Source organism: Micromonospora sp. A200 (assembly GCF_029893845.1).
Lineage (GTDB): Bacteria > Actinomycetota > Actinomycetes > Mycobacteriales > Micromonosporaceae > Micromonospora > Micromonospora purpureochromogenes.
In genome coordinates this window covers 112,622-210,186 of the sequence record NZ_JARXXY010000010.1, presented here as the reverse complement: position 1 = coordinate 210,186, position 97,565 = coordinate 112,622, and the positions used below count along the sequence as shown (strand labels likewise).

Below are 97,565 nucleotides of genomic sequence, written 5' to 3'. Positions count from 1 at the left end.
GGCCGCTTCTTACCCATGCTCTCCATGATGCTGGACATCCTCCCGGAGCCCACCGGCTCCTGATCTCGGATGTCCGTCAAAGCGGGTCAGGCCCAATGACCGTGAGCACCGGCGGGGGTGGGGGTAGAACCCCTTGAGTCCCGGCGCCCCCGTCAGTCAGCCTTGCTGCGCCTGGTTCCGTCCTCCGCTCGTCGGCCATCCATGCCGCCTCGGCCGCCTCACACCAGCAGGCCTTGACGTGCGCTCGGGCAATCCACCCGTCATCCCGTTCGCCGCGTCCGGCCGAAGGTGTTGACGAACGCCGCCGAGGTGGAGGTCGCCGCCGAGATGGGGCCTGACGCCAAGCCCGCTCAGGTGGCCGCCAGGCTGGCGTCAGCGAGTCGACTGCCCGCCGGTGCTCGCCAAAGAAGGACCCGGTGACGTCACCATCCGGGGCTCTGCCTGCTCAAATGTCGCGTGAGAGGATCTTGCCGTGGGTGAAGATCCGCGCCGACTCAACCTCACGGTTGAGGACTGGCTGGCAATCACGTACCTGCTCAACCGCGAGGAGCCCGCCGACATGGACCCCGTCACTAAGGAAGCCTGGCAGATCATCCAGGAGGCAGCTCCGTTCGCCCGTGGCCTCGTGCGGAAGGTGCGCCAGATGTTCGGTCACGACCTTGACGTCATGAAGGAGGGGCAGACGTGGATCGTGATGGTGAAGTACGACGCCGCCCCGGTCAGCCCGTACAACGAGCCTGACGGACCCATGCCTGACGAGACCAAGGGTCGATTGATCTCCGCTGGCGTGCACGGAAATCTGACGAACATGACCGTCGAGGCAGTGGCTGACAACAAGCCGGTGGCCGAGCGGATCGCCCTCGGTGTCGTCCGGTGGTGGGCGCAAATCTACGGGCTGCCCGAGCCGCGACGGGTGCACGTCATGGACAACGAGGCCCCGGCGTAGGCGCGATACGGAAGTAGCACCAAGGGCCCGACTCTCTCCATCGCGAGGGGGTAGGGCCCCTTGCTGTTTCCGGCTCAGACTCCTTGTCCGTGATCATCGAGATCGTCTGCCGTGACACCTCGGCGCCATACACCTCGGCCAGGTGCGCCTGGATCCCACCAGTCGTCAGGCCCTTCGAAGGCCCGCTGATGCGCGATTCCACATAACACGGCGGCGCATGATCAGGGCGTTGTCCACAGGGCCCCGCCCCGTCCACAGGCGGTGACCGACCGCCGGTGGCGCCCGCCCTTTCCTCTCTAGCCTCGCCGCGTGTCACAAGACGAGGAGACGATGGTGCGGCAGCGGCTGCTCCGGCTGGCCGGGGCGCCGCCGTCGGGGGACGGCGCGTCCCGTCCCCGGCCCACCACGACAGCCCGCACCAACCCGGCTCCGTCGTCGAGGTCCGGGCCGTTCGCTGGGTCGGCCCCAGCGTCCCCGTCCGCTGCGTCGGCTCCGGCGTCCCGGTTCGGCACCGTCGCGGATTCGGCACCCACTTCTCGGTCCGGTCCGGTCGCCGGTTGGGCTTCCGCATCCCCGCTCGGCCCGTCCACCGACCTCGCCGCGCCACCGTCCCGGTCCGGCCGGCCGCGACGTTCCGCCCCGACGACACCGCCCCCCTGGGCACCCGCCGATGAGGCCGACTACGGGATACCGCCTCCCGACGAGGACGTTGCCACCGTCGCCCCGGCGTCGCGGCTGCCCGGGCCGGGTGCCTTCGATCCCGGTCGCCGCGGTGTGCGGGCGCTGGCCGCCGTCGCGGTGGTCGTGGTGCTCGGGGCCGGCTTCTGGGCCTGGCGGTCCCGGCCGCAGGCCGAGCCGGTCCGCCCGGTGGCGTCGGTGTCCGCGCCCGAGGTGTCCACCGCTCCCGAGGCGACCGCGACGCCCTCCGGCGAACTGGTCGTCGCGGTCGCCGGCAAGGTACGCCGCCCTGGCCTGGTGCGGGTGCCGGCCGGCGCGCGGGTCGCCGACGCGGTGCAGGCGGCCGGTGGCGCGCTTCCCGGCGTGGACGTGGCCCTGCTCAACCCGGCCCGCAAGGTGGCCGACGGCGAGCTGATCCTGGTCGGGGTCTCCGCGCCACCCGGCCAGCCCGGCGCCGCCGCGCCCCCGGCCGGCGGTGATCCGGCCGTTCCGGGCGGTCGGGTCAACCTCAACACCGCGACGCTGGCGCAGCTCGACGGGCTGCCCGGGGTCGGTCCGGTGCTCGCCCAGCGCATCCTGACCCACCGCGACCAGCACGGCGGGTTCCGCTCGGTCGGTGACCTGCGCCAGGTCGAGGGCATCGGCGACGCCCGCTACGAGCAGCTCAAGGACCTGGTGACGGTGTGAGGCCGACAGTGGAGGATGCCGGCGGCGCAAAGAACCGTGGAAACACACCGGTAGCGGAGCCGTCCGGCGAGCCGCCGGACCTGCGGCTCGCCGGCCTGGCGGTGGCGGCATGGCTGGCCGCGCTGGCCTGTCTGCACCTCACCGCGCCGTCGGCGGCGCTACTCGCCGCCACCGCCGCCGGTCTCGCCGCCCTCGGCGCCGCACACCTGCTCGGCGTGCTCGGCCGTCCGGCCGGGCCCGTCCGCCGGTACGGCTGGATCGCCGTCGCAGTGCTGATCGGGGTGGTGTGCGGCGCCAGCGCCACCGCCGCCCGCCTGCACGTGCGCGACGCCGCCCCGCTGCGCGCCCTGGTTGACGACCGGGTCCGGGTCACCGCTGAGCTGGTGCTCCGCGACGATCCCCGCCCGATCCGTGGCGCTCCCGGTCGACCGGCGACCCTGCTGGTGACCGCCGAGCTGACCCGCCTCAGCGACTCCGACGGCCGGCGGGTGAGCGCCCCGGTACGGGTACTGGTGCTGGCCACCGACCCGGCATGGCGCGGGCGGCTGCCGGGGCAGCGGCTCACCGCCGAGGGGCGGCTGACCGCGCCGCGCGGGGGAGACCTGACCGCCGCCGTGCTGATCGTGCCGGGTCCGCCGGTGGCGCACGGTCCACCGCCGTGGCTCCAGCGGGCCGCCGGTACGCTCCGCGCCGGCCTGCAACGGGCCTGCGCCCCGCTCCCGGACGACCAGGGCGGGCTGCTTCCTGGGCTGGTGGTGGGGGACACCAGCCAGTTGCCGGCCACCGTGGAGGAGGACTTCCGGGCCACCGGGATGACGCACCTCAACGCCGTCTCTGGCTCCAACGTGGCGATCGTGGTGGGTGCGGTACTGCTGCTGGTCCGCTGGGCGCGGGCCGGCCCGGGCGTGGCGGCGGTGCTCTGTGGGCTGGCCCTGGTCGGCTTCGTGATCCTGGTGCGACCCTCGCCGAGCGTGGTACGGGCCGCGACCATGGGGGCGATCGGGCTGGCCGCGCTGGCCGCCGGGCGTCCCCGGGCGGCGCTGCCCGCGCTGAGCGCCGCAGTGGCTGTCCTGGTCCTGGTGGACCCCGAACTGGCCGGGGACGCCGGCTTCGCGCTCTCCGTACTGGCCACCGGAGGACTGCTGCTGCTCGCGCCGAGGTGGCGGGACGCGCTGCGCCGCCGGGGCGTACCTGCGGGGTTGGCTGAGGCGCTGGCCGTTCCGGCGGCGGCGCAGCTCGCCTGCGGGCCGGTGGTGGCCGGCATCTCCGGCACGGTCAGCCTGGTCGCGGTGCCGGCGAACCTGCTGGCGGTGCCCGCCATCGCGCCCGCCACGGTGCTCGGGGTGCTGGCCGCCGCCGTCTCGCCGGTGTGGCCGGCCGGCGCCGAGTTCGCCGCCTGGCTGGCGAGCTGGCCGGCCTGGTGGCTGGTGACCGTCGCCCGGGTCGGCGCTCGGTTGCCGGCGGGCACGCTGCCCTGGCCCGGCGGGGTGCCGGGTGCGCTGCTGCTGGCCGGCCTGACCGTGGCGCTGCTGCTCGCCACCCGGCGGCCGGTGGTGCGCCGGCTGGTGGCGGTCGGCACCGCCGCGGTAATCCTCGGGACCCTGCCCGTCCGGATCCTCGCCAGCGGGTGGCCGCCGGCCGGCTGGCTGATCGTCGGCTGCGCGGTGGGCCAGGGTGACGCGCTGGTGCTGCCGGTGGCGGCCGGTCGGGCCGTGGTGGTCGACGCCGGCCCGGAACCGTCCGCCGTGGACGGCTGCCTGCGCCGACTCGGCGTACGGGAGGTGTCGCTGCTGGTGGTGAGCCACTTCCACGCCGACCACGTGGGCGGTGTCGCCGGGGTCTTCCGGGGGCGGCGCGTGGTCGAGGTACGCACCCCGGGGCTCGCCGAGCCGGCGGCCGGGCGGGACCTCGTCGCGGCGGCCGGCGCTGTTGTTCTCCGGGCCACCGAGGCGGGTTGGTCGTACCGGGCGGGCGGTGTGGAGCTGGTGGCGCTCGGTCCGCCGTACCCGCTGCACGGCACCCGGTCCGACCCGAACAACAACTCCCTGGTGCTGCGCGCCACCGTGGCCGGGGTGCGCATCCTGCTCGCCGGGGACGCCGAGACCGAGGAGCAGCGCGCCCTGCTCGACCGGGTGCCGCCCGACGGCCTGCGGGCCGAGGTGCTCAAGGTCGCCCACCACGGCAGCGCGTACCAGGATCCGGCGTTCCTCGACGCGGTCCGGCCCGCCGTCGCGCTGGTCGAGGTCGGCGTCGACAACGACTATGGGCACCCCAGCCCGTCGGTGCTGGCCCGGCTGGCCCGCAACGGAGTGCGGGTGCTGCGTACCGACACGGACGGGGACGTGGCGGTGGTGACCGGCCGGCACGGCCTGGCGGTGGTGACGCGGGGAGTTGCGCCGGGACGGCGGTGACCGGGTCGAGGGGGTCGCCGGATCGAGGCGCATTATGGGGGTGGGCCCGCATTAACGTAAATGTCTGGATTTGCGCTGAGTGCGGGGTCCGCCGTCACAGCCGCCGGTGACCAGGCACGATCGCCCGGTGGAGCGTGCCAAGATGGGCGGCGTGACCGCCGCCAGCCTCCCTCCCATTCTGCTCGTCCTCGGCGATGAGGAGCTGCTCGCCACGCGCGCGGTGACGGAAGCGGTGGCGAAGGTCCGCAGCGTCGACCCCGACGTGGACGTCCGCGAGTACCAGGCCGGGTCGCTGACGGTCGGCGAGATCGCCGAGATGCTCAGCCCCTCGCTCTTCGGCGGGCGGCGGGTGCTGGTGCTCCGGGCCGGCCAGGACGCCCGGAAGGATCTCGCGACCGCGCTGCTCGCGTACGCGAAGAACCCCGACCCGGACGTCCAGCTGGTGGTGCTGCACCTGGGCGGGGCGAAGGGCAAGGCGTTCGCCGACGGGCTGAAGGCCGCCGGTGCCACCGTGGTGCCCGCAATGAAGCTCAAGGGGCACCGGGACCGGGTGGCGTTCGTCCGGGACGAGATCCGCCGAAGCGGCGGGAAGTGCACCGAGGACGCCGCCGAGGCGCTGATCGCCGCCGTCGGTGGGGACCTGCGGGACCTGGCCGCCGCCTGCTCCCAGCTGATCGCCGACACCGACGGGCGGATCGGCGCCGACACGGTGGCCCGGTACTACCGGGGCCGGGTCGAGGTGACCGGCTTCACGGTCGCCGACGCGACCATGATCGGTGACGTCCCGGGGGCGCTGGAGGCACTGCGCTGGGCCCTGCACGTCGGCGTCGACCCGGTGCCGATCGCCGACGCCCTCGCCGACGGGGTGCGCACCGTGGCCCGGGTCGCCGCCGCCGGCCGGGGCGACCCGTACCAGCTCGCCAGCATCCTCGGCATGCCCGCCTGGAAGATCAAGAACGCGCAGCAACGGGCCCGGGGCTGGACCCCGGAGGGCCTGGTCGAGGCGATGCGGGCCGCCGCCGAGTGCAACGCGGCGGTCAAGGGCGGCGCGGACGACCGGGCGTACGCGCTGGAGAAGGCGGTCTTCTCCGTCGCGGCCGCCCGGCGGGGCGGCGCCCGGTGACCGGCCCCACCCGGACGGCGTGGAGCACCGTGCCCGGCGAGGACGAGCGGTACCGCCCGCTCTACGCCCGGGCGCTCGGGCTGCGCGTCGTCAACCCGGGTGGGGTGCTCTGCTTCCTCTTCTTCGAAGGCGCGGTGGCGCTCGCCGTGCTGCTCGCCCTGGCCGAGCTGGTGAGTTGGTGGGCGGTGGTGGTGCTGCCCGCCGCCGTGGCCCTGATGGTCAAGCTCAACGACATGGTGGCCGAGCGGGTCGTCCGCTCGGCGGCGCTCGTGCCGGAGCAGGAACGGGACCGGTTCCGGCGGCAGATGGAGCCGGTTGTCGGGCGGGCGCGGGTACCTCGGACCCTGCCCGGCATGGTGGTCGCCACCGAGCCCCCGCGCGCTCCGGTGTGGCAGCGGCAGCAGGCGCACTGGTCGCCGGAGCTGCGCCGGCCCGCCGGCCCGGACGGCCACCCCGCCGACCGACCCTGACCTGATCGACCCCGTCTGCGCGGAGGCATCTCTGCCGGCCGCCCGCCCACTCGCGGCGCAGTCGGCTCGTGAACGTCGCGTCCCCGGTGCGGGCGAGAGGGCACCGAGGCGCACGGAGAGTGGTGGGCGCCTGTGATCGTCTCCGTTTGCGGCGTGTCGCGCTGTCCGAGCACGGCGACACCGCGACACGCCGCAAACGGAGTGGACCAACGCCGCGTCACCCGCTGCGGGCAGGGGACGCCGGCGCGCACGGAGTGGTGGGCACCTGTGATCGTCTCCGGTTGCGGCGTGTCGCGGTGTCTGATTGCGGGGATGCCGCGACACGCCGCAACCGGAGTGGATCAGGCGAGGTCAATCGAGGCGTGACGGCGGGTGGGAAGACCCCACGCGGCACCGACGCCCGAGCGGCGGCGCCAACACCCGGCGGGCGGACGCCGGGCGGGGCCGTCCGGTGCCGGAGGGCGGACAGCCTGAAGCCCCGGGCGACGCCCGGGGCTTCAGGTCAGGTCTGAGGTCGCTCGGTCAGGCCGAGAGCGAGCCGACGCGCTTCGCGATCGCCGACTTCCGGTTCGCCGCCTGGTTGGCGTGGATGACGCCCTTGCTGGCGGCCTGGTCCAGCTTGCGGGCCGCGTCACGCATGAGAACGGTGGCCTTCTCGGCGTCACCGGCCTCCGCAGCCTCGTTGAACTTCCGGATGGCGGTCTTCAGCGACGACTTGACCGACTTGTTACGCAGCCGGCGCTTCTCGTTCTGCCGGTTGCGCTTGATCTGGGACTTGATGTTCGCCACGCGACAGCCTCGTCTTGATAGCTCGGTTTGGTCTGCTTCTGCGCGCGACAAGCAGGCGTCATCGCTGCGCGAAGAGCCAGGTTACCAGGTCGGTCGGGACGAGCCAAAACGACTCAGCTCCAGCCCCGCCGGACGGCCAGCCAGCGCAGCGCCTGCTCCCCGCTGAACCGCTGGTGCGCGCCCAGGTGCGGGGAGACCGCCGGTGCGGGGTGCGGGACGGGTGGGGCCGGTGGCGGGCCGGCGGCGGCGGAGGTGAGGTAGTAGCCGGCCAGTGCGGCCAGCGTCACGTCGAGGGCGTCCGGCGGGGCGCCGACCGTGGCCGGATGGCCGGCGAAGATCGCGTCCACGGGCAGCCCGTCGGCGTACCCGGTGATCAGCAGGCCGGCCAGGTCGAACCAGGCGGGGCCGTGGCAGACCCAGTTCCAGTCGCAGAACCAGGCCCGCCCGCCGGCGTCGAGCAGCACGTTGTCCATCCGCAGGTCGCCGTGGACCAGGCCGCGGCCGGCGGCGGCGTACCCGGGCAGCCGGGACTCCAGTGCGACCAGCTCGGGCAGGCGGCCGTGCGCGGCAGCCGGCATCGGTGGCGGCGGTTCGCGCCCGGCAGCCACCTCGCCCCACCACAGGATGTCGTCGCGGGCCAGGTCGGCCAGGCGGGGCAGGCCGAGGGCGACCAGTTCGGTGGGCGGGTCGGCCAGCGCGGCGGCCAGCTCGGCGTACCCGGCGAGGACGGCGTCCAGCTCGGTCCGGTCCCAGGGCAGCCGGGGCGTGCGGCCGTCGACGGCGTCCAGGGCGAGCGCGTACCAGCCGGACGCGGTCAGCGCCCAGCGTGGGCGGGGGACCGGCAGGCCGGCCGGGAGCCGGGCGAGGACCGCCGCCTCCCGGGCGTACCAGTCGGCCAGGTGCCGCTGGTGGGTCAGGTCGGCGGCCTTGACGAAGATCCGGCGGCCGTCCGCGCCCGTCAGCAGGGCGGCGAACCCGCCGGTGAAACCCGCTGTCGCGGTCCGCGCCGACACCACCGGCGCGCCGAGCCGGTCCACCACCGCGGCGCGCAGCCCGGCGGGCAGCGCCGACCAGTCCGGCCGGACGGCGGTGGCGTGGTACGGCACCGGGAGCGCGGGCACGCCCACCATGCTGCCCCGCCGGTGCGCCCCCGCCCAGCCGCGCCGCCCGTCCCGGCTTCCTGTCGTACCGCGCTGGCAGCATCCGCCCAATGCGCATGGACGAGTTCTGGGCGTTGATCGAGCGGTCCGCCGCCGTCACCGCCAGCGGAGACGAGCGGCTGGCCTGGCTCACCGACCGCCTGGCCGAGCGGCCCGCCGGCGAGGCGGTGGACTTCGCCGTCCGGCTCGACGAGCTGCGGGGCCGGGTCGACACCTGGCGGCACTGGGGCGCGGCGCTGCTGATCTGCGGCGGCCTCTGCTCCGACGACGGCTTCCACTACTTCCAGGCCTGGCTGGTCGGGCTCGGCCGGGCGGCCTTCGAGCGGGTCGCCGACGACCCGGACGCGCTCGCCGACCTCCCGCAGGTGCGTCGCCTCGCCGGCCGGCACCCGCGTGAGTGGGCGGAGGACGAGTGGCCGGAGTGGGAGTGCCTGGACTACGTCGCGGACGAGGCGTACGAGCGGGTCACCGGCGAGGAGGAGGGCCTGGACGAGGCCGTCGAGGCCCGGGGGCGGGAGCTGGGTTCTTCGCCCGACCCCGTCGACGAGCGGTGGGATCTCGGCGACCGGGCCGAACTGGCCCGCCGGTACCCGCGACTCGCCGCCATGTTCCCGCTGCCGGATCGTGCCCGGGAGCGGGTCTGGGAGACTGCCAGGCCATGAGGACCGACGACTTCTGGCAGCTGATCGACGAGGCGCGGGCCGGCGCCGGGGGAGAGGGCGACGCGGTCGCCGCCCGCGCGGTCGCCCTGCTGGCCGAGCGGGACCCGGAGGACATCGTCGGGTACGCGCGCCACCAGCAGCGGGTGCTGTCCGCCTCCTACCGGGTCGACCTCTGGGGCGCGGCCTACCTGATCAACGGGGGCGCCTCGGACGACGGTTTCGAGTACTTCCGGGGCTGGCTGATGACTCAGGGCCGGACGGTGTTCGCCCGGGCGGTGAGCGACCCGGACTCCCTGGCGGAGCTGCCCCGGGTGCGGTCCGCCGCGCTCAGCGGCGAGGAGTTCGAGTGCGAGGACATGCTCACGGTGCCGTGGGAGGCGTACCGGAAGGCGACCGCGACCGAGCTGCCGGCGGAGCGGGACCCGGTCGCGGTGCCCGACCTCAACGACTTCTGGGACTTCGACGACGAGGACGAGGCCCGGCGCCGGCTGCCCCGGCTGGCCGCGCTCTTCGTCGAGCCGCCGGAGGAGTGACCCGCCCGGCCCCCCGCCCCGCCCACCCCGCCCCTCCCGCGATCTTGCACTTTCTGCCCTGACTTTTCGGTCATAAGGCGCACATCGAGGGCCATAAGTGCAAGATCGCGGGACGGGGTGGGGGCGGGGCGAGGGCGGAGAGGAGGGGAGGGGGTTTTCCACAGGGGGGTTCGGAGGCGGCCGGGCCGAGGGCCGGCACGGGCCGGGCGGGCATTGGGAGGAGTGACCCGGCCCGGCTGGGGAAGGCCGGGGGTGGGCCGCCCGGCGGTGAGCCGCGGCACCCAGGTGTGATCGGACCGCGTCCCGAGCGACGTGGGAGCATAGAGGGGGCCGGCGGCGCGCCGGCCCGCTCACGTCAGCCGACCAGAACGGACCGCTGTGCCACCGAAGCTCGATCCCGGCGCGAACGCTCCTGGTTCCACCGACCCGGCGCGCATCCGGAACTTCTGCATCATCGCCCACATCGACCACGGGAAGTCGACCCTGGCCGACCGGATGCTGCAGCTCACCGGCGTGGTCGACCCCCGGCAGATGCGCGCGCAGTACCTCGACCGGATGGACATCGAGCGCGAGCGCGGCATCACCATCAAGAGCCAGGCCGTCCGCATGCCGTGGACCATCCGGGAGGGCGACCGGGCCGGCGAGCAGGCCGTGCTCAACATGATCGACACCCCGGGCCACGTCGACTTCACCTACGAGGTGTCCCGCTCGCTGGCCGCCTGCGAGGGCGCCGTCCTGCTGGTCGACGCCGCGCAGGGCATCGAGGCGCAGACGCTGGCCAACCTCTACCTGGCGCTCGAGAACGACCTGCACGTCATCCCGGTGCTCAACAAGATCGACCTGCCGGCCGCCCAGCCGGAGAAGTACGCCGAGGAGCTGGCCCACCTGATCGGTGGCGACCCGGCGGACTGCATCAAGGTCTCCGGCAAGACCGGCGAGGGCGTGCCGTACCTGCTCGACGAGATCGTCCGGCAGTTCAAGCCGCCGGTCGGCAACGCCGACGCGCCCGCCCGGGCGATGATCTTCGACTCGGTGTACGACGTCTACCGGGGCGTGGTCACCTACGTCCGGGTGATCGACGGGCGGATCAGCGCGCGCGACCGGATCAAGATGATGTCCACCGCGGCGGTGCACGAGCTGCTGGAGATCGGCGTCATCTCGCCGGAGATGGTGAAGGCCGACGCCCTGGGCGTCGGCGAGGTGGGTTACCTGATCACCGGTGTGAAGGACGTCCGGCAGTCCCGGGTCGGTGACACGGTCACCATCAACTCGCGGCCGGCGACCGAGGCCCTGGGTGGCTACAAGGACCCGAAGCCGATGGTCTACTCGGGCCTCTACCCGATCGACGGCTCGGACTACCCCAACCTGCGTGAGGCGCTCGACAAGCTCAAGCTCAACGACGCCGCGCTCGACTACGAGCCGGAGACCTCGGGGGCACTCGGCTTCGGCTTCCGCTGCGGCTTCCTCGGCCTGCTGCACATGGAGATCATCCAGGAGCGGCTGGAGCGGGAGTACAACCTCGACCTGATCTCCACCGCGCCGAACGTGGTCTACCGGGCCATCACCGAGGACGGCCAGGAGATCGTGGTGACCAACCCGAGCGAGTACCCCACCGGCAAGATCGCCGAGGTGTACGAGCCGGTCGTGCGCGCCACCGTGCTGACCCCGAACGACTACGTCGGCGCGGTGATGGAGCTCTGCCAGGGCCGCCGGGGCAGCCTGCTCGGCATGGACTACCTCTCCGCCGACCGGGTGGAGCTGCGCTACACCCTGCCCCTCGCGGAGATCATCTTCGACTTCTTCGACCAGTTGAAGAGCCGCACCAAGGGCTACGCCTCGTTGGACTACGAGCCCTCCGGTGAGCAGGCGTCCGACCTGGTCAAGGTCGACATCCTGCTGCACGGCGAGCCGGTGGACGCGTTCAGCGCGATCGTGCACAAGGACAAGGCGTACAACTACGGGGTCACCATCGCGGCCAAGCTGCGCAACCTGATCCCGCGCCAGCAGTTCGAGGTGCCGATCCAGGCCGCCATCGGCAGCCGGGTGATCGCGCGGGAGACAATCCGGGCGATCCGCAAGGACGTGCTCGCCAAGTGCTACGGCGGTGACATCAGCCGGAAGCGCAAGCTGCTGGAGAAGCAGAAGGAAGGCAAGAAGCGGATGAAGATGGTCGGCCGGGTGGAGGTCCCCCAGGAGGCCTTCATCGCCGCCCTCTCCTCCGACTCCGGCGACGCCAAGGCGCCCGGCAAGAAGTAGCGGGACCGCTGACGGCCGGCATCCTCCTGCGGGGGTGCCGGCCGTTTCGCGTGCGTGCCGCCGGTCGTACCCGCGAAATTTCCGGTGGCCGCCACGGCCCCGCCCGGTGTCGGCCGATGCGGCCTGAGCTGCGGGTTTGTCGTGCTGCGCGGCAATCGACGCGGGGGTTGCGTATCGACCGGGGGCGACAGCCGTTTCGCTGAGTCGGTTTGGATTTTCGGACGGTCGGGAATTTAGCGGTCACGACAGGAACCACACACACCGTGTGACTCAATCTTCAGAAGGAGGGCGACCGTGGAGCTCACCGTTTGGGGCATCATCACCGCGATCGTTGTTGGTCTCATCGTCGGCGCTCTTGGCCGCCTGGTCGTGCCGGGCCGTCAGAACATGCCGATCTGGCTGCACATGCTGATCGGTATCGGCGCGGCCCTGCTGGGCACCGTGCTGGCGCGGGCCATGGGCATCGCGACCGAGACCGCCGGCATCGACTGGATGGAACTGCTGGTGCAGGTCGTGCTGGCCGCCATCGCCGTGGCCCTGGTGGCCGGCGTGGGTCGTCGCCGCAGCGTCACCCACCGGTAATCCAGCACAACGCACGCTCAGCGGGCGCCCGTACCCCTCGGGGGCGGGCGCCCGCTCGCGTCCGCGCCCCGGAATCCCGGCCGACGCCTGCCGGCTGGCGAAGCCGACGGCTGCGAGGAAAGCGCAGTTCACGGCGGGTCTCGACCAGATCGCACCCGGAGTCGGTTTGGGGAATCGCGGGATCGGGAACCTATCGATCACGCCAAGAATCACACATCGTGTGTCATACCTACCGAAGGAGGACGGTCGTGGAGCTCACCGTTTGGGGCATCGTCACCGCCATCGTCGTCGGTCTCATCGTCGGCGCGCTGGGCCGCCTGGTCGTGCCGGGCCGGCAGAACATGCCGATCTGGCTGCACATGCTGATCGGTATCGGCGCGGCCCTGCTGGGCACCGTGCTGGCGCGGGCCATGGGCATCGCCACCGAGACCGCCGGCATCGACTGGATGGAACTGCTGGTGCAGGTCGTGCTGGCCGCCATCGCCGTGGCCCTGGTGGCCGGCGTGGGTCGCCGCCGCAGCGTCACCCACCGGTAAGAGCAGCGACAACGCTCTTCGACGGGCGCCCGACCCTGAGGTCGGGCGCCCGTCCGCGTACCCGGAGCGGGTCTGCTCCCCGACCCGCCGGCTGCGGTACCGTCGCCTCGCCCGGAACCCGCCCCTGTCGTAAAGGAATTTTTCCTACTAGGGTGCGGCAGAGAAGGTTACTGCCAGACGGCGCGAGGGAGAAGTGGCGTGAACAGGTGGAAGCGGCTGGCCCCGGTCACCGCCGTCGTGGCCTCGGCCGCGATGGTGCTCGCCGGTTGCGGGGGCTCCGGCGACGACGAAGCGGCCGACAAGAGCAAGCTCACGGTCTGGATGATGGGCGAGGGCAGCGACGCCCAGACGAAGTTCCTCGACGGCGTCGAGACCGAGTTCCGGCAGAAGCACCCCGACACCGACGTGGTCGTCCAGTACATCCCCTGGCTGGAGGCGCCGAAGAAGTTCCAGGCGGCGCTCGCCGGTGGTGAGGGGCCGGACGTCACCGAGCTGGGCAACACCGAGACCCAGGGCTGGGCGGCCCAGGAGGCGCTGGCCGACGTCACCGGGAAGATGTCCGGCTGGGCGGAGAGCAAGGACATCCTGCCCGACCTGGTGAAGAACGCCCAGCTCGACGGCAAGCAGTACGGCATCCCGTGGTACGCCGGCGTCCGCGGCATCTACTACCGCACCGACTGGTTCGCCGAGGCCGGCGTGAAGACGCCGACGAACTGGGAAGAGCTGGTCGCCACCGCCAAGGCCGTGCAGGCCAAGAAGCCGGGCACCTACGGCATCGCGCTGCCGGGCAACTCCGAGCTGCCCTTCTACTCGTTCCTCTGGGGCGCCGGCGGCGAGATCGCCACCAACCAGGGCGGCACCTGGAAGTCCGGTTACACCACCCCCGAGGCGCAGAAGGCGGTCAAGTTCTGGACCGACCTGGTCACCGTGCACAAGGTCGCTCCGCCGGCCGCCGCCGGCTGGAACGAGATCGACGCCCGCACCCAGTTCGCCACCGGCAAGGCGGCGATGGCCTTCGGCGGTAGCTGGCAGGGCGGCGCCATCAAGAAGGACAACCCCGACATCGAGAAGGTCTGGGGCACCTTCCCGATCCCCGGCCCGGACGGCAAGCCGGCCCCGGCGTTCGCCGGCGGCTCGGACGTCGCCCTCTGGAAGGACAGCAAGAAGCAGGACCTGGCGTGGGACTACCTCACCGTCCTGCTGAACAAGAAGAACGCGAAGACCTTCGCCAGCAGCCTGAACTTCTTCCCGGTCTACTCCGACCTGGTCAGCGGCGGCGAGTACGCCAACGACAAGATCATGGCCGCGTTCGCCACCACCATGCAGAACACCAAGGTCACCCCGCTGACCCCGAAGTGGGTGGAGGTCAGCCGCACCAAGACGGTGACCCAGGCGATGAACAGCTCGGTGATGAAGGGCCAGAAGACGGTCGAGCAGGCCACCGCCGACGCCGCCGCCGAAATGGAAAGCATTCTCAACGCCAAGTGAGCACCCTGACCAAGCCCACCGGGACTGCCGCCGTGCGGAAGACCTCCGCACGGCGGCGGCCCCACGTGGACCGCCTGCCGTACCTGCTCCTGCTGCCCTGCCTGGTGGTCATCGGGGTGCTGCTGCTCTGGCCGCTCGGCCAGGTGGTGGCGATGTCGTTCTACAAGCTGGACAGCGTCCGGCAGCTGCGCGGCGACCGGGAGTGGCCGTGGGTGGGGCTGGGCAACTACACCCAGATCCTGGGCGACCCGTTCTTCCGTACGGTGCTGCGCAACACGGTGCTCTTCGCCGCCGCGAACGTGGTGCTGACGATGATCCTCGGCACCCTGGTCGGGCTGCTGCTCAACCGGCTCGGCCGGCGGATGGCCACCTTCGTGGCGAGCTGCGTCATGCTCGCCTGGGCCACCCCGGCGCTGACCGGCACGATCGTCTGGAAGTGGATCTTCGACGACACCAGCGGGCTGGTCACCTGGCTGTTCAACAAGCTGCCCGACGGGCTGTCGACCACGCTCTTCGGCCGCAGCGACTGGACCGGGTACGGCTGGTTCAACTCGCCGCTGCTCTTCTTCACCATCCTCACCCTGGTGGTGGTCTGGCACTCGTTCCCGTTCATCGCGGTGAGCGTGCTCGCCGGGCTCAAGAGCGTGCCGAGCGAGCTGCACGAGGCGGCCCGGGTCGACGGGGCCGGGCCGTGGAAGGTGTTCTGGAAGATCACTTTCCCGTTGCTGCGGCCGGTCTTCGGGATCCTGATCGTGCTCAGCACCATCTGGGACTTCAAGGTCTTCACCCAGCAGTTCGTGCTGGCCGGCGGCACCCAGGACCGGCCGACGTTCATGCTCTCCATCTACTCGTACGCCGAGGCCTTCTCGCCGCCGCCCAAGTACGGCGTGGGCTCCGCGATCGCGGTCATCCTCACCCTGATCCTGCTGGTGGTGACCGGTCTCTACGTCCGCATGGTGCTCAAGCAGGAGGAGGACGCGTGAGGCGCGGCGCGATGGTGAAGCGGGTCGCCCTCAACGGCGCGGGCCTGCTGGTGGCGCTCTTCGCCGCCTTCCCCGTCTACTGGATGGTCGCCACGTCGCTGAAGCCCAACCGGGAGATCTTCTCGTCGACGCCCCGGCCGGTGCCGGCCGAACCGACCCTGGAGCACTACCGGGAGATCCTCACCGGCAACCTGATCCCGGGCGTGACGTTCGCCGACTTCTTCCTCAACAGCGCTCTGGTGGCGGTGAGCACGGTGCTGCTCAGCGGCCTGGTCGCGCTGCTCGCGGCCACCGCGGTGGCCCGGTTCCGCTTCACGCTCCGGACCAGCTTCCTGATCATGCTGCTGGTGGTGCAGATGATCCCGCTGGAGGCGCTGGTCATCCCGCTGTTCCTGATGATCCAGCGGCTCGGTCTCTACAACACCCTGCCCAGCCTGATCCTGACCTACCTCGGCTTCTCGCTGCCGTTCGCGGTCTGGATGCTGCGCGGCTTCGTGGCCGCGGTGCCCAAGGAGCTGGAGGAGGCCGCGGCGATCGACGGGGCCAGCCGAGCCCAGATCTTCCGCCGGATCCTCTTCCCGCTGGTGGCGCCGGGCCTGGTCGCGACCAGCATCTTCTCCTTCATCACCGCCTGGAACGAGCTGATCTTCGCGTTGACCTTCGTCAACGACCAGGACAAGTACACCCTGCCGGTGGCGATGACCTTCTTCTTCGGCCGGGACGACACCGCGTGGGGGTCCGTGATGGCCGCCTCGACGCTGTTCACCCTGCCGGTGATCGTCTTCTTCCTGCTGGTGCAGCGCCGGATGGTCTCCGGGCTGGTCGCCGGCGCCGTCAAGGGCTGAGCTGCGCGCCCGTCGAGGGCCGGCCGGCGCCGCCAAGGGCTGAGCCGACGGTGGATCGGCGGGTGCCCCGGACCCGGCGTCCACGGCTAGGCTCTGCGCCATGACGGGCAGGCTGGCGGCGGTGAACCTCGGCGTGGTGACCGAGGCGGAGTGGGCGGGCGACGCGAGCGGCCGCACCGGCATCGACAAGCGACCGGTCGACGGTCCGGTGCTGCTGCGCGCCGACGGGGTCGCCGGCGACTTCATCGGCGAGCGGGCCCACCACGGCGGCCCCGACCAGGCGGTCTACGCGTACGCGGGGGAGGACGCCGAGTGGTGGTCGGCGGAGCTGGGGCGCACCGTCCCGCCCGGCGGGTTCGGCGAGAACCTGACCACCTCGGCGGTGGACGTGACCGGGGCGGTCATCGGCGAGCTGTGGGCGATCGGCTCGGCGGTGCTCCAGGTGACCAAGCCGCGTACCCCCTGCACCACCTTCGCCGGGTTCTGGGGCGTACCCGACCTGATCAAGCGGTTCACGGTGCGGGCGGCGCCCGGGGCGTACCTGCGGGTGCTGCGCGAGGGCGAGGTCGGCGCGGGCGACCCGGTCGAGGTGGTGGACCGGCCCGCGCACGGGGTCACCGTCGGCGAGGTGTTCCGGGCGATGAACCTCGAACCGGAGCTGTTGCCCCGGCTGCTGGACGCCGCCGAGCTGCCGGAGCCGGTCCTGGAGAAGGTCCGTCGCCGGGTGGCCGGCACCCGCCCCTGAGCTGGGGCCTCGGGCCTCGGGCCGGGCGACACCGGTAGACCGGCGTCCGCGTCGGGGCCGCGAGGTGCCGGCGACCGGGGTCAGCCCTCGGCGAAGACCTCCGCCAGCACCTGGCCGTCGGCCGGGCGGCCGTCGGAGACCTTGGCCCAGGTGCCGTTCTCGGCGGTCCACTCCAGGCCGGCGAAGCGGACCCGCTTCACCCCGTGGTCGGGCGCGTGCGACACCAGCCAGTGGGCGTACCGCCAGCCGTCGCGACGGTCGGTGGCGGGCACGGTGAGCCCGGTCAGCGCGGCCACCGTGCCGGTGCCCGGCAGCCCCCAGTCCAGGGTGAGGCCGCGGGTCAGCGCCGCCGCGGCCGCCTCGCCCCGCATGACCGGCGTCCGGCTCACCGTGCAGGCCACCGCGCCGGTCGCCTCGCCGAGCAGGGCGCGGGTCAGCACCTCGGACTCGTCCGCCCACTTCTGGTACGCCGTCGGGAAGGCCGATCGCTGGACCGCCTGGGCCGCGTCGGTGACCCGCATCTCCTCCCAGCCGCGCACCTTCTTCAGCGCGGCGTAGAAGCGGTTGGCCGCGTACCGCTGGTCGCGGATCTGCTGCGGGGTGCCCCAGCCCTGGCTCGGCCGCTGCTGGAACAGGCCGATCGAGTCCCGGTCGCCGCCGGAGAGGTTGCGCAGGCCCGACTCCTGGTACGCGGTGGCCAGCGCGACCACCACCGCCCGCTCGGGCATCTGCCGTTGGATACCGATCGCCGCGATCGTCGCCGCGTTCGCCATCTGGTCGGCGTCGAGCAGCACCGTGCCGTCGGCCTGGACGGTGCAGCTGCGGCTGGCAACGGGGAGCCGGAGCTGGCCGCCGAGCTGACGGACGACGACCCAGACCCCGAGGAGAGCGACGACCGCGAAGACGACACCGACTGCGACAATTGCCCGACTTCGCACCCGCACCTCCTGTTTCACGGTCATCCCCAGCGTACGTGCCCGAAAAGGCGAGCCGGGTCGGCCGACCGGTTCACGTTTTCGGGAGCAAAGGAGAGAAAGGCCCCGAACCGGTGCTACCGCGCCCCGTCTGCCGGACCACCGTCCAGAGCGGCCACCCATCGAGCCAATCTTTTCTCGCGGAAGGCGAGCACGCCCTCGCGGCCCTCCTCGGAGAGGAAGTAGCCGGTGGAGAGGGCGGACAGCTCGGCGATCTCGCCGGGCAGGTCGGTGGGGGCCGGGCGGCGAAGCAGGCCCTTCGCCCCGGCCAGCGCCTTCGGCGCGCCGCGCACCAGCGAGGCGCAGTAGCGCTCCACCGCCGCGTCCAGCCCGTCCGCCGGCACCGCCGCGGTCACCAGGCCGATCTCGGCGGCCCGCCGGCCGTCGAAGGTGTCCCCGGTCAGGTAGAGCTCGGCCGCCGCGCGTGGGTGCAGCCGGGGCAGCACCGTGGCGGAGATGACCGCCGGGATCACCCCGATCCGCACCTCGGTGAAGGCGAACGTCGCCTCCTCGGCGCAGACCGCCAGGTCGGCCGCCGCGATCAGGCCCAGCCCGCCGGCCCGCGCCGGCCCGGCCACCTTCGCCAGCACCGGCTTCGGGCACTCCCAGACCGCCGCCAGCACGTCGCCGAGCATCCCGGCCGGCACGCTCCCGCTGGCGTACGCGGCGGCCGTCTCCTTCAGGTCCGCGCCGGAGCAGAAGACCGGCCCGGTGTGGTCCAGCACGATCACCCGTACCGCGTCGTCGGCGACCGCCGCGGCGATCCCGGCCAGCAGCTCGGTCATCAGGGGCGTGGAGAGCGCGTTGCGGTTGTGCGGGCTGTCCAGGGTGAGGGTGGTCACCCCACGGGCCGTGGCGACCCGCACGAGGCGGTCGGGAGAGGTCATGCCGGGCACACTAGTGGCCATGCCCGGCGTCCTTCCAGAAGGCGAGACCGTCCCCGTCGACGGGTCGCTGCCCGCCACCGCCCTGAGCGCGGTCGGCGCGCGCGGCTTCGGCGTGTACGTCCACGTGCCGTTCTGTGCCAGCCGCTGCGGCTACTGCGACTTCAACACCTACACGGCGGCCGAGCTCGGCGGCGGCGCCGACCGGGAGTCGTACGCCGACACCGTGCTGGCCGAGCTGGCGCTGGCCGCCCGGGTCCTCGGCGACACCCCGCCGCCCCGGGTGGACACCGTCTTCGTCGGCGGTGGCACGCCGACCCTGCTCCCCGCCGACGACCTGGCCCGGATTCTGGACGGCATCGACCGCACCTGGGGGCTGGCCGCCGACGCCGAGGTGACCACCGAGGCCAACCCCGAGTCGGTCACGCCGGAGTCGCTGCGCACCCTGCGCGCGGCCGGCTACACCCGGATCTCCCTGGGCATGCAGTCCGCCGCGCCCGGGGTGCTGGCGATCCTCGACCGCCGGCACAGCGCCGGCCGGGCGGTCGCCGCCGCGCTGGAGGCCCGCGACGCCGGGTTCGACCACGTCAACCTGGACCTGATCTACGGCACGCCGGGGGAGAGCGCGGCGGATTTCGCCGCCTCCCTCGACCAGGTCGTCGCCGCCGGGGTGGACCACGTCAGCGCGTACGCCCTGATCGTGGAGGACGGCACCCGGCTCGCCGCCCGGATGCGGCGCGGCGAGCTGCCGTACCCGTCGGACGACGTGGCGGCGGACCGGTACCTGGCCGCGGAGGCCGCCCTCGGCGCGGCCGGCTTCTCCTGGTACGAGGTCTCCAACTGGGCCCGCTCCGAGGCGGCCCGGTGCCGGCACAACCTGCTCTACTGGACCGGCGCGGACTGGTGGGGCCTCGGCCCGGGGGCGCACAGCCACGTCGGTGGGGTGCGCTGGTGGAACGTCAAGCACCCCACCGCGTACGCGAAGCGCCTGGCCGCCGGGGAGTCGCCCGGCCTGGCCCGGGAGGTGCTGACCGCCGGCGAGGCGCACATGGAGGACGTCATGCTCCGGCTGCGGCTCGCCTCCGGCCTGCCGCTGGACGCCCTCGACCCGGCGGGTCGGGTGGGTGCCGAGCGGGCGCTGGCCGACGGCCTGCTGGACCCGGCGGGGCACGCGGCGGGGCGGGCGGTGCTCACCCTGCGCGGGCGGCTGCTGGCCGACGCCGTGGTCCGCGACCTGCTGCCCTGATCCCGCGCGGCCCGGCCGGCCCGGGTGGGGCCGGCCGGGACCGAGTCACTTCTTGAAGGCGTAGCTCGCCGGGTAGCGGTAGACCACACCCTCGGTGGCCTTCACCCCGCCGATGATGCCGAAGATGATCGGCACCAGGGCGGTCAGGATCGGGATGAAGAAGAGCACCCCGCAGGTGACGATGGCCAGGACGAAGCCGATGACGTTGGCGATCGCCCAGGTGATCTGGAAGTTCAGCGAGGCCGTGGCGTGCGCCCGCACCGTCGGGGACTGCTGGCCCTTGGCGGAGAGCGCGATCAGCGGCGCCACCCAGCCGAGCAGGCTGCCGCCCACGATCACGCCGACCGGGCCGCCGAAGTGCGCGACCAGCGACCAGGTCTTGTCGTCGTCGGTGGCGTAGCCGCCGCCCGGGGCGCCGTAGCCGCCGCCGGGAGCGCCGTACCCGCCCGCGGTCGGATAGCCGACGCCCGGCGCGGAGTAACCACCCGGCGGTGGGTAGCCACCCGGCGGTGGGTAGCCGCCCGACGGCGGTTGGTCACCGGTGGGTGGCGGATAGCCACCGGGCGGGGGATAGCCGCCCGCCCCGGGTGCCCCGGACAGTGGTGCGGTGGGCGGCTCGTACGACGAGCCGGACGGGGCGGTCGGGTCCGGGCGGTCGCCGGGGTCCCCCGCTCCGGGAGGGCGAGGTGGTTCAGTCATGGACGTCACGGTAGGGGTTGCCGGCAAGCCCTCACCAGAGCGACACCGCCCCGGATGTCCGGATGATCGGCCCTGGCGCGCTGTCCGGGTGGCGGGGCGCACCCGTGGTCCGTCGCTGATCATCGCGTCAGCGGGGACGCCGACGTAGACTGGCACTCGCTACAGTCGAGTGCCAGTGCGCTCGCCCGGGGCGCCTCAGCCGCTCCGGGCCGACGTGCGTCAGGAGGTGGGGAGATTGGGTCTCGACGACCGCAAGCTCGCCGTGCTGCGCGCGATCGTCGAGGACTACGTCGCCACGCAGGAGCCGGTCGGCAGCAAGGCCCTGGTCGAGCGGCACCAGCTCGGCGTCTCGCCGGCCACGGTGCGCAACGACATGGCCGTGCTGGAGGAGGAGGGCTACATCCGGCAGCCGCACACCAGTGCCGGCCGGGTGCCCACCGACCGTGGCTACCGCCTCTTCGTCGACCGGCTGTCCCGGGTCAAGCCGCTGAGCCCGGCCGAGCGCCGGGCGATCGAGCGCTTCCTGGTCGGCGCCGTCGACCTGGACGACGTGGTGCACCGCACCGTGCGGCTGCTGGCCCAGCTGACCCGGCAGGTCGCCGTGGTGCAGTACCCGTCGCTGGCCCGCTCCTCGGTGCGCCACCTGGAGCTGGTGCCGATCTCCACCACCCGGCTGATGCTGGTCATGATCGCCGACACCGGCCGGGTCGAGCAGCGGCTGGTGGAGCTGCCCGCGCCGATCCCCGCCGACCACGTCACCGACCTGCGTCGGCTGGTCAACGAGAAGCTGGTCGGCAGCCGGCTGTCGGAGACCCCGCCGCTGGTCCAGGCGCTGGTCGACGAGTCCGCGCCGCACCTGCGCGGGGCGATGACCACGCTCTCCACCGTGCTGCTGGAGACCCTGGTCGAACGGCACGAGGAGCGCATCGCGCTCGCCGGCACCGCGAACCTCACCCGGGGCGGCCTGCTCGACTTCCAGGGCTCGCTGCGGCCCATCCTGGAGGCGCTGGAGGAGGAGGTGGTGATGCTCAAGCTGATCGGCGAGGCCGAGTCGACCACCACCCGGGTGCTGATCGGCGACGAGAACGAGATCGACAACCTGCGGGCCGCCTCCGTGGTCAGCACCGGCTACGGGCCGGGGGCGACCGCGCTCGGCGGGCTGGGCGTGTTGGGCCCCACCCGGATGGACTACCCCGGCACCATCGCCACGGTGAGGGCCGTGGCACGCTACGTGGGCGAACTGCTGGCCCAGAACTGATCCAGGGCAGGGGCCGGCACCGGCTCCGGCCGACGACCGGCGCAACGCGAGACGAACATGAGGACACCGAACGCAGTGGCCAGGGACTACTACGGCATTCTCGGCGTGAGCCGGGAAGCCTCCGACGACGAGATCAAGCGCGCCTACCGCAAGCTGGCGCGGCAGTTCCACCCGGACGTCAATCCGGACCCGGAGGCCCAGGAGAAGTTCAAGGACATCAACGCCGCGTACGAGGTCCTCTCGGACGACCGGAAACGGCAGATCGTCGACCTGGGTGGCGACCCGCTCGCCCCGGGTGGCGGCGGCGCGGGGCCGGGCGGCCCCGGCGGCGCGGGCCCGTTCGTCGGCTTCCAGGACATCATGGACGCGTTCTTCGGCGGCGCCGCGGGCGGCGCCCGGGGGCCGCGACCGCGTACCCGGCCGGGCGCCGACGCGATCCTGCGGCTGGAGCTGGACCTGCACGAGACCGCGTTCGGCGTCGAGGCGCCGATCACGGTCGACACCGCGGTGCTCTGCACCACCTGCGCCGGCGCCGGCACCGCCGCCGGCACCCACCTGGCCACCTGCGAGGCGTGCGGCGGCCGGGGCGAGGTGCAGTCGGTGCAGCGCACCTTCCTCGGCCAGGTGGTCTCCGCCCGCCCCTGCACCGTCTGTCAGGGGTACGGCACCACCATCCCGCACCCCTGCCCGACCTGCGCCGGCGACGGCCGGGTGCGCACCCGCCGCTCGCTGACCGTCAAGATCCCCGCCGGGGTCGAGGACGGCATGCGGATCCGGCTCGCCCAGCAGGGCGAGGTGGGCCCGGGTGGCGGCACCGCCGGCGACCTCTACGTGGAGATCCACGAGCGGCCGCACGACGTGTACTCCCGCAAGGGCGACGACCTGCACTGCCGGGTCACCGTGCCGATGACCGCCGCCGCGCTCGGCACCCGGCTGACCATCAAGACGCTGGACAGCGAGGAGACGGTCGACGTCAAGGCCGGCACCCAGCCGGGCAGCACGCTGCGGCTGCGGGCCCGGGGCGTGCCGCACCTGCGCGGCACCGGCCGGGGCGACCTCTACGTCCACCTCGACGTGCGGACCCCCACGAAGCTCGACGCCGACCAGGAGAAGATGCTGCGCGACTTCGCCAAGACCCGGGGCGAGGAGGTCGCCGAGCTGACCAAGCAGGGCGGCTTCTTCTCCCGGATGCGCGACGCCTTCAACGGGCACGCCTGAGGTGTCCGCGCCGCTGTTCCTGGTCGAGGCGCTGCCCACCGGCGACACGCTGACCCTGGACGGTCCGGAGGGCCACCACGCGGCCACCGTGCAGCGGCTGCGCGTCGGCGAGGAGCTGCTGCTGGCCGACGGCCGGGGCGGCACGGCCGCCGCCCTGGTCACCGCCGTCGGCCGGGGCACCCTCGACGTGCGGGTCACCTCCCGGGGGTACGCCGACGCGCCGGTCCCCCGGATCGTCGTGGTGCAGGGCATCGCCAAGGGGGACCGGGGCGAGCTGGCCGTGCAGGCGATGACCGAGGTCGGGGTGGACGAGATCGTGCCCTGGGCGGCGTCCCGCTCGGTGACCCAGTGGCGCGGCGACCGGGGCGTACGGGCCCGGGACAAGTGGGTGGCGACCGCCCGGGAAGCGGCCAAGCAGGCCCGCCGGCCCTGGCTGCCGGTGGTGGCCGGCGCCCCGGACGAGTCCACCGGGACCGTGGTGCGGCGGATCGCCGGCGCCGGTGCCGCGTTCGTGCTGCACGAGGAGGCCGAGGATCGGCTGACCACCGCCGAGCTGCCCGGCACCGGCGAGATCGTGCTGGTGGTCGGCCCGGAGGGCGGCATCGCCCCGGTCGAGCTGACCGCCTTCGCCGACGCCGGCGCCCGCCCGGTGCGGCTCGGTCCGTCGGTGCTGCGCACCTCCACGGCCGGGGTGGCCGCACTGAGCGTGCTGGCCACCCGCCTCGGCCGCTGGTAGGTCGTCCTTCAGCAGGGCTGCTCACGCCCCGCCGGCCGCCGGGACGCCGCGAGTGCGTTGACTACGAAGGGTAGTGGCCGCCTCCTCGATGACCACAGCCGAGCGATATGCCTGTGCGGCATATTTATGCCGCACAGGCATATCGCTCACACGAACATCCCCTGGCGGCGACCCTGCCGGGATGCCCCGATGCCCCGATGCCCCGATGCCGGGACGCCGGGAGACACCGTTCGTCGACGGCGCCGTCCCCGGTCCGGGCGGTCCTCGGGAGGGTCTGGGCGGGCGACCTGTCGGCGGCCGGCGTCAGGTACGCAGGTAGGAGGCGCCGTTGAGGTCGACGATGGTGCCGGAGGCCCACTGCGCCTCGGGGCTGGCCAGCCAGTGCACGGCGGCGGCGATCTCCTCGGGGCGGGCCACCCGGCCGAACGGGCTCTGCGCCCGGATCGCGTCGCCCTGCTCGCCGGTCAGGTGCTCCGTGGTCATGTCGGTCGCCACGAAGCCCGGGGCGACCGTGGCGACCGCGATGCCGTACGGGGCGAGCGCGACGGCGAGGGACTGCCCGAGCGCGTTCAGGCCGGCCTTGCTGGCGCCGTACGCGGGCTGGTCCGGCTCGCCCCGGAACGCGCCCCGCGACGACACGTTCACCACCCGGCCACCGCGCTCCCGCATGTGCTGGGCGGCGCACCAGGTGACGTTGCCCGCCCCGGTCAGGTTGGTCTCCAGCACCCGCCGCCACTGCCGCTGCCACTGCTCGTACGAGGCGCCGAAGACCGGGTGCGGGGCGTCCCGCTCGCCGTACACGCCGGCGTTGTTGACCAGCACGTCGAGCCCCCCGAGCCGGGCGGCGGCGTCGTCCACCATGGCCCGTACCGCCGCCGGGTCGGTGAGGTCCGCGCGGACCACCACGTGACCGTCGCCGGGCAGTTCGGCGCGGAGCGCCTCGGCCAGCTCGGCCGAGTCCCGATGGTGGATCGCCACCCGGTCCCCGGCCGCCGCGAACGCCCTCGCCACCGCGCGGCCGATGCCGCGCGACGCCCCCGTCACCAGTACCGCTCGTGAAGTCACGCGGCACATCATGCCCGAGGCGCGCGGCACGCCTTACCATGCCCCGATGGGATCCGACTGCCTGTTCTGCCGCATCGCCGCCGGGGAGATCCCGGCCACCATCGTCCGGGAAACCGACACCACCCTCGCCTTCCGCGACCTCGATCCGAAGGCGCCGGTGCACGTGCTGGTCATTCCGAAGGAGCACTACGCCGACGTCGCCACGCTGGGGCAGGGCGACCCGAAGCTCGCCGGCGACCTGCTCGCCACGGCGGCCGCGGTGGCGGAGGACGAGGGGCTGCTCGGTGACGGCTTCCGGCTGATGTTCAACACCGGCGCGTACGGCGGCCAGGAGCTCTTCCACGTCCACGCGCACCTGCTCGGCGGCGCGCCGCTCGGCCCGATGCTGGCCCGGAACGTCGCGTGACGGCTGGGCCCGACCGGCTGGCCCGGATGGTGCGCCGGGTGCAGGCGCAGGCCCGGGTGCCCGCTCTGGCGGCGGCCCTGCACCGCGCCGACCGGCCGCTGTGGACCTGCGAGGTCGGCGGCACCGGCACCGACGCCGACCTCGGCCCGGGCACCCGGTTCCGGATCGGCTCGGTGACCAAGACCTTCACCTCGGTGCTGGTGATGCAGTGCCGCGACGACGGCCTGCTCGACCTGGACGACCCGATCGGCCGTCACCTGCCGCTGCCGGCGCACGGCGAGCTGACCGTACGCCGACTGCTGTCGCACACCGCCGGCCTGCAACGCGAGCCGTACGGCGACGTCTGGGACACGCTGCGCGCCCCCGGCGCGGACGAGCTGGTCGCCGAGCTGGCCCGGGCCGAGCGGGTGCTGCCGACCGGTCGCCGCTACCACTACTCCAACCTGGGCATGGCGCTGCTCGGCCGGCTGGTCGGCGAGCTGCGCGGCGACTGCTGGGCCGAGGTGCTCACCGAGCGGGTGCTGACCCCGCTGGGCCTGGCCGCCACCTCGGTCACGCCGGGGCCGGCGGCGGCCACCGGGTTCCTGGTCGACGCCTACTCCGACGAGGCGCACCCGGAGCCGCCGACCGACTTCGGCGCGATCGCCCCGGCCGCCCAGCTCTGGAGCACCGCGACCGACATGGCCCGGTGGGCGGCCTTCCTGGCCGACCCGGTGGCGCTGGACCCGGCCGGTGCGGTGCTCGCCCCGGCCTCGCTGGACGAGATGCGCTGGCCGCTGACCACCACCGACGAGACGCTCTGGGCGGCCGGTTTCGGGCTCGGCCTGATCCTGGTGCCGTACCCGGACCGGGTGGTGCACGTGGGGCACGACGGCGCGATGCCGGGCTTCCTCGCCGCGGTCTACGGCCGGCGCGGCGGCGACGGCACGGCCGGCGCGATGGGCTGCGCGGTGCTCGGTTCCTCCGGCACCGCGGCGGAGGTCTTCGACCTGCCGCACCGGCTGCTCGCCGCGTCCGCCGAGCACGACCCGGCGGACGTCACCCCGTGGCGGCCGGGCGAACCCGCCCCCGGGCCGCTGCGCGGGATGCTGGGCCGCTGGTGGGGCGAGGGCTTCGAGTACGTCTTCAGCTGGCACGACGGCGCGCTGCGGGCCCGGGGCGCCGACGACCCGGCGGGGAAGCCCCCGGCGGTCTTCGCGCCGCTGCCGGACGCGCCGGACGTCTTCCGGACGGTCGCCGGGCGGGAGGTCGGCGAGCTGCTGCGGCTGACCCGGGACGAGCACGGCACGGTGGTCCGGATGCACTGGGCGACCTACCGCTTCACCCGCCGTCAGGAGGCCTTCGACCGGTACGACTTCCGCGCCGGCTGACCCGACCCCGGCCCTGGGCGCGGGTGCGTGGTGTGGGTGCCGCCGGGAGGTATCGCCTACCCTGCGCCCGCCCCCGTGGGCGGGCGGAAATGGACGCGGTGCCGTCGGGGTTGAGCGGATACGATGGGTGTAACGTCCGCACGCCGCGCCAGCAGGGCCGGCGCCCGAGATCGGAAGCAGGTGGCGCAGGGCCCGACGGCCCGATTTATGACCGGCACCCCACCTCCCGGCCCGCCCCGGGTGCAGACCAGGATCACCGTTCCCGATTCCAAGATCATGGTCAACCTGCTCGGCGCGGGCGACGAGATCCTGCGCCTCGTCGAACGCTCGGTCGACAGTGACGTGCACGTGCGCGGCAACGAGATCACCATCACCGGTGCCCCCGCGGACAACGCCCTCGCCGAGCGCCTCTTCAGCGAGCTGCTCGAACTGATCGAGAAAGGCGAGACCCTGACCACTGACGCCGTCCGGCGTACCGTCGGCATGCTCGAGCAGGGCAGCGCGGAGCGGCCCGCCGAGGTCCTCACCCTCAACATCCTCTCCCGGCGCGGGCGCACCATCCGCCCCAAGACGCTCGGGCAGAAGCGCTACGTCGACGCGATCGACTCGCACACCATCGTCTTCGGCATCGGCCCCGCCGGCACCGGAAAGACCTACCTCGCCATGGCGAAGGCCGTCCAGGCGCTCCAGGCGAAGCAGGTCAACCGGATCATCCTGACCCGGCCGGCGGTCGAGGCGGGGGAGCGGCTGGGCTTCCTGCCCGGCACCCTCAACGAGAAGATCGACCCGTACCTGCGGCCGCTCTACGACGCGCTGCACGACATGCTCGACCCGGAGTCCATCCCCAAGCTGATGGCCGCCGGCACGATCGAGGTCGCGCCGCTGGCGTACATGCGGGGCCGGACCCTCAACGACGCGTTCATCATCCTGGACGAGGCGCAGAACACCACGCCCGAGCAGATGAAGATGTTCCTCACCCGACTCGGCTTCAACTCCAAGATCGTGGTGACCGGTGACGTCACCCAGGTGGACCTCCCCGGCGGTACGACCAGCGGGCTGCGGGTGGTCCGGGAGATCCTGGAGAACGTCGAGGACGTGCACTTCGCCCAGCTCTCCAGCTCGGACGTGGTCCGGCACAAGCTGGTCGGCGACATCGTCGACGCGTACGCCCGCTGGGACGCCGAGCGGGAGAACCAGCAGGCGCAGAGCGTGCACGCCGTGCCGGGGCGGACCGCCCAGGGCGGCCGGGCCGGCCGGCGCCGCTAACCCAGAGGAAGACAGTTGTCCATCGAGATCGCGAACGAGTCGGGTGTCGACGTCGACACCGACGCCGTGCTCGCCGTCGCCCGGCACGCCCTCGACGAGATGGGGGTCAACCCCCTCGCCGAGCTCTCCGTGCTGCTGGTCGACATCGAGTACATGACCGAGCTGAACCACCGCTGGATGGGTGGGGACGGGCCGACCGACGTGCTCGCCTTCCCGATGGACGAGGGCAGCGTCGACCACGGTCCGGGGGAGAGCGCCCCGGCCGGCGGTGAGCCGGCCCTGCTCGGCGACATCGTGCTCTGCCCGGAGGTGGCGGCCAAGCAGGCCGCCACCGCCGGCCACACCACCGCCGACGAGCTGCACCTGCTCACCGTGCACGGCGTGCTGCACCTGCTCGGGTACGACCACGCCGAGCCGGAGGAGGAGCGGGAGATGTTCACGCTCCAGGCCCGACTGCTGGCCAGCTGGCGGTCGACCCGGACCCGGTGATGACCACCCAGGCGGCGGCCGCCGCCGGCCTACCCGACCTCCAGCTCATCTTCTTCGCGGCGGGGCTGGTGGTACTCGCCGGTCTGATCGCGATGACCGAGGCGGCGCTCGCCGCCGTCTCCCCGGCCCGGGCCGCCGAGCTGGCCCGGGACGGGGCGCGTGGCGCGCGTACCCTCCAGGCCGTCGCCGGCGACGTGGTCCGCCACCTCAACCTGTTGCTGCTGCTCCGGCTGCTGGCCGAGCTGACCGCCACCACGCTGGTCGCCCTCGTCGCGGTGGACACCTTCGGCGCGGGCTGGCGGGCGGCGCTGATCACCGCCGGCGCGATGACCGTGGTCAGCTTCGTCGTGGTCGGGGTGGCCCCGCGCACCATCGGCCGGCAGCACGCGTACGCGGTCGGCCGGGCGGTGGCGCCACTGGTCCGCTGGCTGGGGCGGGCGCTGAACCCGCTCGCCTCGCTGCTGATCCTGATCGGCAACGCGGTCACCCCGGGGCGCGGCTTCCGGGAGGGGCCGTTCGCCAGCCAGGTGGAGCTGCGCGAGCTGGTCGACCTGGCCGAGCAGCGCGGCGTCGTGGAGCACGGCGAGCGGCAGATGATCCACTCGGTCTTCGCGCTCGGCGACACCATCGCCCGCGAGGTGATGGTGCCCCGCACGGAGATGGTCTGGATAGAGGAGGGCAAGACGCTCTCCCAGGCGCTGGTGCTCTTCCTGCGCTCCGGCTTCTCCCGCATCCCGGTCATCGGCGAGAGCGTCGACGACGTGCTCGGCGTGCTCTACCTCAAGGACCTCATCCGGCGTACCCGCGGCGGCGACCTGCGGGCCCACCAGAGCCCGGTGTCGGAGCTGATGCGCCCGGCGACCTTCGTGCCCGAGTCCAAGCCGGTCGACGACCTGCTCTCGGAGATGCAGGCCGCCCGCAACCACCTGGTCATCGTCGTCGACGAGTACGGCGGCACCGGTGGCCTGGTGACGATCGAGGACATCCTGGAGGAGATCGTCGGCGAGATCACCGACGAGTACGATGTCGAACGCCCGCCGGTGGAACACCTGGAGGACGGGGCGGTGCGGGTCACCGCCCGGCTCCCGGTGGAGAACCTGGGCGAGCTGTTCGACACCGAGCTGCCCACCGACGAGGTGGAGACCGTCGGCGGCCTGCTGGCCCAGTCCCTGGGCCGGGTGCCGATCCCCGGCGCCCGCGCCGAGGTGGCCGGGCTGCGGCTGATCGCCGAGGGCACCACCGGGCGGCGCAACCGGATAGACACCGTGCTGGTCAGCCGGGTCGAACCGAGTGACGCGCCGGACGGTGCGGGGCGCGGCGAGCAGGCCGAGACCCGCAACAACCAGACCAGAACCGAGGAGAGGCAACCCGCCGATGCCTGAGTCACCCGTCGTACCGGCCGCCCGGCCCACCCCGTCCGACCCGGCCGAACTGAGCGCCGAGGACGGCAAGCTGGTCGTCCTGGCGCGGGGCGCCCGGGGCCGGGTCGCGGCCGTCGAGGGCGCGGCGGTGCGGGACCAGGACGGTCGGACGTACGCCGCGGCGAGCGTCTCGCTGCCCTCGCTGACCATCACCGCGCTCCAGCTCGCCGTCGCCTCCGCCGTGGCGGCGGGCGCGAGCCGGCTGGAGGCGGCGGTGGTGGTGACCGAGGCGTCGACGCTGGACGGCGCGGGGCACGCCGCCGTGCGCGACCTCTCCGCCGACGCGCCGATCCACGTCGCGGCGCCGGACGGCACGGTCCTCGGCACGGTGGTCGAGTGACCGGCACCGAGGAGCGTCCGTACCGCGCCGGGTTCGCCTGTTTCGTCGGGCGGCCCAACGCGGGCAAGTCGACGCTGACCAACGCGATCGTCGGTCAGAAGATCGCGATCACCTCCAACAAGCCGCAGACCACCCGGCACATCATCCGGGCCGTGCTGCACCGTCCGGACTCGCAGCTCGTGCTGGTCGACACCCCCGGCCTGCACCGCCCCCGGACGCTGCTCGGCGAACGCCTCAACGACCTGGTCCGCTCGACCTGGAGCGAGGTCGACGTGATCGGCCTCTGCATCCCGGCGGACGAGCCGATCGGCCGGGGCGACCGGTTCATCACTGGTGAGCTGGCCGAGCTGAAGGCCACCGTGCTGGCCGTGGTGACCAAGACCGACCTGGTCGACAAGAAGCGCCTCGCCGAGCAGCTGCTGGCGGTGAGCCAGCTGGGCGAGTTCGCCGAGGTGGTGCCGGTCAGCGCGGTCTCCGGGCACCAGGTGGACACGCTGGTCGACGTGATGACCAAGTACCTGCCGCCGTCGCCGCAGCTCTACCCGGACGACATGCTCACCGACGACCCCGAGCAGGTGATGGTCGCCGAGCTGATCCGGGAGGCGGCGCTGGAGGGGGTCCGGGACGAACTGCCGCACTCGATCGCCGTCGTCGTCGAGGAGATGATCCCCGAGGGCCAGGTCATGAAGATCTTCGCCGACGTCTACGTCGAGCGGCCCAGCCAGAAGGCGATCGTGATCGGTCACCGGGCCAGCCGGCTGAAGGCGGTCGGCACGGCGGCCCGCAAGCAGATCGAGGAGCTGCTGGGCAGCCGGGTCTACCTGGACCTGCACGTACGGGTGGCCAAGGACTGGCAGCGGGACCCGAAGCAGCTGCGCAAGCTCGGTTTCTGACCGCACCGCGGGCGGTGACCGGCGATGTCCGGTCGGTCACCGGTCCGGCGGCGGTATGGGAAGGTTCACGTCCGCCCGGGGGTGACGGCCGTTTGGCGGGGTGAGGTCGGAGGGTAGGGAGCGTTTCTGCTCCGCCGCCCCCGACATAGATGCAGGCTGATGCGCAACCGATACCTGGACCTGCTCCGCTTCCTGGCCATCATCCGGGTCGTGGTCTACCACGTCACCGGCTGGGCGTCGCTGACCCTCGTCTTCCCGGCGATGGCGGTGATGTTCGCCCTGGCCGGGTCGCTGATGGCCGCCTCGCTGGACCGCTCCGGCCCGGCCGCGCTGCTGCGCCGGTTGCGTCGCCTGCTGCCCTCGCTCTGGGTGGTCGCGGTCGTCCTCGTGCCCGCCATGCTGATGACCGGCCTGCCGCTGGGCCCGAAGGTGCTGCTCTGGCTCTTCCCGGTCGCCGACCCGCCGGCCAACCACTGGGGCGCGCTGGCGTTGAGCCCCATCTGGTACCTGCGCGACTACCTCTGGTTCCTGCTCGCCTCACCGGTCGCCCGGTGGCTGTTCCGCCGGGCGCCGGTCGCCACCCTGGCCCTGCCGTACGCGCTGCTGCTGGCGATCGAGCTGGGCCTGCTGCCCGCCGCGCCGGTCCCGCTGCGCGAGTTCGGCGTCTACTTCGGCGCCTGGCTGCTGGGCTTCGCCCACCACGACGGCCTGCTGCGCCGACTCACCAACCGGGTGCTGCTGCCGACCGCGCTGGCCCTGGCGGGCGCCGGGGCCGCCTGGATCGTCACCCATCCCGGGCCGCGCGGCTTCGACCTCAACGACATCGACCTGGGCAACGCGCTCTGGTCCGCGGCGTTCATCCTGCTCCTGCTGGGCCGGGCCCCGGCCATGGCGGACTGGATCGAGCGCAGCCGGCTGTTCAGCCGGGCGGTCACCGTGCTCAACCGCCGGGCGCTGACCGTCTACCTCTGGCACATGCCGTTCGTGGTGCTGCTCACCCCGCTGGTCGACGTGGTCGGCTGGTCGCACGAGGACCCGTTCGGCCTGGCCATCCGGGTGGTGCTGGTCTTCGCCCTGGTCGGGGTGGTGACCCTGCTGGTCGGCTGGGTGGAGGACGTGGCCGCCCGGCGCCGGCCCGAGCTGGTGCCGGGCGGGCGGCGGCGTGCACCCCGACCGGCCCGCGCTGTCTGGGCGATGGCCGGCGCCCTTGCGCCGCGAGCGGTCGGCCCCTGTCCCGGTGCCGGCGACGATCGCCAGGAACCCGCCGGGCCGGTGTGCCCGGCACCGGTGGCCGCCCGCCGAGGTGTACCCGTGCCGCTGGGCTCGACGCCGGTGGCCGCCGACCGGGGCGCATCCGCCGTGCCGGTGAGTCCCGCGCCGGCGGGTCCCCGGACGCCGGCCCGGCCGGTCCGGACGCTCGGCGTGCCGGCCGGCCCGGCGGGTACGGCCGGCCGGCCGGCCACCGGGTCCGGCGAAAAGCGGCGCGAGCGGTCGACGGTCGGCGCCGCCGGCCGGGCCGCGGTCCCCGCCCCTCGGGTGGCCGAGCTGGCCACCGTCGAGATCAACGCTGGCTGACCCGCACGTTCCCGCTGCCGGTGCTCAGGTCGAGCACCAGCGACGCCCCCGGATCGTTCGGCACCCCCAGATCGCTGTCGCCCGACCCGGTGCTGGACCGCACCCGGTACCGGCCGGCGGGCACCAGGACCTCGACGTCGCCGCTGGAGGCGTGGGCCCGCGCCGAGGCGGGCTCGTCCAGCTCGATCGTCACGTTGCCGGACTCGGCCTCGGCGTTCACCTGGCCCCGCAGCCGCAGCCCGGTGATGTCGCCCGACGAGGCGCGCAGCTCGACCGGGGCGGCCACGTCCTCCACCTCGATGTTCCCGGAGCCGGTCGTGGCGCGTACCGGGCCGGTGGCGCCGGCCACCCGGATGTTGCCCGAGCCGAGGGCCAGCTCCACCACACCGACCCGGGTCAGCTCGACGTCGCCGGAGCCGGTCTCGCCCCGCACCCGGACCCCCTCCGGGGCGGTCACCTCGTACGACACCGAGCAGCGGGGGCCGCACTCCGCGTCCAGCACCAGCTCGTCGCCCCGCACCTCGTACGTGGTGCGCGGCTGGTCGCCCTGGTAGCGCAGCACCCGCTTGATGCGTACCTCGGTGGCCGGCCCGGTGGCTCGGACCACCACGTCGCCCGCGCCCGGCCGTACGGTGATCGTGCTGATCCGGACCGCCTCGGTGTGGTCGAAGTCCAGCCGCCGGAAGGAGAGCGTGTCGCACCCGGCGGCGAGGATGACGGTGGCGGCCGCGCCGAGGGCGACGGCGGTGCGGGGAAGAGCCATGGTCAGCAACCTACGGCCGGCCCCGCCCGCCGCACATCGGGGACGGGACGCCGGTCCACCCCGAACCGACCCTGATTTCCCACCCCGAGGGAGAATGGCCCGATGCCCGGGTACCGCCGCCAGCTCTACCGCGACGACGCGGTGGTCCTGCGTGTGCAGAAGCTGGGCGAGTCCGACCGGATCATCACCCTGCTGACCCGCCGGCACGGCCGGCTGCGCGCCGTGGCCCGGGGCATCCGGCGTACCACCAGCAAGTTCGGCGCCCGGCTGGAGCCGTTCGGCCACGTCGACGTGCAGCTCGCCGGCGACCCGAAGGGCAACCTGGGCAGCTCGCTGCACACGGTCAGCCAGGTCGAGGGGATCGACCTCTACGGCAAGCGGTTCCTCAGCGACTATCCCCGCTACACCGCGGCCAGCGCGATCGCCGAGACTGCGGAGCGGCTCACCCCGGTCGAGCGGGAACCCTCGCTGCGGCTGTTCCAGCTCACCCTCGGCGCGCTGCGGGCGCTGGCCGACGGGAGCCACGCCACCACGCTGGTCCTCGACGCGTACCTGCTGCGCGGGATGGCGCTGGCGGGCTGGGCGCCGGCGCTGATCGCCTGCGCGGTCTGCGGCACGCCGGGGCGGCACCGGGCCTTCTCCGTACCGGCCGGCGGCGCGGTCTGCCCGGACTGCCGGCCGCCCGGCGCGGCCCACCCTGCCCCGGCCACCATCGACCTGATGTCCGCGCTGACCAGTGGCGACTGGCGGGTCGCCGACGCCACCGAGACCGGCGTACGCCGGGAGTGCAGCGGCCTGGTCGCGGCGCACCTGCAGTGGCACCTGGAGCGCGCGCTACGCTCGCTGCCGCTGGTCGACCGGGGTGCCCCGGCGGCCGGCGCGGTCCCGTCACCCGGCGGTGGCGGGGCCGGTCCGGTCCCGCCGCCGCCCGGCGTCGGGGCCGGCGTGGACGGCGTGGACAGGGAGATGACCGAGTGATCCGATCGTTGAGGGCCGGCCGGCGCGCGCCGGTGCCGCCGACACCGCACCCGTCGGGCGCCCGGCCGCCGGCGCTGCCCGCCGAGGCGGTGCCGAAGCACGTCGCGGTGGTGATGGACGGCAACGGCCGATGGGCCAAGGAGCGCGGCCTGCCTCGCACCAAGGGTCACGAGGCGGGGGAGTTCAGCCTCTTCGACACCATCGAGGGCGCGATCGAGCTGGGCATTCCCTACCTGTCGGCGTACGCGTTCTCCACCGAGAACTGGCGGCGCTCGCCGGACGAGGTCCGGTTCCTGATGGGCTTCAACCGGGACGTCATCCGCCGCCGCCGTGACCAGCTCGTCGACCTCGGCGTGCGGGTGGTCTGGTCGGGTCGGGCGGGGCGGTTGTGGAAGAGCGTCATCTCCGAGTTGCAGACCGCCGAGGAGATGTCCCGGGGCAACTCGACGCTGACCCTGCAGTTCTGCGTGAACTACGGCGGCCAGGCGGAGATCGCCGACGCCGCCGCCGCGATCGCCCGCGACGTGGCCGCCGGTCGGCTCGACCCGGCGAAGGTCAACGAGAAGACGGTGGCGAAGTACCTCTACCACCCGGAGATCCCGGAGGTGGACCTGTTCCTGCGTCCCTCCGGTGAGGAGCGGATCTCCAACTTCCTGCTCTGGCAGACGGCGTACGCGGAGCTGGTGTTCCTCGACACCCTCTGGCCGGACTTCGACCGCCGGCACCTCTGGTACGCCTGCGAGCTGTACGCGCAGCGGGACCGCCGGTTCGGGGGCGCGCTGCCCAACCCGGTCGCCCCGCAGGTGTAGACGTCGAGACGGTCGCGCTTATCCGAGCGTCGGGTGGGGTACCTCTTGAGGTAGCAGCCAAGACGCGGAGGTGAACCCACATGATTCAGAAGCGGATTGCCCAGTGGGCGGTCATGGCGGTCGCCGTGCCGCTGGCCGCGGCCGGTGCGCGCCGGCTCAGCCACACGCTGGAGGCCCGCCGGGGCCCGACCGGCGTGAGTCGACTGCTCAGCAAGGGCGCGGACATGCTGCGTCCGCAGAAGGCCAAGCGTCGCCGGTTCTGGTGACCGACCTGCCTTCGTTCACGACTGCGGGACTCCGCTGCGCTGCGTTCCTCGCGCTCACCAGCGACCCGCGCCACGCTGTCGGCGCCGCTCCCTCGGGGGCGGCGCTGACGCGTTCCGGCCGGTCGGCGCGGCCCGCGCGCGTACGATCGGCGCAGGGCGCGCCGCCCGGGCGCGTCCGCCACGGGGGTGGGGATGCCGGATCTCCGGTACAAGATGATCATGGCGCTGAACGCCGCCGACCTGGGCAGCCCGATCTGCGAACAGGTCGCCGGAATCTGCGCCGAGATCGCCGAGCAGCACTGCGCCGAGTTGGGGCACGCCCCGAGTGTGCGCTCCGGCGAGATCGCCGAACTGGCCACCGGTGAACCGGCGCTGACCTGGGCGCCGAACGAGACCGGGCAGCGGGCCTGGTGACCGCGCTGGCACCGAGCCCGGCGGTGGACGTGCGCCGGGCCGAGGACCGGTTCAAGACCCGACTGTCCTGGCTCGACTCGAAGCACTCCTTCTCGTTCTCCCGGCACTACGACCCGGCCAACACCCACCACGGCCTGCTGCTGGTCAACAACGACGACATCGTCCACCCGGGCACCGGATTCGAGACCCACCCGCACGAGGACATGGAGATCGTCACCTGGGTGCTGCGCGGATCGCTGGTGCACCAGGACTCCACCGGCCACAGCGGGATCATCTATCCCGGGCTGGCCCAGCGGATGAGCGCCGGCACCGGCATCCTGCACTCGGAGAAGAACGACTCCTGGCGGCTGGACGGCCGGGAGCCGCACGGCGACCCGGTCCACTTCGTGCAGATGTGGGTGGTGCCCGACACCGGCGGCGTCGAACCCGGCTACGAGCAGCTGGAGATCGGTGACGAGCTGCTGCGCGGCGGCCTCGTGCCGGTCGCCTCCGGCATGGACCGGTACGACGGCGCCTCGGCCATCCGGATCCGCAACCGGTACGCCACCCTGCACGCCGCCCGGCTCGCCGCCGGCGACGAGGTGACCCTGCCCGACGCGCCCTACCTGCACCTTTACGTGCCCAGCGGCGCGGTGACGCTGGAGGGCGCCGGCCGACTCGGCGAGGGCGACGCAGCCCGGATCACGATGACCGGCGGCCACCGGGTCAGCGCCACCGAGCCCGCCGAGATCCTGGTCTGGGAGATGCACGCCACCCTCGCCTGAGCCGGCCTCACCGCCCGCCCACCCCCTCCTCCGTCTCCCCGCCCCCATCTCCCGTCGCCCGTCTCCCAGTCGATCTTGCAGTTTGTGCCCTCGGTCCGCGGCTTTCGCGCGGGTTTGTCGGGGCGGAAACTGCAAGATCGCGCGGGGGAGAGGGCGAGCGCGGGGGAGAGGGCGAGCGCGGGGGTGGGGCGGGGGCAGGGGGTGGGGGCTAGGCGGGGGTTTCGGAGCGGTCGCCGGCCCAGACGGTGTGGAACGAGCCGTCCCGGTCGACCCGGTGGTAGGTGTGCGCGCCGAAGTTGTCCCGCAGGCCCTGGATCAGCGCCGCCGGCAGCCGCTCCGCGCGCAGCGCGTCGAAGTAGGCCAGCGACGAGGAGAACGCCGGGGTGGGCACGCCGGCCCGGGCCGCGTCGGCGACCACCCGCCGCCAGCTCGGCACCCCAGCGCCGACCGCCTCGGCGAAGTACGGCGCCACCAGCAGCGTCGGCAGGTCCGGCTGGGCGTCGTACGCCTCGCGGATGCGGTCGAGGAAGCGGGCCCGGATGATACAGCCGCCCCGCCAGATGGTGGCGGTGCCGCCGAGGTCGATGTCCCAGTCGTACTCGCGGCTGCCGGCGCGGATGTGGTCGAAGCCCTGCGCGTACGCGACGATCTTGCTGGCCAGCAGCGCGCGCCGGACGTCCTCGACGAAGGTCTCCCGCTCCTCGACCTGCCACTTCTCGCCGGCGTCGGGGAAGGCCCGGCGGGCGGCGGCGCGCTGGTCGGCGTGGCCGGAGAGCGACCGGGCGAAGGTCGCCTCGGCGATGCCGGTGATCGGGATGCCCAGGTCGAGCGCGCTCTGCACGGTCCACCGGCCGGTGCCCTTCTGCTCGGCCTGGTCGAGCACCACGTCGACGAAGGCCCGGCCGGTCGCCGCGTCGGTGTGTGCCAGCACGTCGGCGGTGATCTCGATCAGGAAGGACTCCAGCTCGCCGGTGTTCCAGTCCCGGAAGATGCCGGCGATCTCCGCCGGGCTCGCCGACAGCCCCGCCCGCAGCAGGTCGTACGCCTCGGCGATGAGCTGCATGTCGGCGTACTCGATGCCGTTGTGCACCATCTTCACGAAGTGGCCGGCGCCGTCCGGGCCGATGTGCCGGCAGCACGGGACGCCGTCCACCTGCGCGGCGATCTTCTCGAAGATCGGCCCGAGCTTGGCGTACGACTCGGCCGAGCCGCCGGGCATGATGCTCGGGCCGTGCAGCGCGCCCTCCTCCCCGCCGGAGACGCCGGTGCCGACGAAGTGCAGCCCGTGCCCGCGCAGCGTCTCCTCCCGGCGGCGGGTGTCCGCGAAGTGCGCGTTGCCGCAGTCGACGACGATGTCGCCCTCCTCCAGCAGCGGGACCAGCTCGTCGATCACCGCGTCGGTGGGGCCGCCGGCCTTCACCATGACGATCACCGCGCGGGGTCGCTCCAGAGTGGCGACGAAGTCCGCGAGGGACTCGGACCCGACGAAGGTGCCCTCGCCGCCGTGCTCCGCGAGGAGGCTGCGGGTGCGCTCGGGGGAGCGGTTGTGCACGGCCACGGTGAAGCCGTTGCGGGCCAGGTTCCGGGCCAGGTTGCGGCCCATCACCGCCAGCCCCGTGACCCCGATCTGCGCCGTCGCCTGCTGAGCCATCCGTCCGCCACCTCTCGTCGGCCTGCCGTCCTGCGACCGTATCGCGGCCACCGGCCGCCAGGGTCCGGACATCGACGCTCGGTGAGTGGCACGGTGCGGGCCGTCGCGGGCGCCGGGCTGCGGGACCAGCCGGGCCGGCCAGCGGCGGCGCCGGGCGGGGTCAGCCCTCGGCCAGGCGGGCCTCGACGTGGGCCACCTTGCCGGTGAGCGCGTCGGTGACGCCGGGTCGCACGTCGGCCTTGAGCACCACGCTGACCCGGGGTGCCTGTTCGGCCACCACGTCGACCGCCCGCTTGACCACCGCCATCACCTCGTCCCACTCACCCTCGACGGTGGTGAACATGGCGTCGGTGCGGTTGGGCAGGCCGGAGGCACGGACCACCCGGACCGCCTCGGCGACCAGGTCACCGACGGACTCGCCGACGCCCAGCGGGGTAATCGAGAACGCGATCAGCATGCCGCCGATGGTGCCAGTAAATCGGCTGCGGCGGCCGCCGTCGGTGGGTTAGCCTCTCGGCATGCGTATCTGACGCCCCACCTTCAGCCAGTCGGGCCCGCCGCGTCGTCGGGGGTCCGGCCGCGCCGGGCGTCCGCATTCCCCACCTTTCCCGTACGGGTGGTGTCTCCGTGGTCGGGCCGCCCGGGCCGTTCCCTGCCCGCCGATCGCCCGCCTCGCGGCGCGGTCCCCGCATCCGAAGGAGGCAGCGTATGCCCGCCAAGCGCAGTCCGAAGAAGTCCCGCCCGTCGGCGCCGGCCAAGGTGGCGGTGAGCCCGCCGGATCTCGACGCGCTCACCGTGGCGCCCGCCGCCCCGGTCACCCTGCCGGAGGAGACGGGCTCCGCGCCCGCCGCCCGGCCCGCCCCGGCGACGCCGCCGTGGACCGGCCCGCCGGTGCGCGGCGGCTCCACCGCCGCCCGTGGCCAGACCCGCCGGTACGCCTTCCGCCGCAGCTGATCCGCGCTGCTGGTACGGAGGCCGGTCGGTCGCGTACCTGATCCGGCGCTCCCGGTGCGGCGACCCTTCGGCTGCCGCACCGGGCCGCCGGTCCGGGACCCGGTCGCCCCGGGTCAGCCGATCAGCGGGCGGAAGGTGCCGAGCGCGACGCTGACCGCGATCGCCGCACCCCCCAGCACGGCCGCTCCGACCACGAGCAGCCCGTCGGCCAGGCCGAACCGCTGCCGGCGGGCGAAGGTGCGCGGGGTGCCGGCGTCGAAGCCCCGGGCGTCCATCGCCACGGCCAGCCGGGTGCCCCGCCGGATCGCCCCGACCAGCAGGGCGAACGCGGTCGACACGAACAGTCGTAGCTTCGCCACCGGGTTGCGCCCGGCGTCCACGCCACGCGCCCGGCGGGCCATCTCGATCATCTGCCACTCCTGGCCGAGCAGCGGGACCAGCCGGAACGCGGCCAGCGTCCCGATGGCGAAGCGGGCCGGCGCCTTCGCGTTCTGCACCAGCGCGTCGGCCAGGTCGGTCGGGTCGGTGGTGGCGAAGACGATCACGCCCGGCAGGGCCACCGCGAACATCCGCAGCACCAGCCCGAGCACCGTGAGCAGCACTCCCGAGGTGACCAGCAGCGGCCCGGCGTCCAGCAGCACCCGGCCGGACCGGTCGGCGGCGAAGAGCACCAGCGTGACCACGATGCCGGCCGCGGCGGCCAGCAGCGGCAGGGCCCGCCGGGCCAGCACCCGGTACCGGATCCCGAACAGCGGCAGCACGGCCAGCTCCACGGCGATCGCGATGGCCGGGGCGACCGGGTCCAGGGTGGCCACCAGGACGGCCGAGAAGACCAACGCGGCGGCCAGCTTTGCCACCGGGTTGCGCCGGGCCAGCGGCGCGCCGGGCGCCGCGACGGGTTCCAGGCTGATCACGGGCATCGCCCGGAGTCGCCGTCGGCCGGGTCGGGCCGCTGGTTCAGGGTGACGGTGCGGTCGGCGAGCGCGGCGACGAAGTCCGCGTCGTGGGTGACGGTGACGACGCCGTGCCCGGCGTCGCGCAGCTCGGCGAAGAGGTCGAGCAGCTCCCGCCAGGTGCGCCGGTCCTGGCCGAAGGTCGGTTCGTCGCAGATCAGCAGGCGGGGCGCGGTGGCCAGCGCGGTCGCCACGCTGAGCCGCCGCGCCTCCCCACCGGAGAGGGTGTACGGGTTCGCCCCGGCCAGCCGGGTCAGCCGCAGCCGGTCCAGCAGGGCGTCCACGGTGGCGCGCACCGCCGGCTCGGACTGGCCGGTCCGGCGGGGGCCGAGCGCCAGCTCGTCGAAGACGGTGGCGGTGACGAACTGGTGCTCCGGGTCCTGGAAGACCGAGCCGATCCGGCGGGCCAGCGCGGGCGCCCGCCAGCGGTGCGGGGGAGTGCGCTCGTCCGGCCCGGCCAGCGCGGCCGTGGCGGTGACCCGGCCGACGCCGGGGCGGAGCAGCCCGCCGAGGAGCAGGGCCAGGGTGGACTTGCCGACGCCGTTGGGCCCGAGCACGGCGAGCGCCTCGCCGGCGCGTACCCGCAGGTCGGTGGGGGCCAGCCGGGGCGGCAGGCCGAGCCGGTCGGCGGTGAGCAACTCCTCGCCGGGCGGCCCGGTGGCGTGCCGGGGCGGGATGGTCCGGCCCGGCACCCAGACGCCCTCGGCGGCCAGTGCCTCGCCGTGCGCGGCGAAGACCGCCTCCGGCGGGCCGTCCGCGCGGACACCGCCGCCCGGCTCCAGCACCACCACCCGGTCGACCAGCGGCAGCGCCTCGGCGACCCGGTGTTCGACCAGGATCAGGGTGGTGTCGGCGGACAGCGCGCCGGCGACCGCCCGGCGGACCAGGTCCGCGCCGGCCGGGTCGAGGTTGGCGGTCGGCTCGTCGAGCAGCAGCAGGCCGGGGCGCAGGGCGAGCGCGCCGGCCAGGGCCAGGCGCTGCTGCTCGCCGCCGGAGAGCGCCGCGGTGGGCCGGTCCCGGTCGTACGGGAAGCCGACCCGGCGCAACGCCTCGTCCACCCGCGGCCAGATCTCCTCGGCCGGCACCCCCCGGTTCTCCAGCCCGAACGCGACGTCGTCGCCGCTGCGGGCCATCACCAGCTGGGTCTCCGGGTCCTGGAAGACGATGCCGACCCGTTCCCGGTCCTTGCGCGGGTCGAGCCCGTCGATCTCGACGGTGCCCTCCTGCTCGCCGGAGTCCTCGGGCAGCAGCCCGGCCAGTGCCGCCAGCAGGGTGCTCTTGCCCGCCCCGGACGGCCCGAGCAGCAGGACCCGTTCCCCGGCCTCGATCCGCAGGTCCACCCCGCGCACGGCCCACGCCTTCCGCCCGGCGTGCCGCCACCCGAACCCGCGCACCAACACCGCGCCCACCCGACCCCCTCCCTACCCAGGCCCACCCGGCTCCCGGCCGGTGATCAAGAGGTTTGCGTCACGACGGTGGCTCCCGTTGACGCAAACCTCTTGATCAACGAAGCGGGGGCGGTCAGATGGCGGCGCGTTCGCGGCCGGCGGGGAAGCGGTCGAGGACGCCGGTGCGGGCGAGGGCGCGGGTGAGCGCGACACTGCCCAGGCCGGCGATCACCAGGGAGCTGACCGCGGTGATCAGGATGTAGGGGAGGCGGAAGCTGCCCCAGGCGGTGTCCGGGTACCAGACGAAGACGTCGTAGAGCGCCGCCGCCAGGCCGGCCAGCGTGGCGGCCAGCAGGGCGACGGGCAGCCGGAAGACGCGGTACCCGAAGGCCGCGAAGGCGAGTTCCGCCGCGGCGGCCTCGAGCGGACCCTGGATGACCAGCGTCCAGCCCCAGCTGCTGCCCAACGCCACCGAGACCAGCGCGGCGACGGTGAGGGTGAAGAAGGCGGCGCCCGGCTTGCGGATGATCAGACCGCCCAGGACGGCCGGGACGAGCCAGACGCCGTAGATGGCGGCCCGGCCGGGCAGCGGGATCGCGTCGGCGGGGCCGTTCCAGAGCAGGCCCCAGGCCCAGAAGATGATGCCGAAGGCCACCCCGAGCACCGCCGCGATGACGATGTCGATGGTGCGCCACCGGTTGCTGTCGGTGTTGGTCATGTGTGCTCCCAGTCCAAATGATCGAACCAGGAGAAGACGCACGCCGCGCCCGGTGTGGGACCGGACGGCGGCGCGGCTGGAGGTCGACCGAACTCCCTGCGCTGGCATTACCCAGATCAGGTTCGAGGGTCTGCGGGCGGTGCCCGCACTCTCAGCGCTGTGCGCTCCCCTGTCGGATGTGAAGTTGTCTCGTCGACGCTAACAGCTCCGACCCCGCCACGGTCGGCCCGGGTGGACGACCGCCGGGCTGAGTAGGCTGCCGATCATGCAGGTCGAGGCGCGAGAGCTGACGTTCGAGGTACGCACCGGCGGCCCGGAGGGCGGCGAACCCGTCCTCCTGCTGCACGGCTTCCCGCAACACGGCGGCGAGTGGGACGACGTGGTGCCGGCGCTGCACGCCGCCGGCCTGCGCACGTACGCGCCGGACCAGCGGGGCTACTCGCCGGGCGCCCGCCCGGCCGAGGTGGCCGCCTACCGGCTGCCGGAGCTGGTCGAGGACGCGGTGGCGCTGCTCGACGCGCTGGGCGTCGAGGCGGCCCACGTGGTGGGGCACGACTGGGGCGCGGTCGTCGCCTGGGGCCTCGCCGCGGGGCACCCCGAGCGGGTCCGCACGCTGACCGCCGTCTCCGTGCCGCATCCGGCCGCGATGGCGCACGCGCTGGCGAACGACCCGGGGCAGAAGGCGCGCTCGTCGTACATGCTGCTGTTCCGCCAGGCGGGCAAGGCCGAGAAGGTACTGCTGGCCGTGCAGGCGACGGCCCTGCGCCGGATGCTCTCCCGGTTGGGCGACGCCGAGCGGGTGGCCCGGTACGCCGAGCCGATGCGGGAGCCGGGCGCGCTGACCGGGGCGCTGAACTGGTACCGGGCCATGTCCCTGGCCGACCTGGCCCGGATCGGGCCGGTCGCGGTGCCGACCACCTTCGTCTGGAGCGACAAGGACGTCGCGATCGGCCGGCCCGCCGCCGAGGCCTGCGCCGCCCAGGTGACCGGGCCGTACCGGTTCGTCGCGCTCCCCGGCGTCACCCACTGGATTCCCGACGAGGCGCCGGCCCCGCTGGCCGAGGCGATCCTGAACCGGGTACGCGGCCTGGGCTGAGCCCGCCGCTGGCCGACCCGACGAGCAGGACCGACGAGCGGAGGAACGCATGACGGTGAGCGCCGAGGCATACCTGGCGGTGGTGACCGAGACGATCGGCCGGGTGGCCGCGAGCCAGCGGGAGGCGGTGGGTCGGGCGGCCGACCTGATCGCCGAGGCGCTGCGCGCCGACGGGGTGGTGCACGCCTTCGGCACCGGCCACTCCGAGGCGCTGGCGATGGAGATCGCCGGCCGGGCCGGTGGGCTGGTGCCGACCAATCGGATCGCGCTGCGCGACCTGGTGCTGCTGGGCGGCGAGCCGGCAAGCATCCTCGGGCCGCACCTGGAGCGCGATCCGGCCGTGGCGCATCGGCTCTACGAGCTGGCCCCGGTCCGCCCGTCGGACATCTTCGTGCTGGCCTCCAACTCCGGCGTCAACGGCGCGATGGTGGAGTTCGCGTCGCTGGTCGTCGAACGGGGGCACCGGTTGGTGGCGATCACCTCGACGCAGCACTCGGGCCGGATGGCCTCGCGCCACCCGTCCGGGCGCAAGCTCGCCGACCTCGCCGACGTGGTGCTGGACAACGGCGCCCCGTACGGTGACGCGGCCCTGCCGCTGCCCGACGGCGGCGCGGTCGGCGCGGTCTCCTCGATCACCGCGGCCCTGCTGGCCCAGCAGATCGTGGCCGAGACGGTGGCCCGGCTGATCGCGGCGGGGGAGCGGCCCCCGGTCTACCTGTCGGCGAACATGACCGGCGGCGACGAGCACAACGCCGCGCTGGAGGCCCGGTACGCCGGCCGCATCCGCCGAGGTTCGTGAGCCGGTTTCGCGCCACTCCGGTTGGGGCATTGGCGTTGCTGCCGGCGGGGTGAGCCCCGTCGGCAGTACCGTCTCTTCCGGAGGTAGCGCGTGTCGAAGGAATCCGAGAAGCAGCGCTGGCAGCGTAACTTCGCCGATCTGCTCCAGGAGTTGCGCGTCGCGCAGACCGGCGTGCAGATCCTCTTCGCCTTCCTGCTGACCCTGCCGTTCAGCAACGGCTTCACCCGGACCAGCGGCTTCCAGAAGGACGTCTACATCGTCTCGCTGCTGTCGGCGGCGGCCGCCACCGCGATGATCATTTCGCCGGTCGCCTTCCACCGCGCGCTGTTCCGCCAGGGCCGCAAGCCGGAGCTGGTGCGCTTCGCGCACCGGATGGCCAGCGCCGGCCTCGGCTTCATGCTGATCTCGATGGTCAGCGCGGTGCTGCTGATCACCGACTTCGTGCTGCAGCGCGAGATCGCATTCGTGCTGAGCGCGCTCACCGGGCTGTGGTTCCTGACCTTCTGGGTCTTCCTGCCGATGGCCCGGCGCAACTGGGGTGAGGAGGTCGACGACGACGATGACGAGCCGCAGGTGCTGACCGGCGACTGACCCGGTCACCGGCCGGGAAATCCGACGTGCGCGCAACGCTACCCCTGGGTAACACCCGGGGGTAGCGTTGCTCTTGTCGAGCACGTTGACGCATCCGGACCGAGGTTCGAGGGGGCAGCCGTGACCACGACGCACAACAGCCGACCCACCGAGGACGGCGCCGGGCCGCTGCCGGCCGAGGCGGGCCAGGTCTCCGAGAAGGAGGCCCGACAGGTCGCCGAGGCGGCCCGGGAAACCGCCTGGGACCGGCCCAGCTTCGGCAAGGAGCTCTTCCTCGGCCGGTTCCGGCCCGACCTGATCCACCCCTGGCCCCGCTCCGACCCGGACGACGACGCGCGGGCCGAGCGGTTCCTCACCGAGCTCGGCGCGTACCTGCGGTCCGAGGTGGACGGCGCGGCCATTGAGCGGGACGCGTCCATCCCGGACGAGGTGTTCCAGGGGCTGGCCCGGCTCGGCGCGTTCGGCATGAAGATCGACCGGAAGTACGGCGGGCTCGGCCTGAGCAACCTGCACTACTGCCGGGCGCTGATGCTGGCCGGCTCGGTCAGCCCGGCGATCGGCGCGCTGCTCTCCGCCCACCAGTCGATCGGCGTGCCGCAGCCGCTGAAGATGTTCGGCACCGACGAGCAGAAGCAGCTCTTCCTGCCCCGGCTGGCCGCCGGGGAGGTGTCCGCGTTCCTGCTCACCGAGCCGGACGTCGGCTCCGACCCGGCCCGCCTGGCCACTATCGCCGAGCCGACCGCCGACGGCACGGGCTACCGGCTCAACGGGGTGAAGCTCTGGGCCACCAACGGCACGGTGGCCACCCTGCTGGTGGTGATGGCCCGGGTGCCGGCCGGCGAGGGGCGGCGCGGCGGCATCACCGCGTTCGTGGTCGACGGCGACAGCGACGGCATCACCGTCGAGCGGCGCAACGCCTTCGTCGGCCTGCGTGGCCTGGAGAACAGCCTGACCCGGTTCCACGACGTCTTCGTGCCCCGGGAGAACGTCATCGGTGGCGAGGGCAAGGGGCTGAAGATCGCCCTGACCACGCTGAACACCGGTCGGCTGTCGCTGCCGGCGATGTGCGTCGGCGCGGGCAAGTGGTCGCTGAACGTGGCCCGGGAGTGGGCCGCCGACCGGGTGCAGTGGGGCCGGCCGGTCGGCGAGCACGAGGCGGTCGCCCAGAAGCTCTCCTTCATCGCCGCCACCACGTACGGCATGGAGACCATGCTCGACCTCTGCTGCCTGCTCGCCGACGACGACCGCAACGACATCCGGATCGAGGCGGCCCTGGTCAAGCTCTACGCCAGCGAGATGGCCTGGAAGATCGCCGACGAGCTGATCCAGATCCGGGGCGGGCGCGGCTACGAGACGGCCGACTCGCTCGCCGCCCGGGGCGAACGCCCGGCCGCGGTCGAGCAGATGCTGCGGGACCTGCGGATCAACCGGATCTTCGAGGGCTCCACCGAGATCATGCACCTGCTGATCGCCCGGGAGGCGGTCGACGCGCACCTCTCGGTCGCCGGCGACATCATCGATCCGGACGCCGGCCTCGGTCGCAAGGCCAGGGCGGGGGCGCGGGCCGGGGCCTTCTACGCCAGGTGGCTGCCCACCCTCGCCGTCGGCAGGGGGCAGAGTCCGAACGCGTACGGCGAGTTCGGCCCGCTCGCCGGTCACCTGCGGCAGGTGGAGCGGCACTCCCGCAAGCTGGCCCGCTCGACCTTCTACGCGATGTCCCGCTGGCAGGGGAAGATGGAACGCAAGCAGGCGTTCCTCGGCCGGGTGGTGGACATCGGCGCGGAGCTGTTCGCGATGTCCGCGGTCTGCGTGCGGGCGTACGCGGAGCGGGACACCCGCCCGGAGAACGTCGAGCTGGCCGACCTGTTCTGCCGGCAGGCCCGGGTGCGGGTGGAGCAGCTGTTCACCGCGCTGTGGGAGAACACCGACTCGGTCGACGTCGCGGCGGCGAAGCGGATCCTCGCCGGCCGGTACGCCGCCCTGGAGTCCGGCGTGCTCACCCCGCCGGCCGACACCCCCTGGGTGGCGCGCTGGTCACCCGGCCCGTCGACCACGCCGGACGTCCGCCGCCGGATCCCCCGACAGGGCGGCTGAGCAAGGGGCTGGGCCGTCGCTGAAGTCAGCGGGCGACGGCCCAGGCCAGCACCGCCGCGAGGATCAGCCCGTTGAGCAGGGCGAGCACCAGGTACGCCTGCGGCGGGATCTTGCGACCCTTGCGGACGAAGCTCACCAGGACGGCGGCGTACCCGAGCAGCAGCACGGCGACGACGATCAGGAAGTACAGCACCGCCACACCCTAGCGGCCACCCCGCAGCCCGAGGCGGCGCAGCTCCAGTGCGGCGAGTGCGTCGACGGTGGCGTCGTCGCCCCGCCGCCACGCCTCCGCCACGTCCGGATCGATCCTGGTCAGCTTGCGCAGCGGCTGCCCGGCGAGAGCGCGCAGCGCCAGCAGGTCCCGCCCGGCCGGGGCGGTGGCGAGCGCCTTCGCCGCGGCGGCCCGGCGCATCCAGCGCACCCGCAGCGGCAGCCAGCCGAAGAGCACCAGGGCGATCGGGAAGACCAGCACGGCGATGGCGAGGGCCAGGGCGAGCTGGCCGACCAGCTCCTGCTGGTCCCGGCCGGCGTCGGCGACCCCGCGGGCCGCCTCGGCCGCCCGCTCGAACGGGGCGGTCAGCTCGTCGCCGACCAGCGGCACCCGGCCGACCTTGCCGCCGGCCTCGGCCAGGTTGTCGGCGAGGCCGCCGCCGGCCCCCTCCAGCTTCTGTCCGGGTACGGCGAGTTTCTGCACCAGGTCGTGCACCCACAGGGCGAAGCGGATCGCCGCGTACACCCAGAGGACGACGAGCAGGTCGGTGAGGAGCTGGCGGAGGGCGACGGGGAAGCGATCGGCGTAGATCTTCACGCCGGACAGCGTGCCACGACGCGGCGCGGCGGGCACCCCCTGAATCGCCGTCAGGCGGCGCACTTCGGGCAGGTGCCGAAGATCTCCAGGGTGTGGCTGACGTCGGCGAACCCGTGTTGGGCGGCGACCCGCTCGGCCCAGGTCTCCACCGCCGGCCCGGCCACCTCGACGGTGCGGCCGCAGGCCCGGCAGACCAGGTGGTGGTGGTGCCCCTCGCTGCACCGGCGGTAGAGGTGCTCCCCGCCGGGCGGGCGCATCACGTCGATCTCGCCCGCGTCGGCGAGGCCCTGCAAGGTGCGGTAGACGGTGGTCAGCCCGACCCGCTCGCCCCGGTCACGGAGCATCGCGTGCAGCTCCTGCGCGCTGTGGAAGCCCTCCACCTCGGCAAGCAGGGAGCTCACCGCGGTGCGCTGCCGCGTGTTCCGCAGCGCCCCCTCGCTCATGATCCCTCCCCGGCGTGGCTCACCGCGTCCGCCACGATGTGCGCCACGTGCTCGTCGACCAGCGCGTACGCGATTTCGCGGCCGCGCCGCGAGCCGCGGACCACCCCCGCCCCGCGCAGCACCCGCAGGTGCTGGGAGACCAGCGGCTGAGGGGCGCCGAGCTTCTCCACCAGCTCGTGCACACACCGTTCACCCTGCGCCAGCTCGCTCACGATCGCCAGCCGGATCGGGGCGGACAGGGCGCGGAGCAGGTCACCCGCGCCCTCGTAGGCCTCGTAGCCGTTCGTGCCGGTCACCCTGCAACGGTAACCAATACCACCGACAGCTGCCGGGGCGGCGTCACCGGAGCACGACCTCGTGCGGCTCGGGCGCCGGCGTACCGGTCGGGGTGGACCGCCGGCGCAGCGTCCGCCAGCCGGCGGCGGCGAGCGCGACCACCAGGAACGAGGCGATCGCCAGCAGCACCACCGAGGCGCCCGGGGCGGTGTCGGCGGTGGCCGCCACCCAGACCCCAGACCCGGCCGCGAAGAGGCCGAGCGCCATGGCCGCCGTCATGGTGCTGCGGAAGCCCCGGGTGACCTGCTGCGCGGTGGCCACCGGCACCACCATCAGGGCGCTGATCAGCAGCACCCCGACCGCCCGCATGGCGATGGTGACGGTGACCGCGGTGGCGACCGCCAGCAGCAGGTTCAACGTCCGGACCGGCAGCCCGGCGACCCGGGCGTACTCCTCGTCGTGGCAGACCGCGAAGAGCGCCGGGCGCAGCGCCAGCATGGTGACCAGGATGGCCGCGCCGAGCACCGCGATGGTGATCAGGTCCTGCGGCGAGATGGTGGTCAGCGAGCCGAACAGGTACGCGTTGAGGTTGGCGCTGGTGGCGTCGGAGAGCCCGACGAGCATCACCCCACCGGCGATGCCGCCGTAGAAGAGCAGTGCCAGCGCGAGGTCGCCGGAGGTGCGTCCGCGCGCCCGGACCAGCTCGATGGTGATCGCGCCGAGGGTCGCCACGACCACCGCCACCAGCACCGGGGAGCGGTTGAGCAGCAGCCCGGCGCCGACACCGGTCAGCGCCACGTGGCCGATGCCGTCGCCGATCAGGGTCAGCCGCCGCTGCACCAGGTAGATGCCGAGCGCCGGGGCGGCCAGGCCGATGACCAGGGCGCCGATCAGCGCGCGCTGCATGTAGGGGTACTGGAAGAGTTCCATGGTCAGCTGCTCCACAGCCCGGCGGGCTCGTCGGGACCGTGCGGGTGCACGTGGTCGTGGTCGGGCTCCGCGTGGTGGCCGGCGGGCTCGGGCACCGCGCCGTCGTGGCAGATCCCACCCTGGTGCACCACCACCGCCCGGCTGATCAGCGGTCGCAGCGGGCCCAGCTCGTGGGCGACGAGCAGCACGGTGCCGCCGTCGGCGACGAAGTCGCGCAGCGCGGTGGCGAACGCCTCCTGGCTTGCCGCGTCGACCCCGGCGGTGGGCTCGTCGAGCACCAGCAGCTCCGGCCGGCCGGCGAGGGCCCGGGCGATCAGGGTGCGCTGCTGCTGGCCGCCGGAGAGGGTGGCGACCGGATCGGCGGCCCGGTCGGCGAGCCCGACGGCGCGCAGCGCCGCGTCGACCGCCTCCCGGTCGGCCCGCCCCGGCGGGCGGAGCACCCCCCGGCGGGCCAGCCGGCCGGAGGCGACCACCTCGCGCACCGTCGCCGGTACGCCGCCGCCGGCCCCGAGCCGCTGCGGGACGTACCCGATGCGCCGCCACTGCCGGAACCGGCGCAGCGGGGTGCCGAAGAGCGCGACGGAGCCGGCGGCCAGGGGGACCAGCCCGAGCACGGCGCGGATCAGGGTGGACTTGCCGGAGCCGTTGGCCCCCAGGACGGCGACCACCTCGCCGGCGGTGACGGTGAGCGACACGTCCCGCAGCACGGGTCGGCCGTCGTAGCCGACCGCCCCGTGGGTGACGGTGATGACGGGTGCGGTCACGAGCAGCTCAACGCCGTCCGCAGGGTCTGCAGGTTGGTGCGCATCACCGAAAGGTAGTCCCCGCCGGAGTCGGTCGACAGCCCTTCGATCGGGTCCAGCACCGCGGTCTTCGCGCCGACCTCCGCCGCGATGGTCTCGGCGACCTTCGGGCTGACCAGGGTCTCGAAGAAGATCGTGGTGGCCCGGTGCTCGCGGGCCTCGGCGGCGACCTCGGCGAGGCGCTGCGGGGAGGGCTCGGTGTCGGGGGTGAGGCCGGTGATGCCGACCTGTTCGAGCTGGTAGCGCTCGGTCAGGTAGCCGAAGGCGGTGTGGCTGACCACGATCTCCCGGCGCTGGCAGGTCTTCAGCCCGGCGGCGAACTCGGCGTCGAGCTGCTCCAGCTCGCCGCGGAGCGCCCTGGCCCGGGCGGTGTAGTCGGCGGCCCGCTCCGGGTCGGCCCGGCCGAGCCGCTCGGCGAGTTGGTCGCCGACGGTGGCCAGCCGGGTCGGGTCCAGCCAGAGGTGCGGGTCGAGGCCGCCGCCGGGCTCCTCGGCGTGACCGGCCTCACCCTCGTGCTCGTGGCCGCCGGCCGCGGCGGTCAGCAGGGGCTGCACGGTCGCCACGTCGAAGGCGCGGTCGGCGGCGTTCTGGTCCACCGCCTCGTCCACGGTCGGCTGGAAGCCCTTGAGGTAGACGACCAGCTCCGCCTCGCTGACCTGCCCGACCTGGCGTGGGTTGAGCTCCAGGTCGTGCGGCTCGGCCCCCGGCTTGGCCAGGTTGCTGACGGCGACCGCGTCGCCGCCGATCCGCTCGGCGAGGAACTGCAACGGGTAGAAGGCGGCCACCACGTCGACCCGCTGCGGATCGGCGCCCGCCCCGCCGGACGAGCAGGCGGCGACGCCGCCCAGGGCGAGCAGGGCGGTGGCGGCGGCCAGGGCGCGCGGAGCGGAGCGGATGTTCATGTCATGAACTGTCCGTGACAACGGAAATGATTGTCAAAAACGCATGAGTGCATGTCACAGCAGCTTGGTCAACGCGACCGCGACCAGCAGGGTCAGCATCACCAGCCGGATCATCCGGGTCTGCGGCGCCTGCACCGGCCAGGTGGTCGCCAGCAGCCAGCTCAGCCCGGCGGCGAGCGCGAGCAGCAGCACGCCGCCCACCGGCCCGGGTGCGAAGAACGCCACCAGCACCACCACCAGGGTGGCGAGGAACACCGACGTCGGGTTGGCCCGGGAGAGTCGGGCCAGCAGGGGGCTCTGCGTACGCTGCATCCCACAGACTCTACGAGGAGGACGCCGGTGCTGGTCACCAACCGGTTCGTGGTCGAGGTCGATGTCGTCGACGACTTCGTCGCCCGGGCGCACGCCGCCCTCGCCGCGCTCGCCGCCCGCCCCGGCTACCTGCGCGGCGAACTGCTGCGGGCGCTCGACGACCCGGCCCACTGGTGCCTGGTCACCGAGTGGGAGTCGGTCGGGGCGTACCGGCGGGCGCTGGGCGGGTTCGACGTCAAGATCGCCGCGGTGCCGCTGCTCGCCGAGTCGCTCGACGAGCCGTCCGCGTACGAGACGCTGGCCAGCGCCGCCCCGGACGGCGGGGTCGTGGTGGCCACCAGTGATCGGGCCGCGCGTCCGCACCGTTGAGAGACTGGGCACTACCCTGCACTCATGACCGCACCCGGCCCGGCAGCCCCACCGCCGTACCCCGCGACGCCCGGCCGGGACGGCGCCCCGCCGGCCGACCCGGAGGTACCGGCCCCGCCGCCCGGCCCGGGAGTGGCCCCGCCGTTCGCCGCGCCGCCCACCGAGGGCGGCCGCAAGCGGCTCTGGCTGGGTCTCGGCGTCGGGGCGCTCGCCCTGCTGATCTGCTGCGGCGGAGGCGGGGCGGCCCTGGTCGGCCTGACCATCAGCAACGCCCAGGCGATCGAGGAGCAGGGGCACGCGGTCACCGACGCCTACTACCGCGCGCTGGTGCGCAAGGAGTACGGCGCGGCCTACGACAAGCTCTGCGACCAGGAGCAGCGGCGCGAGTCCCGGGCGGACTTCGCCCAGCGGGTGGCCGACGAGCCGGCGGTCGCCGCCTACCGGGTGGGCGAGGTCGACCCCAACGCGCTCACCGTGCCGGTGGACGTCACCTACAGCGGCGGCTTCCAGGACACCCAGCAGGTCACCCTCGCGCCGGACCAGCAGACCGGCGGCATGGAGGTCTGCGGGGTCAACTGAGCCGCCCGGAGTATTCTGCTGGGCTCGGGACGCCGCTGGTCGTACCGTTGTCCCGAACTGTTCGTTCCGTCCACATCACGTCCCCGCCGACCGCCAGCCGGCGTAGGAGGAAACATGCCAGCCGACCGTATCGACGCCGTCGTCAGCCTCGCCAAGCGCCGAGGCTTCGTCTTCCCCTCGAGCGAGATCTACGGGGGCACCCGGTCGGCGTGGGACTACGGTCCGCTCGGCGTGGAGCTCAAGGAGAACGTCCGCCGGCAGTGGTGGAAGACCATGGTCCAGCAGCGCGACGACGTCGTCGGCCTGGACTCCGCGGTCATCCTGGCCCGCAAGGTGTGGGAGGCCTCCGGCCACATCGCCGAGTTCGTCGACCCGCTCACCGAGTGTCAGTTCTGCCACAAGCGGTTCCGCGCCGACCACCTGGAGGAGGCGTACGCCGAGAAGCACGGCAAGCCGCTGACCTCGCTGTCCGAGCTGAACTGCCCGAACTGCGGCAACAAGGGCACCTTCACCGAGCCGAAGATGTTCAACGGCCTGATGAAGACCTACCTCGGTCCGGTGGAGAGCGACGAGGGCCTGCACTACCTGCGCCCGGAGACCGCCCAGGGCATCTTCGTCAACTACAAGAACGTGGAGACGGTCGCCCGCAAGAAGCCGCCGTTCGGCATCGCGCAGACCGGCAAGTCGTTCCGCAACGAGATCACCCCGGGCAACTTCATCTTCCGTACCCGCGAGTTCGAGCAGATGGAGATGGAGTTCTTCGTCGAGCCGGGCACCGACGAGCAGTGGCACGAGTACTGGCTCCAGGAGCGCTGGAACTGGTACCTCGACCTGGGCCTGTCGGCGGAGAACCTGCGCTTCTACGAGCACCCCAAGGAGAAGCTCTCCCACTACTCGAAGCGCACCGTCGACATCGAGTACCGGTTCCAGTTCGGCGGCAGCGAGTTCGCCGAGCTGGAGGGCATCGCCAACCGGACCGACTTCGACCTCTCCACGCACAGCAAGCACTCCGGCGTCGACCTGTCCTACTTCGACCAGACGAAGCAGGAGCGGTGGATGCCGTACGTCATCGAGCCGGCCGCCGGTCTCACCCGCGCGGTGCTGGCGTTCCTGCTGGAGGCGTACGACGAGGACGAGGCCCCGAACACCAAGGGCGGGGTGGACAAGCGCACCGTGATGCGCTTCGACCCGCGGCTGGCACCGGTCAAGGTGGCGGTGCTGCCGCTGTCCCGCAACGAGGCGCTCTCCCCGAAGGCGAAGGGCCTCGCCGCGCAGCTGCGCAAGCGCTGGGTGGTGGAGTTCGACGACTCGCAGGCCATCGGCCGCCGCTACCGCCGGCAGGACGAGATCGGCACCCCGTTCTGCGTGACCGTCGACTTCGACACCCTCGACGACGACGCGGTGACCGTGCGGAACCGGGACACCATGGCCCAGGAGCGGATCGCCCTGGACCAGGTCGAGCGCTACCTGATCGAGCGCCTGCCCGGCTGCTGAACCGGCACCCGACGGCCCCGCCCCGACCAGGGGGCGGGGCCGTCGTCGTCGATGGCCCATCGGCCGGCGGTTGCGCCCACCCGGTGGTTGAGCCGGGCATGATCTCGTGCGAGCATTCCCGGCGTTGAATCTCATCACGGGGGTGTGTGCATGACGCGGGCGTCGCAACAGGACAACGACCACGACCCGAAGCGGCGGCGCCTGCTGCGTCGCGCCGCCACGGTCGCCGCCACCACGGCCGGCGCCGGTGTCGCCGCCGCGGTCGGCATGCCCGGCGCGGCCCAGGCGGCCCCGGGGGAAAACCTGATCATGGGTACGACGAACGACGCCGGCGCGGCGACCACGACCTTGACGTCGTCCGCCGGCTCGGCGCTCAGCGCGCAGGCGGCCGGTGGCGTGCCGCTGCGGCTGGTGCCGAGCTCGGGTCTCTACCCGAACGTGCTCGACTCCGAGGCCGGCACCCTGGCGGTCGACGACCAGGGCGACCTGTTCATCCGGGCGGGCACCGACGCCAACCCCACCAACGGCTGGGCGTGGACCAGCGAGTGGGCCACCACCTCGGTCGCCGTGCCGCCGACCCGGATCCTCGACACCCGCGACGCCAACCTGCGGCGCAACATCGTCTCCGGGTCGCTGGACTCCCTGGGCCGGCTCCAGCCAGGCGTGCCGATCGTGCTCGCCCTCGACCGGTACGTCCGCGACGGCTACGCCATCAAGGGCAACGTCACCGTGGTCGGGATGACCGGCGCCGGCGTGCTCACCGTGTGGGGGAGCGGCACCAAGCCCACCGCGTCCACGGTCAACTGGGCGACCGCCGGCACCATCCTGTCGAACTTCCTCTTCACCGAGCTGGGCGCCGTCGGGGCGTACCGCAGCGTGCTGACCCTCCAGGCCACCTCGTCGCCGACCCACGCGATCGTCGACATGACCAGCCTGCTGGTCGGCCACCCGAGCCAGGTGCTGCTCGGCGGTGGGGCGTAGGTGGCCCAGCCGTTCCCGGCCCACCTCGACAGCCGTCCGTCGCAGACCGCCAACCCATCCCACGGGGGAATGAGATGACTTCGTCCGAACCCGACCGCTCCGCCTCGCGGCGTACCCTGCTGCGGCGGGCCGCCGTCACCGGCGGCGCGGCGGTCGCCGCCACCGCCGTCACCGCGGCGAACGCCACCCCGGCGGCCGCCGCCACCGGTGATCCGCTCGCCATCGGGCTGGCGAACCAGGCTTCCCACGAGACGGTCCTCTACAGCAACGCCCCGGGCGCGACGCTGGTGCTGCAGAACGACACCGGCGCGTCGCTGCACCTCAAGCGACAGGACGTCACCAACCCGGCGTGGGGATCGATCTATCCCACCACGGCGGGACTGGCGCACGTCACCACGACGTCCACCGGCGCGCCGGTGCGCAACGAGGTCCTCACCACGGCGAACGCGACCATGCTGGTGCCGATCCCGCCGACCCGGGTGCTGGACACCCGCTCCGCCGCCGGCCGGGCCCGGCTGCTGGAGGGCGCCAACCAGATCGACTCGCAGGGCCGTGCGGTCGCGGGCGCCTGGCTGCTGGTCCACCTCGACGGCATCGTCAACTACGGCGACGGCCTGATCGGCAACGTCACCGTGGCCAAGACCGAGAAGGGCGGCTTCGCCACGGTCTACGGCCGGGGCGCCGCGCCGGGTGCCTCCACCATCAACTGGTGGGGCGCCGGCCAGCTGCTCTCCAACGGCGTGATCACCCAGGTCGGCGCCTGGTCGACCGCCAACGGCGACTACTACCCGGACACCGTGGCGATCTGGGTGCAGAAGAGCGCCACCGCGGTGATTCTCGACGTGACCGGCCTGCTGGTGTTCCACCCGGAGTCGGCCGTCGTCAACAACCCGAAGGGCCTGACGGCCGACTCGGGGACCGGCGGCGTGCGCGCCGACGTGATCAAGACCAACGCGGAGCGCGGCGACCGGGAGGTGCGGTCCGGTGAGTGACCACGGAACCGAGGAGACCAGCAGCATGACCGAGGAGACCTCCTCACCCACCCGCCGTCGGGTCATCAAGGCCGGCGTCGCGGTGGGCACCGGTGTCGGGGCGGCAGCGGTCGTCGGCTCTCCGGCCAGCGCCGACGTCGGTGACCCGGTGATCCTCGGCACTGTCAACCACGGCTCCGGCTCGGAGACCCTGCTGATCGGCGGGTCCGCGAGCAATCCGACCCTCTCCCTTCGGGGCGCCCCGGGGTGGTCGGCGCTGTGGCTCAACCAGGCGACCGACGAGAACCTGCCCCAGGAGATCGCCACCGGTTCGTTGGCCCTGACGAGCCGGGGCGACATGGTCATCGGTGGCAAGGGTGGCGCGAAGGCGTACGTCAACACCTCGCGGTGGGCGAACCGGACGATGGCCGTCCCGCCGCAGCGGATCCTGGACACCCGGTCCATCGCCAACTACAGCGCGAACATCCTGGCCGGAACCGCCGGCGTGACCTCGGGCAAGCTCAACGCCGGCAAGATCATCCACCTGACGGTGAAGAACGTCCCACCGGCGCTGGCGCAGAAGGCGACCGCCGCGTACGTCAACATCACCGTGGCGGGCACCGTCTCCGCCGGGGTGCTGACCGCGTACAGCTCGTCGATTGCCAAGCCGCAGACCTCGTCGCTGAACTGGTGGGGGCCGAACCAGATCCTCTCCAACCTGGTCGAGGTGCAGCTCGGCAGCTACAACGGCAACGGGCTGGCGTTCGCGATCCACGTCAACGCGGCCACGTCCGTCATCGTGGACGTCTCGGGCCTGATCCTGTCCAGCCCCGGCACGTACTGACCCGGACGCCGGTCGCCGTCGCGGTGCGAGTTCGCTCACCATCGCGGCGGCGACCGGCCACCGGAGGCCGGGCCACCGCGCCGGGCATGGGATTCTTGGGTACGTGACCAGTCCCGCTCCGTCCGTCGCGCTCCGCCCGCTCACCCTCGGGCCGCACCAGGTGTGGCCGCCGGTGGTGCTCGCCCCGATGGCCGGCATCACCAATGTCGGCTTCCGGCAGCTCTGCCGGGAGCAGGGCGGCGGCATCTACGTCTGCGAGATGATCACCACTGTCGCCCTGGTCGAGCGGAACCCGAAGACGCTGCGCATGATCGCCTTCGGCGCGGACGAGCGGCCGCGCAGCCTCCAGCTCTACGGCACCGATCCGGAGATCACCGCCGCCGCGGTGCGGATCGTGGTGGAGAAGAACCTCGCCGACCACATCGACCTGAACTTCGGCTGCCCGGTGCCCAAGGTGACCCGCAAGGGTGGCGGCTCCGCGCTGCCGTGGCGGCGGCGGCTCTTCGCCCGCCTGGTCCGGGCCGCGGTGGACGCCGCCGCACCGGCCGGGGTGCCGGTCACCGTCAAGATGCGCAAGGGTATCGACGACGACCACCTGACGTACGTGGAGGCCGGGCTGGCCGCGCAGGACGCCGGGGTGGCGGCGGTCGCCCTGCACGGGCGTACGGCCGCACAGCGCTACTCGGGCACCGCCGACTGGGACGCCATCGCCACCTTGAAGCAGGCCCTCGACGTGCCGGTGCTCGGCAACGGCGACATCTGGGAGGCCGACGACGCGCTGCGGATGGTGGCGCACACCGGCGTGGACGGGGTGGTGATCGGCCGAGGCTGCCTGGGCCGGCCGTGGCTCTTCGCCGACCTGGAGGCCGCGTTCGACGGTCGCCCCGAGCGGCGGCTGCCCACCCTCGGCGAGGTCGCGCAGACCATGCGCCGCCACGCCGAGCTGCTGGTCGACCAGTTCACCGCCGGCAGCCGTACCCCGGCCCGGGGCGAGCGGGACGGTTGCACCGACTTCCGCAAGCACGTCGCCTGGTACCTCAAGGGCTTCCCGGTCGGCAGCGAGCTGCGCCGCGAGCTGGCGATGATCGAGAGCCTGGCGCAGCTCGACGACCTGCTCGGCAAGCTGGACCCGACGGAGCCCTTCCCGGTGGCCACCCTCGGTCAGCCGCGTGGTCGTACCAACTCCCCGGGCAAGGTCTTCCTGCCCGACGGCTGGCTGGCCAGCCGCGACGACGACACCGTGCCCGAGGGCGCCGAGCTGGCCGACTCCGGCGGCTGACCGCCGCTGGTCCGCCGAGCGGGCGGGACGCGCACACGACGAAGGGCCGGCCCCCGGGTGGGGGCCGGCCCTTGTCGGTGGTGCCGTGGATCAGGCGGTGGCGGCGTAGCCGCGGGTGGCGATCCAGTCGGCCAGGTTGTCCACGCTCATCCGGTAGGACATCTGGTCGGCGTTCGCCGAGTCGGCGATCGTGACGACGTTCCCGCCGTCGCGGTAGCCGATGACGCTGATGTAGTGGCCACCCTCGAAGGAGTGGGTCAGGCCGTCGGTGTCCGTGGCGGTGCCGGCGATGTTGGCGACCACGGCCCGACCGTCGTCGATGGTGCGGACGACGTCCGCGCGCAGCTTCTCGGTCTGCTTGCGGTCGGCACTGTTGTCGCGGATCTCGACGCTGCGGTAGACCTTCTTGCCGGTCTCCTTGTTCAGCACCGGGGTGATGTCGTTGATGGAGTTGGTGCCGGCCTCGGTGGTGCCCATCTCCTTGGCCACGGCGTCCACGTCGATGTCCTTGCCCTGCACAGACAGGGCGTTGCGGGTGGCCGAGGGGCCGCAGTAGTAGAAGTTCGGCTGGGCCTCGTAGCGCATGCTCAGCTCACGCTCGCCGTGCGACTTGCGGTCGTTCTTCGCCGACGCGGCACCCTTGTCGGTGGTGGCCGAGTCGGTGTTGGCGGTGGCGAGCGGGCCGGCGACGGCGCCGGTGAAGGCGAGGCCGGCAGCGGTCAGGGCGGTCTTGCGGATCAGATCGGTACGCATGATCGGCCTCTCTGTTCGGGGGTACGCGGCACACGCAACAGGGGGCGCGGTGCCGCGGGACAAGTCAGAAGGGGGATCGACCCGGCGATCGGCGCGACCTGCTCGGGTGTCCGGGGGATGTAACCGGCCCGGGTGGCCGCGCATTCCATCGGGCCGGTCCCGGGATCCGTCCGGCCGGGGGAGCGCCGGAGGTACGCCATGTACAACGACCCCACCCCATCGGCCATTCCGCCACCCGGGCGGCCCCGCCCACCCGACACCGCAGGCCAGACGGCCTGCTCGAGGCAGATATCGCCCAGCAGGAACCGGACACCCGGCCTTGAACCGGCGGCCCGGGCCGCCTCCGCCTCTGGTTCCGGGCAGCTACCGCCCACCCGAAACCAGACATCCGGCCCCGACCGGCGACCCGGCCCCCTGCGCCTCGTTGATCAAGAAGTTTGCGCCAGAAACACGCCCACCAGAGACGCAAACCTCTTGATCAGCGGGCGATGCGGGCCTTGGCGCGGCGTCAGGTGTCAGCCCGTGGGGGTCGGGGTGGCGGGTGGGGTGGGGAGGGCGGTGGGCGGGGTGTCGGCCCCGTCCCGTTCGGCCGGCCAGGGGATCTCCGGGGCACGGTGGAAGGCGATGCCGGCGGTGGCCCAGCGCTGGCCGTGGCCGGCGAGGCGCTCACGGAACCCGGCCCAGCCGTGCGTCGTCCGGGGCGACCAGCCCAGCTCGGCGATGGCGGGCAGCCGGGGGAGGAACATGAACTCGATCTCCGCCAGCGTGGTCACCGACTCGGTCCAGAGCGGCGCCTCCACGCCGAGCACCGCGTCGGCCGGTACGCCGGCGACGTGCGTGCCGGGATCCCAGTCGTACGCGCGCCGCACGTCGATCAGCCCGGCCCAGTCGTGTCCGATCGGGGTGTCCGGGGCGTACTTCATGTCCAGGTAGGCGTGGTTGCCGGGGGAGAGGATCAGCCGGGCGCCCCGGCGTACCGCCTCGGCGACGACCGGGTCCGCACCGTCGGTGCCCCACCACTGGAGCACCCGCCCCTCGGCGTGCCCGGCCGGGGCGATCTGGTGCCATCCGATGACCGTCTTGCCGGTGCCGGCGACGATCCGCTGGGTGCGCTCCACGAAGCCGGTGTACGCGGCACCCTTGACCTTGAACGCCTCGTCGCCGCCGATGTGCAGCCACGGGCCGGGGGTGATGGCGGCCACCTCGCCGAGCACGTCGGCGACGAAGTCGTACGTCCGCTCGCTTGCCGGGTCGACGTAGCTGAAGCCGACCTCGGTGCCGGTGTACGGCGGCGGCGCGACCCGGTCCGGTGCCAGCTCGGGGTACGCGGTCAGCGCCGCGTTGGTGTGGCCGGGCAGGTCGATCTCGGGGACGACGGTGACGTGCCGGCGGGCGGCGTACCGGACGATCCGCCGGTAGTCCGCGCCGGTGTAGAAACCGCCCGGGCCGCCGCCGACCTCGGTGGCCCCGCCGACGGTGGTCAGTGCGGGCCACGAGTCGACGGCGATCCGCCAGCCCTGGTCGTCGGTGAGGTGCAGGTGCAGGTGGTTGAGCTTGTACCGGGCCAGGTGGTCGATCACCCGCAGCACGTCGGCGACGCCGAAGAAGTGCCGGGAGACGTCGAGCATCGCGCCCCGGTACGGAAAGCGCGGCCGGTCGACGAGCAGGCCGCCGGGCACCACCCAGCGGGCGGCGACCGGGGACGGGCTCTCGACCGCCGCCGGCAGGAGCTGCCGCAGCGTCTGCACCCCGTGGAACAGGCCCGTGGCGGTGTCGGCGCTGATCCGTACCCCCGTGGGGGTGACGTCCAGGCGGTAACCCTCGACGCCCAGCTCACCCGCGTCGACGCCCGCCGCGTCCTCGGGCGCGGTCCGGGGGCGGGGTACGCCGGCGGGCGGCGTCGCGGCGGCCAGGGTGAGCACCAGCGGGCCGCCGGTCGCGGTGGCCTCGACCACGACCGGCAGCGGGTACCCGGTGGCCGGTCGCAGCAGCTCGGCGAGCTGTTCGGCCACGTCCCGGGCGTCCGGATCCGGGCCCACCCGGACGGCCGCGTCGGCGGGGAGGGCGAAGTCGGCCGTCGGGTCGGGCCGGACCTGCTCCGGGGCCGGCACCACGTCGCCCAGTCGGACCGGTGCGGGCGGCGCCAGCAGCTCCCCGGCGGTCAGCTCGGCGGCCCGGGACAGTTCGGCGGCGGCCGGCCGGTGGGCGGACAGGTCGACCTGACCCAGCGGTTCCCGGTCGGCCCCGGCGCTGGCGGCGGCGCCGGTCTCCGGGCTGGTGGCGGGGGTGGGCGGCACGGCGGCGGCTCCGGGGGTGTATTTGCGGCGGATATGGCAAAGGTCAGGTTCAGCAGAACCGGTGCCGTCAAGAGTACGAGGAGACTCGGAATTGCGTGATCCTGCGCGTGGAAGCGTTCCCAGAAACCCCCACGAACGCGGATAGTCGTGATAGCTGTGCCTATTGTCACCGAACGGTCCCAGGCCACCCGATGTTCGCTTAACCTTCGCCCACCGATCGGTGCTGGCCCGGGATTACCGGTGGCTCGCCCCGGGGTATGAGGCAGCTGAACCTTCGTTAAGTGTCAATTCCGGCGCGCGTGGGAGGCTCTGGTGGCAGCGCAAGAGACGGTCGATCACAAGTACGTCTACGACTTCGCCGAGGGCAACAAGGACCTCAAGGACCTGCTCGGTGGCAAAGGGGCCAACCTCGCCGAGATGACCAATCTCGGGCTGCCGGTCCCGCCCGGGTTCATCATCACCACCGAGGCGTGCAAGGCGTACCTGGCCACCGGCGAGGAACCCGCCGGGCTGGCCGGTCAGATCGCCACCCACCTGGAGGCCCTGGAACGCGAGATGGGCCGCCGCCTCGGCGACCCGGACGACCCGCTGCTGGTGTCCGTACGCTCCGGCGCGAAGTTCTCCATGCCCGGCATGATGGAGACCGTCCTCAACGTCGGCCTCAACGACCGCAGCGTGGTCGGGCTCTCCGCCCAGGCCGGCGGCAACGACCGGTTCGCCTGGGACTCGTACCGCCGGCTGATCCAGATGTTCGGCAAGACCGTCTGTGAGGTGCCGGGCGAGGAGTTCGAGCACGCCCTGGACGAGGCCAAGCGCGCCAAGGGCACCACCAACGACCTCGACCTCGACGCCGACGACCTGCGCGGGCTGGTCGACGCGTACAAGAGAATCTTCGTCAAGCACACCGGCCGGGAGTTCCCGCAGGAGCCGCGCGAGCAGCTCGACCTGGCCATCCGTGCGGTCTTCGAGTCGTGGAACGCCGAGCGGGCCGTGGTCTACCGCCGCCAGGAGCGCATCCCGGCCGACCTCGGCACCGCGGTCAACGTGGTCTCCATGGTCTTCGGCAACCTCGGCCCCGACTCCGGCACCGGCGTCGCCTTCACCCGCGACCCGGGCAGCGGCGCCCAGGGCATCTACGGCGACTACCTGGCCAACGCCCAGGGCGAGGACGTCGTCGCCGGTATCCGCAACACCGTGCCGCTGCAGGAGCTGGAGCAGCTCGACAAGAAGTCCTACGACGAGCTGCTCGCGTTCATGGCCCGGCTGGAGGGGCACTACAAGGACCTCTGCGACATCGAGTTCACCATCGAGCGCGGCAAGCTCTGGATGCTGCAGACCCGGGTCGGCAAGCGCACCGCCGCCGCCGCGTTCGTCATCGCCGGGCAGCTCGTCGACGAGGGCCTGATCGACCTGGACGAGGCGCTGCACCGGGTCAACGGCGCGCAGCTGGCGCAGCTGATGTTCCCCCGGTTCCGGCTCGACCACGAGTTCCAGCCGGTCGCCAAGGGCATCGGCGCCTCACCAGGCGCCGCCTCCGGCAAGGTGGTCTTCACCTCCGCCCGGGCGGTCGAGCTGGCCGCCGAGGGGGAGTCGGTGATCCTGGTCCGCCGGGAGACCAACCCGGACGACCTGAACGGCATGATCGCCGCCCAGGGCATCCTCACCTCGCGGGGCGGCAAGACCAGCCACGCCGCCGTGGTGGCCCGGGGCATGGGTAAGACCTGCGTCTCCGGCGCCGACGAGATCGACGTGAACGTGCCGGCGAAGCGGTTCACCGTGGCCGGGCAGACCGTCAACGAGGGCGACATCGTCTCCATCGACGGCACCACCGGCAAGGTCTACCTCGGCGAGGTCCCGGTCATGCCGTCCGAGGTGGTGCAGTACTTCGAGGGCAGCCTCGAGCCGGAGCACGTCGACAACCCGCTGGTCCGGGCCGTACACCGGATCATGAGCCACGCCGACGCCAAGCGGCGGCTGGCGGTCCGGACGAACGCCGACACCGGGGCGGACGCGGCCCGGGCGCGGCGCTTCGGCGCCCAGGGCATCGGCCTGTGCCGCACCGAGCACATGTTCCTCGGCGACCGGCGGGAGCTGGTCGAGCGGCTGATCCTGGCCCGCACCGACGACGAGCGGGAGTCGGCGCTCGCCGCGCTGCTGCCCTTGCAGCGCGACGACTTCAAGGAGATCTTCCGCGAGATGGACGGTCTGCCGGTCACCGTGCGGCTGATCGATCCGCCGCTGCACGAGTTCCTGCCCCCGCTGGAGCAGCTCGCGGTCAACGTCGCCGTCGCGCAGGAGCGCGGCGAGGACGTCGCCAAGGAGGAGGCGCTGCTCGCCGCCGTCCGGCGGATGCACGAGGAGAACCCGATGCTGGGCCTGCGCGGTGTGCGCCTCGGCCTGGTCATCCCGGGCCTGTTCGCGATGCAGGTCCGGGCCATCGCGGAGGCCGCCGTCGCGGTCACCCGCGCCGGCGCGGTGGCCAAGCCGGAGATCATGGTGCCGCTGGTCGGCGCGGTGCAGGAGCTGGAGACGGTACGCGCCGAGGCCGAGAAGATCATCGCCGAGGTGGTCGGGGACAGCGGCGTCGAGGTGCTGATCGGCACCATGATCGAGGTGCCCCGGGCGGCGCTGACCGCCGGGCAGATCGCCGAGGCGGCGCAGTTCTTCTCCTTCGGCACCAACGACCTGACCCAGATGGCCTGGGGCTTCTCCCGCGACGACGTCGAGGGCGCGTTCTTCTGGCGCTACCTGGAGCTGGGCATCTTCGGCATCTCACCGTTCGAGTCCATCGACCGGGACGGGGTGGGCCGGCTGGTCCGGATCGCCGCGGAGGAGGGCCGGGCGGCCCGGCCGGAGCTGAAGCTCGGCGTCTGCGGCGAGCACGGCGGCGACCCCGACTCGGTGCACTTCTTCCACGAGGTGGGCCTGGACTACGTCTCCTGCTCCCCGTTCCGGGTGCCGGTGGCCCGCCTGGAGGCCGGCCGCGCGGCCGTCGAGACCCACGGTTCCGACAGCCGCTGACCGCACGACCGACGGCGGCTCCGGGTGCCCCGGAGCCGCCGTCGTCGTCGGTGGGTGTGCTGCGTCGCGGCGGGCCGGCCCCTACAGCGGCGGGCGCCGCCAGGTCGATCCGGGCCGCCGCCTGGCCAGCGCCGGCAGCGGGGTACGCCCGGCGAGCGCGCGGTGCACCTGCGGCACGGGCGTCGCGCCCACCGCCACCCGCTGCGAGTCGAACGCCGAGCCGGCCCGCTCGGCCACCGCCCGCGCCTCGGTGTGCAGCGCCTCCAGGTCGGCACCCGCGCCGGTGACCAGGGTGAGCAGCGCGTGCCGCCCGGCCGGATAGGTGACCACGGAGCCGGTGGCCGTGTGCACCACCGACTCCCGGAAGCCGCCGCCGCGCACCGTGTGGGCGACCTGGTGGCCCACCCCGAAACTCACCGCGGCGAGGGCGGCCAGGTGGGTCGCGTCGGTGGTCGGCAGGTCGCTGGAGATGAGCATCCCGTCGCGGCCGCCCAGCACCGTGCCGGCCACCTCGGGGCGGCGTCGGCGCAGCCTCCGCAGCTCCGTGTCCATCACCGTGTCAACGTGCACGAGCGTCCCCCGTTCGTCGCGTTCGGTCGTCGGTGTCACGTACCGCTCCCGGCACGTTACCGAAGGCCACGCCGCGCCCGCGATCCCGTGACGGTCGGCAATCGGTCGACAACTGTCGTCTGATCGGCGGTTGCGGACCCGCCAGGCGATGTTCGCCGGCGCGCCCCGCGGGCCACCCGGGCGTAACCTGGGCTCCCGCGAGCAGTTGCGTACGACCGGCGAAGGGTGGCCGCATGACCAGCGTCTGGGAGAGCTTGACCGTCGACGCCCGGGACCCGTCCCGGCTGGCCCACTGGTGGGCCGAGGCGCTGGGCTACCAGGTGATCGCGGAGAAGCCGGACGAGGTGGAGATCCGCCAGTCGCGCGACCGGCTGCCCGGCATCGTCTTCGTCCCGGTCGCCGACGGCAAGGAGACCAAGAACCGGCTCCACCTCGACCTGCGCCCGGCCGACCAGGAGGCCGAGGTCGAGCGACTGGTCGACATGGGGGCCCGGCACGTCGACGTCGGCCAGGGCGACGCCTCCTGGACGGTGCTCGCCGACCCGGAGGGCAACGAGTTCTGCGTGCTGCGACAGCAGGGCTGAGGGGTGCGTGACGCCGACCCGGCCGGGCCGTGGGACGCGTCCGACGCGCGGCGTCGGGTCGACGAGGCGCCCAAGGACACCGGCTACGGCCGGTCGCCGTACGAGCGGGACCGGGCCCGGGTGCTGCACTCGGCGGCCTTCCGGCGGCTGGCCGCCAAGACCCAGGTGCACGTCGCCGGCACCGACGACTTCCTGCGTACCCGGCTGACGCACTCGCTGGAGGTGGCCCAGATCGCCCGCGAGATGGGCGCCCGGCTGGGCTGCGACCCGGACGTGGTGGACACCGCCGGGCTCGCGCACGACCTCGGCCACCCGCCCTTCGGGCACAACGGCGAGGACGCCCTCGACCGGCTCGCCGCGCCCTGCGGCGGGTTCGAGGGCAACGCCCAGACGCTGCGCGTGCTGACCCGGCTGGAGGCCAAGGTGGTCGGCCCGGACGACGTACCCGCCGGGCTCAACCTCACCCGGGCCTCGCTCGACGCGGTCGGCAAGTACCCGTGGCCCCGGCAGCCGGGACTGCGCAAGTTCGGGGTGTACGACGACGACCGGCCGGTCTTCGACTGGCTGCGCGAGGGCGTACCCGCCGGGGACGGCGGCGGCCCGCCCGGCGGCGCGCGGCGCTGCCTGGAGGCCCAGGTGATGGACTGGGCCGACGACGTCGCCTACTCGGTGCACGACGTGGAGGACGGCATCCACGGCGGGTACCTCTCGCTGCGGCCCCTGCTCGACGACCCGGGCGAGCGGGCCGCCCTCTGCGTCGACGTGGCCGCCGTCTACTCCGGCGAGTCCCCGGCCGACCTGGGCGAGGTGCTGGTCGACCTGCTCGACGAGCCGGAGCTCGCCGCGCTCGCCGGGTACGACGGCAGCCATCGCGCGCAGGTCGCGCTGAAGGCCACCGCCAGCGTGCTGACCGGCCGGTTCGTCTCCGCCGCGGTGACCGCCACCCGGGAGCGTTTCGGCCCAGGCCCGCACCGCCGGTACGCCGCCGACCTGGTGGTGCCCCGCCGGGTCCGGGCCCAGTGCGCGCTGCTGAAGGGGATCGCCTGGCGCTACGTGATGAACCGCCCGGGGGTCGGCGCCCGGTACGACCGGCAGCGGGAGGTCCTGGCCGAGCTGGTCGGCGTGCTGGGCGACCGGGCGCCGGACGCGCTCGACCCGGTCTTCGCGCCGCTGTGGCGGGCCGCCCCGGACGACGCCGCCCGGCTGCGGGTGGTGGTCGACCAGGTGGCGTCGCTCACCGACCCGGCGGCGGTGGCCTGGCACGACCGGCTGGTCCGGCGTACGGGTCGTGCTCCCGACCGGGGGCCCCGCGACGACTTAGGTTAGCCTAAGTGACATGACGGAGCGCCCCAAGAAGGTCACGTCCGCCCGGGTCCTGCGGACCGAGCGGCCCACCCCGCACCTGATCCGCCTGGTCCTGGGCGGGGAGGAGCTGGCCGGGCTGCCGGTCGGGGAGTACACCGACCACTACATCAAGATCGTCTTCCCGGCGCCGGGTGTCGATCACCCCCGGCCGCTGGACCTGGCCGCGATCCGTCGTGACCTGCCCCGCCACCAGTGGCCCCGGCTGCGCGCGTACACCGTGCGCGCCTGGGACCCGCTGGCCGGCGAACTCACCGTGGACGTGGTGCACCACGGCGACGAGGGGCTGGCCGGGCCCTGGGCGGCCCGGCTGCGCCCCGGCGACGAGGTGCTCTTCGTCGGCCCCGGCGGGGCGTACGCGCCCGACCCGACGGCGGACTGGCACCTGCTGGTGGGCGACGAGAGCGCGCTGCCGGCGATCGGCGCGGCGCTGGAGCGGCTGCCGCTCGGCGCCCCGGCCGCCGTCTTCGTCGAGGTCGACGGGCCGGCCGACGAGCAGCGGCTGCTCAGCCCCGGCGCGGTGGCGCTGACCTGGCTGCACCGGGGCTCCCGGCCGGTCGGCGAGGCGCTGGTCGAGGCGGTCCGGGCGCTGGAGTTCCCGCCCGGCCGGGTACACGCGTTCGTGCACGGCGAGGCGACCTTCGTCAAGGCGCTGCGCCGGCTGCTGCGCGTCGAGCGCGGGGTGCCCCGCGAGGCGCTCTCCATCTCCGGCTACTGGCGTCGGGGCATGGACGACGAGGGCTGGCGGTCCACCAAGGCGGACTGGAACCGCCAGGTCGAGGCCGAAGAGATCGCCCCGGTCGGCTGACCCGACCGCGCCCCGCCGACCTCGTACCCCCGGGTTGTTCTCGGGGCCGCGATGGCTCCGCGAGCGCGGGAACTCCCGGTCGGCGCGGGTGAACCGTGGGGGTATGCGGCTTTTCAGGAGGTTCGTCGGCGGCACCATGTGACCATGGCGGAGCGGGCGGGGGAGTCGGCGCCGGAGGCCGGGCCGGCGGGGCGGATCGACCCGGTGGTGCTCGTGCTGGGCGTCGCCGGGGTGCTGGCGGTGGTCGCCTGGGGCGTGTTCGGAGGCGGCTCGCTGGCCGGGTTCGGCGCCGCCGGGCTGGCCTGGGCGATCAACACGTTCGGCTGGTTCTTCGTGGTCGCCGCGGACGCCTTCCTGGTGCTCTCGGTGGTGATCGCGGCGTCCCGCTTCGGCCGGATCCGACTCGGCGCGGACGACGACGAGCCGGAGTTCAGCACAGTGGCCTGGGTGTCGATGATGTTCAGCACCGGCATGGGCATCGGCCTGGTCTTCTATGCCGTGGCCGAGCCCATCCAGCACTACGCCGCACCGCCACCGGCCGCCGGCGTCGAACCGCAGACTCCGGCCGCCGCCGAGGTGGCGATGCAGTACACCCTGTTCCACTGGACCCTGCACCCGTGGGGGATCTACGCCATCGCGGCGCTGGCGCTGGCGTACTCGACGTTTCGGAAGAAGCGGGGCAGCCGCATCTCCGCCGCCTTCGAACCGCTGCTGGGCGCGCGGTCGTACGGGCGGGTCGGACAGGCGGTCGACCTGCTGGCGGTCTTCGCCACCGTCTTCGGCTCGGCGACCAGCCTGGGCCTGGGGGCGCTCCAGGTGGCCGCCGGCCTGGAGAGCGCGACCGCGGTGCCCGACAGCATCGCGATCGAGCTGGTGGTCATCGCCGCGCTCACCGCCGCCTTCGTGGTCTCCGCCTTCACCGGGCTGCACAAGGGCATCAAGTGGCTCTCGACCACCAACGTGGTGCTCGCCGTCGGGCTGATGGTCTTCGTCTTCGTGGCCGGGCCGACCATCTACACCCTGGAGGTGCTGCCCGCCTCGGTCGGTGACTACCTCAGCCGCCTGACGATCATGTCCACCCGGACCGGGGCCTTCTCCGATCCGGCCTGGCTCGGCGCGTGGACCATTTTCTACTGGGCGTGGTGGATCTCCTGGGCGCCGTTCGTCGGCATCTTCATCGCTCGCATCTCCAAGGGGCGCACCATCCGGCAGTTTGTCACCGGGGTGCTGCTGGTGCCCAGCGGGGCCAGCGTGATCTGGTTCGCCATCATGGGCGGCACCGCCCTGCGGGTGCAGACCACCGGCACCCGGGACCTCGTCGCCGATGTCTCGGCGAGCACCGAGAAGGCCCTCTTCGGCCTGCTCCAGGCACTGCCGCTGGCGGCGCTGACCACGGTGCTGGCGATGGTCCTGGTCGCGCTCTTCTTCGTCACCGGCGCCGACTCGGCGGCGCTGGTGCTGGGCTCGCTCAGCTCGCGGGGCGCGCTACGGCCGCACCGGGGCGTGGTGGTGCTCTGGGGCGTGCTGATCGGCGCGGTCGCCGCCGCGCTGCTGCTCGCCGGTGGCCTGGCCGCCCTGCAACAGGCGACGATCCTGGTCGCGCTGCCGTTCGTGGTGGTGATGCTCGGGCTCGCCGTGGCCCTGCTGCGCGACCTGGCGCGGGACCCGACGGTCAACCCGCCCGTGGCCAGGCCGCGCCGCTACGGCCTGGTCGCCGCGATGCGGGCCGCCCGGTCGTACGAGGAGGAGGATCCGCCACCGGTGACCCGGTGGTTCCACCGCCCCCCACGGTGACACCACCCCTGCCGGCGTCGTTCGCCACACGCCCCTGCCCCCGTCGGCGGATCGTCGGTCCGGCAGGGCAGGATGTACGCCGAGGGGGTGGCAGATGGCTGGGCGGATCCGGGACGAGGACATCGCGCTGGTCCGGGAACGCACCTCGATCGCCGAGGTCATCTCCGACACGGTGACCCTCAAGTCCGCCGGCGGCGGCAACCTCAAGGGCCTCTGCCCGTTCCACGACGAGAAGAGCCCGTCGTTCAACGTCTCGCCCGCCCGCAACGTCTGGTACTGCTTCGGCTGCGGGGCCGGCGGCGACGCCATCAAGTTCCTGATGGACGCCGAGCACCTCAGCTTCATCGAGTCCGTCGAGCGGCTCGCCGCCCGCGTCGGCATCCAGCTGCGCTACGTCGAGGGCGACAACGCCGCCCCGCGCCCCCGGCCCCAGCAGGGGCAGAAGCAGCGGCTGGTGGCCGCGCACGCCGCCGCCGTCGAGTTCTACCAGGCCCAGCTCACCACGGCCGCCGCCCGGCCGGCCCGGGAGTTCCTGGCGCAGCGGGGCTTCGACCGGGCCGCCGCCCAGCGGTACGGCTGCGGTTTCGCCCCGGACGCCTGGGACCTGCTCACCAAGCACCTGCGCCAGCAGGGCTTCAGCCACGACGAGCTGGTCACCGGCGGCCTGTCCCGCCCGTCGCGCTCCGGGACGCTGATCGACCGGTTCCGCCGCCGGCTGATGTGGCCGATCCGGGACATCACCGGCGACGTGATCGGTTTCGGCGCCCGCAAGCTCTTCGACGACGACGACGGCCCGAAATACCTCAACACCCCCGAGACGCCGATCTACAAGAAGTCGCACGTCCTCTACGGCATCGACCAGGCCAAGCGGGAGATCGCCAAGCAGGGCAAGGTGGTCGTCGTCGAGGGCTACACCGACGTGATGGCCTGTCACCTCGCCGACGTGCCGACGGCCGTGGCGACCTGCGGCACGGCGTTCGGCGGCGATCACATCGCGGTGCTGCGCCGGCTCCTGCTGGACACCGACGCGGTCGCCGGCGAGATCATCTTCACCTTCGACGGGGACGCCGCCGGCCAGAAGGCCGCGCTGCGCGCCTTCGAGGACGACCAGCGCTTCGTCGGGCGTACCTTCATCGCGGTCAGCCCGGACAACATGGACCCGTGCGAGCTGCGCTTGGCCAAGGGCGACCTGGCCGTGCGCGACCTGGTCGCCCGCCGCGAGCCGCTGGTCGACTTCGCGCTGCGCCACGTGATCAACCGGTACGACCTGGACACCGTCGACGGCCGGGTGGAGGCGATGCGCCGGGCCGCGCCGCTGGTCGCAAAGATCAAGGACCGGGAGAAGCGCCCCGAGTACGTCCGCAAGCTCGCGGGTGACCTCGGCATGGAGATCGAGCCGGTGCAGCGCGCGGTGCTCGCCGCCGACGCCACCCCGACCGCCGAGCGAGGCTCGCCCGCCTCGAACCGGTCGACGGCGGCGCCCGTGCCGGCGGTGGACAGCCCGCAGTCGATGGTCGAGCGCGAGGCGTTGAAGCTGGCCCTGCAGGAGCCGGTGCTGGCCGGGCCGATGTTCGACGCGGTCGAGGCCCCGGAGTACCGGCACCCGGTGCACGCGGCGGTCCGCGCGGCGATCGCCGCGGCGGGCGGGGCCGCGGCGGCCACCGGCGGCGCGGTCTGGATCGAGTCGGTCCGCGACGCCTGCGAGGACCTGGCCGCCCGGGCGCTCGTCGGCGAACTGGCCGTGGAGCCGCTGCGCATCGACGGCGAACCCGACCCCCGGTACGTCTCGATCACCATGGCCCGGTTGCAGTGGGGCTCGGTCACCGCCCGGATCCGGGACCTCAAATCCAAGATCCAGCGGGTCAACCCGGTGAACAACAAGGACGAGTACTTCGCCCTCTTCGGGGAACTGCTCTCGCTGGAGCAGCACGCGCGGGCGCTGCGCGAGCAGGCCGCGGGAGGACTGTGATGGGACTGTTCAGCCGCAAGCCGAAGCTGCCGCCCGCCGCCCGGCCCCCGCTCGCCGACGACGAACGGGTGCTCGCCTGGGCGGCCGCCGGCAACGGCGAGGGCGACGGCGTGGTGGTGGCCAGCAACCTCGGGCTCTGGCTGCCCGGCCGCCCGCACCGGCTGGGCTGGCACGACATCCTCAAGGCGGTGTGGTCCGGACACGAGCTGACCGTCACCCCGGCCGAGCGGGTCACCGAGCGCGACGGCTACCAGGTGGTGGCGGACTGCCCAGCCGAGACCTACCTGCTGGTCGACCCGGGCGAGCTGCCGCACCAGGTGCGGGCCCGGGTCACCCGGTCGGTGGCGTACACCGCGCACCACCCGGTGCCCGGCGGCGCCGGGCGGGTCGCGGCCCGGCGGGTGGCCGGTGTGGACGGGCTGAGCTGGACCGTGCGCTTCGACCCGGGCACCCCCGCCGACGACGAGGCCGTGCTGGCGGAGACCGACCGGCTGGTGGCCGCCGCCCGCGCCGCGACCGCCCCCGCCGACGCCTGAACCGGCTCACCCGCCCTGGTAGAACCGCGCCGCGCCCGGATGCAGCGGGATCGGGTCGGTGCTGGACGCGCTCTGCCGGGTGAAGTTGCCCGCCTCCGGGTGCACCCCGATCAGGTCGCCCTGGTAGGCGAAGAGCAGCCGGGTCAGGTCGTACGCCAGCTCGTCCGGCATGTCGGCGCTGACCAGGATCATGTTCGACACCGTGACCGTCGGCGTGCCGGACGGCGTGCGGTAGGCGTCCTTCGGCAGCTCGGCGGTGGTGTACACCGAGCCGTACCGGGCGTTGAGCGGCTCGATCAGGTCGGCGATCGGCAGCAGCGTGAACGTGCCCGGCGCGCTGGAGAGCAGGTCGGCGATGCCCGGGGTGGGCAGGCCACCGGAGAAGAACATCGCGTCCAGCGTGCCGGCCCGCATCCGCTTGACCGTCTCCGGCAGGGACAGGGTGAACCGGTCCACGTCCCGGTCCGGGTCCATCCCGGCGGCGGTCAGCAGCCGCCCGGCGATGATGTCCGTGCCGGACTTCGGCGAACCCGTGGAGACCCGCTTCCCGCGCAGCCCGGCGAAGTCCTTCACCTTGGCGTCGGCCCGCACGATCACGTGGGTGTAGTTGCTGTAGACCCGGGCCAGCGCCCGCACCGGTTGGGGTTGCCCGACGAAGGCGCCCTGCCCGGTGACCGCGTCGGCCGCGGTGTCGGCGAGGCTGAAGGCGATCTCCATGTCGCCGCTGGCCAGCCGGGTGACGTTCTCCACCGAGGCGCCGGTCGGCTCGGCCCGCGCCTCGTACCCGGGCAGGTGGCGGCTGATCACGTCGGCGTAGCCGCCGCCGAGCTGGTAGTACACGCCGGTGGTGTTGCCGGTGGCGAGGAAGATCCGGCCGCCGTGCCAGGCCTGCGGCGGCGCGGCCGGCTGCCCGCAGCCCGCCACCAGCAGCGTCACCAGCAGGGCGGCCAGCCAGGGCGGTGGCCGGCGGGTCACGCCCGGACCGCCGGTTCCAGCGCCTCCGCCACCCGCTGCACCAGGGTCGCGGTCTCGAAACCGATCTGACCCAGGTCGCAGCCCGGCGCGGCGAGCACCCCGAGCAGGGCCCGCTCGCCGACCGCCATCACCAGCATCACCCCGCCGTCCATGTCCACGATCTGCTGGCGTACGCGGCCGGCCGCCATCAGCCGCGCGGCGCCGACGGTCAGGCTGGCCAGGCCGCTGATCACGGCGGCGAGCTGGTCCACCTGGTCGGGGGAGAGGTGCGGTGAGGAGGCCAGGCGCAGCCCGTCCTCGGAGACGGCTACGGCGTGCGACACGTCCGGCACCTGCTCGGCGAAGTTCGCCAGGAGCCAGTCCAGGCCGGCGCTCACGGGTGTGGTCATCGGTGTCTCCCGTTGGGTCTCGTCTGCTGGTTACGTCGCATCGCGCTGGCCACCCCCTCGGCGAGCGCGGACAGTCGGGCCCGCACCACCTCCGGGTCGAGCAGGTCCTCCGCCGGCCGGGCCGGCGCGGTGTTCGGCAGCGTCGGGAGCTGACCGCCGCGGGTCCGGCGGGGCAGCCCGGCGCCGGAGGCCGCCGGCCCGGTCGACGGGTGGGCGGCGCCGGGCGGGGGCGCCACGGCGGCCCGGAGCACCGGCGGCCGGGGCGGGGCCGCGACCCCGGTACCGGGGGCGACCACCGGCAACCTCACCGTCGGCGCGTGGTGGACGTCGGTCGGGTCCGGCCGGAACAGGCTGCCGCCGTACGCCGGCGTCAGCCGGGGCGCGGGCGTCGGGTTGGGCACGGTCGTCGCCAGGGCCGGCGCACCGGCCCCGGCCCGGAACCAGGCCGCCGTCGAGGCGGGCTGGCGGACGGGAGCGGGACGCCGGGACACCGTCTCCACCCGGACGAGCGCCGACTCGGGCACCTCGACCTGGGCCACCGTGCCGGTGCCGGTGTTGTGCAACTGCACCCGGATCCCGTACCGGGCGGCCAGGTGGGCCACCACGTGCAGGCCCATGCTGCCGGCCGCGGCGCTGGAGAGCACCGCCGGGGCGAGCAGCCGCTTGTTGATCGCGGCGAGCCGGCCCTCGCTGATGCCGATGCCCTGATCGTGCACGCGCAGGGTGAGCCCGTCGACCGTCCGCCGGCCGTCGACCTGCACCGGGGTGTGCGGCGGCGAGTAGTTGGTGGCGTTCTCCAGCAGCTCGGCGAGGAGGTGGACCAGGTACCCCACCGCCGACCCGTGCACCGCGGCCGCCGGCACGTCGATCTCCACCCGGGTGTAGTCCTCGATCTCCGAGGAGGCCGCGCGTACCACGTCGGCGAGCAGGTGTTCCCCCTCGTACGCCCGCCCCGGCTCGCCACCGGCGAGGACCAGCAGGTTCTCCCCGTTGCGGCGCATCCGGGCGGCGAGATGGTCCAGCGCGAAGAGCCGGGCCAGCGCGTCCGGATCGGTCTCGTCGCGTTCGAAGTCGTCGAGCAGGCGCAGCTGCCGGGTGATCAGGGTCCGGATCCGGCGGGCCAGCGCCTCGGCCATCCGGGTCACGTCCAGCCGCAGCTCGGCCTGCTCGCCGGCGAGTCGCAGCGCCGCCCGGTTGACCGTGTCGAACGCCTCGGCCACCTGCGCGACCTCGTCCCGCCCCTGCCGGATGTCCTCGGTCAGCCGGGTCGCCTCGCCCTCGGCCGGCCTGCCCTCGCCGGCCGCGATCGCGGTGATCCGCTCGGGCAGCTCCGAGTTGGCCACGGTGAGCGCGGCCACCCGCAGCCGGCGCAGCCGGCGGCTGGTCCGTACGGCCAGCAGCGCGGCGGCCAGCAGCGAGGCCCCCGCGACGGCGGTGGTGGCCCCGCCGGTGACCAGGGCCCGCCGGCGGGCGTCCCGGGCCAGGCTGGCGGCCTGCTGGTCCAGGTCCTCGGAGAGCTCCCGGCCGAGCAGGTTGAAGCGCCGGATCGTGCCGCTCTGGGCCACGTACCAGGCGTCGCCGTCGACCTTCAGCGCGGCGGCGAGGGTCTCGCCCTTGACGGCGGTGTCCCGCATCCGCTGGGCGGTCGCCACGTCGGCGCCGGCGACCAGCCGGGCGTACGCGGCCTCGGCGTCGGAGTCGGCGATCCGGGAAAACTCGGCCTGACGCTGTTCCCGGGCGCCCCGCAGCTGGCCGAGTCGGACCAGTTCGCCCTGGGCCAGCTCGCCGCGGACGAAGACCGTCCGGAGCAGGTCGCGTTCCAGCGCGGCCAGGTGTTCCTGGCTGGCGACCGCCGCCACCTCCCGGGCGGCGTTGGCCAGCTCGGTGTCGCGCAGCTGCGCGGGCAGCGCGTCGGCGACGGTGAGCAGCGACTCGACCAGTGCCACGTAGGTGGGGTCGGCCCCCTCCGACGTGGGCGCCGACCGGCGGGCGGGGTCGAGCTGGTGGAGCTGGTCGTCGGCGGTGTCGAGCACCCGCCCGAGGTCCGGTGCGGCCCGGCGGGCGTCCCGGCTGGCGGCGCGGAACCGATCGACGGCGGTGTCCACCCGCAGCCGCTGGGCGTCCACCAGCGGCCGGCCGGTGGAGCCACCCCGCTGGCGCAGGGCGGCCGTCTCGCCGAGTTCCCGCTCCAGCTCGTGCACCAGGCGCACGGTGGCGGTGGCGGTGCCGGCGAGGACCCGGGCCCGGTCGGCGTCGACGGAGGCGTCCAGCGCGGTGCTGGTCTGGGTGGCGCCCAGCACGACCAGGCCGACGGTGGCGACCAGGATCGGTGCGAGCAGTTGGGTGCGGACCGACCAGAGTCGGCCGGTGTGGTCCGCCGGCCGGTTGTGCCGGCGTACGCGGGCGGGGCGGGGGAGCGGCACGCGGGTCTCCCGGGAATGGTCGGGGACGCCGGGCCCGGGCGGTGGCCCGGACCCGGCGCCGTCGGTCAGCTCGCGCCGAGGTCCTGCAGGGCCTTGGCCGCCCCGCGGTGCAGCGGTACGGGGTCGGTCTTGCGGGCGTTGTCCAGGTTGATGCCCTTGGCGGCCGGGTTGGCCTGGGCCAGCGCGTCCTTCTTGTCGAAGACGGTCCGCGCGACGGCGCAGGCGACGTTGGCGTTGAGGTCCTTGCGGACCAGCAGCACGTTGGGCACCACGATGGTCGGGGTGTCCGTCGCCGTCTTGTAGACGTCCGCGCGGATCGTCCCGGCCTGGTACGCGGGGTTCAGCTCGGTCATCTTGGGCAGCAGCGGGGCGATGTCCAGGAACTTCACCTTGTCGCCGGCCGTGGTGAACAGGTCGGTGACCCCGCCGGTCGGTACCCCGCCGGACCAGAAGAAGCCGTCGATGCTGCCGTCCTTGACCCCCTCCACGGTCTTGGCCAGGTCGAGCCGCTGCGCCTGGATGTCCTTGGCCGGGTCGAGACCGGCGGCGGTGAGCAGGCGGTTGGCGATGACCTCGGTGCCGGACTTGGGGGAGCCGGTGGAGATCTTCTTGCCCTTCATGTCGGCGACCGAGCCGATGCCGGCATCGGCCCGCACGATCACCTGGGTGTAGTTGTCGTAGATCCGGGCCAGCGCCTGCACCGGCTGCGGCGAGGTGAAACTGCCCTTGCCCTGCACCGCGTTGACGGCGGTGTCGAAGAGCGAGAACGCGACGTCGTACTGGCCGCCGACGAGCTGCTCGATGTTCTGCACCGAGGCGCCGGTCTCGGCGGCGGTGCCGGTCAGCTTGCCGTCGGTCGTCGTGGAGAGCTGGCCGGCGAGGGCGTTGCCGACCACGTAGTACACGCCGGTGGCGTTACCGGTGGCGATGCCGACGCGGGTGCTGTCAGTGACCTTGCAGGTGATCTCGCTGGCGGCGTCGTCCTTCGCCGCGCCGTCCTGTTTGCCCCCGCAGCCGGCGGCGCCGCTCGCGACGAGGGCGAGTGCCCCCACTCCCGCGGCCAGCCGCACGTTGATCCGTCTCACTGTTTTCCTCCCCATGGTTCACCGGTGGTGTTGCCGACGGCTCGCCGGTCCGGTTGGCGGAGCCGCGTCGTACGAGGACACCCGCCACCACGGCGGCGGCCAGGACCGCGCCGACCGTGACGGGTACGGGTTCGAGCCAGAGCAGCGTCAGCCCGGCGAGCGCGCCGAGGATCCGTTCCGGTACGCCGGCCGGGCCGACGCCGGGCAGCCAGCCGCCCGCCGCCACGGCGAGCACGGCGACGCTGAGCGCGGAGATCACCGCGGCCACGGCGACCCGCTGCGGCCCGCCGATCCCGAGCAGCCCCAGACCGGCCGGGGTGATCACGAAGGCGATCGGGATCAGGTAGGCCGGCAGGGCGTACCGCAGGGTCTGCCACATGGTCGGCACCAGCCGGCCGCCGGTGACCGCGGCGGCGGCCACCGCGGCGAGCGCGGTCGGCGGGGAGACCTCGGACAGGACCGCGAAGTAGAAGACGAACATCGCCGCGGCGGGCGCGGCGACGCCCAGGTCCAGCAGGGCCGGGCCGATGATCACCCAGCCGATCACGAACGAGGCGGTGACCGGCACCGCCAGCCCGAGCAGGCTGAGCGCGACGGCGGCCAGCACGGCGGTGAGCGCCAGCACCACGGCCGGGTCGGACGAGACCGCCTGCGCGCCGGAGATCAGCAGTGCCGCCGCCTGCGGGCCGAGCCCGGTCTTGGTGGTGGTCGCCGTGATGATGCCGGCCGCGGCGCAGACCGCGCTCACCGCGAGCACCCCGCGCGCGCCGGTGCCCAGCGCCTCGACCAGCCGGGCCGGGGTGAGCCGGTGCCGACGGTCCAGGAAGGACAGCGCGGCGGCCAGCACGGTCGCCCCCACCACCGCCTTCGTCGCCGAGACGCCCAGGGCGAGCAGGCCGGTGATCACCAGCAGGGACAGGAAGTGGTAGCCGAAGCGGCCCAGCAGCCGCCAGGGCGAGTCGGTGTGGACGACCACCGGGCGAACGCCCGAGCGCCGGGCGTCGATCTCGACCGCGAGCAGGATGCCGAGGTAGTACAGCACCGTCGGGATGGTCGCCCAGCCCAGCACCTGGAGGTACGACACGCCCAGGTACTCGGCGATGATGAAGGCGGCCGCGCCGAGGGTGGGCGGGGACAGGATCGCCCCGACGCCGGCGGCGGCGAGCATCCCGCCGGCGCGCTCGGCCGGGTAGCCGGCCCGGCGCAGCACCGGCCAGGTCACCGCGCCGATGCTGACCGTCGTCGCCGCGCCCGATCCGGAGACCGTGCCGAGCAGGAAGCCGGAGGCGACCGCCGTGCGCCCGGCGGCCGTCCGGGAGCGCCGGAAGGCGGCGGCGGAGAGTTCCACGAAGAACCGCCCGGCCCCGGAGAGGTCCAGCACCGCGCCGTAGATGGTGAACAGCACGATGTACGAGGCCGCGACGTCGAGCGGGGTGCCGTAGAACCCGCTGTCGGAGTTGTAGAACGCGTCCACGAGCTGGCCGAAGTCGAGCCCGGCGTGCGCCACCGGCCAGGACTGCGGCAGCAGCCCGCCGTAGTAGCCGTAGGCCAGGAACAGCAGGCAGACGGCGGGCAGGATCCAGCCGGTGGTGCGCCGGCAGGCCTCCAGCAGGAGGAGCAGCAGCACGGTGCCCATCGCGACGTCGAGCCCGACGAGCAGGCCCTGCCGGTCGAGGAAGGCGTCGTACCCGCCGCCCCCGCCGCCGACGGTGAACGGCAGCACCGGGTAGAGGCAGGCGACCAGGGCCGCGGCGGCCAGCAGCCAGTCCGACCGGGTCGGCCCGGCCGCGTCCGGCCCGTCGACGGAGGCGGCTGTGCGGCCCGGCCGCCAGGGGATCGAAAGGCCCGCCGGGTACGCCAGGAACACCGTCGGCAGCACGCCGGCCAGGAAAACGATCAGGTAGTACTTGCTGCCCTGCGGAAGTGGTTGAAAGACCTGGACAAGTGCCAGCAGCGCGATCCCCACCGTCGTGCCGGTGACCAGAATGCGGACCGGGCCGGTGAGCGAGCGCCCCGGTTTCTCGTCCTCGAATTGCGCGGCGAGTTCGCGGGTGTCCGGCACCGCGGCGCGGGGTGGTGCGCCTGCCGTGACCTGCGGCGGAAGGGGCGCCGGAGCGTCCTTGAGGGCGGCTCCCGCCCCCTTGGAGCCGGGAGGCGGCGCCTGCGGGGCGGGACCGTCGGAGAAGCGTACGGACGACACGAGGGGGCACGATACGCCAATTATCCACGCCATGGAACATTGCCGATTATCATTGCGGTCGGTAATGGCGATCTATTTCAATCACGCAGCGGAATCTGAGTAAAGGAGGATTTAACAAATTGATTGAGCTGAACTGTTGACAGGCGCCGGTGGTCGGGGTGCGTCCGAAAAGGACCTGTCCAGTATGGCCCGCATCGCCCCACTGATGGCCGCGTTGACGGTCCGACGGTTCGTTGCACGGGAGCGCACCGCGCGGTGACTGTCTGTATTGTCAACTACTCTGCGTTGTCGGCTCCGAGCCGGCTGTGGCGGGCCCGGAAACCCGTCGAGGGTGTCGGACGTCGCCGGTAGGGTCGGCCGGTGACCACTGCTCAACCACTCATCCAGGCTCGGGGGCTGGTGAAGCGGTTCGGCGACTTCACCGCCGTCGACGGCATCGACGTCGAGGTGCGCCCCGGCGAGGCGTTCGGCTTCCTCGGGCCGAACGGCGCCGGCAAGTCCTCCACCATGCGCATGATCGGCTGCATCTCCCCGCCCAGCGGCGGCGAGCTGCGCATCCTCGGCATGGACCCGGTGCGCGACGGCCCCGCCATCCGGGCGCGGCTCGGCGTCTGCCCCCAGCTCGACAACCTCGACCCCGAGCTGACCGTCCGGGAGAACCTCACCACCTACGCCCGCTACTTCGGCGTGCCCCGCGCGGTGGCCCGGGCGCGCGCCGCCGAGCTGCTCGACTTCGTGCAGCTCACCGAGCGGGCCGACAGCAAGGTCGAGCCGCTCTCCGGCGGCATGAAGCGCCGGCTGACCATCGCCCGCGCGCTGGTCAACGAGCCCGAGATCGTGCTGCTCGACGAGCCGACCACCGGGCTCGACCCGCAGGCCCGGCACCTGGTCTGGGAGCGGCTGTTCCGGCTCAAGCAGCAGGGGGTGACGCTGGTGCTGACCACCCACTACATGGACGAGGCCGAGCAGCTCTGCGACCGCCTCGTGGTGATGGACGGCGGGCGGATCGTCGCCGAGGGCTCGCCCCGGGCGCTGATCCAGCGGCACTCCACCCGCGAGGTGGTGGAGCTGCGCTTCGCGGCCGAGTCGCAGGAGACGTTCGCCGGCAAGCTCGACGGGCTGGGGGAGCGGGTCGAGGTGCTGCCCGACCGGATCCTGCTCTACGTCACCGACGGGGACGCCGCCGTCGGCCAGGTGGAGGCGCGTGGCCTGACGCCGGCCAGCGTCCTGGTCCGGCGCAGCAGCCTGGAGGACGTCTTCCTGCACCTCACCGGCCGCACCCTGGTCGACTGATCAGCGGGTTCCTCGCGCGAAGCGATGACCGCGGCAACCCCGTCCTGCCGACGGGGGTTGCCGCGGTGGCTGGCCGGAACCGGAGCCTGAGCTGAGCTATTTGACCCGGTCAGCTGAAACGGGAGGGACCTCGACGTCGACGTCGAGCCCGTAGTCCGAGTACCCAGCTCGGCAGCCACCTGCCGCTCAGTCAGGTCGACGTAGTACCGCAGCACGATCACCGCCCGCTGTTGACGCGACAGCGTCATCAGGGCATCGCGTAGGTCCTGGCGTGCCCCGTGCAACCCCCCGTGCGGGTCGACCCGGTCGGGCGGTTCCGCCGTCAGCGTTTCCCGACGGAAACGCCGCCACCAGCTGACGTTGCCGTTGATCAGCATCCGGCGCAGGCATGCGTGCGGATCGCCGTGACCGACCTTCCGCCAGCGGACATACAGCTTGACCAGACATTCCTGCAGCAGATCCTCAGCCCGTTGCCGGTCACCGATGAGCAACGTGGCGAACTGCAGGTGACGGGGCCACGCTTCCGCGACGAACTCGCATAGCTGGCGCTGCTCGACGCCGGATCGGCGACTTCCTTGGTCATGTCTCACACGCTTGGCATCGTCGAAATGGTCTACACCGCCGGCCAACTCCGCAGCAGCCGGCCACCAGCAAACCAGCCGGGTGCGGAGCTGCCCGCCCGGGACCACGAGGTTCTCGTCCCGCTGCGGGGGCGACCTGTCGCTGCGGCCGCTCGGCGTGGCGATGTGCGCGCCGGCACTGGCCGGGCTGAGCCGATCGGCCGTGCTGGTCAACGCGCCCTTGCCCAGGTCAGGAAACGTTCGGCCATCCCCTCCGGCGCGTCCTGCCCGTTCAGCACGGCGAGGTCGGTCATGGCCTCGTGCATCAGCGTGGCAAGGTAGATCAGCAGGCCCGTCCGGTTCTCGCGGTACTCGCCGAGCAGCGCCAGCCGGGCCGGGGAGCAGGGCCACGCGGCGCCGCAGACCCGGCAGCGCCACGACGGGCGCGCCGCGACGTGCGGGCGGTAGCGCGGCATCAGGGGGTGCCCTCCCCGGCCCGGCGCGGCGATGGCAGCCAGTGGCCGCCGTTCGCCCGCCATTCCTGGGCGCGGGTCAGCCGCCCCGGGCGTCCCGGGCCATCGGTCGGGAAGACCTCCGTCGGCGCGGTCGCCCACGCCGGGCGTGCGTTGGGCGTACGCCGGGGGAGCGTCGCGGGTGGCGTCGGGCGCCGGCAGCGCCAGAACCTGAGTCGCATGCGGTCAGCCTCCGTCGAGCTGGGAAGGGGGCGCCCGGGACCTCGTTGTCGCCGGGCGCCCCCGGCCTGGTTCCGCCCGCCGTCTGATCCCGTGAGCGGTTCCGCTGCGTGACAGTCTGGTGAGGACCCGACTACGGTGGGAGATCCCGCGCGCCGACGACCAGGGCGTATGGCGGCCGGTCCCAGGCGGTACGAGGATGTACGGAGGCTGTCCGTGGAACGCTCGTCCATGCTGGACCACTTCGCGGAGGAACTGCGGCTCGCCCGGGCCACCAGTGGCATGTCCCAGACCGCGCTGGCCGAGGCGCTGAGCTATTCGGGCGCCCTGGTCGCCAAGGTGGAGACCTGCGAGCGTCGGCCGAGCCTCGACTTCGCCCGCCGGTGCGACACCGTGTTCGGGGCGGACGGGCGGTTCGAGCGCATCCAGCGACGGATCAGCCGCGAGACCGTGGTGCCGTGGTTCCGCGACTGGGCCGGCATCGAGCAGGAGGCCACAGCGCTACGCACGTTCGAGCCGCTGTGCGTGCCCGGCCTGTTGCAGACCGAGGGCTACGCCCGAGCGCTGCTGGCCGGCGGCGGACTGTTCGCGCCGGACGAGATCGAGCAGCAGGTGGCGACCCGGCTGGACCGCCAGGCGCTGCTCACCCGCGACCGACCCCCGCTGCTCACCGCCGTCGTCGACGAGCACGTGCTCCGCCGCCGCGTCGGCGGGCCGGAGGTGATGCGCGAGCAGTCGCAACACCTGATGAAGCTCGGCTCGACCCTGCCTAGGGTTCGGATCCAGATCGTGCCGCTGACTGCCGGTGCGTACCCTGGGATCAACGGTCCCTTCGTGATCGCCACCTCGTCGCAGGGAGAGGATGTCGTTTACCAGGAGGGGCAACTCCACGGGCAGGTGATCGACCGCGCCGAGTACGTGCGGCAGATGGTCGAGGTGTGGGAGTCGATCCGTGGTGAGGCACTATCGCAGCAGCAGTCCCTTGACTTGATGGCGGAAGTGGCGGAGACATGGATCTGACCGGCGCCCAGTGGCGCAAGAGCAGTCGTAGCAACGGCCAGGGCGGCAACTGCGTAGAGGTGGCCGACAACCTGCCCGGCGTGGTGGCCGTACGCGATTCCAAGGATCCGGGCGGTCCGGCGCTGAGCTTCGACCCCGCCGCCTGGCGGACGTTCGTCTCAGGCGTCGCCCGGCGGTAGCTCGCCCACCACGCCACCTGTCGCTCCGAAGCGGCCAGCCTGGAGGACGTCACCTCGCCGCGCTCACCCCGCACTCCGGGGCCGGCGCGGAAACTGGCACGACACGGGCGGGCGCCGGTCGTAGGGTGGCCCCGGCCTGTCGTACCCCCGGGGTAGGAAGGCCGTGGTGAACGGCGGCGACGGGGGTGATCGGGTGAGCGTGGCGCAACCGGCGCGGGAGCGGGCCCGGCCGGCGTTGCCGAGGGTGCCGGCGCTGGCGGTGCTGGCGCACTACCTGACCGGCTACCGCCGCACCTGGCGCGCCGGGGTCTTCTCGTCCTTCCTGCTGCCGACGCTGACCGTGGTCGGCTTCGGCCTGGGCGTGGGCGCGTATGTCGACCAGGGCGTCGACGGGGTGCGGTACCTCGACTGGATCGTGCCCGGGCTGCTGGCCTCGACCGCGCTCCAGGTGGCCATCGGCGAGTCGACCTGGCCGGTGTTCAGCAACTTCCAGTGGATCAAGACCTACTCCGCGCAGAGCGCGGCACCGCTGCGGATCCGCGACATCCTCGCCGGCCACCTGGCCTTCGTGCTGTTCCGGGCGCTCACCGCCAGCGTCGCGTTCCTGCTGGTGACGGCGCTGTTCGGGGCGCTGCGTTCGGGCTGGGCGGTGGCCACCCTGCCGGTGGTGGCGCTGCTCTGCCTGGCGGTCGCCGCGCCGACCTTCGCCTACGCGGCGGTGGTGGACAGCGACAGCTGGCTGGCCATGCTGTTCCGGTTCGCGGTGATCCCGATGACGCTCTTCGCCGGGATCTTCTTCCCGGTCGAGTCGCTGCCCGGCGTGCTGCGCTGGCTGGCGTACGCGACGCCGCTCTGGCACGCCGTCGACCTGTGCCGGGCGGCGACGCTCGGCGTGGCCCCGCAGTGGTCGGTCGCCGGCCACCTGCTCTACCTCGCGGCCTGGGCGCTGGGCGGCTGGCTGTTGGCCGCCCGGCTCTTCCGTCGCCGGCTCGTGGTCTAGGAGGCTCGCGTGGTCACTCTCGTCCTGCCCCGGCTGCTCGACGTCTCCGGCACGTCGCGCCGGTCGGCCGCGGTGGTCGAGCGCAACGTGGCGGCGCTCAAGTCGGTCTACTGGCTGCTGCTGCTCTCCGGGTTCGTCGAGCCGGTGCTCTACCTGTTCTCCATCGGGGTCGGGGTGGGCCAGCTGATCGACGGGCTCACCCTGCCCGACGGCCGGGTGGTGGAGTACGCCGCGTTCGTCGCCCCGGCCATGCTCGCCTCCTCGGCGATGACGGGGGCGCTGGCCGAAACCACCTTCAACTTCTTCGGCAAGATGAAGTACCTCAAGCTCTACGACGGGATCATCGCCACCCCGGTGCGGCCCTTCGAGATCGCGCTCGGGGAGCTGGGGTGGGCGATGGTGCGCGGCTCGGCCTACTCGGCGGCGTTCCTCGCGGTGATGGTGGCGATGGACCTGACCTCCGTGGGGCGGGCGTTGTTGGCGTTCCCGGCGGCGGTGCTGGTCGGCTTCACCTTCGGCGCTATCGGCATGGCGCTGGCGACCTTCATGCGCAGCTGGCAGGACTTCGACCTGATGGGCTCGGCGCAGTTCACCCTCTTCCTCTTCTCGGGCACCTTCGTGCCGGCCGAGGACTACCCTGCGCTGCTGCGCTGGGTGGTGGAGGTGACCCCGCTCTACCGCTCGGTGCACCTGATCCGGGACATCTGTGTCGGCGGGTCCGGTTGGCTGTGGCTGCTGGACCTGCTCTACCTGCTGGCGCTGACCGGGCTCGGGCTGGCCGTGGCGTCCCGGCGGATGGTGGGCCTGCTCTACAAGTAAAGGGTTAACGGCTGCCTTTCCCGGGGCATGTCGGGGGTGACAACCGTTGACCACGAGGAGGGGCGATGGCCTCCGACGACACGTCCGCCCGGGCCGGGCGCGACCGCGACGACCAGAACACCGCGACCGCGGCCGGGTCCCGTTCGAGCGACCCGGGGGGCCGTAACCCGCGCGGCAGCCGGCCGGTCGGCCCCGACGAGGGCCCGGACAGCCCGGCCGAGCTGCCCGGCTCCGGCTGGGTGGCGGCCCTGAAGCGCACCGTCAAGGAGTTCCAGGACGACAGCCTCACCGACTTGGCCGCCGCGCTGACCTACTACGGGGTGCTCTCCATCTTCCCCGGGCTGCTGGTGCTGATCTCCCTGCTCGGCCTGCTCGGCGACCGCGCCACCCAGGGAGTCAAGGACACCGTCAACCAGGCGGTGCCGGAGGAGAACATCCGGAAGATCATCGAGGGCGCCATCGAGCAGGCGGGCGCCTCGGGCGGGCTGGCCAGCATCGCCGCGATCGTCGGTCTGCTCGTGGCCTTCTGGTCCGCCTCCGGCTACATCGCCGCCTTCATGCGCGCCTCGAACACCATCTACGACGTGCCCGAGGGGCGGCCGATCTGGAAGACGCTGCCGATCCGGCTCGCGGTGACCGCCGTGATCGGCGTGATGCTGCTGGCCTGCGCGGTGATCGTGGTCTTCACCGGCGGCCTCGCCGAGCAGGTCGGGAGCGCGATCGGGTTGGGCTCCACCGCAGTGACGGTGTGGAACATCGCCAAGTGGCCGGTGCTGCTGCTCCTGGTCAGCCTGATGTTCGCGATCCTCTACTGGGCCTCGCCGAACGCCCGGCACGGCGGCTTCCGCTGGGTGAGCCCGGGCGGGGTGCTGGCCGTGGTGATCTGGCTGGTGATCTCCGGCCTCTTCGCCCTGTACGTCAGCAACTTCGCATCCTACAACAAGACCTACGGCGCGCTGGCCGGCGTGATCATCTTCCTGGTCTGGCTGTGGCTGAGCAACATCGCCATCCTGCTCGGCGCCGAGTTCGACGCGGAGCTGGAGCGCGGCCGGGCCATCTCGGCCGGTCACTCGCCGGAGGAGGAGCCCTACGTCGAGCTGCGCGACGACCGCAAGCTCAAGAAGAAGCGCAACGCCGCCGGGGAGCGCTAGCCCCTTCCGGCAGGCCCCAGGTCGACCCCGTCGCGTCCGGCGCGACGGGGTCGACCTTTTCTTGATCCACTTATAGCTTTTGTCCTAACGGACAAAAGTTGGCGGCGGATTGACCGAAGCTATGGACAGGAGGCACGGAAGGCTCCTACTGTGTCGGACACAACACATCGACGTCACATCGATGTGAACACCGACGCGGAGGTGGATCCCGTGCGGACGGTAGAACCCCTGCACCTACGGCTGTTGCGGCTGCTCCGCGACGCGGGGCCGGCGTCCCGGGCCGAGCTGGGTGACCGCCTCCAGATGCCCCGGCCCCGGCTGCTGGCCGAGCTGGAGCGGCTGGTGGGACTGGGCCTGGTGGCCGAGGCGGGACTGGCCGCCTCCCGGGGCGGGCGCCGCTCGACCCTGGTCGAGCTGGACCCCCGGTTGCGCTTCGCCGCCGTCGACCTCGGCGCCAGCTCGATCGACGTCGAGGTGGTCAACGGCCGGCTGGAGCCGGTCGCCGCGTACGCCGAGCCGGCCGACATCCGCTCCGGACCGAAGGTGATCCTGCACCGGGTCAACGAGCTGCTGCACAAGGCCCGGGTGGACGGGGCGTACGAGAAGCTGGACGGCGTCGGCGTGGGCGTTCCCGGGCCGGTGAGCTTCCGCGACGGGGTGCCCGTCTCGCCGCCCATCATGCCCGGCTGGGACCGGTTCCCCGTCCGTGAGCTGCTCACCCGCGAACACGGCTGCCCGGCGGTGGTCGACAACGACGTCAACATCATGGCGATCGGGGAACGGCACGGCGGGGTCGCCCACTCGATCGACGACTTCCTGTTCGTCAAGATCGGCACCGGCATAGGGTGCGGGATCTACCTCAGCGGCGAGGTCTACCGGGGCACCGACGGCTGCGCCGGCGACATCGGCCACATCCAGGTCGACGCGCACGGCGCGGTCTGCTCCTGCGGCAACGTCGGCTGCCTGGAGGCGGTGTTCAGCGGGGCCGCCCTGGCCCGCGAGGCCGTCGCCGCCGCCCGGGCCGGCACCTCCCCGGCGCTCGCCGAACGGCTCGCCGCCCGGGGCGTGGTCACCGCCCGGGACGTCGCCGAGAGTGCGGTCGAGGGCGACGTCACCTGCATCCAGCTGATCCGCGACGGCGGCCGGCGGGTCGGCCAGGTGCTGGCCGGCCTGGTCAGCTTCACCAACCCCTCGATGATCGTGATCGGCGGCGGACTGGCCCAGCTCGGCCACATCCTGCTCGCCGAGATCCGCAGCGTGGTCTACCGCCGGTCGCTGCCACTGGCCACCGGCAACCTGCCGGTCGTCCTGTCCGAGCTGGGCCCCCGCGCCGGCGTCGCCGGCGCCGCGGTGCTGGCAAGCGACGTCGCCTTCGGGGAGGCATCGTGAGCGCGAGGAGTGAGCCGGGTCTGCGAGCCCCGCAGTCGCGAACTGAGGTGGCCCGGTGAGCGCGAGGAGTGAGCCGGGTCTGCGAGCCCCGCAGTCGCGAACTGAGGTGGCCCGGTGAGTGCGGCCGAGGGCGGGACGGCTCCGCTGGTCACCCCGCCCGCCGACACCGTCGCGGGCGAGGTGGTCCTGCGCCTCACCGACGTGGTGAAGACCTTCCCCGGCGTACGGGCGCTGGACGGGGTGCAGCTGGAGGTGCGGGCCGGCGAGGTGCACTGCCTGCTCGGGCAGAACGGCGCCGGCAAGTCCACCCTGATCAAGGTGCTCGCCGGGGTGCACCGGCCGGACTCGGGGCACGTCGAGTGGCGCGGCCAGCCCGCCGCCTTCGCCGACCCGCAGGCCGCCATGCGCGCCGGGATCGCCACCATCTACCAGGAACTCGACCTGGTCGAGGACCTGTCGGTGGCGGAGAACGCCTTCCTCGGGCACGAGCCGCGCCGGCTCGGCTTCGTCCGGCGCGGGCAGATGGCCCGCCGGACCCGGGAGATCCTGAGCCGGCTCGGCCACGGCGAGATCCCGCCCGGCCGGATGGTCCGCGCCCTGCCGGCCGCCGGCAAGCAGGTGGTCAGCATGGCCCGGGCGCTCTCCCACGAGGCGCGACTGATCATCATGGACGAGCCGAGCGCGGTGCTGGCCCACGACGAGGTGGGCAACCTGTTCCGGATCATCCGGGAGCTCACCGCGCAGGGCATCGCGGTCATCTACATCTCGCACCGGTTGGAGGAGATCCGCGAGATCGGCGACCGGGTGACCGTACTCAAGGACGGCCGGACCACGGCGGCGAACCTGCCGGCCCGCGAGACCCCGACCCGCGACCTGGTCTCGAAGATGACCGGCCGCACCATCGAGTACGTCTTCCCGGACCGCCCGGCCGGCACCGACACCGGCGCGGAACTGCTGCGGGTCGACGGGCTCGGCCGCGCGGGCGAGTTCGCCGACGTCTCCCTGCGCGTGCGGGCCGGCGAGATCGTCGGCATCGCCGGGCTGGTCGGCTCCGGCCGGTCCGAGCTGCTGGAGACCATCTTCGGCGCCCGCCGCGCGGAGACCGGCACCGTCCACGTGGACGGCCGGGCGCTGCGCCCGGGCAGCGTCGGAGCGGCCGTCCGGGCCGGCATGGGGATGGCGCCCGAGGAGCGCAAGAGCCAGGCGCTGCTGCTCGGCGAGCCGATCCACCGCAACGTCACGCTGGCCACCTTCAGCCGGTACGCCCGCCTCGGGTTCACCGACGCCGGCCGCGAGCGTGACGAGGCGGAGCGGATCGCCGACCGCCTCCAGCTCCGGCCCCGGGACGTACGCCGCCCGGTGCGCACGCTCTCCGGCGGCAACCAGCAGAAGGTGGTGGTCGGGCGCTGGCTGCTCGGCGACACCCGGCTGCTGCTGCTCGACGAACCCACCCGCGGGGTGGACGTGGGCGCCCGGGCCGAGCTCTACCGGGTGATCCGCGACCTGGCCGCGCAGGGTGTCGGGGTGCTGCTGGTCTCCAGCGAGGTGCCCGAGGTGCTCGGCCTGGCCGACCGGGTGCTGGTCATGCGCGAGGGCCGGATGGTGCGCGAGGCACCGGCCGGCGAACTGGACGAGAACACCGTGCTCGACCTCGTCATGGCGGGGTCTCTGATGGAAGGCGCGCCCGCATGAACGAGCGCACACAGCGGAGCGAGGTGGCGGCATGAGCGAGACCGCGACGCCCGAGAGCCGGGCGGAGCTGCCGGCGCAGTCCCCGCCGGTCGACCCGGCGGAGACGGCGGCGGTGACCAACAAGGCCGCCGCGCCGGGCCGGCTGTCCTGGTGGCACGGCGACGGCGGCGAGGGCGCGAAGCGCAACCTCGGCCTGATCGCGGTGCTGGTGGTGCTGGTCGTGATCGGCGCCGCCACCCGCTCGGACCTTTACTCGAACCCGGACTGGGTGTGGGACAACACCCTCACCATCCTCAAGCTGGCCTCGGTGGTCGGCGTGGTGACCGTCGGGATGACCTTCGTGATCATCGGTGGGGGCATCGACCTCTCCGTCGGCGCGATCGTCGCGCTCGCCGGGGTCTGGTGTACCACGGTCGCCACCCAGAGCTACGGCGCCGGCGGCATGATCTTCTCGGCGCTGGTCGTCGGGTTGGCCGTCGGCCTGGTCAACGGGGTGCTCATCTCGTACGGCCGGCTGGTTCCGTTCATCGCCACGCTGGCGATGCTGGTCGCGGCCCGCGGTCTGGCCGCGGAGATCTCCGACAAGCAGACCCAGGTCTCGAACAACACCTTCATCAACGGGATCGCCGCCAACAAACTGCTCGGCATCCCGCTGCTGGTCTACATCCTCGCCGCGGTCGTCGCGGCCGGCTGGGTGCTGCTCAACCGCACCACCTTCGGCCGGCGTACGGTCGCGGTCGGCGGCAACCCGGAGGCGGCCCGCCTGGCCGGCATCAACGTCCGGCGGCACACCGTGCTGCTGTACGCGCTGTCCGGGCTGTGCTGCGGCATCGCCGCCATCATGCTCACCGCCCAGGCCAACTCGGCCCAGGCGGCGATGGCCAACCTCTACGAGCTGGACGCGATCGCCGCCGCGATCATCGGTGGCACGCTGCTCAGCGGCGGGCGGGGGACGATCGTCGGCTCCCTGCTCGGCGTGATCATCTTCTCGACGATCACCAACCTCTTCGCCATCAACGGCCTCTCCACCGAGGCCCAGAACATGGTCAAGGGCGGCATCATCGTGGCGGCCGTCCTGGTCCAGCAGGTGCAGTTCCGTAGCCTCACCCAGTTCTTCGGCCGCAACCGGGCCACCACCGCCTGACCGCCGCGGCGCGGCGCGCCGCCCTCCTCACGACACACCGCATCTCGGCGGCCACCTGACGACGGTGGCCGGGATCCGCACACCCTCTTTCGCCCCATCACCGTCACTTTGGAGGTCGTCATGACCCAGCACAGTCGTGACCTGTCCCGCCGCCGGTTGCTGTTCGGCGGGGCCGCCGTCGGCGCCGGCGTGCTCCTCGCCGGCTGCACCAGCAACGAGACCGAGCCCACCGCCGCGCAGACCAAGGCCGCCGCGACCGGCGGCAACGCCGAGCCGGGCAAGAAGGTGGTCCTCGGCTTCTCCGCCCCGGCCGCCGACCACGGCTGGATCGCCGCCATCACCAACAACGCCAAGGCGCAGGCCCAGGCGTACTCGGACGTGGAGTTCAAGTCCGTCGAGGCCGGCGCGGACGCGGCGGCGCAGCGGGCGGCGCTGTCCACGCTGATCTCGCAGAAGCCCGACGTCATCGTGCTGCTGCCGCACGACGGCAAGGAACTCAACGCCTTCGGCCTGGAGGCGATGAAGTCCGGCATCCCGGTGGTCAACCTGGACCGTGCCTTCCCGGACGCCCGCGCCTACCGGCTCCAGATCAAGGGTGACAACTACGGCATGGGCGTGGCCGCGGCCACGTACATCGTCGAGCAGCTCAAGGCCAAGGGCGTGAGCAACCCGGTCATCGGCGAGATCCCCGGCATCGACTCGCTGGAGCTGACCCAGGAGCGGTCGAAGGGCTTCGCCGACACCCTCGCGGCGAACGGTCTGAAGGTGGCCAACCGCCGACCGGCCGAGTTCACCGCCGACTCCGGCCAGCAGGCCGCAACCGGGCTGTTCCAGGCACTGCCGAAGATGGACGCCCTCTGGAACCACGACGACGACCAGGGCATCGGCGTCCTCGCGGCGGTCAACCAGGCCAACCGCAAGGAGTTCTTCATGGTCGGCGGCGCCGGCTCGAAGAAGGCAATGGAGGACATCCAGTCCGACAACACGGTGCTCAAGGCCACCGTCACCTACAGCCCGTCGATGGCCTCCTCGGCCATCTCGCTGGCCCGCCTGATCGGCCAGGGCAAGGGCATGTCCGACCTGGTGGAACTCCAGGTGCCCAAGGAGATCGTGCTCGCCTCCGAGACGATCACCAAGGAGAACGCGGGCAACTACCTCAAGCTCGGGTTCTGACACACGGGGGGAGACCCACCTTGTCCACACAGCACAGCGAACTGCGGGTCGGCATGGTCGGCTACGAGTTCATGGGCGCGGCGCACTCGCAGGCGTGGCGCACCGTGAACCGGGTGTTCGAGTTGCCGGCGCGGGTCCGGATGGCGACGATCTGCGGCCGGGACGCCGGGAAGGTCGCCGCCGCGGCCGACCGGCTCGGCTGGGACGCGTACAGCACCGACTGGCGGGACCTGGTCGCCTCGGACGACATCGACGTGGTCGACATCTGCACACCGGGGGACAGCCACGCCGAGATCGCGCTCGCCGCGCTCGCCGCCGGCAAGCACGTCATCTGCGAGAAGCCGCTGGCCAACACGGTGGCCGAGGCCCGGGAGATGACCGCTGCCGCGGCCACCGCCCAGGCCGCGGGGGTACGGTCGATGTGCGGGTTCAACTACCGCCGGGTGCCCGCGGTCGCCCTGATGCGGCAGCTCGTCGCCGAGGGCCGGCTCGGGGTGCTGCGGCACGTCCGGGCGGCGTACCTCCAGGACTGGATCGTCGACCCGCAGTTCCCGCTGGTGTGGCGGTTGCAGAAGGACAGGGCGGGCTCCGGCGCGCTCGGTGACATCGGCGCGCACATCATCGACCTGACCCAGTACGTCACGGGCCAGCGGATCACCGGGGTCAGCGCGGTGACCGAGACGTTCGTCAAGGAACGGCCGTTGCCGGGCGGGTCGAGCGGCCTGGCCGCGCAGGCCGACGGCAACGGCCGGGCCACCGGTGCGGTCACCGTCGACGACGCGGCGGTCTTCGTCGCCCGGCTGGACGACGGGGCGCTGGCCACGTACGAGGCGAGCCGGTTCGCCACCGGTCGCAAGAACGCCCTCCGGGTGGAGATCAACGGGTCGCTCGGCACCGTCGCCTTCGACCTGGAACGCCTCAACGAGCTGGAGTTCTACGACGCCACCCGGCCCACGGCCGAGCAGGGCTTCACCCGCATCCTGGTGACCGAGTCCGAGCATCCGTACCTGTCGGCCTGGTGGCCGCCGGGGCACATCATCGGCTACGAGCACTCCTTCACCCACCAGATGCGCGACTTCGTCGAGGCGGTCGCGACCGGCGCCGACCCGACGCCCTCCTTCGCCGACGCGTTGCAGGTCCAGCTGGTGCTGGACGCGGTGACCCGGTCGGCGGAGCTGGGCTCCCGGTGGACGGAGGTGGAGCCCGCGCTGGCCGCGCTCCCCGTCTGACCAGGCCACCTCCGGCGCCGACCGGCGAGGACCCGACCGCGGTTGCGCCCCGCGGGCGGGACGGGATCGGCACCGGAGGGCGTGCCGCCCCGGCCACCACGGCCGGCGGCGCACGCGTACGACGGTCGTCCGGTGCGGCCGGACCGGGATTCCCCGGCCGCACCGGAGGACCGCCACCACCGTCCCGGCGACCCGCAGCACGCCCGGCCGCCAACCGGCCGGGCCCGGGCCGCCACCACCACACGTCCGGTCGCGGGCCGCGCCGCCGCCCGTCGACCGGATACGGGGGAGGCAGGGCCGAGACGCCGACCGACCCTGCCTGCCAGCCCCGTCCGCACGCCGTGCGGGGTACCGGGTCCGGCGTCGCGCCGCCGACGTCGCCGCCGCGGCCCGGTCCCACCCCGGACGTCCGGGCGGACGGGGCCCCGGCGGAACGGTGTCTTTCCAGCGCACGATCTGATATTGATTTTGCTAAATGCAAGGGCGGTTCCTCCGGACGGAAGGAGCACCATGCGTACGGGTGTCTGGCTGGTGGGGGCGCGCGGTTCGGTCGCGACCACCAGCATCGTCGGCGGTCTCGCCCTGCGGGCCGGGCTCACCGCGCCGACCGGTTGCGTCACCGAGCTGCCCGCGCTGCGCGGGCCGGCCCTGCCCACCTTCGCCGACCTGTTCTTCGGCGGCCACGACCTGGCCACCACCCCGCTGACCAAGCGGGCCGAGACGCTCGCCGACGCGGGCGTGCTGCCCGGCCGGCTGGCCGCCACCCTCGCCGCCGAGCTGACCGCCGTCGAGGAGGACCTGCGACCCGCCCCGACCGGCGGCACCCAGGCCGACCGGGCCGCCGCCGTCGTTGCCGACCTCACCGCGTTCCGCCAACGGCACCGGCTGGACCGGGTGGTGATGGTCGACGTCTCCGCCACCGAACCGGCCGCCCGGCCGCACCCCGGGCACGCCGACCCGGCCGCCCTGCGGGCCGCGCTCGCCGGCCCCGACGAGGTGCTGCCGCCCAGCTCGCTCTACGCGTACGCCGCCGTCGAGGCCGGCTGCCCGTACGTCGACTTCACCCCGTCCACCGGGCTGCGGCTGCCGGCGCTGGCCGAGCTGGCCGTCGCGCGCGGCCTGCCGTACGCCGGGCACGACGGCAAGACCGGGGAGACGCTGGTCAAGTCGGTGCTCGCGCCGATGTTCGCGATGCGGCACCTGGCCGTGCGCTCCTGGTCCGGGACCAACCTGCTCGGCGGCGGCGACGGCGCCACCCTGGCCGACCCGGCCGCCAACGCCGCCAAGGTGAGCAGCAAGCAGCGGGTCCTCGGCGAGACCCTCGGCTACCTGCCGCAGGGCGGCACCCGCATCGAGTACGTCGAGGAGCTGGGCGACTTCAAGACCGCCTGGGACCTGATCACCTTCACCGGCTTCCTCGGCACCGGCATGCGGATGGAGTTCAGCTGGCACGGCTGCGACTCCGCGCTCGCCGCCCCGCTCGTGCTCGACCTGGCCCGGCTCACCGCCGCCGCGCACGCCGCCGGCCGGGTCGGCCCCTTGACCGACCTGGCGTTCTTCTTCAAGGACCCGCTCGGCTCACCCACCCACTCGCTGGCCGAGCAGTGGCAGCGGCTGGTCGAGTTCACCGGGCGGCTGCACGCCGAGGCGACGGCATGAGCACGCTGGGCGACCTGGCCGAGCTGGTCCGGGCGCCGGCCGCGCTCTCCGTACCGGGTGACGTGGTCGCCGGCGCCGCCGCGGCCGGGGCGCTCGGTCCGCGTACCGCCGGGCTGGCCGGCGCGTCGGTGCTGCTGTACTGGGCCGGGATGGCCGCCAACGACTGGGCCGACCGCCGGCTGGACGCGGTCGAACGCCCCGAGCGGCCGATCCCCAGCGGCCGGGTCTCGCCCGCCGCCGCGCTCGGTCTCGCCGCCGGCCTGACCGCCGCCGGCCTGGGCCTGGCCGCCGTCACGGGCGGCCGGCGGGCCGCCGCCGTCGCGATCCCGCTCGCCGCGACGATCTGGGGGTACGACCTGGCGGCGAAGAACACCGCCGCCGGCCCGGCCGTGATGGCCGCCTGCCGGGGGTTGGACGTGCTGCTCGGCGCGACCGGCGGGCGGCCGGTCCGGGCGCTGCCGGCGGCGCTCACCGTCGCCGCGCACACCGTCACCGTCACCGCGCTCTCCCGGCGCGAGGTGGCCGGCGCGGACACCGCGCTGCCGCTGCGTACCCTCGCCGGCACCGCCCTGGTCGCGATCGCCGCCGCCCGCCGCCCGACGGCCCCCGCCGCCGTGCTGCCCGTCGCGCTGGCCGGCTGGTACGCCGCCCGGTACGGCGGGGCGCAGGCCCGGGTGGCGGCCGACCCGTCCGCCGGCCGGGTACGGGCGGCGGTCGGCGCCGGGATCACCGGGCTGCCGGCGTTGCAGGGCGCGCTCACCGCCCGGGCCGGTGCCGGCCTGCTCGGCCTGGCCGTGGCGGCCGCCGCGCCGCTGGGCCGCCGGCTGGCCCGCAGGATCTCCCCGACATGACCAGCCGGCAGCCCCACCCGCCGGCCCCGCCGCCGCGGCCGACCCCTGACCCGGTCGGCCGGGAGCACCGGGCCGGGGCGGGGCCGCGGTTCGGCTACGGCACCAACGGCTTCGCCAACCACCGGCTGGACGACGCCGTCGCGGTCATCGCCGAGCTGGGTTACCAGGGCGTCGCGCTCACCCTCGACCACGACCACCTCGACCCGTTCGCGCCCGGGCTGGCCCGCCGGGTCGACGAGGTGGCCCGCCGGCTCGACTCGCTCGGCCTCGCCGTGGTCGTCGAGACCGGGGCCCGCTACCTGCTCGACCCCTGGCACAAGCACGCGCCGACGCTGCTGCACGACGAGCCGGCCCGGCGGATCGACTTCCTCACCCGGGCGGTCCGGATCGGCGCCGACCTCGGCGCGGAGGCGGTCTCCTTCTGGGCCGGCGTCCGCCCCGACGCCGTACCGCCGGCCGTCGCCTGGGACCGGCTGGTCGCCGGCTGCGCCACGGTGCTCGACGCCGCGGACCGCGCCGGGATGACCCTCGGCTTCGAGCCGGAACCCGGGATGCTCGTCGAGGACATCGCCGGCTGGCGGCGGCTGCGGCAGGCCCTCGGCGACCCGGCGCGCTTCGGTATCACCCTCGACATCGGACACTGCCGCTGCCTGGAGCCGCGCCCGGTGCCCGAGTGCGTCCACCAGGTGGCCGCCCACCTGGTCAACGTACAGATCGACGACATGCGCCGGGGCGTGCACGAACACCTGGAGTTCGGCACCGGCGAGATCGACTTCCCGCCGGTGCTGCGCGCCCTCACCGACGCCGGCTACCGGGGGCTGGTGGCGGTGGAGCTGCCCCGGCACTCGCACGCCGCGCCCACCGTCGCCGCCCGGTCCATCGACTTCCTGCGCGCCGCCGCCGAGGCGGGCCGCGCCGCCGGGGCCGCCCCGACCGACCTGTCGCACCGGGCGACCGAGGTGGCCTAGACACCGACCAGCACCAGGGGAGGAGAGACGGATGACACCGGATCGACTGCGGGCCGCGCTCGAGGGCGTACCCGATCCCGACTGGCTGGCGGCGGCGCTGCGCCGCGTCGCGGCCGAACCCGCGACGATCGCGCGGTTCTTCCCGGCCGCCGGCCGGCACTGCGGTCGGGGCGACCTGGCCGGCGCGCCGGGCTGGACCGCCGACGAGGCGGCCCGCGCGCTGCTGCTCACCGCACTGCCCGCCGACCACGCCAGGCACGCCGAGGCGCTGTACCGGCACGGCGACGCCGCCGAGAAGCGGGCCGTGCTCAAGGCCCTGCCGCTGCTGCCCGTCGGCGCCGCCGGGGTGCCGCTGCTGCACGACGCGATCCGCACCAACGACACCCGGCTGGTGGCCGCCGCCCTCGGCCCGTACGCCCGGCACCTGGACCCGGCGTCCTGGCGGCAGGCGGTGCTCAAGTGCGTCTTCGCCGGCGTGCCGCTGGCCGTCGTGGCCGACCTGGACCGCCGCGCCGACGGCGAGCTGGCCGCGATGCTCGCCGCGCTCGCCGCGGAGCGGCACGCCGCCGGCCGGGAACTGCCCGCCGACGCCACCGACCTGCTCGACCGGCTCACCATCAGGGAGGCGTGAATGCGCATCTTCGACCCGCACATCCACATGACGTCGCGGACCACCGACGACTACGAGCGGATGGCCGCCGCCGGGGTCCGCGCGGTGGTGGAGCCGGCGTTCTGGCTGGGGCAGCCCCGCACCAGCCCCGCCTCCTTCGCCGACTACTTCGACTCGCTGATCGGGTGGGAGCCGTTCCGGGCCGGGCAGTTCGGCGTCCGGCACCACGCCACCGTCGCACTCAACCCGAAGGAGGCCAACGACCCGCGCTGCCGGCCGGTGCTCGACCTGCTCCCGCGCTACCTGGAGAAGGACACCGTGGTGGCGGTCGGCGAGATCGGGTACGACTCGATGACCCCGCAGGAGGACGAGGCGTTCGCCGCCCAGCTGGCCCTGGCCGTGGCGCACGACCTGCCGGCGCTGGTGCACACCCCGCACCGGGACAAGGCCCGGGGCGTCGAGCGCAGCCTCGCCGTGGTCGCCGAGTCCGGCATCGACCCGGGCCGGGTGGTGCTGGACCACCTCAACGAGATCACCGTCAAACTGGTCCGGGACACCGGCTGCTGGCAGGGCTTCTCCATCTACCCGGACACCAAGATGTCCCCGCCCCGGATGGTGGAGCTGCTGCGGACGTACGGGCCGGAGCGGGTGCTGGTCAACTCCGCCGCCGACTGGGGGCGCTCGGACCCGCTGCTGACCCGGGCCACCGGCGAGGCGATGCTGCTGGCCGGGTTCACCGACGACGACGTCGACCGGGTGCTCTGGCGCAACCCGGTGGAGTTCTACGGGCAGTCCGGCCGGCTCGACCTGACCGACCTGGACGCCGCGTCGGCCGGGACCTTCGCCGGGAACTCGATCCTGCGCGGCGGCGACTGATGCGGCTGCGGCACGCCGACGGCAGCACCGTCCACCTCGGCTACTGCACCAACGTGCACCCCGCCGAGGACGCCGCCGGCATCCTCGCCCAACTGCGGACCCACGCCGAGCCGGTGCGCGAGGCGCTCGGCGCCGACCTGCTCGGGCTCGGCCTCTGGCTGGCCGCGCCGGTCGCCGCCGAGCTGGCCGCCGACCCAGCCGCCCGGCGCCGGCTGCGCGCCGAGCTGACCCGTCGCGGGCTGGAGGTGGTCACCCTCAACGGCTTCCCGTACGCGGCGTTCCAGGCACCCGTGGTCAAGGGCGCGGTCTACCGTCCGGACTGGACCAGCGACGCCCGGCTGCGCTACACCCTCCACCTGGCCCGGGTCCTGGCCGACCTGCTCCCCGACGACGCGGCCCGGGGCTCGGTCTCCACCCTGCCGCTGGCCTGGCGGCAGCCCTGGGACGCCGACCGCGCCGACGCCGCCCGCCGCCGGCTGGACGACCTCGCGGCCGGGCTCGCCGCGATCGAACGGGACACCGGCCGCCCGG

The 97,565-nt window shown here is 73.4% G+C and carries 94 protein-coding genes, 3 pseudogenes and 1 riboswitch (1 of these 98 cut by a window edge); of the genes and pseudogenes, 68 read left to right on the top strand and 29 right to left on the bottom strand.

Translation table 11 applies throughout. From position 1 onward, the window contains the following. Positions 1–472: 472 nt before the first annotated feature. From M2302_RS12780 to M2302_RS12760, 5 genes and pseudogenes are all read left to right on the top strand, one after another. Entirely contained in the window at positions 473–946 is a 474-nt protein-coding gene (locus tag M2302_RS12780) for a hypothetical protein (protein ID WP_280838113.1), read from the top strand. Between the two features lie 723 nt (positions 947–1,669). Further along, positions 1,670–2,311, top strand: a pseudogene (locus tag M2302_RS12775) (ComEA family DNA-binding protein); the annotation flags it as partial. 8 nt (positions 2,312–2,319) lie between these two features. Continuing rightward, positions 2,320–4,722 (top strand): ComEC/Rec2 family competence protein, encoded by a 2,403-nt coding sequence (locus M2302_RS12770; protein ID WP_280838128.1) that lies wholly within the window; start codon positions 2,320–2,322, stop codon positions 4,720–4,722. 142 nt (positions 4,723–4,864) lie between these two features. Further along, positions 4,865–5,845: a DNA polymerase III subunit delta gene (holA, locus tag M2302_RS12765; protein ID WP_280838127.1), complete on the top strand. Its 981-nt coding sequence runs from the start codon at positions 4,865–4,867 to the stop codon at positions 5,843–5,845. Further along, positions 5,842–6,315 carry a hypothetical protein gene (locus M2302_RS12760; RefSeq protein WP_280838112.1) on the top strand — a complete coding sequence of 158 codons (474 nt, stop codon included), beginning with the start codon at positions 5,842–5,844 and terminating at the stop codon, positions 6,313–6,315. Before holA ends, M2302_RS12760 begins: the two co-directional genes overlap by 4 nt. Positions 6,316–6,837: 522 nt before the next feature. On the opposite strand, the gene rpsT is transcribed toward M2302_RS12760, so the two are convergent. Together rpsT and M2302_RS12750 are read right to left on the bottom strand one after the other, a co-directional pair. Further along, positions 6,838–7,104 carry a 30S ribosomal protein S20 gene (gene rpsT, locus M2302_RS12755; RefSeq protein WP_154942482.1) on the bottom strand — a complete coding sequence of 89 codons (267 nt, stop codon included), beginning with the start codon at positions 7,102–7,104 and terminating at the stop codon, positions 6,838–6,840. Positions 7,105–7,217: 113 nt separating this feature from the next. Continuing rightward, positions 7,218–8,234, bottom strand: a complete 1,017-nt coding sequence (locus M2302_RS12750; RefSeq protein ID WP_280838111.1) for a phosphotransferase — start codon at positions 8,232–8,234, stop codon at positions 7,218–7,220. An 80-nt stretch (positions 8,235–8,314) separates the two neighbouring features. On the opposite strand from M2302_RS12750, the gene M2302_RS12745 reads away from it, so the two are divergent. From M2302_RS12745 to M2302_RS12705, 9 genes are all read left to right on the top strand, one after another. After that, positions 8,315–8,926, top strand: a complete 612-nt coding sequence (locus M2302_RS12745; RefSeq protein WP_280838110.1) for a DUF4240 domain-containing protein — start codon at positions 8,315–8,317, stop codon at positions 8,924–8,926. Then, a complete protein-coding gene (locus M2302_RS12740) occupies positions 8,923–9,459 on the top strand; it encodes a DUF4240 domain-containing protein (protein ID WP_280838109.1) in 537 nt (178 codons plus the stop codon). The genes M2302_RS12745 and M2302_RS12740 overlap by 4 nt, the downstream gene beginning before the upstream one ends. Positions 9,460–9,837: 378 nt before the next feature. After that, the gene (lepA, locus tag M2302_RS12735; RefSeq protein WP_280838108.1) at positions 9,838–11,715 is read left to right on the top strand and encodes a translation elongation factor 4; all 1,878 of its coding nucleotides are present in this window, start codon (positions 9,838–9,840) and stop codon (positions 11,713–11,715) included. A gap of 294 nt (positions 11,716–12,009) precedes the next feature. Then, positions 12,010–12,297, top strand: coding sequence for a GlsB/YeaQ/YmgE family stress response membrane protein (locus tag M2302_RS12730; RefSeq protein ID WP_210778207.1), 288 nt, complete (start codon positions 12,010–12,012; stop codon positions 12,295–12,297). Positions 12,298–12,545: 248 nt separating this feature from the next. Further along, complete coding sequence (locus tag M2302_RS12725; RefSeq protein ID WP_280838107.1) at positions 12,546–12,833, top strand: GlsB/YeaQ/YmgE family stress response membrane protein; 288 nt, start codon at positions 12,546–12,548, stop codon at positions 12,831–12,833. A 198-nt stretch (positions 12,834–13,031) separates the two neighbouring features. After that, positions 13,032–14,321 carry a sugar ABC transporter substrate-binding protein gene (locus M2302_RS12720; protein ID WP_280838106.1) on the top strand — a complete coding sequence of 430 codons (1,290 nt, stop codon included), beginning with the start codon at positions 13,032–13,034 and terminating at the stop codon, positions 14,319–14,321. Beyond that, on the top strand, positions 14,318–15,304 hold the full coding sequence (locus tag M2302_RS12715) for a sugar ABC transporter permease (RefSeq protein ID WP_280838105.1): 987 nt from the start codon (positions 14,318–14,320) through the stop codon (positions 15,302–15,304). The genes M2302_RS12720 and M2302_RS12715 overlap by 4 nt, the downstream gene beginning before the upstream one ends. Positions 15,305–15,315: 11 nt before the next feature. Beyond that, a complete protein-coding gene (locus M2302_RS12710) occupies positions 15,316–16,149 on the top strand; it encodes a carbohydrate ABC transporter permease (protein WP_280838126.1) in 834 nt (277 codons plus the stop codon). 100 nt (positions 16,150–16,249) lie between these two features. Next, the gene (locus M2302_RS12705; protein WP_280838104.1) at positions 16,250–16,894 is read left to right on the top strand and encodes an MOSC domain-containing protein; all 645 of its coding nucleotides are present in this window, start codon (positions 16,250–16,252) and stop codon (positions 16,892–16,894) included. Between the two features lie 80 nt (positions 16,895–16,974). Here M2302_RS12705 and M2302_RS12700 read toward each other — a convergent pair whose 3' ends face one another. Together M2302_RS12700 and M2302_RS12695 are read right to left on the bottom strand one after the other, a co-directional pair. Beyond that, positions 16,975–17,838 (bottom strand): hypothetical protein, encoded by an 864-nt coding sequence (locus M2302_RS12700; protein WP_280838125.1) that lies wholly within the window; start codon positions 17,836–17,838, stop codon positions 16,975–16,977. A 107-nt stretch (positions 17,839–17,945) separates the two neighbouring features. After that, complete coding sequence (locus M2302_RS12695; protein ID WP_280838103.1) at positions 17,946–18,755, bottom strand: enoyl-CoA hydratase-related protein; 810 nt, start codon at positions 18,753–18,755, stop codon at positions 17,946–17,948. Positions 18,756–18,774: 19 nt separating this feature from the next. Between M2302_RS12695 and hemW the strand changes: the two genes are divergently transcribed. Continuing rightward, positions 18,775–19,998, top strand: coding sequence for a radical SAM family heme chaperone HemW (gene hemW / locus M2302_RS12690; protein WP_280838102.1), 1,224 nt, complete (start codon positions 18,775–18,777; stop codon positions 19,996–19,998). A gap of 45 nt (positions 19,999–20,043) precedes the next feature. Here hemW and M2302_RS12685 read toward each other — a convergent pair whose 3' ends face one another. Further along, positions 20,044–20,697 (bottom strand): DUF4870 domain-containing protein, encoded by a 654-nt coding sequence (locus tag M2302_RS12685; protein ID WP_280838101.1) that lies wholly within the window; start codon positions 20,695–20,697, stop codon positions 20,044–20,046. Positions 20,698–20,932: 235 nt separating this feature from the next. On the opposite strand from M2302_RS12685, the gene hrcA reads away from it, so the two are divergent. The 3 genes from hrcA to M2302_RS12670 all read left to right on the top strand — a co-directional run bounded on the left by hrcA (position 20,933) and on the right by M2302_RS12670 (position 23,909). After that, positions 20,933–21,955: a heat-inducible transcriptional repressor HrcA gene (gene hrcA / locus M2302_RS12680; protein WP_210778214.1), complete on the top strand. Its 1,023-nt coding sequence runs from the start codon at positions 20,933–20,935 to the stop codon at positions 21,953–21,955. A 75-nt stretch (positions 21,956–22,030) separates the two neighbouring features. Continuing rightward, positions 22,031–23,173: a molecular chaperone DnaJ gene (dnaJ, locus tag M2302_RS12675; protein WP_210778231.1), complete on the top strand. Its 1,143-nt coding sequence runs from the start codon at positions 22,031–22,033 to the stop codon at positions 23,171–23,173. Position 23,174: 1 nt separating this feature from the next. Beyond that, on the top strand, positions 23,175–23,909 hold the full coding sequence (locus M2302_RS12670) for a 16S rRNA (uracil(1498)-N(3))-methyltransferase (RefSeq protein WP_280838100.1): 735 nt from the start codon (positions 23,175–23,177) through the stop codon (positions 23,907–23,909). Between the two features lie 303 nt (positions 23,910–24,212). On the opposite strand, the gene M2302_RS12665 is transcribed toward M2302_RS12670, so the two are convergent. Then, a complete protein-coding gene (locus M2302_RS12665) occupies positions 24,213–24,974 on the bottom strand; it encodes an SDR family oxidoreductase (protein WP_210778216.1) in 762 nt (253 codons plus the stop codon). 46 nt (positions 24,975–25,020) lie between these two features. Here M2302_RS12665 and M2302_RS12660 point away from each other — a divergent pair, with 46 nt between their 5' ends. From M2302_RS12660 to M2302_RS12625, 8 genes and pseudogenes are all read left to right on the top strand, one after another. Beyond that, on the top strand, positions 25,021–25,380 hold the full coding sequence (locus M2302_RS12660; RefSeq protein WP_280838099.1) for a histidine triad nucleotide-binding protein: 360 nt from the start codon (positions 25,021–25,023) through the stop codon (positions 25,378–25,380). Continuing rightward, positions 25,377–26,750 carry a serine hydrolase domain-containing protein gene (locus tag M2302_RS12655; RefSeq protein WP_280838098.1) on the top strand — a complete coding sequence of 458 codons (1,374 nt, stop codon included), beginning with the start codon at positions 25,377–25,379 and terminating at the stop codon, positions 26,748–26,750. Before M2302_RS12660 ends, M2302_RS12655 begins: the two co-directional genes overlap by 4 nt. A gap of 207 nt (positions 26,751–26,957) precedes the next feature. Beyond that, complete coding sequence (locus M2302_RS12650; protein WP_280838097.1) at positions 26,958–28,016, top strand: PhoH family protein; 1,059 nt, start codon at positions 26,958–26,960, stop codon at positions 28,014–28,016. A gap of 15 nt (positions 28,017–28,031) precedes the next feature. Beyond that, positions 28,032–28,505, top strand: coding sequence for an rRNA maturation RNase YbeY (ybeY, locus tag M2302_RS12645; protein WP_154942500.1), 474 nt, complete (start codon positions 28,032–28,034; stop codon positions 28,503–28,505). Beyond that, positions 28,481–29,887, top strand: coding sequence for a hemolysin family protein (locus M2302_RS12640; protein WP_280838124.1), 1,407 nt, complete (start codon positions 28,481–28,483; stop codon positions 29,885–29,887). The genes ybeY and M2302_RS12640 overlap by 25 nt, the downstream gene beginning before the upstream one ends. Further along, positions 29,880–30,266 (top strand): cytidine deaminase, encoded by a 387-nt coding sequence (locus tag M2302_RS12635; RefSeq protein WP_210778221.1) that lies wholly within the window; start codon positions 29,880–29,882, stop codon positions 30,264–30,266. Before M2302_RS12640 ends, M2302_RS12635 begins: the two co-directional genes overlap by 8 nt. After that, complete coding sequence (era, locus tag M2302_RS12630) at positions 30,263–31,159, top strand: GTPase Era (RefSeq protein ID WP_210778222.1); 897 nt, start codon at positions 30,263–30,265, stop codon at positions 31,157–31,159. The genes M2302_RS12635 and era overlap by 4 nt, the downstream gene beginning before the upstream one ends. Before the next feature lie 159 nt (positions 31,160–31,318). After that, positions 31,319–32,326, top strand: a pseudogene (locus M2302_RS12625) (acyltransferase); the annotation flags it as partial. Positions 32,327–32,720: 394 nt separating this feature from the next. Here M2302_RS12625 and M2302_RS12620 read toward each other — a convergent pair. After that, positions 32,721–33,497, bottom strand: a complete 777-nt coding sequence (locus M2302_RS12620; RefSeq protein ID WP_280838095.1) for a DUF4097 family beta strand repeat-containing protein — start codon at positions 33,495–33,497, stop codon at positions 32,721–32,723. A gap of 102 nt (positions 33,498–33,599) precedes the next feature. Between M2302_RS12620 and recO the strand changes: the two genes are divergently transcribed. The 5 genes from recO to M2302_RS12595 all read left to right on the top strand — a co-directional run bounded on the left by recO (position 33,600) and on the right by M2302_RS12595 (position 36,728). Further along, positions 33,600–34,475, top strand: a complete 876-nt coding sequence (gene recO / locus M2302_RS12615; RefSeq protein ID WP_280838094.1) for a DNA repair protein RecO — start codon at positions 33,600–33,602, stop codon at positions 34,473–34,475. A 32-nt stretch (positions 34,476–34,507) separates the two neighbouring features. Continuing rightward, positions 34,508–35,284, top strand: a complete 777-nt coding sequence (locus M2302_RS12610) for an isoprenyl transferase (RefSeq protein WP_210778233.1) — start codon at positions 34,508–34,510, stop codon at positions 35,282–35,284. A gap of 80 nt (positions 35,285–35,364) precedes the next feature. Further along, positions 35,365–35,550, top strand: a complete 186-nt coding sequence (locus M2302_RS12605; protein ID WP_088960799.1) for a hypothetical protein — start codon at positions 35,365–35,367, stop codon at positions 35,548–35,550. A gap of 192 nt (positions 35,551–35,742) precedes the next feature. Further along, a complete protein-coding gene (locus M2302_RS12600) occupies positions 35,743–35,964 on the top strand; it encodes a thioredoxin reductase (RefSeq protein WP_088960800.1) in 222 nt (73 codons plus the stop codon). Beyond that, a complete protein-coding gene (locus M2302_RS12595; protein WP_280838093.1) occupies positions 35,961–36,728 on the top strand; it encodes a pirin-like bicupin family protein in 768 nt (255 codons plus the stop codon). The genes M2302_RS12600 and M2302_RS12595 overlap by 4 nt, the downstream gene beginning before the upstream one ends. A 208-nt stretch (positions 36,729–36,936) precedes the next feature. Here the strand turns inward: M2302_RS12595 and gndA are convergent, their stop codons facing one another. Both gndA and M2302_RS12585 read right to left on the bottom strand, forming a co-directional pair. Next, positions 36,937–38,379 carry an NADP-dependent phosphogluconate dehydrogenase gene (gene gndA / locus M2302_RS12590; RefSeq protein ID WP_280838092.1) on the bottom strand — a complete coding sequence of 481 codons (1,443 nt, stop codon included), beginning with the start codon at positions 38,377–38,379 and terminating at the stop codon, positions 36,937–36,939. Between the two features lie 160 nt (positions 38,380–38,539). After that, positions 38,540–38,836, bottom strand: a complete 297-nt coding sequence (locus tag M2302_RS12585) for an MTH1187 family thiamine-binding protein (RefSeq protein WP_210778226.1) — start codon at positions 38,834–38,836, stop codon at positions 38,540–38,542. 251 nt (positions 38,837–39,087) lie between these two features. Here M2302_RS12585 and M2302_RS12580 point away from each other — a divergent pair, with 251 nt between their 5' ends. Continuing rightward, positions 39,088–39,333, top strand: coding sequence for a hypothetical protein (locus M2302_RS12580; RefSeq protein ID WP_280838091.1), 246 nt, complete (start codon positions 39,088–39,090; stop codon positions 39,331–39,333). Between the two features lie 113 nt (positions 39,334–39,446). Here the strand turns inward: M2302_RS12580 and M2302_RS12575 are convergent, their stop codons facing one another. The 3 genes from M2302_RS12575 to M2302_RS12565 all read right to left on the bottom strand — a co-directional run bounded on the left by M2302_RS12575 (position 39,447) and on the right by M2302_RS12565 (position 42,392). Continuing rightward, on the bottom strand, positions 39,447–40,247 hold the full coding sequence (locus M2302_RS12575; RefSeq protein ID WP_280838123.1) for an energy-coupling factor transporter transmembrane component T: 801 nt from the start codon (positions 40,245–40,247) through the stop codon (positions 39,447–39,449). After that, on the bottom strand, positions 40,244–41,695 hold the full coding sequence (locus M2302_RS12570) for an ABC transporter ATP-binding protein (protein WP_280838090.1): 1,452 nt from the start codon (positions 41,693–41,695) through the stop codon (positions 40,244–40,246). The genes M2302_RS12575 and M2302_RS12570 overlap by 4 nt, the downstream gene beginning before the upstream one ends. 112 nt (positions 41,696–41,807) lie before the next feature. Then, on the bottom strand, positions 41,808–42,392 hold the full coding sequence (locus tag M2302_RS12565) for an ECF transporter S component (RefSeq protein ID WP_280838089.1): 585 nt from the start codon (positions 42,390–42,392) through the stop codon (positions 41,808–41,810). A 75-nt stretch (positions 42,393–42,467) separates the two neighbouring features. Further along, a riboswitch (TPP riboswitch) is annotated at positions 42,468–42,573 on the bottom strand. Positions 42,574–42,657: 84 nt separating this feature from the next. Here M2302_RS12565 and M2302_RS12560 point away from each other — a divergent pair. From M2302_RS12560 to M2302_RS12545, 4 genes are all read left to right on the top strand, one after another. Next, complete coding sequence (locus tag M2302_RS12560; RefSeq protein WP_280838088.1) at positions 42,658–43,488, top strand: alpha/beta hydrolase; 831 nt, start codon at positions 42,658–42,660, stop codon at positions 43,486–43,488. Positions 43,489–43,537: 49 nt separating this feature from the next. Beyond that, a complete protein-coding gene (locus M2302_RS12555) occupies positions 43,538–44,287 on the top strand; it encodes an SIS domain-containing protein (RefSeq protein WP_280838087.1) in 750 nt (249 codons plus the stop codon). Between the two features lie 90 nt (positions 44,288–44,377). Continuing rightward, positions 44,378–44,878 carry a DUF6328 family protein gene (locus M2302_RS12550; protein WP_280838086.1) on the top strand — a complete coding sequence of 167 codons (501 nt, stop codon included), beginning with the start codon at positions 44,378–44,380 and terminating at the stop codon, positions 44,876–44,878. A gap of 120 nt (positions 44,879–44,998) precedes the next feature. Continuing rightward, positions 44,999–46,972, top strand: coding sequence for an acyl-CoA dehydrogenase family protein (locus M2302_RS12545; protein WP_280838085.1), 1,974 nt, complete (start codon positions 44,999–45,001; stop codon positions 46,970–46,972). Between the two features lie 25 nt (positions 46,973–46,997). Here M2302_RS12545 and M2302_RS12540 read toward each other — a convergent pair whose 3' ends face one another. The 8 genes from M2302_RS12540 to M2302_RS12505 are packed head-to-tail and all read right to left on the bottom strand — an operon-like array spanning position 46,998 to position 51,446. Next, positions 46,998–47,165, bottom strand: a complete 168-nt coding sequence (locus M2302_RS12540) for a hypothetical protein (RefSeq protein WP_280838084.1) — start codon at positions 47,163–47,165, stop codon at positions 46,998–47,000. Positions 47,166–47,174: 9 nt separating this feature from the next. Next, complete coding sequence (locus M2302_RS12535; RefSeq protein ID WP_280838083.1) at positions 47,175–47,780, bottom strand: hypothetical protein; 606 nt, start codon at positions 47,778–47,780, stop codon at positions 47,175–47,177. 50 nt (positions 47,781–47,830) lie between these two features. Next, positions 47,831–48,223 carry a Fur family transcriptional regulator gene (locus tag M2302_RS12530; protein ID WP_154942518.1) on the bottom strand — a complete coding sequence of 131 codons (393 nt, stop codon included), beginning with the start codon at positions 48,221–48,223 and terminating at the stop codon, positions 47,831–47,833. Next, a complete protein-coding gene (locus M2302_RS12525) occupies positions 48,220–48,519 on the bottom strand; it encodes a metalloregulator ArsR/SmtB family transcription factor (RefSeq protein WP_154942519.1) in 300 nt (99 codons plus the stop codon). The genes M2302_RS12530 and M2302_RS12525 overlap by 4 nt, the downstream gene beginning before the upstream one ends. A 43-nt stretch (positions 48,520–48,562) precedes the next feature. Continuing rightward, positions 48,563–49,429, bottom strand: a complete 867-nt coding sequence (locus M2302_RS12520; protein WP_280838122.1) for a metal ABC transporter permease — start codon at positions 49,427–49,429, stop codon at positions 48,563–48,565. Positions 49,430–49,431: 2 nt separating this feature from the next. Next, complete coding sequence (locus M2302_RS12515) at positions 49,432–50,193, bottom strand: metal ABC transporter ATP-binding protein (RefSeq protein WP_280838082.1); 762 nt, start codon at positions 50,191–50,193, stop codon at positions 49,432–49,434. Beyond that, complete coding sequence (locus M2302_RS12510) at positions 50,190–51,134, bottom strand: metal ABC transporter substrate-binding protein (protein WP_280838081.1); 945 nt, start codon at positions 51,132–51,134, stop codon at positions 50,190–50,192. Before M2302_RS12510 ends, M2302_RS12515 begins: the two co-directional genes overlap by 4 nt. Before the next feature lie 54 nt (positions 51,135–51,188). Beyond that, positions 51,189–51,446 (bottom strand): DUF6703 family protein, encoded by a 258-nt coding sequence (locus M2302_RS12505; protein WP_280838080.1) that lies wholly within the window; start codon positions 51,444–51,446, stop codon positions 51,189–51,191. Positions 51,447–51,473: 27 nt separating this feature from the next. On the opposite strand from M2302_RS12505, the gene M2302_RS12500 reads away from it, so the two are divergent. The 7 genes from M2302_RS12500 (at position 51,474) to dusB (ending at position 57,963) form a co-directional block, all read left to right on the top strand. Continuing rightward, entirely contained in the window at positions 51,474–51,815 is a 342-nt protein-coding gene (locus tag M2302_RS12500) for an antibiotic biosynthesis monooxygenase (protein WP_280838079.1), read from the top strand. Between the two features lie 24 nt (positions 51,816–51,839). After that, positions 51,840–52,394: a hypothetical protein gene (locus M2302_RS12495; RefSeq protein WP_280838078.1), complete on the top strand. Its 555-nt coding sequence runs from the start codon at positions 51,840–51,842 to the stop codon at positions 52,392–52,394. 114 nt (positions 52,395–52,508) lie between these two features. Next, positions 52,509–53,888, top strand: a complete 1,380-nt coding sequence (locus M2302_RS12490) for a glycine--tRNA ligase (protein ID WP_280838077.1) — start codon at positions 52,509–52,511, stop codon at positions 53,886–53,888. A gap of 150 nt (positions 53,889–54,038) precedes the next feature. After that, positions 54,039–54,869 carry a hypothetical protein gene (locus M2302_RS12485; RefSeq protein WP_280838076.1) on the top strand — a complete coding sequence of 277 codons (831 nt, stop codon included), beginning with the start codon at positions 54,039–54,041 and terminating at the stop codon, positions 54,867–54,869. Between the two features lie 74 nt (positions 54,870–54,943). Continuing rightward, entirely contained in the window at positions 54,944–55,861 is a 918-nt protein-coding gene (locus M2302_RS12480) for a hypothetical protein (RefSeq protein ID WP_280838075.1), read from the top strand. Continuing rightward, entirely contained in the window at positions 55,854–56,684 is an 831-nt protein-coding gene (locus M2302_RS12475; protein WP_280838074.1) for a hypothetical protein, read from the top strand. The genes M2302_RS12480 and M2302_RS12475 overlap by 8 nt, the downstream gene beginning before the upstream one ends. 103 nt (positions 56,685–56,787) lie before the next feature. After that, a complete protein-coding gene (gene dusB / locus M2302_RS12470) occupies positions 56,788–57,963 on the top strand; it encodes a tRNA dihydrouridine synthase DusB (protein WP_280838073.1) in 1,176 nt (391 codons plus the stop codon). Between the two features lie 90 nt (positions 57,964–58,053). Here dusB and M2302_RS12465 read toward each other — a convergent pair whose 3' ends face one another. Together M2302_RS12465 and M2302_RS12460 are read right to left on the bottom strand one after the other, a co-directional pair. Next, positions 58,054–58,716: a C39 family peptidase gene (locus tag M2302_RS12465; RefSeq protein ID WP_280838072.1), complete on the bottom strand. Its 663-nt coding sequence runs from the start codon at positions 58,714–58,716 to the stop codon at positions 58,054–58,056. A 515-nt stretch (positions 58,717–59,231) separates the two neighbouring features. Then, entirely contained in the window at positions 59,232–61,013 is a 1,782-nt protein-coding gene (locus M2302_RS12460; protein WP_280838071.1) for a beta-N-acetylhexosaminidase, read from the bottom strand. A 312-nt stretch (positions 61,014–61,325) separates the two neighbouring features. On the opposite strand from M2302_RS12460, the gene ppdK reads away from it, so the two are divergent. Next, positions 61,326–64,034, top strand: coding sequence for a pyruvate, phosphate dikinase (gene ppdK, locus M2302_RS12455; protein WP_280838070.1), 2,709 nt, complete (start codon positions 61,326–61,328; stop codon positions 64,032–64,034). 81 nt (positions 64,035–64,115) lie between these two features. On the opposite strand, the gene M2302_RS12450 is transcribed toward ppdK, so the two are convergent. Then, positions 64,116–64,643 (bottom strand): roadblock/LC7 domain-containing protein, encoded by a 528-nt coding sequence (locus M2302_RS12450; protein ID WP_280838069.1) that lies wholly within the window; start codon positions 64,641–64,643, stop codon positions 64,116–64,118. Between the two features lie 194 nt (positions 64,644–64,837). Here M2302_RS12450 and M2302_RS12445 point away from each other — a divergent pair, with 194 nt between their 5' ends. From M2302_RS12445 to M2302_RS12420, 6 genes and pseudogenes are all read left to right on the top strand, one after another. After that, positions 64,838–65,188: a VOC family protein gene (locus tag M2302_RS12445; RefSeq protein ID WP_210777301.1), complete on the top strand. Its 351-nt coding sequence runs from the start codon at positions 64,838–64,840 to the stop codon at positions 65,186–65,188. 3 nt (positions 65,189–65,191) lie between these two features. After that, on the top strand, positions 65,192–66,514 hold the full coding sequence (locus M2302_RS12440) for a deoxyguanosinetriphosphate triphosphohydrolase (protein WP_280838068.1): 1,323 nt from the start codon (positions 65,192–65,194) through the stop codon (positions 66,512–66,514). 10 nt (positions 66,515–66,524) lie between these two features. Beyond that, a complete protein-coding gene (locus M2302_RS12435) occupies positions 66,525–67,358 on the top strand; it encodes a siderophore-interacting protein (RefSeq protein ID WP_280838067.1) in 834 nt (277 codons plus the stop codon). Between the two features lie 144 nt (positions 67,359–67,502). Further along, entirely contained in the window at positions 67,503–69,152 is a 1,650-nt protein-coding gene (locus M2302_RS12430; RefSeq protein ID WP_280838066.1) for a BCCT family transporter, read from the top strand. A 72-nt stretch (positions 69,153–69,224) separates the two neighbouring features. Beyond that, positions 69,225–71,121 (top strand): annotated as a pseudogene (gene dnaG / locus M2302_RS12425) (DNA primase). Continuing rightward, positions 71,121–71,657, top strand: coding sequence for a hypothetical protein (locus tag M2302_RS12420; RefSeq protein ID WP_280838065.1), 537 nt, complete (start codon positions 71,121–71,123; stop codon positions 71,655–71,657). Before dnaG ends, M2302_RS12420 begins: the two are co-directional and overlap by 1 nt. A 6-nt stretch (positions 71,658–71,663) precedes the next feature. Here M2302_RS12420 and M2302_RS12415 read toward each other — a convergent pair whose 3' ends face one another. From M2302_RS12415 to M2302_RS12395, 5 genes are all read right to left on the bottom strand, one after another. Continuing rightward, entirely contained in the window at positions 71,664–72,632 is a 969-nt protein-coding gene (locus M2302_RS12415; RefSeq protein WP_280838064.1) for a TAXI family TRAP transporter solute-binding subunit, read from the bottom strand. Continuing rightward, on the bottom strand, positions 72,629–73,021 hold the full coding sequence (locus tag M2302_RS12410; RefSeq protein WP_280838063.1) for a roadblock/LC7 domain-containing protein: 393 nt from the start codon (positions 73,019–73,021) through the stop codon (positions 72,629–72,631). The genes M2302_RS12415 and M2302_RS12410 overlap by 4 nt, the downstream gene beginning before the upstream one ends. Next, positions 73,018–75,444: a nitrate- and nitrite sensing domain-containing protein gene (locus M2302_RS12405; RefSeq protein WP_280838062.1), complete on the bottom strand. Its 2,427-nt coding sequence runs from the start codon at positions 75,442–75,444 to the stop codon at positions 73,018–73,020. The genes M2302_RS12410 and M2302_RS12405 overlap by 4 nt, the downstream gene beginning before the upstream one ends. A gap of 65 nt (positions 75,445–75,509) precedes the next feature. After that, entirely contained in the window at positions 75,510–76,496 is a 987-nt protein-coding gene (locus tag M2302_RS12400; RefSeq protein ID WP_280838121.1) for a TAXI family TRAP transporter solute-binding subunit, read from the bottom strand. Next, positions 76,390–78,591 (bottom strand): TRAP transporter fused permease subunit, encoded by a 2,202-nt coding sequence (locus tag M2302_RS12395; RefSeq protein WP_280838120.1) that lies wholly within the window; start codon positions 78,589–78,591, stop codon positions 76,390–76,392. The genes M2302_RS12400 and M2302_RS12395 overlap by 107 nt, the downstream gene beginning before the upstream one ends. Positions 78,592–79,089: 498 nt before the next feature. On the opposite strand from M2302_RS12395, the gene M2302_RS12390 reads away from it, so the two are divergent. After that, on the top strand, positions 79,090–80,022 hold the full coding sequence (locus tag M2302_RS12390; RefSeq protein WP_280838061.1) for an ABC transporter ATP-binding protein: 933 nt from the start codon (positions 79,090–79,092) through the stop codon (positions 80,020–80,022). Between the two features lie 290 nt (positions 80,023–80,312). Further along, complete coding sequence (locus M2302_RS12385; RefSeq protein WP_280838060.1) at positions 80,313–80,564, top strand: hypothetical protein; 252 nt, start codon at positions 80,313–80,315, stop codon at positions 80,562–80,564. 248 nt (positions 80,565–80,812) lie between these two features. Here the strand turns inward: M2302_RS12385 and M2302_RS12380 are convergent, their stop codons facing one another. After that, the gene (locus M2302_RS12380; protein ID WP_280838059.1) at positions 80,813–81,058 is read right to left on the bottom strand and encodes a flavin reductase; all 246 of its coding nucleotides are present in this window, start codon (positions 81,056–81,058) and stop codon (positions 80,813–80,815) included. Positions 81,059–81,490: 432 nt separating this feature from the next. Here M2302_RS12380 and M2302_RS12375 point away from each other — a divergent pair, with 432 nt between their 5' ends. The 16 genes from M2302_RS12375 to eboE form a co-directional block, all read left to right on the top strand. After that, entirely contained in the window at positions 81,491–82,294 is an 804-nt protein-coding gene (locus M2302_RS12375) for a helix-turn-helix transcriptional regulator (RefSeq protein WP_280838058.1), read from the top strand. Further along, positions 82,285–82,473 (top strand): DUF397 domain-containing protein, encoded by a 189-nt coding sequence (locus M2302_RS12370; RefSeq protein ID WP_280838057.1) that lies wholly within the window; start codon positions 82,285–82,287, stop codon positions 82,471–82,473. The genes M2302_RS12375 and M2302_RS12370 overlap by 10 nt, the downstream gene beginning before the upstream one ends. A gap of 199 nt (positions 82,474–82,672) precedes the next feature. Beyond that, positions 82,673–83,473 (top strand): ABC transporter permease, encoded by an 801-nt coding sequence (locus tag M2302_RS12365; protein ID WP_280838119.1) that lies wholly within the window; start codon positions 82,673–82,675, stop codon positions 83,471–83,473. 9 nt (positions 83,474–83,482) lie between these two features. Then, complete coding sequence (locus M2302_RS12360) at positions 83,483–84,292, top strand: ABC transporter permease (protein WP_280838055.1); 810 nt, start codon at positions 83,483–83,485, stop codon at positions 84,290–84,292. 65 nt (positions 84,293–84,357) lie between these two features. Next, positions 84,358–85,443 (top strand): YihY/virulence factor BrkB family protein, encoded by a 1,086-nt coding sequence (locus tag M2302_RS12355; protein ID WP_280838054.1) that lies wholly within the window; start codon positions 84,358–84,360, stop codon positions 85,441–85,443. A 210-nt stretch (positions 85,444–85,653) separates the two neighbouring features. Then, complete coding sequence (locus M2302_RS12350; protein ID WP_210777284.1) at positions 85,654–86,832, top strand: ROK family protein; 1,179 nt, start codon at positions 85,654–85,656, stop codon at positions 86,830–86,832. A 180-nt stretch (positions 86,833–87,012) separates the two neighbouring features. After that, positions 87,013–88,524 (top strand): sugar ABC transporter ATP-binding protein, encoded by a 1,512-nt coding sequence (locus M2302_RS12345; RefSeq protein WP_280838118.1) that lies wholly within the window; start codon positions 87,013–87,015, stop codon positions 88,522–88,524. A 31-nt stretch (positions 88,525–88,555) separates the two neighbouring features. Next, on the top strand, positions 88,556–89,668 hold the full coding sequence (locus M2302_RS12340; RefSeq protein ID WP_280838053.1) for an ABC transporter permease: 1,113 nt from the start codon (positions 88,556–88,558) through the stop codon (positions 89,666–89,668). 120 nt (positions 89,669–89,788) lie between these two features. Continuing rightward, positions 89,789–90,841, top strand: a complete 1,053-nt coding sequence (locus M2302_RS12335) for a substrate-binding domain-containing protein (RefSeq protein ID WP_280838052.1) — start codon at positions 89,789–89,791, stop codon at positions 90,839–90,841. A gap of 20 nt (positions 90,842–90,861) precedes the next feature. After that, a complete protein-coding gene (locus M2302_RS12330) occupies positions 90,862–92,070 on the top strand; it encodes a Gfo/Idh/MocA family oxidoreductase (RefSeq protein WP_280838051.1) in 1,209 nt (402 codons plus the stop codon). A 510-nt stretch (positions 92,071–92,580) separates the two neighbouring features. Further along, positions 92,581–93,729 (top strand): inositol-3-phosphate synthase, encoded by a 1,149-nt coding sequence (locus tag M2302_RS12325; protein ID WP_280838050.1) that lies wholly within the window; start codon positions 92,581–92,583, stop codon positions 93,727–93,729. Then, positions 93,726–94,580 carry an SCO3242 family prenyltransferase gene (locus M2302_RS12320; RefSeq protein ID WP_280838049.1) on the top strand — a complete coding sequence of 285 codons (855 nt, stop codon included), beginning with the start codon at positions 93,726–93,728 and terminating at the stop codon, positions 94,578–94,580. The genes M2302_RS12325 and M2302_RS12320 overlap by 4 nt, the downstream gene beginning before the upstream one ends. Beyond that, on the top strand, positions 94,577–95,548 hold the full coding sequence (locus M2302_RS12315; RefSeq protein ID WP_280838048.1) for a sugar phosphate isomerase/epimerase family protein: 972 nt from the start codon (positions 94,577–94,579) through the stop codon (positions 95,546–95,548). The genes M2302_RS12320 and M2302_RS12315 overlap by 4 nt, the downstream gene beginning before the upstream one ends. A gap of 31 nt (positions 95,549–95,579) precedes the next feature. Next, a complete protein-coding gene (locus M2302_RS12310) occupies positions 95,580–96,179 on the top strand; it encodes an EboA domain-containing protein (protein ID WP_210777278.1) in 600 nt (199 codons plus the stop codon). Continuing rightward, positions 96,180–97,034 (top strand): TatD family hydrolase, encoded by an 855-nt coding sequence (locus tag M2302_RS12305; RefSeq protein ID WP_280838047.1) that lies wholly within the window; start codon positions 96,180–96,182, stop codon positions 97,032–97,034. Beyond that, positions 97,034–97,565, top strand: partial view of a metabolite traffic protein EboE gene (gene eboE / locus M2302_RS12300; protein WP_280838046.1) — the 5' end (the start) only. The gene runs 719 nt beyond the window's last position; 532 of the gene's 1,251 nt are visible here — the first part of the coding sequence; it begins with the start codon at positions 97,034–97,036; the stop codon falls past the right edge of the window. Before M2302_RS12305 ends, eboE begins: the two co-directional genes overlap by 1 nt.

Bases quoted from the DNA above. Each gene is read 5' to 3' on its own strand.
- holA (WP_280838127.1), top strand. From the start codon at position 4,865: ATGGGCGGCGTGACCGCCGCCAGCCTCCCTCCCATTCTGCTCGTCCTC.
- M2302_RS12750 (WP_280838111.1), bottom strand. From the start codon at position 8,234: ATGGTGGGCGTGCCCGCGCTCCCGGTGCCGTACCACGCCACCGCCGTC.
- M2302_RS12745 (WP_280838110.1), top strand. From the start codon at position 8,315: ATGCGCATGGACGAGTTCTGGGCGTTGATCGAGCGGTCCGCCGCCGTC.
- M2302_RS12740 (WP_280838109.1), top strand. From the start codon at position 8,923: ATGAGGACCGACGACTTCTGGCAGCTGATCGACGAGGCGCGGGCCGGC.
- M2302_RS12710 (WP_280838126.1), top strand. From the start codon at position 15,316: ATGGTGAAGCGGGTCGCCCTCAACGGCGCGGGCCTGCTGGTGGCGCTC.
- M2302_RS12705 (WP_280838104.1), top strand. From the start codon at position 16,250: ATGACGGGCAGGCTGGCGGCGGTGAACCTCGGCGTGGTGACCGAGGCG.
- M2302_RS12695 (WP_280838103.1), bottom strand. From the start codon at position 18,755: ATGACCTCTCCCGACCGCCTCGTGCGGGTCGCCACGGCCCGTGGGGTG.
- hemW (WP_280838102.1), top strand. From the start codon at position 18,775: ATGCCCGGCGTCCTTCCAGAAGGCGAGACCGTCCCCGTCGACGGGTCG.
- M2302_RS12685 (WP_280838101.1), bottom strand. From the start codon at position 20,697: ATGACTGAACCACCTCGCCCTCCCGGAGCGGGGGACCCCGGCGACCGC.
- M2302_RS12660 (WP_280838099.1), top strand. From the start codon at position 25,021: ATGGGATCCGACTGCCTGTTCTGCCGCATCGCCGCCGGGGAGATCCCG.
- M2302_RS12650 (WP_280838097.1), top strand. From the start codon at position 26,958: ATGACCGGCACCCCACCTCCCGGCCCGCCCCGGGTGCAGACCAGGATC.
- M2302_RS12635 (WP_210778221.1), top strand. From the start codon at position 29,880: ATGCCTGAGTCACCCGTCGTACCGGCCGCCCGGCCCACCCCGTCCGAC.
- M2302_RS12620 (WP_280838095.1), bottom strand. From the start codon at position 33,497: ATGGCTCTTCCCCGCACCGCCGTCGCCCTCGGCGCGGCCGCCACCGTC.
- recO (WP_280838094.1), top strand. From the start codon at position 33,600: ATGCCCGGGTACCGCCGCCAGCTCTACCGCGACGACGCGGTGGTCCTG.
- M2302_RS12605 (WP_088960799.1), top strand. From the start codon at position 35,365: ATGATTCAGAAGCGGATTGCCCAGTGGGCGGTCATGGCGGTCGCCGTG.
- M2302_RS12600 (WP_088960800.1), top strand. From the start codon at position 35,743: ATGCCGGATCTCCGGTACAAGATGATCATGGCGCTGAACGCCGCCGAC.
- gndA (WP_280838092.1), bottom strand. From the start codon at position 38,379: ATGGCTCAGCAGGCGACGGCGCAGATCGGGGTCACGGGGCTGGCGGTG.
- M2302_RS12585 (WP_210778226.1), bottom strand. From the start codon at position 38,836: ATGCTGATCGCGTTCTCGATTACCCCGCTGGGCGTCGGCGAGTCCGTC.
- M2302_RS12580 (WP_280838091.1), top strand. From the start codon at position 39,088: ATGCCCGCCAAGCGCAGTCCGAAGAAGTCCCGCCCGTCGGCGCCGGCC.
- M2302_RS12565 (WP_280838089.1), bottom strand. From the start codon at position 42,392: ATGACCAACACCGACAGCAACCGGTGGCGCACCATCGACATCGTCATC.
- M2302_RS12560 (WP_280838088.1), top strand. From the start codon at position 42,658: ATGCAGGTCGAGGCGCGAGAGCTGACGTTCGAGGTACGCACCGGCGGC.
- M2302_RS12555 (WP_280838087.1), top strand. From the start codon at position 43,538: ATGACGGTGAGCGCCGAGGCATACCTGGCGGTGGTGACCGAGACGATC.
- M2302_RS12530 (WP_154942518.1), bottom strand. From the start codon at position 48,223: ATGAGCGAGGGGGCGCTGCGGAACACGCGGCAGCGCACCGCGGTGAGC.
- M2302_RS12520 (WP_280838122.1), bottom strand. From the start codon at position 49,429: ATGGAACTCTTCCAGTACCCCTACATGCAGCGCGCGCTGATCGGCGCC.
- M2302_RS12510 (WP_280838081.1), bottom strand. From the start codon at position 51,134: ATGAACATCCGCTCCGCTCCGCGCGCCCTGGCCGCCGCCACCGCCCTG.
- M2302_RS12505 (WP_280838080.1), bottom strand. From the start codon at position 51,446: ATGCAGCGTACGCAGAGCCCCCTGCTGGCCCGACTCTCCCGGGCCAAC.
- M2302_RS12495 (WP_280838078.1), top strand. From the start codon at position 51,840: ATGACCGCACCCGGCCCGGCAGCCCCACCGCCGTACCCCGCGACGCCC.
- M2302_RS12490 (WP_280838077.1), top strand. From the start codon at position 52,509: ATGCCAGCCGACCGTATCGACGCCGTCGTCAGCCTCGCCAAGCGCCGA.
- M2302_RS12485 (WP_280838076.1), top strand. From the start codon at position 54,039: ATGACGCGGGCGTCGCAACAGGACAACGACCACGACCCGAAGCGGCGG.
- M2302_RS12480 (WP_280838075.1), top strand. From the start codon at position 54,944: ATGACTTCGTCCGAACCCGACCGCTCCGCCTCGCGGCGTACCCTGCTG.
- M2302_RS12465 (WP_280838072.1), bottom strand. From the start codon at position 58,716: ATGCGTACCGATCTGATCCGCAAGACCGCCCTGACCGCTGCCGGCCTC.
- M2302_RS12445 (WP_210777301.1), top strand. From the start codon at position 64,838: ATGACCAGCGTCTGGGAGAGCTTGACCGTCGACGCCCGGGACCCGTCC.
- M2302_RS12435 (WP_280838067.1), top strand. From the start codon at position 66,525: ATGACGGAGCGCCCCAAGAAGGTCACGTCCGCCCGGGTCCTGCGGACC.
- M2302_RS12430 (WP_280838066.1), top strand. From the start codon at position 67,503: ATGGCGGAGCGGGCGGGGGAGTCGGCGCCGGAGGCCGGGCCGGCGGGG.
- M2302_RS12420 (WP_280838065.1), top strand. From the start codon at position 71,121: ATGGGACTGTTCAGCCGCAAGCCGAAGCTGCCGCCCGCCGCCCGGCCC.
- M2302_RS12410 (WP_280838063.1), bottom strand. From the start codon at position 73,021: ATGACCACACCCGTGAGCGCCGGCCTGGACTGGCTCCTGGCGAACTTC.
- M2302_RS12380 (WP_280838059.1), bottom strand. From the start codon at position 81,058: ATGCCGCGCTACCGCCCGCACGTCGCGGCGCGCCCGTCGTGGCGCTGC.
- M2302_RS12370 (WP_280838057.1), top strand. From the start codon at position 82,285: ATGGATCTGACCGGCGCCCAGTGGCGCAAGAGCAGTCGTAGCAACGGC.
- M2302_RS12355 (WP_280838054.1), top strand. From the start codon at position 84,358: ATGGCCTCCGACGACACGTCCGCCCGGGCCGGGCGCGACCGCGACGAC.
- M2302_RS12340 (WP_280838053.1), top strand. From the start codon at position 88,556: ATGAGCGAGACCGCGACGCCCGAGAGCCGGGCGGAGCTGCCGGCGCAG.
- M2302_RS12335 (WP_280838052.1), top strand. From the start codon at position 89,789: ATGACCCAGCACAGTCGTGACCTGTCCCGCCGCCGGTTGCTGTTCGGC.
- M2302_RS12325 (WP_280838050.1), top strand. From the start codon at position 92,581: ATGCGTACGGGTGTCTGGCTGGTGGGGGCGCGCGGTTCGGTCGCGACC.
- M2302_RS12320 (WP_280838049.1), top strand. From the start codon at position 93,726: ATGAGCACGCTGGGCGACCTGGCCGAGCTGGTCCGGGCGCCGGCCGCG.
- M2302_RS12315 (WP_280838048.1), top strand. From the start codon at position 94,577: ATGACCAGCCGGCAGCCCCACCCGCCGGCCCCGCCGCCGCGGCCGACC.
- M2302_RS12310 (WP_210777278.1), top strand. From the start codon at position 95,580: ATGACACCGGATCGACTGCGGGCCGCGCTCGAGGGCGTACCCGATCCC.
- M2302_RS12305 (WP_280838047.1), top strand. From the start codon at position 96,180: ATGCGCATCTTCGACCCGCACATCCACATGACGTCGCGGACCACCGAC.